Here is a 115,343-nt window from a genome sequence, read left to right as displayed (position 1 = left end):
GAACAGACGGCGCAGCGTCGTGCAGCGCTGACCGGCGGTGCCCATCGCGCCGAAGGCGATTGCGCGCAGCGCCATGTCGAGATCGGCCGAGGGGCAGACGATGCCGGCATTGTTGCCGCCGAGTTCGAGGATGCCGCGGGCGAAGCGCTTGGCGAGCCGCGGACCGACCTCGCGGCCCATGCGGGTGGATCCGGTCGCCGAGACGAGCGGAACCTTCGGATGGTCGACGAGCACCTCGCCGATCGAACGGTCGCCGATCAGCACTTGCGACAGGCCCGCCGGCGCATCGCCGAAGCGGGCGAGCGCACGCTCAAGGATCGCCTGGCAGGCAAGGGCGGTGAGCGGCGTCTTCTCCGACGGCTTCCACACGACGGCGTCGCCGCAGACGAGCGCAAGCGCCGCATTCCACGACCAGACGGCTACGGGGAAGTTGAAGGCCGAAATGATGCCGACGACGCCGAGCGGATGCCAGGTTTCCATCATCCGGTGGCCGGGCCGTTCGGTTGCGATCGTCAGACCGTAGAGCTGGCGCGAAAGGCCGACGGCGAAATCGCAGATGTCGATCATCTCCTGCACTTCGCCAAGGCCCTCGGAAGGGATCTTGCCGGCTTCGATCGAGACCAGGCGGCCGAGATCGGCCTTGAAGGCACGCAATTCCTCGCCGAGCAGGCGGACAAGTTCGCCGCGCTTCGGCGCCGGCACCATCCGCCAGGCACGGAAGGCTTCGTCGGCCTTCTCGATCTTCTTCGCGGCTTCGGCCGCCGTGTCGGTCTTGAGGCTTGCGATCTGTTCGCCGGTGACCGGGCTGAAGGACGGCATGTCGCCGCCGGTGTAGAGTTCCTTGGCGACGCCCAGCTTCTCAAGGAGGGCGGCTACCTCACTGGCGACGTCGACTTTGGTGGCTGCAATATTCATGTGTAATGCTCCCGTTTGATTCTAGGCGACTTAGCCAAACCGCACGCTGCCGAGCCTTCCCGGCGAAGTGATCGTCTTGAGGCCCGCCGCCATTTCCTTCAGTTTTTCCGGCGTGTAGAAATCGTAATAGGCCTGATTGCGGCGGCCGATCGCATGCTCTGCACTGAAGCTGCCGCCATACTGCTCGACCGCGACGGCGAACACCCATTCGCGCAGGCGCTGTTCGAAGGCCGGGTCGGTCAATAGCGGGCTATCCCTCGCAACGACCAGGTTGAAGTGGACCCCGCCATCGCCGATATGGCCGAAATCGCAGATGGTGACGCCCGGAAACTCAGCCGGCATCTCCGCTTTCATATGGTCGCAGAAGACCATGATGTCACCCCGGCGGAAGGAGAGATCGAAAGCGATAAGCTTGCCGAGATGCTTCACTCCTTCCGAAAGCGCATGACGCAGCGCCCAGGTCTCGTGCGGTGGACCGATGAAGGCGTCCGCGAGCGGCGCTTCCTCCGTCTCCCATATTTCCGCAAGCACGCCTTCGAGCACCGAGTCGAGCGATTGCTCGCCGTCGCGCGGCGCCCAGGTTCGGGAAACCTCGGCGAGGATCACGTAGTCCGGTATGTTTCCGGCCTGGAACGGATTCTTCAGCGACGGCACATGGGCGAAGGCTGCTGCAAGCGCATTCTTCGACATGCCTTCAAAGGCCGAAAGATAGGCTCCAAGCCGTTCTTCCATGGCGTTCAGGAGCGGCAGCACCTCTGCTCCGCTCGCAGGCACCAGCAAGGCCGTTGCCGATTGCTTGGGAACGCGCTCGAGATTGAGCACGCATTCGGTGACGATCCCGAAAGCGCCGGAGGTGCCGATGAAGAGCTGTTTCCAGTCGACGCCGGTATTGTTCTTGCGCAATTCACTATCGAGATCGAGCACCGTCCCCGCCTCATCCGCGAGCACCACCTTGAGACCCAGCGTGTTGCGGCGGACGTCGCCATATTTCAGGAAGCGCGAACCGCCCGTGTTGGTCGCGATCATGCCGCCGATGCGTGGATCGGCACCAAGATCGATTGGGAAGAAAAGCTCGTGCTCTTCGAGCCGTCGGTTGAGCTCCGACAGGCGAACCCCCGCATCGACCCGAACCGCGCGGTTATCTAGGTCGAGTTCGAACTGCCGGGACAGCCGGTCGAGGCTGAGCACGACTTCATCACCGGAATTGTCCGGCGTCGAGCCGGATACGAGGCCGGTATTGCCGGACTGCGGAATGACCAGAATGCCGTTGCGCACGCAATAGCCGACCGCGGCGGAAACCTCAGCCGTCGTTGCCGGGCGCAGCACGGCGCCCGCACGACCGCGATCGTAGCGCGCGCCGGTCTCGTAGGCTTCCATGTCTTCCGGACGTGTCACCACGGCCTTTTCCCCAAGGAGCTCCGTGAGCGCGTCGATATGGTCCATTGCGATCATTGTTGGCGTATCATTCCGCTGCGACAGCCGCCGTCAACCCGTTGAGGCACGCTTCGATCGATGCCTTTTCCATACCGGCATAGTGGTCGAATTCGTTGAGCACGGCGACGCCGAGATCGGCCTCAAAGCGTTGCTGGTTCGGGCTCGCGACGAATTCCTGCTGCGCGGCGTCGCCGAGATTCGACTGGAAGATACCGGCGGCGCTGACCGGAAGGAAGTCCTCGTAGACGATCGGATCGAACTCGATGAGGCCGTCGGCGATCAGCGCTCGGAGCTCGCGACGGCCGGGAAGCTTCGTCTGCCTGCCCTTTTCCGTCAGAGAATAGCTGAAATAGCCGAGCCCTGCCTCGCGAATCTCGGCCCAGCTGTCCGGGAAAGCCCTGAAGGCCGTTGCGAGTGCGGCCTCGTACTCGCGGGCGTTGGAGCCGTCGGCGGCGGGGCGGACGATCTTGCGCGACTGGTCGAGCAGCCGATCATAGAGGGCGCGGCCCTTCGGCGTCAGTGCGATGCCGCGCTGTTCGATCTCGCCGAAACGGGCCGTATGGGAGCCGGTTTTCCAGCCGCCGTCGGCGCGGAAGGAGACCGGTTCTTCGAGCGCCTTGAAGGACGTCTGGCGAAGCAGGATCGGGCAATTGCGAGTCGGCGGCCCCTCGACCACCGCTTTGGGCGCAATGCCGTGTTCCGGCATCAGCGCCTGCACCTTGTCGATATCGAGCGTGCGCGGCGTCAGGTGATTGATGTGCGGACCCTTGAAGGAGACGACGTCGGCGATCAGCCGGTGCGCGTCGTGCAGACGCTTGTACATGTCGGCGCTGACATTCGCCTTGTCGTGCCAGCGGAAGGTTTCGAGAACTTCAGCCACGAAACGCTCGGCATCGGCCCTGTCGAGACCGCCCTGGCGTTCGGCCTTCAGGGTGAGCTCGACCGCTCCAGGTGTGAAGATCCGGCGCTCCCCGAGAATCGTTTCGGCTTCGGCCCGCAGGATTTCGTCGGCGATCAGGTCGAGTCTGAGGAGCGAAGTAAACACCCGGAACGGATTGCGCTTCAGCGACGCCTCGCCGACGGGGCGGAAGGCGGTGGAATGCACCGGCACGCCCGCGGTCGAAAGATCGTAGTAACCAACCGGATACATGCCCATCACAGCAAAGACCCGGCGCATCATCGAAAGCTCCGCGGGCGTGCCCAGGCGGATCGCGCCATGCCGTTCCTCGGAGATACGGTCGAGAGAATCGGTCGCTTGCAGGCGCTCCCTTAATCCTGCATTCGCCGCCAGCGTGTCCTCGTTCACCTTCGCGACCAGTTCCATCAGCGTGCCGTAGGCCGGAACCTCCTCGCGGTACATGACGGACATCGCGGCGGAAAAGGCCGAACGAATATCGTCGGTCGAAACGAAACTATTCTCTTTCACTGGGACTCGCCTCGCGCTAAGGGTGAAGGACAAGATCATTCTTATTTCAGATCATATCGGAAGCCCGGAGCGTTGGATCGCGTTGCTTCTGACTATGTTGATGCGAGGCTGGAATGAAGTTGAGCCGCCGACTGGTCCCCGACGTGACGACGCTGCAGGCCTTCGAATGCGCCGCACGCCACGGCAGCTTCACCCAGGCTGCCGCCGAGCTCAATCTGACGCAGAGTGCCGTCAGCCGCCAGATCAAGGACCTCGAAACCCAGCTCGGCGTGCTTCTCTTCGAGCGGGTGCGTCAGCGGGTCATCCTCTCGGATGCGGGGCAGAAATTCCTGCCGGAGGTCCGCCGCCTGCTCAACCAGACCGAGGAGCTGATGGTGCGCGCCATGGCCTCGGCGCGCGCCGAGTCGAGTCTCTCCATCGCCTCGTTGCCGACCTTCGGCAGCCGCTGGCTGGTGACGCGCCTGCCCGATTTCCTGAGCCGGCATCCCGGCACCGTTCTCAACATCGCCTCGCGCTCTGCACCGTTCGATTTCGACGAGCAGAATTTCGATCTGGCGATCCATTATGGCCAACCCGTCTGGGCACGCGCCATCTGCAGCTATCTCTGCAGCGAGATTATCGTTCCAGTCGCAAGCCCGTCACTCCTGGCGGCCAACCCGGTCGAGACGTCAGAGGACCTCGGCGTCGGGCCACTGCTGCACCTTGCGACGAGGCCAAAGCTCTGGGCGCAATGGTTCGAGGCGAGCGGCGTCGACAGCCAGGGCGCCTATCGCGGCAATCGTTTCGACCAGTTTTCGATGGTCATCGAAGCGGCCGCCGCAGGTCTCGGTTTTGCCCTTTTGCCTCGCTATCTGATCGAACAGGAACTCGCCGCAGGCACGCTGCGGATCGTACTCGATCGACCGATGCAGACTGAGAACAGCTATTACCTCGTGGTTCCGGAGGGCAAATTGGAAAATCCGATCAGCCGCGCTTTCCGGGAGTGGATCAGCGACCAGGTCGGCTGATCCGGCGCAAGGGGTTCGGCCGGATTGTTCGCGACTGGCGCCATCCACCCCGGACCGCACCGACCAGGAAAGGGCGCATTTGAGAGAGACGTTCATCGAGCCCAGGGAGAGCCGGAGGAGGTCCGCTCTCCCCGTCCGGCAGGCTTACCGGATCCGTGCACGTCAGTGCACGCCATCCTTGCAAGCCGCTGACACTGCGGCTAAAAAATGCCATCTTCATGCATCACGCGGCCGCGGCAGCCGAAGCGCCGTCGGCTTTGCCATCTCCAGTGCCTCAAATCCCGGCCGACCTCCGTTTGCGGCGGCCTTCGAACCCGGGATGAGAACGGTGGATGGGGGGGTGCATGAACGTGTCTAGAAAAGCACCGGCTGCGCAGAGATCCTCAGCGCCGCAGTCGTGGCGTCAAAACAACGAGAGCCGGGCCGATCAAACCCGGTTGGAACCAGAATCCGTACCCATGCTCCAACAAACGACGTCGTCCAGTTCACCCCGCGAGCCGGAAGCGAGGCAAATCGATTTCAACGATTCGATCCGCTCGAGCTATTTTTCGATAGACGACCTCAGGGCATGCGGCGCCGATCTCGCGTTGAATGGCGTCTCGTCGCTCCCGGGTTTTTTCCCCTTTGATTTCCGCGCCAGACATCGGGAGAACGAGAGGGAGATCTTCCGCGTCTACCGCACGACGGCCGCCGACGTCGAGGCAGGCGCTTCGATCACACCGGCTGCGGAATGGCTGCTCGACAACCACCATGTGGTCGAGGACGCGATCCAGGAGGTCCGTCGCGATTTTCCGCGGAAGTTCTACCGGCAATTGCCGACGCTCTCGATCTCCGGTGCCGCCACCCCGCGCACCATGGCGCTCGCCTGGCTTTACGTCGCCCATACGCACAGCACGGTTTCGCACGAAAGCGTCACCGCGATGGTCGAGGGCTTTCAGGAGCACGAGACGTTCAAGATCGGCGAATTGTGGGCGCTGCCGTCGATCCTGCGCTTCGTGCTCATCGAAAACCTGCGCCGCATCGCCATCCGGGTCGAGCGGTCGCGCGGCATGCGGCAGAAGGCCAACGACGTCGCCGACCAGATTATCCGCCTGAGCGAACCGGAGCGGTGCCGAGCTCTGCTGGCTGAATCGGAGGCGCTGGCCGCGGACAATACCTTCATCGCGCAGCTTCTTTACCGCATGCGCGACGGCTCCCAGACCTCGGGTGTCGTGATCGCCTGGATCGAAGAGCGGCTCGAGCGCAGAGGCACCGATGTCGAGGAGGCGCTGGTCGCCGAGCAGAACCGCCTGTCCTCGGGCAATGCGACGATGAGCAACATCATCCGCAGCCTGCGCGAGATCGACGATACCGACTGGGCCGTCTGGTTCGAAAGCGTCAGCAAGGTCGACGCGACATTGCGCGCCGGTTCCGATTACGCGGCGCTCGATTTCGGCTCGCGCAACGCCTATCGCGACACGATCGAGAAGCTCGCCCGCCGCTCCGGCCACGCCGAGCATGAAATCACCGAAATTGCGATCGACATGGTCGAGGAGGCGAAGGCTGCCGCCGCCATCGAGGCGCCGCTGCAGGAGCCGAATGTCGGCGCCGTACTGGTCGGTGAACGGCGCAAGGAACTGGAGAAAAGGATCGGCTATTCGCCGTCGGTGTTCCAGCGCATTATCCGGCTGGTGCGCAAGCTGGACTGGATGGCGATCGCCGGACCGAACATAATGCTGACCATCCTGGCGATGGTCGCCGTCTATGCCTTCGTCGATCCCATGGACATCCCGGACGGCGCCAAGCTGATCATGCTGCTCCTCTTTGCCCTGCCGGCTTCCGAAGGAGCGATGGGCCTGTTCAATACGCTGGTCACGCTTTTCGTCAGACCTTCGCGCCTTGTCGGCTACGAATTCCTGGATGGCATTCCCGAAGACGCGCGCACGCTCGTCGTCGTGCCCTGCCTGATCTCCAAGCGCGATCATGTCGACGAGCTGGTTCGCAATCTCGAGGTTCATTATCTCGCCAATCCGCGCGGCGAGATCTATTTCGCGCTCCTCAGCGACTGGGCCGACAGCAAGGTCGAGGAAACCCCGGCAGATCATGACGTGCTCGAATACGCAAAGCGCGAGGTCGCATCGCTTTCCGCCCGCTACGCCTACGACGGCAAGAGCCGCTTCTTCCTCTTGCACCGCCGGCGGCTCTTCAACGAGGCAGAGGGCGTTTGGATGGGCTGGGAGCGAAAGCGTGGCAAGCTGCATGAGCTGAACCTGCTCTTGCGCGGCGACCGCGATACCTCGTTCCTGCAAGGCGCCAACATGGTGCCGGACGGCGTGCAATATGTCATGACGCTCGATTCCGACACGCGCCTGATGCGCGATGCGGTGACGAAACTCGTCGGCAAGCTTTACCATCCAATCAACCGGCCGGTTCTGGATCCGGGGACGCAGCAGGTGGTGACAGGCTACAGCCTGTTGCAACCGCGGGTGACGCCTTCGCTCACCACCGGCAGCGAGGCTTCCGCCTTCCAGCGCATCTTCTCGGCCAATCGCGGTATCGACCCCTACGTCTTCACCGTTTCCGACGTCTATCAGGACATCACCGGAGAGGGCAGCTTCACCGGCAAGGGGCTCTATCACGTCGATGCATTCGAAGCGGCGCTGAAGGGCAGGATCGACGAGAACGCCGTGCTCAGCCACGATCTGCTCGAAGGGTCCTATGCGCGTTGCGGGCTCGTCACCGATGTCGAGCTCGTCGAGGATTTCCCGATCCGCTACGAGGTCGAGATGTCGCGCCAGCATCGCTGGGCGCGCGGCGACTGGCAGCTCCTGCCCTACATCTTCAGCTTGTCGAACGGGCTATCGATGCTCGGGCGCTGGAAAATGTACGACAACCTGCGCCGCTCGCTGATCCCCGTCGCCTGGCTCGTTGCCTCGGTCATGGGCTGGTACTACATGGAGCCGATGGAGGCATTGATCTGGCAGCTGGTGCTGATCTTCAGCCTTTTCGTCGCCCCGACGCTGTCGCTGATCTCCAGCTTGATGCCGCGGCGCAGCGACATCGTCGCAAGAGCGCATCTCCATGCGGTGCTGTCCGATGTCCAGGCGGCGAACGCCCAGGTGGCGCTGCGCATCGTCTTCATTGCCCATAATGCGGCGATCATGGCGGACGCGATCGTCCGTTCGCTCTACCGTACCTTCGTCAGCCGCAAGCTGATGCTCGAGTGGCGCACGGCGGCCCAGGTCCAGAGCGCCGGCCACGGGTCTGTCGGCGACTATTTTCGCGCCATGTGGACGGCACCGGCGCTCTCGGTCGTGGCGCTGGCGCTTGCGGCGATCTCCGACACCGGACTGCCGTTCATCGGCATTCCTTTCGCGCTCATCTGGGCGGCGTCGCCCGCCGTCGCGTGGTTCGTCAGTCAATCGGCGGAAACGGAAGACCAGCTCGTCGTTTCCGGGGACGCAATCGCAGAGATGCGCAACATCGCTCGGCGAACGTGGCGCTATTTCGAAACCTTCGTGACAACCGAGGGCAATTTCCTGCCGCCGGACAATTTCCAGGAGACCCCGCAGCCGGTTCTCGCGGAACGCACCTCGCCCACCAATATCGGCGTCTATCTGCTTTCGGTGATGTCGGCGCGCTCCTTCGGCTGGATCGGCTTCGAGGAGACGATCACCAGGCTCGAGCAGACGATCGCGACGATCGACCGGATGCCGAAATATCGCGGCCATCTCTTCAACTGGTACCGTACGCGAACGCTGGATCCGATGGAGCCGCGCTACGTCTCCTCCGTAGACAGCGGCAACCTCGCCGGACATCTGATCGCGGTCTCGTCGATGTGCCGCGAATGGGCGGAGGCGCCCTCCGCGCATGTGCAGGGCAACCTCGACGGCATCGGCGATGTCGCGGCGATTCTCAAGGAGGTGCTGGGCGAGCTGCCCGACGACCGCAAGACCGTGCGGCCGCTCCGGCGCCTCATCAAAGAGCGTATCGCCGGTTTCCACAATGCCTTGGCCGCGGTCAAGCGCGAGCATGAGTTCGCGTCCATCCGGGTGATCAACCTGGCCGTGCTCGCGCGCGACATCCACAAGCTGACGGTCAATCTCGACCATGAAGTGCGTACCGCCCAGACCAGCGAGGTGGAGAAATGGGCGGCTTCGCTGGTCGCGACCTGCGAAGCGCATATCGCCGACGGCGTCTTCGACCTCGGCGCCATCGAGGCGCTGCGCCAACGGCTGCTGGTCCTCAAGGAGCGCGCCCGCGACATCGCCTTCTCGATGGATTTTGGCTTCCTGTTCCGGCCGGAACGGCGGCTGCTCTCGATCGGCTACCGCGTAAGCGCCAATGAACTCGACGAGGCCTGCTACGACCTGCTTGCCTCGGAAGCGAGGCTGACGAGCCTCTTCGCCATCGCCAAGGGAGACCTGCCGACCGAGCACTGGTACAAGCTCGGCCGTTCTGTGGTGCCGGTCGGCGCGCGCGGCGCACTCGTGTCCTGGTCGGGCTCGATGTTCGAATATCTGATGCCGCCGCTCGTCATGCAGGAGCGGCAGGGCGGCATCTTGAACCAGACAAACAATCTGGTGGTACAGGAGCAGATCAATCACGGCCGGCGGCTCGGGACGCCTTGGGGGATATCCGAGGCGGCGTTCAATGCCCGCGACCACGAGCTGACCTACCAGTACACGAATTTCGGCGTGCCGACGCTCGGACTGAAGCGCGGCCTCGGCCAGAACGCTGTGATCGCGCCCTATGCGTCGATCCTTGCCTGCATGTACGACCCGAAATCGGCGCTCGCCAACCTGGCGCGGCTTCGCGAATACGGGGCCCTCGGGGTCTATGGTTACCACGATGCCGTCGATTTCACGCCGACCCGCGTGCCGGAAGGCCAGGTTTGCGCAGTCGTTCGCAACTACTACGCGCACCACCACGGAATGTCGATCGCCGCGATAGCCAATGTCGCATTCAACGGGCAGCTGCGCGAGTGGTTCCATGCCGATCCGGTGATCGAGGCCGCCGAACTCCTCCTGCAGGAGAAGGCCCCGCGCGATATTCCGGTGATGGCCGCCAAGCGCGAACCGGAAGCGCTCGGCAAGGGCCAGGGCGAGCTCCTGCGTCCGCAAGTCCGCGTCATCGAGGACCCGCTGATGCAGGACCGCGAAACGGTGCTGCTGTCGAACGGCCACTACTCGATCATGCTCACGGCGACCGGAGCTGGCTATGCGCGCTGGAACGGCCAATCGGTCACGCGCTGGAAGCCGGATCCGGTGGAAGACAGGAACGGGACATTCATCTTCCTGCGCGACACGGTCAGCGGAGCGTGGTGGTCGGCAACGGCCGAGCCGCGGCGGGCGTCAGGCGAGACGACGGTCACCCGTTTCGGAGACGACAAGGCCGAATTCGTCAAGACGGTCGGCGACCTCACGAGTGAGGTGGAATGCATCGTCGCGACCGAGCACGACGCGGAAGGCCGCCGGCTGATCCTGCTCAACACAGGTACGGAGGACCGCTTCATCGAGGTGACGTCCTATGCCGAGCCGGTGCTTGCCATGGACGAGGCCGACAGCGCTCATCCGGCCTTCTCGAAAATGTTCATCCGCACGGAAATCAGCCGCCAGGGCGACGTGATCCGAATCTCGCGCAACAGGCGCAGCCCCAGCGACCCGGACATCGAGGTCGCGCATCTCATCACGGATAATGCCGGCAGCGACCGCCATACCCAGGCGGAAACCGACCGGCGCCGCTTCCTCGGCCAGGGCCGCACGCTCTCCGAGGCGGCTGCCTTCGATCCGGGCGCGACGCTTTCGGGCACCGACGGCTTCACGCTCGACCCGATCATGGCGCTTCGCCGCGTCGTGCGCGTGCCGGCCGGCAAGAAGGTGAGCGTCGTCTTCTGGACCATCGCCGCCCCGGATCGCGAAGGGATCGATCGGGCGATCGACCGCTATCGCCATCCGGAAACATTCAACCACGAGCTTATCCACGCCTGGACCCGCAGCCAGGTGCAGATGCGCCATGTTGGCATCACGTCGAAGGAGGCGGCAAGCTTCCAGATGCTGGGCCGTTATCTGATCTATCCGGACATGCACCTGCGGGCCGACACGGCAACCGTGAAGGCGGGACTTGCCTCGCAGGCGGCGCTGTGGCCGCTGGCGATCTCGGGCGATTTCCCGATCTTCTGCCTAAGGATCAATGACGAAGGCGATCTCGGCATTGCCCGAGAAGCGCTGCGCGCGCAGGAATATCTAAGGGCGCGGGGCATCACTGCCGATCTCGTGATCATCAACGAGCGCGCCTCCTCCTACGCGCAGGATATGCAGCACACGCTCGACGCGATGTGCGAGAACTTGAGGCTGCGCGGCTTGTCCGACGGTCCGCGCCAGCACATCTTCGCGGTGCGCCGCGACCTGATGGAGCCGGAGACCTGGTCGACGCTGATTTCCGCCTCGCGTGCCGTGTTCCATGCCCGCAACGGCACCATCTCCGACCAGATCGCCCGCGCCAGCGCGCTTTATGCGAAGCCGCTGGAAAGCAGCGAAGAAACGACGCGGATGCTGCTGCCGGTTATGCAGGATGGCGCCGAACGGCAACCCGCTCCGGTCAGCGGCGACGACCTTGAGTTCTGGAATGGTTTCGGCGGTTTTGCCGAGGATGGTCGCGAATATGTGGTGCGGCTGAGCGGCGGCGAGGCGACGCCGCATCCGTGGATCAACGTCATCTCCAACGAACATTTCGGCTTCCACATCTCCGCCGACGGGGCGGCCTTCACCTGGAGCCGCAACTCGCGCGACTATCAGTTGACCCCCTGGAGCAACGACCCTGTGGTCAACCTTCCGGGCGAGGCGATTTTCGTCCGCGACATGGCAAGCGGCGCTGTGTTCACTCCCTATGCGGCGCTGACGCGGCGCAAGTCCGTGCGCTTCGAAGCGCGCCACGGTCTCGGCTATTCGCTCTTCCGGAGCACTCAGGAGGGGCTGGAGATCGAAGCCGCCCACACGGTGCATCGGACACTTCCGGCCAAGCTCGTCCGCGTCCTGATCCGCAACCGCGGTTCGGCCGCCCGCCGGCTTCGCGTCTACGGCTATGCCGAGTGGGTCCTCGGCATCAATCGCAGCCGCACCGCGCCCTTCCTGGTGACGGAGTGGCAGGAGACCGCGAGAGCGCTTCTCGCCACAAATCCGTATAGCGTCGACTATGCCGGGCGGGCCGCGTTCTTCGCTGCCGACGGCGATATCGCCGGCTACACGGCAAGCCGGCGCGAGTTCCTCGGCCGGAGCGGCGGCATACTCGCTCCGCAGGCGGTGCTCTCCGGCGCCGCCCTTACCGGTACGACCGAGGTCGACGGCGACCCCTGCGCGGCGCTTGCGCGCGATCTTGTGATCGAGCCCGGCGCGGAACGGCAGGTCACCTTCTTCCTCGGCGATGCAGACGACGCTGAAAGCGTCGAGGCAATCCTCGCCGAACTGCGCGCCACGCCTTTCGAAGAAAGCTTCGAGGCGGCAAAGACCTTCTGGAGCGAATTCACCGGCGTCGTGAAAGTCAGGACGCCGGACCGCGCTTTCGATCACCTGATCAACCATTGGCTGCCTTACCAGGCGCTCGGGTGCCGCATCATGGCGCGCTCGGCCTTCTATCAGGCGAGCGGCGCCTATGGTTTCCGCGATCAGTTGCAGGATACGCTCGCCTTCCTCATCCATCGGCCGGAGCTGGCGCGGGCGCAGATCCTCAATGCCGCGTCCCGGCAATTCGTGGAAGGTGACGTGCAGCACTGGTGGCTGCCGGGCTCCGGCGCCGGCGTTCGGACGATGATTTCCGACGATGTCGTCTGGCTTGCTTATGCGGTTGCCCATTATTGCGAAGTCACCGGCACCGGCGACATTCTCGACGAGCAGGCTCCGTTCATCACCGGTCCGATGCTCGAAGAGGGGCAGCACGACAGCTTCTACCAGCCCGAGCCGGCCGGCGAGATGGGGGACATCTACGAGCATTGTGCCCGCGCCCTCGATCTCGCGATCAAGCGGACGGGCGCCAACGGTCTGCCGCTGATCCTCGGCGGCGACTGGAACGACGGCATGAATCGCGTCGGCGAAGCGGGTGAAGGAACGAGCGTCTGGCTCGGCTGGTTCCTCGCCGGTGCCCTGCGTGCCTTCCTGCCTTATGCCCGCGAGCGCAAGGACAAGCGTCGCGTGGCGCTCTGGGAGTCGCATCTCGACATCGTCAAGCGGGCGCTCGAGGAGGCGGGCTGGGACGGCGACTATTATCGCCGCGGCTACTATGACGACGGTACGCCGCTCGGCTCTGCGACGGGCGGCGAGTGCCGGATCGATTCGATTGCCCAGTCATGGAGTACGCTTTCGGGCGAAGGCGACGCCGAGCGCTCCCGGCGCGCGATGGACGCCGTCATGGCGGAACTCGTCGATCCGGAAACCCGCATCGTCCGGCTCTTCACCCCGCCGCTCGAGGAGACGAATCAGGATCCCGGCTATATCAAGGCCTATCCGCCGGGCGTGCGCGAGAATGGCGGCCAGTACACCCATGCGGGCACATGGGTGGTACTGGCCTTCGCCGCACAAGGTAGGGCGGCGGAGGCCTGGCGCGCGTTCCAGATGCTCAACCCCATATCGCACGCGCTCGACCGCGAGAATGCCGAGCGCTACCGGGTGGAACCCTATGTGGTTGCCGCCGACATCTACGGCGAAGGCGCGCTTGCCGGCCGCGGTGGTTGGACCTGGTATACGGGCTCGGCCGGCTGGCTTTACCGCGCCGCCGTCGAGGGCATCCTCGGTATCCGCCAGCAGGGCAAACGGCTGGTGATCCGACCGGTGCTGCCGGAGGATTGGGACGGCTATTCCGCCGAGGTCCGTCTGAACGGGGCGACACACCGGATATCGGTGAGCCGCGACAAGAAAACCGGCGAGTTGGTGGTCCGGGTCAATGACAGCGTCACCGGGGAAGCGCATGAGGGCGTGTTGCTGTAATTGCTTCGAGTTGAGCACGAAATGGGCCGGCTTGTCCGAAAGGGCAAGCCGGCCCTTCCTTGCGGGGCTATCTACAGTCTTGCAAACAGTCAGGCTTGCGAGCTTTGCCGAAGGACGGCTCAATAGCCGTTTCTGTTGTGGCTTCTCGGTTGGTGGAGGGGATCTCGTAAGCTGGATCGTCCCGGTCAGGCATCGGTAGCCAGCCGTCCTCGAGCGACTAAGAGCCCTTCCGGGTTTGATAAAGCAATTCTGTTGGCTCAGGCGGAGCAGAATGCTTGCTCGGCTGGCGCGCGGCGTAGCCCAAGCTTACGTCCTACAGCGCCGCGCGTCTTATCAGACGCGCAAAGGTTCCGTTGGCCGAAATCTCGGGCGCGACAGCGGCACGATACGCTCCCCCATCTCCGCGAACCGAGAGGCCGGACGCACCTGGGCTCGGCGCTGATCGAGTCAATCGAGCTAGGCCGATTTGATCGAAACTCCTAGGCCGCCGCGAGCGGCCTCGCCACCGCCACTTCCTTCAGCCAGTCGAGATAATAGGCGTAGACGAAGTGCAGCCCGATGCCGGCGATGACGAAGAGGGTTCCGACGATGGCGTCCTTGTCGGTGACGAAGAGCAGCACCTGTCCCGCCATGGCAAGGATCGTTCCGAAAATGAAGACCGGGAGCGAGTGCCGGCCGATCATCACCAGCGGATGATCGACGCGGAGCCGCGCCAACTGGCTCAAACCGGGAATGACCGCAAGAAGGTAGGCAAGCGCCAGCACGTGCAGGAGCCGCGTCAGCGACAGGAACGTCTTGTCGAAGCCGGTCAGGACCGCCGGCAGGCCGAAGGAGATGTCGATGCTCCACCAGGAGAAAAGGACCCAGCAGGCGGAGATGAGGACATAGATTGCCGAGAGCCCCACGAGCCAGGGACTGCGTGGCAGTCGGCCGCCGGCGCGCAGCTGGTTCATGCAGAGAATGCCGATCACGAAGAGGAACTGCCAGGACCAGGGGTTGAGGAACCAGTAGCCCTCGTCGAGAAAATTGGACGGAACCAGCTTGAAGCAGCCGGCGGCAAGCCACAGCGTTGCCGAAACTGCAAACAGCAAGCGGGGGCTGACGGCGTTCAGCCAGAGCATGGCCGGCAGCATCAGAAGCAACACGGCGTACATCGAAAGGATGTTGTTGTAGCCGAGCTGGTGACCGAGCAGCACCATGGCGACGATGCCCTGCTCCGTCTGCTCGACGATCGGGCGGATGTTGATTTCGCCGATCAGTTCCTGGCGGCCGAAATAGAGGGCGGCGCCGGCGAAGATCGCGAGCGTCACGATGCTCGTCATGATATGCGCGACGTAGAGCGTCATCGCCCGCCGCCAGGCCTTGAGCGTCAGGGCAAGGCGCGCTCCCGCGACGAATTTGCCGCCATAGGCCGCGCCGACCGCAAGACCGGAGATCAGCACGAACGCTTCCGCCGAATCGGAAAAGCCGATGTTCTTGTGGGTCAGGTATTCGAGGTACTGGCCAGGCACATGGTTGATGAAGATGGTCAACAGGCAGAGCGCCCGAAAGACGTCGAGGCGCGTGTCGCGTTCTGTTGAAACGGGCCGGGCGGCGCCCATTCGCTCTCGCTCGCCCCCAACTGTCTTTTGCAGCATGCGTCCTATCCGGGTTTGGCGCCCCGCCCCACCCTCTTGTTGAAACCGGACGGCGCCGCTCTCGGCGCCGTCGGAGGCAAACTCAAGCGGCCGTAAGGCTCTTGCGGACGTCGTCGTCCGTCAGGATGCCGCTTGCACGCAGCAGCGCGGCGAAGCGGCCATTGCTGCGGCTCAGTTCGTTGAAGCCACCCATTTCGACGATCCGGCCATGATCCATGAAGATGACGAGATCGGCCTCGCGCACCGTCGACAGGCGGTGGGCGATAATGAAGGTCGTGCGATCCTTGCGCAGCGCATCGATCGCCTCCTTGACCCGTGCTTCGGTCTCGACGTCGAGCGCGCTGGTCGCCTCGTCAAGCACCAGGATCGGCGCGTTCTTGAGGATGGCGCGGGCGATAGCGACGCGCTGGCGTTCGCCGCCCGAAAGCCGATTGCCACGCTCGCCGACCACCGTGTCGTAGCCATTCAGTCGGTCTTCGATAAAGTCGGTCGCGGCTGCGGCTTGCGCCGCGGCCATGACTTCCTCGAGCGAGGCGTCCTCGCGGCCGAGCCGGATGTTGTCGCCGATCGAACGGTTCATCAGGCCCGCGTCCTGGAAAACGGTGGCGATCGAACGGCGCAGTGATTTGCGCGTGACCGTCGAGATATCGACACCGTCGACGAGGATCTGCCCGTGCTTCGGATCATGGACCCGCTGCAGGAGGTTGACGAGCGTCGTCTTGCCTGCGCCGGTCGGGCCGACGATGGCGACGGTCTGGCCTGCCTTCGCCGTGAAGGAAACGTTGCGCACGCCTTGCGCGGAGTTCGCGAAGTCAAAGGAGACGTCACGGAACTCCACCTCGCCGACCACGCCGGTCAGTTCCTTCATGCCGGCCGGCTCCTCGTGATCGCGCACCGTATCCTCGAGCTGGAAGAAGTCCTCGAGCTTGGCCCGCGCCTCGAAAATCTGCGTGACGAAAGCCTTCATCTGGTCGAGGCGGCCGATCAGGAGGTTGGCGAAACCGATGAATGCAATGACCTCGCCGACGCCGAGCTCGCCGCGCTGCACCAGGATCGTACCGATGACGAGGATAGCCATCATCGAGATGGTCGAGGCGATACGGTTGAGCGCGCTCGCCAGCGCCCACCAGTCGAGTACCGGATATTGTGCGGAGAGCAACTGCGCGGTGAATTTCTTCAGCTCGCGGGTTTCCGCCTCGATGCGGTTGTAGCTGTGAACGACGGAGACATTGCTGATCGAATCGGAGACGTGCGAGAAAACCGTGTGATAGTGCTTCTCAAGCGAGGCCTGGCCTTCCTTGGTGCGATTCATCACCGCCTTGCCGATCAGCACATAGGCGACGCCGAGAACGACGAGCACGATCGACAGGCGCACATCCATTGCGAAGGCGGTCGGAACGAGCAGCGCAAGCGCCACTGCGGTCGCCAGATGCTGGCGCATGAATTCGAGCCAAAGCCCGAAAAGCGTCTCGCAGGCTCGCAACAGCGTGTGAAGCGCGTTCGAAGTGCCGCGCTGGCCATGCCACGAAAGCGGCATCGACACGATCCGGCCGAAGGCCTCGGTCAGGAGCGTCGCCCGCCGGCCGTGGGCCAGGCGGTCGGCCTCGCGCGCGACGAGGACGAAGGCGATCGTGTTGAACACACCGAAGCCCGCCCAAAGGAGGAGCATCGGCGTGACTTCCTTCTGCGATGAGATCGCGTCGATGATTCGGCCGAACAGGACCGGTTCTGCGATGGTGATGATTGCGAGGACGATATTGGCAATGACGATCGCCCCGACGCGGGCTCTGTGAACTGCAAGGTACTGGAGCGCTCTTGCATACACTTGGAATAAGGACACTGTCTCACCCCTTGGGCATCGGATTTTGCGCCGCTCAGAGTAATGCGGCATCTGCGGTGCGTCTTGGCCAGCCCCGGCGACATGGTTTCGCATGCGGGAGCCGGCCGAGCCGCGCGGAATTGGTCTCGTGAAAAAACCTGCTTGAAAGCGGCAGAGGCAAATCAGAGGGCCGACCACCCGGCGCCATGGGAGGATGGCGGGACGGTCCATAGCTCGCTATCTTTTGCCCCGATTCCGATTTTTTGCAGGTTTCGTTCAGGACCGGGCGTGGTAAGAAGGATTATTGCGGTTGCAACATGAACGGCTTCTGAACGACGTTCATGTCGAGAATTTCTGCGGATATTGCTGCCATTCCGACCTGAAGGTGTTCCATGAATATTACCTTGCTCGTTCAGTTTCTGGCGCTCCTGGAGGAGATGAGGACGCGCGAGGAGATCCTGCCCGAGTTTGAGCGGCTGCTCGATCGCTGCGGTTTCGACTTCTATGGCGTGGTTCGCCAGCCAAAGCCTCACGAGAACCCCCTCAGGTTGCTCCTTGCCGGGCGCTGGCCGGAGGCTTGGCCGCAAATCTATATCCGCAAGAAATACGTCGTCATCGATCCGACGATTCGTTATCTCGGGCACGCGCAGCGTGGTTTCCGCTGGCGCGACACGCTCGTAGCCTTCCGCTCGGATCCGCACCGCAAGCGCATGGAAAGCATGATGGTCGAGGCGCGCAACCACGGCCTCTTCGACGGTTATATCTTTCCGGTGCACGGGCGGCGCGGGCTCATGGGAAACCTGACGGTCGGCGGCCGTGTGGTCGACCTGACGCCGGTGGAACTGAGCCTCTTCGACGCCATTGCCAAGCGGCTGTTCTGGAAGCTGCTCGAGCTCACCGATCCGGAAATCATGGCCGAGCTCGCCTCGCGAGTGGAAGTGCAGATGACGCGGCGGGAGATGGAGGCGTTGAATTACCTCGCCGATGGCATGACCTCCAACGATATCGGCAAGGTCCTCGACATTTCCAGCCATACGGTCGACTGGTACATGAATGGTATCCAGGAAAAGCTGAAGGCGAAGAACCGCCATCATGCCGTGGCCATTGCATTTCGACTTGGCCTGATTTCCTGATTCAACGGCTATGGCGGAAGACGGCGCCCAGTCCTCATCGGCGCCACGGGCGAATCTACGTCGCATCTGAAATTGCGCTTCATTCCGGGACTCGCTAATACTCGATTTCGCGGGTGCAGCATTCCCGTGTTTCAAGTCCATTGAGGAGTCCGACTTGTCTATTTCGAAGATCCTTGTCGCCAACCGATCCGAAATCGCCATCCGCGTCTTCCGCGCCGCCAATGAGCTGGGGCTTAAAACGGTCGCGATATGGGCCGAGGAGGACAAACTGGCGCTGCATCGCTTCAAGGCGGACGAGAGCTATCAGATCGGCCGTGGACCCCATCTTCAGCGCGATCTCGGTCCGATCGAGAGCTACCTGTCGATCGACGAGGTGATCCGCGTCGCCAAACTATCGGGCGCCGACGCCATTCATCCGGGCTACGGGCTTCTTTCGGAAAGCCCGGAATTCGCCGAGGCCTGTGCGACTAACGGCATCACCTTCATCGGCCCGAAGCCCGAGACGATGCGCCAGCTCGGCAACAAGGTTGCGGCCCGCAATCTCGCTATCTCCATCGGCGTGCCGGTCGTGCCGGCGACCGATCCGCTGCCGGACGATCCAGCGGAGATCACCCGGCTCGCCGAGGAGATCGGCTATCCGGTGATGCTGAAAGCCTCTTGGGGCGGCGGCGGCCGCGGTATGCGGGCGATCCGCGACCCCAAGGACCTGATCCGCGAGGTAACCGAGGCCAAGCGCGAGGCGAAGGCTGCTTTCGGCAAGGACGAGGTCTATCTCGAAAAGCTTGTCGAGCGTGCCCGTCACGTCGAAAGCCAGATCCTCGGTGACACGCATGGCAATGTCGTTCACCTCTTCGAGCGCGACTGCTCCATCCAGCGGCGCAACCAGAAGGTCGTTGAGCGCGCGCCGGCGCCTTACCTGACGGAGGCGCAGCGCCAGGAGCTCGCCGACTACTCACTGAGGATCGCCCAGGCGACCAACTATATCGGCGCCGGCACGGTCGAGTATCTGATGGATGCGGACACCGGCAAGTTCTACTTCATCGAGGTCAATCCTCGCATTCAGGTCGAGCACACCGTGACGGAGCAGGTCACGGGAATCGACATCGTCAAGGCGCAGATCCACATTCTCGATGGTTACGCGATCGGCACGCCGGAGTCGGGCGTGCCGCGCCAGGAGGAGATCCGCCTCAACGGGCATGCGCTGCAGTGCCGCATCACGACCGAGGATCCGGAGCAGAATTTCATCCCGGACTATGGCCGCATCACCGCCTATCGGGGCGCCACCGGCTTCGGTATCCGCCTTGACGGCGGCACCGCCTATTCCGGCGCCATCATCACCCGCTACTACGACCCGCTCCTGGAAAAGGTCACCGCCTGGGCGCCGACGCCGGAGGAGGCGATCCGCCGCATGGACCGGGCGCTCCGCGAGTTCCGCATCCGTGGCGTCGCCACCAACCTCACCTTCCTCGAAGCGATCATCGGCCATCCGAAGTTCCGCGACAACAGCTATACGACGCGCTTCATCGACACCACGCCGGGGCTGTTCCAGCAGGTGAGGCGCCAGGACCGCGCCACCAAGCTCTTGACCTATCTCGCCGACGTCACCGTCAATGGCCATCCGGAAGTCAAGGGCCGGCCGAAGCCGTCGGACGATATCGCCGCCCCGGTGGTGCCCTTCATCGATGGCGAGCCGAAGCCGGGCACGAAGCAGCTTCTCGATGAGCTCGGGCCGAAGAAATTCGCCGAATGGGTGAAATCACAGAAGCAGGTGCTGCTCACTGATACGACGATGCGCGACGGCCATCAGTCACTGCTTGCGACCCGTATGCGCACCTATGACATCGCCCGGATCGCAGGCACCTATGCGCGGGCGCTGCCGAACCTCTTCTCGCTCGAATGCTGGGGCGGCGCGACCTTCGATGTTTCGATGCGCTTCCTGACCGAGGATCCGTGGGAGCGGCTGGCGATGGTGCGCGAGGGCGCGCCGAACCTCTTGTTGCAGATGCTGCTCCGCGGCGCCAACGGCGTCGGCTACAAGAACTATCCGGACAATGTGGTGAAGTACTTTGTCCGACAGGCGGCGAAGGGCGGCATCGACGTCTTCCGCGTCTTCGACTGCCTGAACTGGGTCGAGAACATGCGGGTCTCGATGGATGCGGTGGTCGAAGAGAACAGGATCTGTGAGGCGGCGATCTGCTATACCGGCGATATCCTCAACTCCGCTCGCCCGAAATATGACCTCAAGTATTACACCGCGCTCGCCGCCGAGCTGGAGAAGGCCGGCGCCCACATCATCGCCGTCAAGGACATGGCGGGGCTCTTGAAGCCGGCCGCCGCCCGCGTGCTGTTCAAGGCACTGAAGGAGGCGACCGACCTGCCGATCCATTTCCACACGCACGACACTTCCGGTATCGCCGCGGCGACGGTTCTGGCAGCGGTCGAATCCGGCGCCGACATCGTCGACGCGGCGATGGACGCGCTCTCCGGCAACACCTCGCAGCCCTGCCTCGGCTCGATCGTCGAGGCGCTGTCCGGCACCGAGCGCGATCCCGGCCTGAACCCGGAATGGATCCGCCGCATCTCCTTCTACTGGGAGGCGGTGCGCCACCAGTACGCGGCCTTCGAAAGCGACCTCAAGGGACCGGCCTCGGAGGTCTACCTGCACGAGATGCCGGGCGGCCAGTTCACCAACCTGAAGGAACAGGCGCGCTCGCTCGGGCTCGAGACGCGATGGCACGAGGTGGCGCAGGCCTATGCCGACGCCAACCAGATGTTCGGCGACATCGTCAAGGTGACGCCGTCCTCCAAGGTCGTCGGCGACATGGCGCTGATGATGGTTTCCCAGGACCTGACGGTCGCCGATGTCGAGAACCCGGCGAAGGACATCGCCTTCCCGGATTCGGTCGTCTCGATGCTGAAGGGCGATCTCGGCCAACCGCCGGGCGGCTGGCCGGAGGCACTGCAGAAGAAGGCGCTGAAGGGCGAAGCACCCTATACGGCGGTGCCCGGCTCGCTGCTGCCGCCGGCCGATCTCGACCAGGAGCGGAAGAGCATCGAGGAGAAGCTCGGCCGCAGCGTCGACGATTTCGAATTCGCCTCGTACCTCATGTATCCGAAGGTCTTCACCGACTATGCGGTCGCCTGCGAGACCTATGGCCCGGTCAGCGTGCTGCCGACGCCCGCCTATTTCTACGGCATGGCGCCGGGCGAGGAACTCTTTGCCGATATCGAGAAGGGCAAGACGCTGGTCATCCTCAACCAGGCCCAAGGCGAGATCGACGAGAAGGGCATGGTGAAGATGTTCTTCGAATTGAACGGACAGCCGCGCTCGATCAAGGTCCCGGACCGCAACCGCGGCGCGTCCGCCGCCATCCGCCGCAAGGCCGAAGCCGGCAACGCCGCCCATCTCGGCGCGCCGATGCCGGGCGTCATCTCCACCGTCGCGGTCGTCACCGGCCAGCCGGTCAAGGCCGGCGACGTGCTCTTGTCGATCGAGGCGATGAAGATGGAGACGGCGCTGCATGCCGAGAAGGACGGCGTCGTCGCCGAGGTGCTGGTCAAAGCCGGCGACCAGATCGATGCCAAGGATCTTTTGGTCGTGTTTGGCTAGCCAACGGCTGGGGTTTCCCCTGTGCGTCTGAATACCGAGAGCGCGCGAGGCATGCTGCGGCCAAATCGGCAGTTGATATGGTTTTGCCGCAATGCTGGTGTTATGAGCGGCGGAAGATGACAGAACAGGATCCGCACATGTCGACACTCGAGGCGACAAAGCCGAAGACTGAGGTAGGCCCGCTCCTGAAACTGGTGCTGGAGCTCGGGCCGCTCGTGGTCTTCTTTTTCGCCAATTCGCGCGGCGAATGGCTGGCTGGTCACTTTCCCATGCTCGGCGAGCTTGGGGGGCCGATCTTCATCGCGACAGGCTTGTTCATGGTCGCGACGGCCGTGGCGCTCGTCGCCTCCTGGGTCATGACCCGCACGCTGCCGATGATGCCGCTCGTCTCCGGTATCGTCGTCTTCGTCTTCGGCGCGCTGACGCTGTGGCTGCAGAACGACACCTTCATCAAGATGAAACCGACCATCGTCAACGCGCTCTTCGGCGCGATCCTGCTCGGCGGGCTCGTCTTCGGCAAGTCGCTGCTCGGCTATGTCTTCCACGCCGCCTTCAAGCTCGATGATGCCGGCTGGCGCAAGCTGACGATCCGCTGGGGCGTGTTTTTTCTGTTCCTCGCGGTCCTGAACGAGATCATCTGGCGCTCCTTCTCGACGGATTTCTGGGTCGCCTTCAAGGTCTGGGGTACGATGCCGATCACCATTGTGTTCACGCTCCTCCAGATGCCGCTGATCATGCGCCACTCGCTGGAACAGGAAGGCGCCGAATGACCATTGCTGGCGGTGCCCGCGACCGGGGCCAACGCGCATGGATTTGGCTTGCCGCCTGCTTAGGCGTTCTCGCCGTGCAGGTGCTGGTACAGCACCTCATGGGGCGGCTCTGGATCTGCGAATGCGGCTACGTGAAGCTATGGGAGGGCGCCGTCAATTCCAGCGGCAATTCCCAGCACATCGCCGACTGGTACACGCCGTCGCATATCATCCATGGCTTTGTCTTCTACGGCCTTGGCCATCTACTGCTGCGCGGCAAGCCCTTGAGCGCTCGCCTGCTCTTGGCAACGCTCATCGAAACGGCCTGGGAGATTGTCGAAAACACGCCGATGGTGATCAACCGCTATCGCTCCGCGACGATCTCCCTCGACTATTTCGGCGACAGCATCCTGAACTCGACCATGGACACGCTCGCCATGGCCGCGGGCTTCCTCATCGCCGCGCGGCTGCCGGTCGCGGTTACGGTCACTCTTGCGATTTTTCTCGAGCTTTTTACCGGCTGGATGATTCGCGACAATCTGGTGCTTAACGTCCTGATGCTCGTTTGGCCGCTCGATGCGGTAAAGGCGTGGCAGGCGGGGGTTTAGGGTTCAATCCCGGTAATGTGCCCCCTCACGAGCCGGCCAAGGCCTTCTCGATCGCCGGCATGAGTCCTTCCTTCAACGTCTTTTCGTCGAAGGGGCCGGCGCGCTTGTAGAGGATCGTGCCGTCGGCGGAGACCAGGAAGGATTCCGGGATGCCGTAGACGCCCCAGTCGATCGCCGCCTTTCCGTTGGGGTCGACGCCGATTGCCGAGAAGGGGTTGCCGAGTTCGCCCAGAAATCTCACCGCATCCTCGTTCCGGTCCTTGTAATTGATGCCGACCACGGTCAATCGCGGATCTTTCGACAATTGGAGAATGACCGGGTGTTCCTGCCGGCAGGGCACGCACCAGGATGCCCAGACATTGACGAGCGTCAACTTGCCCTTGGCCGCCGCATCGGTCAGCGGCGGCAGCGGCTGCCCAGCCGGCGTCATCGCGCCCTCGAGCGGCGGCAGGTCGAGCTTCGGCGCCTTGGTGCCGATGAGCGCAGAAGGGATTTCGCTGATGTCCCGGTCGGAATTCAACTGGCTCCAGAAGACGAGCGCGAGGCTCGCGAAGATCAGAAGCGGCAATGCGGCAAGCAGGTATCGGAAGGCGCCTGGCTTGCGCTCGTCCGGCTGCGGCGCTGGCGGGCTCGTCATTTGCTCTCTCCAGCGGGCGCCTCGGCCGAGCGGCGGCGGATGCCGGCGGCTTCGAGCGCCTTGAGCTCGCGCTGGCGGGAGCGGCCGTCCACGACGACCCAAAGAACGAGCCCGGCGACGGTCGCGACGGCGACCGCGTAGCTCGCGAGGACGTAGGCTGCGTGACTCATCATGGCGCCAAGGTCTCCCGTCCGGCATTGCGCGCCGCTTGACGCCGGAGCGAGGTCACCCGACGGCGCCAGATTTCGTTGCGCATGGCTGCGACATGCAGCGAGAAGAACAAAAGCGTGAAGGCGATCGCCATTGCCATCAGCGGCCAGAGGAATTCCGGATCGATGGTCGGCCCGTCGAGGCGGAAGACGCTTGCGGGCTGGTGCAGCGTGTTCCACCAGTCGACGGAAAATTTTATGATCGGGATATTGACGAAGCCGACGAGCACCAGCACTGCCGAGACGCGCGCCGAGCGGGCAGGGTCTTCCATCGCCCGATTGAGCGCAATCACCCCGAGATACATGAGGAAGAGCACGAAAACCGAGGTCAGGCGCGCATCCCATACCCACCAGGTGCCCCACATCGGCTTACCCCAAAGAGAACCGGTAACGAGTGCCAGGAAGGTGAAGGAGGCGCCGATCGGAGCTGCCGCCTTGGCCGAAACATCGGCGAGCGGATGACGCCAGACGAGTGTGCCGAGGGCAGAGATCGCCATCACCGTATAGCACATCATCGAAAGCCAGGCGGAAGGCACATGCACATACATGATCCGCACCGTCTCGCCCTGCTGATAATCGCCCTCGGTGGTGAAGGAAAGCCACAGGCCGATCGCGAAGCAAACGACCGTCAGCACCGCAAGCCAAGGCAGCACGCGAGCGGCCAGCGCCAGGAACCGGGTCGGGTTGGCGAGATCGCTGAACTTGCGGATGGCCAGGCTGGTCTCATTCATGACGGCTCTTTAACGCGGAAGCCCATCTTCCGCAATTGACCCTGGTCAATCACGTTAATCACGATGATTTTAGCTCTTCGCTTCAAAAAATCATAAGCGTGAGCAATTTTAAAAAGTAGCCCTATTGGACACCGCACTCAATCAGCCGAGTGCCTTAGTGCCGCAGCCGCTGCCACGGGTCCGATTACGGCAAAGAACAGAGTTATCGCCATCAAAATCATGAAGGGCGGCAGGAAGGGGGCGGGATCTTCGATCGCCGCATAAACCGCGCTGATGCCGAAGATCAGCACGGGCACCGCGAGCGGCAGCACGAGAATCGAGACCAGCAAGCCGCCACGGGGCAGCGCCACGGCAACCGCGGCGCCGACGGCGCCGATGAAGGTGATCGCAGGCGTTCCTGCCAGAAGCGTCGCCATGGTGGCGCCGATTGCGAGTTCATTCATGTTCATGAACAGGCCTAGAAAGGGCGAGGCAACGACCAGCGGCAGGCCGGTCGCAGACCAGTGGGCGGTGCATTTGACGAAGACGGTGAGGAGCAATGGCGTCTCCTGCATCAGCAACAAATCGAGCGAGCCGTCCTCGCGCTCCGCCTGGAAAAGCCGGTCGAGGCCGAGGAGAGAGGCGAGCAGCGCGCCGATCCAGAGGATGGCAGGACCGATACGCGCCAGCAGATTGAGGTCCGGTCCAACGCCAAAGGGAATGACGGCAACGACCGTCATGAAGAAAAGCACGCCGAGCATGGCGCCGCCCCCGGCGCGCACGGCGAGCTTCAGGTCGCGAAAGAAGAGGGCGATCAATGGACGAAACCCTTCATCTGCAGGGCCTGCGACTGGCCGATCCCAAGCGGCTGATGGGTGGCGGCAATCACGATTCCGCCGCGCTCGAGATGGGCGGCGACCAGCTCGGAGAACAGCCTGTCCGCCCCCGCGTCGAGCGCCGCTGTCGGCTCGTCGAGAATCCAGATCGGCCGATGGGCGACGAGCAGTTTCGCCATTGCCATGCGCCGCTGCTGCCCGGCCGAGAGATAGCCGAAGGGGAGATGCGTGATGCCTCCCAGACCGACCGCCTCACCGGCGGCGGCAGTACTGATGCCGGCGCCCCCGGGTGAATCGCCGAGGAAGCTTTGCCAAAAGGAAAGATTTTCCTCGACCGTAAGCTCGCGCTTCATTGCGTTGCGATGGCCGAGATAGTGGCTGAGCTCGTGCGGATGCTTGAAGCCGGTTGGGCCGCCATCGATGTACAGCCTGCCGGATTCAGCGGCCAGCAGACCCGCCAGAACACGCAGCAAGGTCGATTTTCCAGAGCCGTTCGGCCCTGTCACGATCAGGGCTTCCCCGGGCGCCAGCGCAAAGGAAATATCGTTGAAAATCAGGTCCTCGCCACGCCTTGCACTCAGACCTTCAACCAGCAGGCGCATGAATATTCAGCTTTCCTCGACGCTCTTGCCGCAGAGCAAAAAAAGTTCCGTTTTGGACCTTGGTTGGTCTGGCACGATTTCGAGAAATTATCTATAAGGCGGCCAACACGCCAGCGGTCGGCGTGAATTTCATCCAAGCGCCGAACATGGAATGACATTCCACGTGCGGACAGCGGAAATGGCCGCACCCGCATCCCATTTCGCGCCTCACAGGCGCTCGGGCGTTCGTACGTCAGCTTTTGGCGATCAGACGGAACGGGGTATTTTCCAGTGTCCAAATCCCTAGACAGTTTCAATTGTCGCTCCACGCTCACGGTCAATGGCGTGGATTATGTCTATTACAGCCTTCCGAAGGCGGAGGCGAACGGTCTTGCCGGCATTTCCAAGCTTCCCTACTCGATGAAGGTGCTTTTGGAAAACCTGTTGCGTAATGAGGATGGTCGCTCCGTCACCAAGCAGGACATTGAAAACGTCGCCGCCTGGCTCAGTGACAAGGGCACGGCCGAGAACGAGATCGCCTACCGTCCGGCGCGCGTGCTGATGCAGGATTTCACCGGCGTTCCGGCCGTCGTCGACCTCGCGGCGATGCGCGACGCCATGGTTTCGCTCGGCGGCGACCCTGAAAAGATCAATCCCCTCGTTCCCGTCGATCTCGTTATCGACCATTCGGTCATTGTCGACGAATTCGGCACGCCGACCGCATTCGCCCGCAACGTCGAACTCGAGTACCAGCGCAATGGCGAGCGCTACCGCTTTCTGAAGTGGGGCCAGCAGGCTTTCAAGAACTTCCGCGTCGTTCCGCCCGGCACCGGCATCTGTCACCAGGTGAACCTCGAATATCTGGGTCAGGCCGTCTGGACCAAGGAAGCGAACGGCGAGATCATCGCCTATCCGGACACCTGCGTTGGCACCGACAGCCACACGACGATGATCAACGGCCTCGGCGTGCTCGGCTGGGGTGTGGGCGGCATCGAAGCGGAAGCGGCAATGCTCGGCCAGCCCGTATCGATGCTCCTGCCGGAGGTCGTCGGCTTCAAGCTCACAGGCAAGCTCAAGGAAGGTGTCACGGCAACCGACCTCGTCCTCACCGTCGTGCAAATGCTGCGCAAGAAGGGTGTCGTTTCGAAGTTCGTGGAATTCTTCGGCCCCGGTCTCGACAACATGACGCTCGCCGACCGGGCAACGATCGGCAACATGGGCCCCGAATACGGCGCCACCTGCGGCTTCTTCCCGATCGACGCCGAGACGGTCAACTATCTCACCATGTCCGGCCGTGAAGAAAGCCGCATCGCCCTGGTCGAGGCCTATTCCAAGGCTCAAGGCATGTGGCGCGAAGGCGACGGCGCCGATCTGGTTTTCACCGACACGCTGGAACTCGACCTCGGCGACGTGGTGCCGTCGATGGCCGGGCCGAAGCGCCCCGAGGGCCGCATCGCGCTCGAAAACATCGCTTCCGGCTTCGCGACCGCACTCGACAACGACTACAAGAAGCCCGGCCAGCTTGCGAACCGCTATGCCGTCGAAGGCACAGATTTCGATCTCGGCCATGGCGACGTCGCGATCGCGGCGATCACCTCCTGCACCAACACCTCCAACCCCTCGGTGCTGATCGCGGCCGGCCTGCTCGCCCGCAACGCCGTCGCCAAGGGCCTTAAGACCAAGCCCTGGGTCAAGACCTCGCTCGCGCCTGGATCGCAGGTCGTCGCCGAATATCTGGCGAAGTCCGGTCTGCAGACGGATCTCGACAAGCTCGGCTTCAACCTGGTCGGTTTCGGCTGCACCACCTGTATCGGCAATTCCGGCCCGCTGCCGACGGAGATCTCCAAGACGATCAACGAGAAGGGGCTGATCGTCGCGGGCGTGCTTTCCGGCAACCGCAACTTCGAGGGCCGCATCTCGCCGGACGTACAGGCGAACTACCTCGCCTCGCCGCCCCTCGTCGTCGCCTATGCGCTTGCTGGTTCGGTGCAGAAGGATCTGACAAAGGAGCCGATCGGCGAGGACAAGGAAGGCAAGCCGGTCTATCTGAAAGACATCTGGCCGACCTCCCAGGAGATCCAGGAGTTCATCTTCAAATACGTCACCCGCGAACTCTATGCGACAAAATATGCGGACGTCTTCAAGGGCGACGCCAACTGGCAGGAGGTCCAGGTTCCCGCTGGTCAGACCTATGCTTGGGACGAGGCCTCCACCTATGTCCAGAACCCGCCCTATTTCGTCGGCATGGGTAAGAAGGGTGCCGGCATTTCCGATATCAGGGGCGCGCGCGTCCTCGGCCTCTTCGGCGACAAGATCACCACCGACCACATCTCTCCCGCCGGTTCGATCAAAGCCGCCTCGCCCGCGGGCGCCTACCTGCTCGAGCACGGCGTCACCGTCGCAGACTTCAACCAGTACGGCACCCGCCGCGGCAACCATGAAGTGATGATGCGCGGTACCTTCGCCAATATCCGCATCCGCAACCACATGCTCGGCCCGAACGGCAAGGAGGGCGGCTATACGATCCACTATCCCTCCAAGGAGGAGATGTCGATCTACGACGCGGCGATGCAGTACAAGGAAGAGGGCGTTCCGCTCGTCATCTTCGCCGGCGTCGAATACGGCAACGGTTCGTCGCGCGACTGGGCGGCCAAGGGTACCAACCTGCTCGGCGTCAAGGCCGTGATTGCGCAGTCCTTCGAGCGCATCCACCGCTCGAACCTCGTCGGCATGGGCGTCATCCCCTTCGTCTTCGAGCAAGGCACGACCTGGGAATCGCTGGGTCTCAAGGGCGATGAACTTGTGACGATCGAGAACCTCACCAATGTCCAGCCGCGCGAGAAGCGGGTGGCGAAGATCACCTGTGGCGACGGCACGGTGAAAGAGGTCCCGCTCATCTGCCGTATCGATACGCTGGACGAGGTCACTTACGTCAACAATGGCGGTATCCTTCAGACGGTTCTGCGCGATCTCGCTGCCTAAAGAGACAATGAATTCTGAAAGCCGGGGCGTCCGCCGATGCCCCGGCTTTCGCTTGTTCGCGGGACAAAGCGCTGGCGGCCTGGCCAGCGCATGTCATCTTAAGACCTCGATTACGGCAAGGACATGCGCGGTTCACAGGACCACAGCAATGCTTGCGCGTGTCCCAAGAGGCGCGGGGCTACATGACTCTTGATGCCTTGGCGTTCCTAATGCCTCCAGCAGTCACTCCAACGTGACTTTTTGTTGAGGTCCGGCCGTCGTATGTAAGGTTACAGCCCCACAGGAACACGAGTGTCGATCGCAAGTCATGACATCAGCCTTTAGACCAATGATCCGGCACCTCGTCCTGACGATAGGACTGTTCGGCGCCGTCAGCGGCGCGGCTGCGGCGGACAATGGCAAGGCGGTCAAGGGCGTCGTCGAGCTTTTTACCAGCCAGGGCTGCTCGTCATGTCCGCCGGCGGACGCGGCGCTGAAGAGGCTGATCGACGAGGGCGAGGTCGTGGCGCTCGCCTATCACGTCGACTACTGGAACTATCTCGGCTGGGCAGACACGCTCGCCTCCAGGGAAAACACGGAGCGCCAATATGCCTATGCCCGGATGCTCGGCCGCAACGGCGTCTATACGCCCCAGGTGATCCTGAACGGGCGAGACCATATGAACGGTTCCGACCTGCTGGCGATCAAGGGCGGACTGGAGACGATGCGTGCCGCAGGGAAGGGGCTTGCCGTTCCGATCGAAGCCGCGATGGCCGGAGACGGGATCACGATCAAGGTCGGTGCCGGCGAAGGCAAGGCGAATGTCGTCGTCGTGTATTTCGACCGGGCGAGGGTCGTCAACGTCGAGCGGGGCGAGAACAAGGGCAAGCGGATCGCCTACTGGCATGCCGTCAAGGACATCCAGACGATCGGTATGTGGAACGGCAAGCCTGCCCAGTTCACCCTGCCGGCCTCGGTGCTGATCGAGGAACGCGGCAATAGCGGTTGCGCCGTCCTGCTGCAATCGATGAAGGACAAGGAGACTCCTGGTGCGATCCTTGGCGCGGCAACCGTGCTCGCGGGGCCGCAGGGCAAGCTCTAGGCCGGAAGCAGGAAAGGACCCGACTCGACAAAGGTGAGGGGGGGCTCGCAGTCGAAAACCGCAAGGGATGGTTCGGCCCGGCAGCATCGAGGGGCTGGGGCTGAGGGTTCGAAGTTACCGGACCGAACCAGCCATGCCTGCGTTCGGGAACCTCCCGCAGCATGGCGACCTGTCCGGACATACGGTGGCAACGACTCTGTCCGGCAGCGCCACGGAGTTTTGCGGCCAATTGGGGCGGCGGTTTGACTGAATTGCGGCAAGGGTAAGAATTGCCGGCAGTAATCAACAGCATCCGTCTTGCTTTTCGGCTCGTGTCAGGCACACTGTCATGGTCCTGTCACATCAGAAGGCCGAAATGCCGATGACCGATCAACCGGATTTTCCGCGAGACGAAGCGCATCACCATGGCCAGACCACCTCCGAGGTGGTCGTCGATTTTCACGAATACAAGCAAGCCAAGAACCCTCCACCGGTCACGTTCCACCGCCGCGAGCTTGATCAGATTCTCAAGGTCTATGGTCGAATGGTCGGCGAGGGAGAGTGGCGCGACTACGCCATCGACCACGCGAGGGACCGCGCCGTCTTCTCCGTGTTCAAACGCGCCGGAGAGGTACCGCTCTACCGGATCGAGAAAAACCCGAAACTGGCAGCCAAACAGGGCGCCTATAGCGTGGTCAATGCCAATGGCATGATATTGAAGCGCGGTCATGAATTGGGTCCGGTGCTCAAGGTTTTCGACAAGGTGCTGAAGCTCGTCGAGACCTGAGACGATTGGGATTGTCCCTCGTCCGCTTGCGGACTCTTCACCGGTATTGGCGGTCTTTCGCGGGAGAGGCTGGGGGCAATCGCGATCGGAGTCAGCTCCGATAGAGGGTGTCCGGATAGTGCCCCTCCGGCGGCGCCGTTTCCATTCCCTCGCCGAGCGGCCGCTGCATGATGGTCGTATCGAGCCAGCGTCCGTGCTTGAACCCGGTTGCCCTCATCAATCCCTGATACTCAAAGCCGATGCCCTTGTGGAGCGCGATCGAGGCGGGGTGCGCGCCGCCGATCACCGCCACCATCTGGCGGAAACCGAGTGCGGTGCATCGTTCGACCAATTCCTCGAGCAGGGCCTTGCCGATCCCTTTTCCTCGCGCTTCCGGTGCGAGATAGATGGAATCCTCCACCAGAAAGCGGTAGGCGGCGCGGGTGCGGAAGGCGGATGCATAGGCATAGCCGAGAACCGCGTTCCGTTCATCCAGGGCGACGATATAGGGGTAGCCGCTGCCGGTAATCGTCGTGAAGCGCATGGCCATTTCGGCCTCGGATGGCGGGGTGATCTCGTAGGTCGCGACTCCGTTCAGGACCGATTCGCGATAGATATGGGTGATTGCCGGAAGGTCGGCGGCGGCAGCCTCGCGGAGGGTGAAGGTCATTGTTTCTTCTATTCGACGCGATGCGCCCGCAGTTTCTCAAGGCGCTGGAAACATCATTGAAGGCTCAATCGCACAAAGTGACCGAGGCGATCAAGGCTCGATCCAAGCGCAACAAAAAAGGCGGCCGAAGCCGCCTTTTCGTGGGTACCGTTCGCACTACTCGTTCTTGTTGCCAAGGAACTGAAGCAGGAACATGAACAGGTTGATGAAGTCGAGATAGAGGGTCAGTGCGCCCATGATCGCCTTGCGACCGGCAACCGCGACATCATCGGCCTCGTAGTACATTTCCTTGATCTTCTGCGTGTCGTAGGCGGTCAGGCCGGCGAAGACCAGCACGCCGATTACCGAGATGGCAAAGCCGAGTGCCGAAGACGCCAGGAAGATGTTGACGATCGACGCGATGATCAGGCCGAAGAGACCCATGATCAGGAACGTGCCGAAGCCCGACAGATCCTTCTTCGTCGTGTAGCCGTAGAGCGAGAGAGCGCCGAAGGCGGCGGCCGTCACGAAGAACGTCTGCACGATGCTCTGACCGGTGAAGACCAGGAAGATCGAGGACAAGGAAAGGCCCATCAGAGCGGCGTAGATCCAGAAGGTCGTTTGGGCGGCGGAGACGCTCATCGTGTGGATGCGGAAGCTCATGAAGAAGACCAGCGCCAGCGGTGCCAGCATGATCACCCACTTCAGCGGCGACACGAAGATGAGCTGCGCGAAGGCCGGATTGGAGACGGCAAGCGCGAAGGTCCCGTAAGCTGCCACGCCGGTGATCGCCAAGCCGAGCGCCATCAGGTTGTAGACCTTCAGCATATACGCGCGAAGGCCTTCGTCGATCACGGCACCCGCCTGAACGCCAGCGGGCGACATTCGGGTTTGATAATTTCTCAGATCAGCCATTGTTTCCTCATTCAAGCCCCGGTTGAAGTGAACGGTGTCGGGCGGCAGACTTCCCTGACGTGCCCAGGCGCCGCTGCGGGGCTCCAGCATGCCTGCAGGAAATATGATGTTGAAACGTGTCATGCACAAGGGCGGAATGACCGGAATCGCACGAAACAGGGCATTCGGAGCATCAAACAAGAGTGATTTACGGTTAAAAAAGCGTAGCGGCTATGCGAGGACGACGTAGAGCGAAACGCGCCGGCTTCGCCGCTCGCGACATCGGCGAGGCGCATCGCAAGGGCGACATGCAACTTCAGAGTTCGCGCAGCACAGGAGCAGCCTTCTGCCCGAGAACGCGCCAGGTTCCGGCAAGCCCCATACCGACGGTCACCAGCAATGCAAAGGCGATCGTCGTCACCGCGACGTCGGGCAGGAAGCTCGACGGCAGCGTCATGATGCGGCTGACGACGAACCAGGCCGAAACGCCACCGGCAAACAGTGCGAAAAGCGCGGTGGCGAGGCCGAGGATCGCATACTCATAGCTGAAGGCGCGGATCAGTGTCCCCCGGGTGGCGCCGAGCGTTTTCAGGACCACCGCATCATGGATGCGCGCCCGGTTGCCGGCGGCGAGCGCACCCGCCAGCACGAGAACCGATGCGATCAGCGCAACGGCGGCGGCCGCGCGGATCGCCGTTGCCAATTGGCCGAGCAGGCTGTTGACGATATCGAGCGCGTCCTTCACGCGGACACTGGTGATCGTCGGATAGGCATTGGTGACGCCCTTCAGCACCGCCGCCTCTTCCGCCGCGGTTGCCTGCGGGTCGATAATGGTCGCAAGCCAGGCATGCGGCGCGCCCGCAAAGGTATTGGGCGAGAAGACCATCACAAAGTTGATCGCCAGCGATTCCCATTGGACTTGACGGAAGTTGGCAATGCGGGCGGTGACATTGCGGCCGAGCACGTTGACCGTGACGGTATCGCCGAGCTTCAGGCCGAGTTCGCCCGCCTCCTCAGCCGAAAAGGAGACGAGCGGCTCGCCATCATAGTCGGCGGGCCACCAGGCGCCCTCCGTCAGGGTCGAATTCTCCGGCCTGTTTCTCGCATAGGTGATGCCGCGATCGCCACGCAGAACCCATTGTCCGCCGGGTGGCACGCTGCGCCGGTTCACGTCCTCGCCATTGAGCTGAACGATGCGCCCGCGCAGCATCGGCACCTCGACGATCTTGCCCTTGGGCATCGCCTGGCGGAGAACCGAGCGGAAGCCGTCGATCTCGCTGCTCTGGATATCGATGAAGAAGAAGTTGGGCGCGCGCTCCGCCATGTTGCCCGTGAGTTCGCGACGGAGATTGCCGTCAATCAGGGCGAGCGTCACCAGGAGCGCCAGCCCGAGGCCGAGCGACAACACGACCGACGGAGTGAGGGCGCCGGGCCGGTGGATGTTGCCGATCGCCAGCCGGAGTGCCGGGGAGTGCACGCGCGGGCTACGCCTTGCCAGCCAAGCGATCAGCAGCGCGACGGCCCTGAGCACGATGAAGGAAAAGGCAACCGCGCCGAGGAAGATCAGGGAGATGTAGCGGTCATAGGCAGTCCAGACGGCAAGTCCGGCCAGTGCCGACAGGCAGACCAGAGCGCCGATGAGATAAGGCCAGGCGGGAAGGCCGCTCGGCTCGAAACCCTGTTGGCGGAAAAGTGCGGTTGCCGGCACCTTTCGAGCCCGCCCGAGCGGCAGAATCGCGAAGGCGATCGCTGTCAGCAACCCAAACAATGCCGCCAAGGCGAGCGCCGAAGGGTAGAGCTCGAAAGAGGTGGAGACCGGCAGGACATCCGCCAGGAACTGGGCGGCAACGAAGGGAATAAGCGCCCCGAGCACCAGACCGACGGCGATGCCGATCGACGCGATCATCAGGATCTGCGTAAGGTAGACAGTCGCCACCAGCGAGGCGGGTGCGCCCAGGCACTTGAAGGTCGCGATGACACTGCGCTTGCCGTCGAGATAGGACCGAACGGCATTGCCGACGCCGACACCGCCGACGATCAGCGCCGTCAACCCGACGAGCGTCAGGAACTGCGAAAAGCGGGTGATGTTGGCAGTCAGCGACGGGGCGGCATTGCCGCTCGTGCGGATCGACCAGCCCGCGGAGGGAAAGCGGCGCTGCGCCTCGTTACGGAATGCGGCGACCTCGGCGGGATCCGCAAGCCTGATCTTATAGATGTGCTCGACAAGGCTGCCGGTCTGGACGAGCCCGGACGCGGCCAGCGCCTCGCTGGAAATCATTAGCCGCGGCGCAAATCCGAAGCCGTCGGAAACAGCATCCGGCTCCCTGGCGATCGTCGCATTGACGCGGACGCGCGCTTTGCCGATCAGCAACTCCGCGCCGGGCGAGACGCCGAGGCGCTCCAAAAGAAGCGGCGCGGCGATAGCGCCATAGACGTCGCCTTTTCTTGCGAGCAATTCGGAGATCGGCCTTTCAGGCTCGCTTTCGAGCTTGCCGTAGAGCGGGTAGGCGCCGTCCACCGCTTTCAGTTCCACCAGTGCCTGGTTCGACCCGTCGGGAAGGCGTGACATCGAACGCAGGCCTGCCGAGACGGATATGTGCCCGAGCCCATCGAGGAAGGCGCGCTCCTCGGGCGTCGCCACGCGGTTGTCGAGCTCGAAGCGGATATCCGCGGCGAGAAGCTTTTGGCCCTCAGCGGCGATTGAACCGCTTATCGATTGCGACAGGGAATTGACGCCGGCAATCGCCGCCGTCCCGAGCGCAATGCAGGCAAGGAAGATGTAAAAGCCCCTGAGCCCGCCTCGCATTTCCCGCAGCGCAAGCCGAAGGGCGAGTAGCGGACGAAAGCCCCGAGGAATGCCAGTTTCGCTCATGCGGACGCTTCCTGCCGGACCGAGGTGGAGAGAAGCTCGGTGTCGGTGCCGGAAACGACTTCGCCGGATCGCACTCGCACCTGCCGTTGACAGCGCTTCGCGAGCGCTGCGTCGTGGGTGACGAGGACCAGAGTCATGCCGCGTTCGCGCTGCTCGGAGAAAATGAGGTCGGCGATTTGACGGCCGGTCTCGGCATCGAGGTTGCCGGTCGGCTCGTCGGCGATCAACAGCTTCGGCGACGGCGCCAGCGCCCGGGCAATTGCCACACGCTGCTGCTCGCCACCCGAAAGCTGGCCCGGATAATGCCCCAACCGTTCACCGAGGCCGACGGCGATGAGCTCCTCGCGGGCGACGTCGAAGGCATTGGGCGTGTTTGCGAGTTCTAACGGCACCGCGACGTTTTCGAGCGCCGTCATGTTGGGAATGAGGTGGAATGACTGGAACACGATGCCGACGTTACGGCCCCGGAATTCGGCAACCTGGTCCTCGCTGAGCCGATGCAACGGCGTGCCGTCGATGTAGATCTCGCCGCCATCGAGCCGCTCCAGACCGGCAAGTACCATCAGCAGAGTCGATTTTCCGGAACCGGAGGGTCCGACGATGCCGACGGATTCGCCAGCATCGACCGTGAGGCTAATACCTTTCAACACATGCACCGAGGCGGCGGCCTCGCCGAGGGTCAGATCCGCATTTTTCAACTCGATGATGGTTTTTGCCATGCGCAATGACCCTATATAAAGGCAGATAGAAGAACGTAATGATTGCCGGCGGATTTAGGAATGAGCGCATGGCTTTAAAAGATTTCTTGGCTTTTTTCTTCGGCCTTGCAATGACAATCGCGTTATCAGGGGCCGTTCGCGCCGAAAGCCTGAGCCTTATCGGCTTTGGCGACAGCCTGATGGCGGGTTATCAGCTCGCGCCGGAAGACGCCTTCCCCGCTCGGCTCGAAAAGGCACTAAAGGACAAGGGCCTTGACGTCACGATCGCCAATGCGGGCGTTTCCGGCGACACGACCTCAGGAGGGCTCGCCCGCGTCGACTGGTCGGTGCCGGATGGAACCAAGGGGGTCATTCTGGAACTCGGCGCCAATGATGCGCTCCGGGGAATTCCGCCCGAGGAGACGGGCAAAAATCTCGAGGCGATGATCATCCGACTGAAGGAACGCCGCATCGCGGTGCTGCTCGTTGGCATGCTGGCGCCGCCGAACCTGGGACCCGACTACGCCGAGCGCTTCAATGCGATTTATTCCGAGCTCGCGCGGGAACACAATCTCCTCTTCTACCCTTTCTTCCTCGACGGCGTCGTAACTCGGGCCAATTTGCAGCTCGAGGATGGCATGCATCCGAACGGCGAAGGTATCGGCGTGATGGTCGAGCGGTTTCTGCCAACGGCCGAGCAATTCGTAAAATCGCTCATGAAAGGAGAGTGACCGACATCCACAATTAAGGTGACGTTAATTTCCAATACTATCAAATATTAGTTGCGTGCAGGTGCGATGCGTGATTCGCTCTTAACATCTGCAAGAGATTCGGGGAGCTCGCCATGCCGAGACTATTCACCGCCCTCGAAATTCCGCGCAATGCAGCATTGAGCCTTTCCCTGCTGCGCGGAGGCCTTCCCGGAGCTCGATGGATCGATGTGGAGAATTACCACATCACACTGCGCTTCATCGGCGACGTCGACTGGCGAACCGCCAACGAAGTCATCGACAGCCTCGATCGGATAGAACGGTCGGAATTCCAGCTGCAGCTGACGGGCACCGGCGCCTTCGGATCGAAGAAACCGCATTCCGTATGGGCGGGTGTCAGCAACAGTCCGGAATTGTTTGCGCTTCAAGCGGAGATCGAACGCATCTGCCAACGCCTCGGCCTCGCCCCGGACCCGCGCAAATTCACGCCGCATGTCACGCTCGCGAGGTTGCGTTCCTCGCGCGTCGAGGACGTTGTCGAATACCTTTCCGGACGCGGCAACTTCATCACTGCGCCCTACACCGTCTCCCGTTTCGTGCTCATGTCCTCGCGCGATTCCGTCGGCGGCGGGCCCTATCTGACGGAAGAGATCTTTCCGCTTCAGGAGGCGCGCCCGAGCTTCGCAAGCAGCGACGAACAGCCGGCCTCCAGCATCTGGTAAAGCCGCTCGAAGGCCTCCTCCGTCTCGTAATAGGGGTCAGGGACATCGTCGTCCCTGTCCATGGCGTATTTCATGAAAAGGTGCACCTTGTGTGCCGCGGCAGGCATGCGTTCACGCAGATCGCATACATTCCGGCCGTCCATGCCAAGGATCATATCGAAGGCGTCAAAATCCGCTGCAGCGACCTGGCGGCCGCGGAAATTCGCGATATCGATGCCATATGCCCTCGCGATCGCAATCGATCGACGGTCAGGTGGATCGCCGACATGCCAGTCTCCGGTGCCGGCGGAGTCGACCAGGATTGCGTTGACGTGGCCGGCCCTTTCGGCAACAGCGCGCATCACGCCTTCCGCCAATGGCGAACGGCAGATGTTGCCGAGGCAAACGAAGAGAATTCTCGTGGGTTTCATGGTATCCAGTAGAGCATGACGCGGGAAATCGTCGACTTTGTGCCTGAATGCAGGAGTGTTGTCGAACCTCTTGCGTGCCCGCATCGTTGTTTAGCTAAAGCGCCGCGCGCTTATAGCACCATGAATAGCTGCATGTCTTTGTCCTTAGATCGAGGTCGGTCAGGAGGCATGCGGAGGGCGGAGCAAGGAGGACAGGATGCGTCCGGAAAAATTGGACACGGCAGTCATCGCCGAACATCTGCACAAAATGGAAGGTTGGGTTCTCGCCGAGGACGGCGCTTCGATCTGGAAGGCCTTCCGTTTCAAGACCTTCGCCGAAGCATTCAGTTTCATGACGCAGTCCGCGCTTGCAGCGGAAAAACTCGACCATCACCCGGAATGGTTCAATGTTTACAACAAGGTCGACGTGACGCTCTCGACACATGACGTGGGAGGGCTGACAGAACTCGATTTCAAGCTGGCGGCCAAAATGGACCAGGCGGCCGCCGGCCGTATGCCCGATCATTTGAAATGACCTGCGCTCATCCCATATGAGATTGCGGTGCCCATCGGGGTTGGAGTCGTGATCCAGGGCCTCTGTTCCGGTCCATGGGATTGGATGGAGGTAAGCGCAAGGCAAGACCCTGAAATCCGCCGCGAATGCGCAAACTCGGAATAGACGTGATGGACGATATCAAGATTGGAGAAATTCTCCTCCCCGGCGAGGAATCGGAGCAGGAGCGCCGCGAACGCCGGGTGCGCCGAGGTTTTTGGCCGACCTTCCGCCGCGCCGTCCGGCAGATTCCCTTCAGCCGCGACCTCGTTGCCGCCTATTTCTGCGCGGTGGATCCTAAAACCTCGAGGCGCACGCGCGGCATATTGCTCGCAGCGCTTGCCTATTTCGTGCTGCCGCTCGATTTCGTGCCCGACATGTTGGCTGCCATCGGCTTTTCGGATGATATCGCCGTGTTGACCGCCGCCTTTGCGGCAATCAGCGGCCAGATCAAGGAAAGGCATTACGAGAGAGCCGACGAGGCCATGCGGGACCAGCCGGGCGAGTGAACAGGGCTGGCGTGGCTGCGATTCTTCCGACCTTGAATCAAGCAAAGAGACATCCCAAGATTCGAAGGGCTACAGCGCCGCGGGTCTGACGGGCCGCGCTGTAAAGAGCCGGGCACCCATGTTTCGCCGTTCGTCATGACACCGTCGCCGCATTTCGGCCGGAAAGACAAACTCTTGCCCGATTCTTTGTGACATAGATTTCGCGGCGCGACCGCGCGGAAGTGGTGGCTATAGGCGGCGCGTATGAGGGATTTGAGGCAGGATATCGACCGGTCAGGGTTTCCCGCAGCGAATTTTCGACGAAGAAGACTTTGCAGGGGCCTGCGAGACGACACGCAGATTGCCGCAGGCCAGCCTTCGGTGGCGTCGGCGTCGGAATGGGCGATCGTTGACGGTTTGGTAACCTGAATTAAGTCAAATTGGATTCAAATCGTGACTATGCGTTGCCCGTGTAAGCCTGTTGCGGGCGAGCGAGACCAGAAAAGCGGCAGGAACTCATGTTTGTAAGAAAGATCGCAACTGCATTCGCATTCGTCATGGCTGCAGCCGGCGTGGCTTCCGCGCAATCGCCGACGCGAATCCAGCAGTTCAATGCCTGGGGCGCTTACTCCTATCAGTCCGGCAACGGCAAGGTGTGCTATGTTCTTTCCGTTCCGAAGGAGAAGAGCCCGGCGAGTGTCGACCATGGCGACATCTTCTTCCTCGTCTCGCAGCGCCCGGGCCAAAACATCAGTTACGAGCCGCAGGTGATGGTGGGCTACCCTCTGCAGGACAACTCCAAGGTCAACGTCGTCATCGACGGGCGGACCTTCGTCATGTTCACCAAGGGCAATTCGGCCTGGGTGGAAAATGCTGCGGAGGAACCGGCGATGGTTGCCGCCATGAAGAACGGCAAGGCGATGTCGGTCAACGCCAAGTCGCGTCGCGGCACTGAAACCTCGTATTCCTATTCGCTTTCCGGCATCTCGGCCGCCTTGAAACAGATCGAGGCGTGCCAGTAGGCTTTGGATGCCTCCTAAGCCGGCCTCGATTTAAGGGCGAAAACAGCAGCAGCACAGCGACTTCGCACGTCTGCAAGGACGCGCGGCTCTGTAATCAACATGCATCAATTTGCGAAGGCACGGTCGATCACCGGGCCTTTTTACGTATGCGGGAGGCTCCTGCAGCGAGAGGGATCTCAATCCTCAATCTTGCGTGCCTCAGAGACCAGCATGATCGGCACGCCGTCGCGGATCGGATAGGCAAGGCGTGCCTTTTCCGAGACCAGCTCGTTGGAGTCGGCGTCGTAGGTCAGCCGGCCCTTGGTCAGCGGGCAGACAAGAAGTTCGAGGAGTTTCGGATCGACCCTGCTGGCGTTTGCGTCCATGGCTCTACTGCAGAATGTTGTCGGGATCGCCGAAGTTGCGGGCGAGCACGATCTCGGTGATGGCGATCAGCGTTTCCGCTCGCGTCTTGAGGTCCGGCGCCTCCAGGAGCGCCTGCTTTTCCGCCGGACCGTAGGGCGACATCATGGCCATCGAGTTCACCAGCGTGCGGTTGCTGGCTCGCTCGACGCTTTCCCAGTCCGCCTCCAGCTTGTTGGCGTCGAGGTAGGCCCGGAAGGCCGCGAGAAGCGCATTGCGGTCGACGAGGCTCTCGTCATCCGGACCTTCGAGATCGGCGCCGAAGGGGCCGATCCGGAACCGGCGGTAGCCACGGACGCTCGCCACTTCCGAAAAGAGGCGAAAGCGGCACACGCCCGTAAGCGAGGTGATATAACGGCCGTCGCCGGTTTCGGCGAAGGACGTGATCCGGCCGATGCAGCCGACCTGACAGAGCGCCGGCACGGGACCGGAGCTAATATCGCTGCGTCCCTCCGCAAAGGAGGGCTGGACGATTCCTATCAGGCGATTGCCGGCAAGAGCGTCGTCGAACATCGCAATGTAGCGCGGCTCGAAGATGTTGAGCGGAAGCTGGGCACCGGGAAGCAGGAGAGCGCCGGTCAGCGGAAATACCGGAAGTATCTCCGGCAAATCCTGAGGACCGAGATAGCGCGCGTTTCCGACATGCATTTCTGGCAGATCCTGCAGATAGCGGCTCCTCCGCGCTGGTCGAGAGCGCGGACCCTCGCCCAAGAGATGGTGCACCTGGCCCGAATCTCAAGAGAGAAGGCTGGAAACCGAGCTTCAAAAGCGGGCGGATCGGCGGCTTTGCTCCAACCCTGTCCATATCATCTTGCGTTCACTTGCCGCCGTGCAAATGCGAAAAACAGCTGGCCGGTGGCGCTACCGCGCGAAGGCCCCATCCTTCAAGAGAAGAGCAGCGCCGAAAGCTTGCGCCGGGCGGCAATCGTTGCCGGGTCCTTCGGCCCCCAAACCTCGAAAAACGACAAGAGTTCGCGCCGGGCGGCGTCGTCGTCGAAGCTGCGGTCGCGCTTCATGATCATCAGCAGGTGCTCGGCGGCGGCAGTTCTGTCGCCCTCGACGTTACGGATCTTGGCAAGGTTCAGCCTCGCCGCGTGGTCGTCGGGATCGAGCGCGAGCCGGTGCTCGAGCGCCAGCGGGTCACCAAGCTTTCGAGCCTCTTCAATCTGGTCGAGCTTCTTTGAAACGGCGCCGATCGCCGCCGCTTTGGCCAGCTCTTCCGGCAATTGCGAAAGCGCCCGGCGCGCCTCAGCCAGCTGCCCAAGCGCAATCATGCATTCGACCATGCCGGCAATCGCGGCTGAGTTCTCCGGTTCCGCCTGCAGCACCGCGCCGTACAGCCCGGCAGCGTTCTGCGCGTCGCCGGAATCAAGTAGCGCCTTTGCGTCGGCGAGAACGGCTTCGACTTCCGCCTTGGCGTCGTCTACCGCCGGCCCAGCCACACGATCGATGAACTGCTTGATCTGGCTCTCCGGCAAGGCGCCCATGAAGCCGTCGACCGGTCGGCCGCCGACAAAAGCGATCACCGCTGGGATCGACTGGATGCCGAGCTGGCCGGCAATCGAAGGATGGTCGTCGATGTTCATCTTGACGAGCCTCACCCGTCCGGCGGCTTCCCTGACCACTTTTTCGATGACGGGGGTCAGCTGTTTGCAAGGCCCGCACCAGGGAGCCCAGAAATCAACCAGAACCGGTTGCTGGCGGGACGCCTCGATAACGTCTCGGGCGAAGGTGGCGGTCGTGGTCTCCTTGATGAGGTCGCCCGGGTCACCCGCGGCGCCTGGCGCCGGCTGTACGCCGAAAGAGGCCGAACCGGTCATCTGGTTGCCGAAGGAACCCGCATAGGGATTGTCATTACCGCCCATTCTTCACTCCTTGCGGGCGTGCCGCCCGACCTCATGCTTTCGCGCCAAACATCGTATGTCAGGCCGTCACTTTCAAGACAAGCGGCTCGTGCCCGGTCGCCTCCATGAAGCGCAACATGTCCTTCGAGGCGATCGAGGTCGTCTGGTCGTTCGAGAGCGGATGGCAGTTGATCGTATCGAATTCCATCAAAGCCTCGTCCAGAATTATCTTTACCTTGCCGTCCCTGTCGTTGATCGCGCCGAAGGCGGTGACCGCGCCGGGGATTACGCCCAGATATTCCATCAGCTTCTCCGGCTTGCCGAAGGAGACCTTGCTCGCTGCGCCGATGGTCTGATGAATGGTCTTCAGGTCCACCGTCGCGTTCTCCTCGACGGTCAGGAGGAAATAATTGTCCTTTTTGTCCTTCAGGAACAGGTTTTTTGTATGGCCCCCTGGGATTTCGTCGCGAAGCGCGACCGACTCTGCAACCGTGAAGACGGGCGCGTGTCGCTTGGTCGCGTGCTTGATCCCAAGCTCGTCGAGAAAGCGGAACAGGTCTTCCGCGGTCTTCGGCTGTGGCTCGCTCATGCTGTGGTCCTTTCAGGCTTTATGTTTCCTTCTCCTTACGGAGAAGGGTCGCGCTTCGCAATCTCGGGCGCGTCGATTCGCCTGTCCTGAAGCGGCATGCGGCATCGTCAAGACGGGATGATGACTCAGCCTACATTCCAACAAATGGAGCCTCTCGACCACACCGCGAAAACCACGGGTTCGAAACAGCGCCGAAAAAATCTTGGCATGTGCGTCATTTCCCTGTTGCATTTGAAAATGGCTTAGGCCATATACCGCCCGTCGCCGCGAGACGGGGCGGCGCCCACGGTCCACCGACTACCCCGGGCCTGGGTCTGATGAGCGGGTGTAGCTCAGGGGTAGAGCACAACCTTGCCAAGGTTGGGGTCGAGGGTTCGAATCCCTTCGCCCGCTCCAGTTTTCCCATGTCCAGCCCGGAGACATAGGTAACAGTTTGTACCTAAGACATGGGTGACAACCTCGTGCCGAACGGGTTGTCGATGGTTTGCAAGGTTCTCTGCTCCAGGTCGACATAGAGGGTAGCGAGATACACGTCCGCCCCTCGCGCTCTTTGCGCCGTAGAACCGAGGGTGGTGGCAAGGAAACAGCTCGCAGCTTTTAACCCACTTGCCTGAGAAGCGCCGCTGAGCGCTCTCGTTTAGCCGTTCGATCAAGGGTGCCGCAACCTTTTGGCAGATCGTTCGCCGAGAGCGCGCTTGGCCAAAACGAGGGCGCTTTCGCTTTGCGGCGACTGCTCCCTCCGAGCGCGGCATCGCGCAAGGGTCACTGCAACTCTTTTGATTCTGCGCATCGAGCTTTCCAAAGATCGGATACGATTTCCGGGCCGATGCGCTAGCGAGACTTAGCCTCCCTCTTGCGTCCGACGAGACGCCTGACGATTCCGCCGAACCTCGAGGCAAATCTGGCCTGTGAAAAAAGCGCATGGTCGTCCAGAGTATTGGCCGACTGCAGCCGGGCGTCCTTCAGCATCTTCTCGGCCTGCTCGATTGTGAGGTCGGTGTTGCAAAAGGTCGCCTGAAACAAATTCATGACCGCAGGCACAACCATGTTCTGCAAGTGCCTGCCGTCCTCGACGAAACGGTTCGGAAAGGCCTCGTTCACGATCTCGTAGGCAGGGAAATAATAAAGGCGGCCCGCCCATTCATCGGCGCGCTCGCGGATCGTCTCGTCGACGGCGGCCCGAATAATCGCCTTGGATGCAGAGTTGGCCGTCAGGCAGGCGATCGGCCGGAATGTGGCAATGAGTGGAATTGGCGATACGGTGACGACGATCTTCGCCTGAGGCACGTGTTTGCCTACTAGGGTGACGATCTCCTGGATGCAGGCCTTCGTCTCGTCAAAAGTGCAAACGCGGAACTTGTGCCGGCTCGGATCGTAATGTTTCATCGGAACGGCCCGCCAGAAAACGCCGCCGGTCAACTCGTCGTACCAGATTTCCGACAGGCCGAACGTCAGAATGAAGACGTCCGTCTTCAGGAACACGTCGCGGGTGCGCGTCCGGATCTCTTCCGTCAGGTCGAATTCTTCGGCCTTATAGCCGTGCCAGAGGTTTGTCGGCGGCGCTATGCCTTCGAGCGCCCAGCGAAACTGTTGAGTGATCGAGTGGACATTGACCAGGCCCTCGCCCATCGACGAAATATAGATATCACGATCGCGGTTCTTGGATACGTCGAATCCCAGCTTCGCAAGGTGCTTGCTGATGTTCTCAGCAAAGCACGACCCGAAAGCGGTAACGTTCGTAGTGGGAGAGATGAATGCCCTGTCCGGCGTCCAGCCCTTCAACAGGAATCGGGACGCGAAGTCCCCCTTCACGTGATCGGAGCCGTACGGATTGAAGTTGCTGGCACTACCCCGGAAAAAGGATGACCCCATCTTTTTGGGAACCTCTCCCGCCGGGACAACGGAAATCGTCTCCTGGATACCGGAATGGTCTATCGCCTTGATTGACATGATTGCCCCTTTGCCTCGTGCCCGCGCGTGCAAGTTATTGGAGTGGACCTTGTGAGGCAACAGCCGTTGCGCAAGAGCGCCAGCGAGCCGAGTTGCATGCTGCCCGATCGCATGAAACGGAAAATTGGCTGGTCTCCGGGGCAGCGACTTTGCGGCGGAATTGTTCCGCGCGGGCCGGCAAACTCAGGGGCAATTCTGGAGCCTTCGCAGCAATCAAAGATTTAGCTGTCCGCGGCACCCACGACGCTTCGAAATATGCTATCGAGCCCTCAAACAAACCTGGCTCGAAACAGCGCCTCGCCGGGAGCGATGTCGTTGGTGATCGCCGAGCGCAGCGCCGTGTCGAGGCGCGGGTCGTCCGGCTCGTAGAGACCGCAGAGCGACAGCGCCTGACGCAGGTCGATAGCGGGGGCCAGATAGTCGTAGACCACCCGGGCGCAGCAGGGCATGCGTTCGCCGCTGCCGGAGACGCCGAGCTTGAGGCCCGTAAGGCGGGTGATGCGGTTCTTGAAGGAGGGGAAGAGGATCGTCTGGCTGATCTCCAGTCCCGTCAGCGTTTCGTAATCGACGAGGAAGATGCGGTCGGTCAGGAAATGCGCAACGCCGCGATAGACGGCGCGATAGGCCATTTCGCCCGCGCGTTCGACAAGCCGCTCGCTGCGCCGGTAACAGACGCCGTCGCCGCGCCGCTCGATGCGGACGAGGTTGCGCAGGATTTTTCCCGGGTAGGCCATGGAGCCGTAAGTCTCGAAATAGTAGCCGAGATATTTTTCCAGACCGGAACTGCCGATCGCCTTCAGGCGGGCGAGGTGGTCGGCCTCAGGGGTCGACGCCGGCGCTTCGATCCGCGGTGCACGCGGGCGCAGCCGCACGAGCTCCGCGAAGCGGGCGGCAGGAAGCAAGATCTCGTGCTCGTCTACACCGAAAAAATCGCAGAGCCGGCGCAGGATATGAGCGGAAGGAAGATGGCGCCCGCCGAGATAGCGGTTGAATTGCGGCCGATTGATCTTCAACTGCCGGCAGACTTCGGCGATCGAACCTCGATAGCTGCATAGAAGCCGTAGATTGGCGGCGAAGTCCGCGTGCATCCGTTTCGATCCAATATTTCAAGCCGCGGTGGAAACCACAGGCAGCAGCGCCTCCGTCCATTGCATGCTTTTCGCTCTAGCGCCAAAAAGCGAAAGCGCTTTTTGGCGCTGAGACTGCACCAATCTGCGCCAATTGGCAACAACCCGGCAAATTGCCTCGCGCGGTGGTAGCAGGCATAGGCCGTTACGGGAGATTTTTAACGCTCCGACGACCGGTCGGGAGCTTTCGCCTGGGCCGTACCGGGCGCCAACGGAGGAGACTTATGCTCGATTTTCTCAACGATCTTTTGTGGAGCAAGGTGCTGATCGTCGTCTTGATCGGCCTTGGCCTGTGGTTCACCCTTGCCTCGCGTTTCGTGCAGTTTCGCTATTTCGGGCGCATGTTCCGCATCCTTGGGTCCGGGCAGGTCTTCGCCGGCGGAAGCGATGGCCATCTTTCGTCCTTTCAGGCGCTGATGCTTTCGGTAGCCGGCCGCGTCGGCGGCGGCAACATCGCCGGCGTTGCCGTGGCCATCACGCTGGGCGGGCCGGGCGCGGTCTTCTGGATGTGGCTCGTCGGCCTCATCGGCATGGCGACGAGCTTCTTCGAATGCACCCTGGCGCAGGCCTACAAGCGGGCCGAGCCGGACGGCACCTACCGCGGCGGCCCGGCCTATTACATTGCTCATGGCCTCGGCGATCGCTGGAAGTGGTTGGCCGGCCTCTATTCGGTACTGCTGCTCGTGACTTTCGGCTTCGGCTTCAATGGCGTGCAGTCCTATTCGGTGGCCACCTCGCTCAATGATGCCTTCGGCGTGCCGGTCGTGGCGATTGCCGCAGGCATTGCCGTCCTGGTCGGCGTCATCATCGCCGGCGGCGTCCGGCGTATCGCCCGCATCGCTGACGTGCTGGTGCCGGTCATGGCGCTCGGTTACATCGCGATGGCGCTTGTCGTGCTCGCGCTCAACCTCGACGCGCTCCCCGCCGCGCTCATGCTGATCGTCAAGAGCGCCTTCGGCCTCGAGCCGGCGATCGGCGGCGGCATCGGCGCGGCAATTGTCATGGGTGTCCGGCGTGGGCTCTTCTCCAACGAAGCCGGCCTCGGCAGCGCGCCGAACGTCGCAGCCGTGGCTGAAGTGCCGCATCCGGCATCGCAAGGCGTCGTGCAGGCCTTCTCCGTCTTCATCGATACGCTGATCGTGTGCTCCTGCACCGCCTTCATCATCCTGCTCGGCGACGTCTATCGCCCGGGCGCGGAGGAAATCGGCGGCGTCGCCCTCGCCCAGGCATCGCTCGCAAGCCACATCGGCGAGGGGGGCCGGATTTTCGTCAGCATCGCGATGATGCTCTTCGGCTTCACCACGATGATCTACAACTACTATCTCGGCGAAAACAGCCTCGTCTGGATCGGCGGGAACAACAAGCCGCTCATCTTCCTCTATCGTGTGGCAGTGATCGCCCTTTGCGGCTGGGGCGCGACCTCCGACCTCGGCACCATCTTCGCCTTTGCCGACGTGACCATGGGCCTGCTTGCGCTCGTCAACCTGTTCGCCCTCGTCATGCTCTTCAAACCCGCCTTGAGGCTGATGCGGGATTACGACAGCCAGATAGAGGCGGGCGCGTCGGAACCGGTCTTCAATCCGGAAAAGTTCGGCTATCATGGCATCGACAGCAAAGCCTGGAAGGGTGACGCCTGGGACTATCGGCCCGATGAAGCTGTCGCATCCAACGCGCGGATCTGAATGTGTCGAACGGCGGCGGAAAACAGCATAGTCTTCCGCCTACCGCTCTACAGCGCCGCGCGCCAGAAGCGCGGCGCTGTAGTAACATCCTCGAGCCGGGCGGACCCGGCGCGCCCCTATTTGCGAGCAAGACATGGACACACGTATCGAACACGACCTGCTCGGCGACCGCGAAGTGCCGGCGGACGCCTGGTTCGGCATCCAGACGCTTAGAGCAGTCGAGAACTTCCCGATTACCGGAGTGCCGATAAGTCACTTCCCGCCCTTCGTCGCAGCGCTCGCCATGGTGAAGGCGGCGGCCGCCCGCGCCAATCGCGATCTCGGCCTCATCGCGCCGCACAAGGCCGAGGCGATTATCGCCGCCTGCGAGGAGATCGCCGCCGGGCGGCTCCACGACCAGTTCGTCGTCGATCTCATCCAGGGCGGCGCCGGCACCTCGACCAACATGAACGCCAACGAGGTGATCGCGAACCTCGCGCTCGAGAAGCTCGGCCATCCGAAGGGGGCCTACGCGCATCTACATCCGAACGACGACGTGAACAGGTCGCAATCGACCAACGATGCCTATCCGACAGCCGTTTGCCTCGGGCTGCAATTTGCCGCCGAGCCGCTTGTCGCCGCGGTCGCCTTGCTTAAGGATACGCTGGCGGAGAAGGGGCGGGAATTCGCCGACGTTCTGAAGATGGGCCGCACCCAGCTGCAGGATGCTGTGCCGATGACGCTCGGTCAGGAATTCGATGCCTTCGCCGTCAATCTCGGCGAGGACATCGATCGTATTGGCGAGATCCTGCGTCTCCTCTGCGAGGTCAATCTTGGCGGAACTGCGATCGGCACCGGCCTCAACACGCATCCGGACTATGCGGCGCTCGCCGTCCGCTACCTTGCCGAGATATCCGGCAAACCGGTGGTGCCGGCCGCCAACCTGATCGAGGCGACTTCCGACATGGGCGCCTTCGTGCTCTTCTCCGGCCTCCTCAAGCGGCTGGCGATCAAGCTGTCGAAGCTCGCCAATGATCTGCGGCTGCTTTCGAGCGGACCGCGCGCGGGTCTAGGCGAGATCGTTCTACCGGCGATGCAGCCCGGCTCCTCGATCATGCCGGGCAAGGTCAATCCGGTCATCCCGGAGGCGGTCAACCAGGTGGCCTACCAGGTCATCGGCAATGACCTTGCCGTGACGCTGGCCGCCGAAGCCGGCCAGCTGCAGCTGAACGCAATGGAGCCGCTGATCGTCTACAATCTCTTCTCGTCCATCAAAATGCTTACGACCGCCTGCAGCATCTTCGAGGAACGGTGCATCCGCGGCATCCGCGCCAATCGTGAGCAGTGCCGGCGCCATGTCGAACAGAGCATCGGCATTGTTACCGCCCTGGTGCCATATATCGGCTACGCCAATGCGACGCGCATCGCTGCCGAGGCGCTCGCAAGCGGGGCGACCGTGCGCGAACTGGTGGCCGCCGAAGGGCTGCTGACGCCGTCGGAACTTGAGCGGCTGCTGAGCCCGCAGGCGATGCTCAAGCCCGGAGCGGGTCTCGCATGAGCCGCCGCGTCCTGATCCTGCATACCGGCGGCACCATAGGCATGGAGTCGAGCCCAAGCGGGCTGAGGCCGATGGCGGGATTCGGCGCGCTGCTCAAGCGCCGGCTTGGCGAAACGGCCTCCGCCACACCGCTCCCCGATTGCGACATCGTCGAACTCGAGAGGCTGATCGACAGCGCCAATCTCCAGCCGGCGCAATGGCCCATCATTGCCGGCGAGCTCGTCCGCCGCTGGGACGCCTATGACGGTTTCGTCGTGCTGCACGGAACCGACACCATGGCGTGGACGGCCTCGGCGCTCTCCTTCATGCTCACCGGCCTCGACAAGCCGGTGATCCTGACCGGGGCGCAGATTCCGCTGACCGCCCCGCGCAGCGATGCGCTGGAAAATCTCGAAATGGCGCTCATCCTCGCCGCGCAGGACGCGATCCGCGAGGTGGGCCTCTGCTTCGGCCGAAAGCTCTTCCGCGGCAACCGCAGCCGCAAGATTGCAACCGACCGCTTCGATGCCTTCGATTCGCCCAACTATCCGCCGATCGCCGAAGCCGGCATCAAGATCGTGCTGCATCGCGAGTTGCTGCTCGCTGCAAGTCCCCGGGCATTCTATCTGCCGGAGCATTTCGATCCGGAAGCGGTCGCGGTGCTTACCATACATCCCGGTCTATCGTCACGAGTCGTCGAAGCGGTGCTCGCCGAGCCGAAACTCCGCGGAGTGGTGCTGCGCAGCTATGGCGTCGGCAATGTGCCGGAGGCGGACGCACGGCTGCTTACCGCCCTTGGCGACGCCGTGGCGCGCGGCGTGACCGTGGTCAATACGACGCAATGCGTGATCGGCGCGGTCGCGCAGGACACCTATGCCACCGGCGCGGCGCTCGCCCGTATAGGCGTCGTCTCAGGCGGCGACACGACCCTGGAAGCCGCCTTCGCCAAACTGCATGTGCTGATCGCCGAGGGGCTGCCCGTTCAGGAGATCCGCAGCCGCATGGCCGAACCGGTCGCAGGTGAAATGGCGGCGTCCAGTTGAGCGGCAAGCCGCTGGAGACCTCGTTGCTCAGCTCCTGCTGAAGACATAATCGGTTTCCTGGCGGAGCGTTTCGCCCGGCCGGAGCACCGCCTTCGGGGAGCCCTGGTGATTGATCGCGTCGGGCCAGATCTGGGTTTCCAGGCAGAAGCCGGCGAAGGGGCCGTAGCGGCGGCCCTCGAGACCGGGAACCGGCACGTCGAGCTTGGAACCGGTATAGAGTTGAACACCCGGCTCGGTGGTCAGCACTTCCAAGGAAAGCCCGGAATTGATGCTGCGCGCGAGCGCCACCGAGCGCTTCCGCGTGCGCTCCGGCGAGAGGCAGAAATTGTGGTCGTAGGCAATTCCATTGCCGTCCATCTGGCGCCGCATCGACGTCATTTCCCTGAGATCGAAGACGGTGCCCGTGACGGGGCGGATTTCGCCGGTCGGGATCAGCCGCTCGTCCACCGGCAGATAGTGGTCGGCGGCAATCATGATGTCATGGCCGAGCGCATCGATGCCGCCGTCGAGATTGAAATAGCTGTGCTGGCAGACATTGGCGAGCGTCGGCGCGTCGGTCACCGTGGTGTAGACGACGTTCAGGACGCCACCCGGCTCGAGCCGGTAGGTGCAGGTGATCGTGCAATTGCCGGGATAACCGGCGCGGCCGTCCGGATCGGTGATCTCAAGCGTCAGGCTGTCCTCCGTTCTTTCGAGGATCGACCAGTTGCGCTTGCCGATATTGTCGCTGCCGCCATGCAGATGGGTGACGCCCTTCTCGTTGAGCTCGAGCTGGTAGGCCACGCCGTCAAGCGTGAAGCGTCCGCTGCCGATGCGGTTGGCGTTGCGGCCGGGCGTGGCGCCGAAATAGGAGGAATGGGCGGGATAGCTGTCGAAGTCTTCAAAGCCGAGCACGAGCGGCGGCGCATGGCCTTCGAGTCTGAGGTCCTGTATGACCGATCCCCAGGTGAGGACCTTCGCGGTCAAGCCACCGCCCTTGAGCGTCACGCGAAGGACCGGTTCGCCCGACGCCGTGTGGCCGAAGATTTCCGTATCGGTGCTCATCTTGTCTCCCCCTCCGGAAGGCGGCAATGCGCACCCCGGCTCAGAACGTCGCGGAACCGGCGACAAACTGCTTCATTTCAATCGGCACGGCAACCGGATTTCCGCGGCGATTTCCCGGTTTAGAACGAAAGCCTAGTGCTCGCCGTGCCGATCTTTTCAAGTTCGTAGGGCGTCGTCTGATAGATCTCGTTGATCCAGTTGCCGAAGAAAAGATGTGCGTGGCTGCGCCAGCGATTCTGCGGCGGCAGCGTCGCGTCGTTGTGCGGGAAATAATCGTGCGGCAGCTTGATCGGCGCGCCGGCATCCACATCGCGGAAATATTCCTCGGACAGCGACGTCGAATCATATTCCACATGGTTGAACATATAGAGCCGGTTGCAACTTTGTTCATGCACCAGGCAGACACCCATCTCCTTCGATTCCATCAATATCTCGAGTTCGGGCACACGCTCGATATCGGTGCGGCGCACCTCGGTCCACCGCGAAACGGGAACGGCGAAATCGTCTGAAAAGCCGTTCAGATAGACCGAGGATGGCTTCAGATTCTGGTGCCGGTAGACACCGAAGGCCTTCTCCTTCAGCGGATATTTCGGAACCCCATGGAAATGGTAGATCGCCGCCATTGCACCCCAGCAGACGTTCAACGTCGAATGCACGTTGGTCGCCGTCCAGTCGAAGATGCGCTTCAGTTCCTGCCAGTAGGTGACTTCTTCATATTCGAGCGTCTCGACCGGCGCGCCGGTGATGATGAAGCCATCGAACTTGCGGCCCTTCACCTCCTCCCAGGTTTCATAGAAGGCGAGCAGGTGGTCCTCGGGCGTGTTCTTCGGCCGATGGCCATTCACCCGGACCAAAGACAGCTCGACCTGCAGCGGCGTGGCACCGATCAGCCGCGCCATCTGGACCTCGGTCTTGATCTTGTTCGGCATGAGATTGAGAAGCCCGATCTGGAGCGGCCGGATATCCTGACGGATCGCCACGGTCTCGGTCATCACCCGCACGCCTTCGTCGACGAGCGTTTCGAAGGCGGGCAGCGTATCGGGAATCTTGATGGGCATGGGTCCACTCGATCAATACAAAAAAACCGGCGGCGAGATCATCGCGACCGGTCCTCGGAAAATCCGTTCTCCTCGGCCCTTTAGCGACTTCTTTAACGTGGCTGCAAGCCGGCCGGCCAAATCACCACGAGTTGACTGATAGCGCGAGGGACGCCGCGCGGTCAATGAAAAAGGAGTCTTCGGCGTGCGGGGGCCTCATCCGCCTGCCGACAGCTCTTCCCCGCAAGCGGGGCGAAGGGCAAGCGCACCAGCCTGTCGTCGTGCAAGGCGACGAGCAGGGGGCGAGCCATTTCCGTCCCGCTCAACCCCGAAACGCCGTGACCTCGATCTCGATCAGCATTTCCGGCCGGATCAGATCGCAAACAACCATTGTCGCGGCCGGACGGATGTCCCCGAAGACTTCGCCGAAGATCGGAAAGACCCGATCGGAGAAGCTCGCGTCGGTGACGTAATAATGATTGCGCACGACGTCCGAAAGCGAGAAGCCTGCTTCCTCGAGCGCGCCCCCGATCGTCTTCAGGCAGTTGCGCGCCTGCTCCTCGACCGTCTCCGGCATAATCATGGTGGCATAGTCGTAGCCGGTCGTGCCGGAGACGAAGCACCAGTCGCCCTTGACGACGGCCCGCGAATAGCCTGCCGCCTTCTCAAAGGGGGAACCCGAGGAAATGCGCCTGGTCGCCATTTTCAGCGCTTATGCCCAGGGTCGGGACGCGGCCGTTGCCTTTTCGAAATTGTCGATGGCGCCCGCCTTTTCCAGCGTCAGGCCGATGTCGTCGAGGCCGTTCAGGAGGCAGTGGCGCTTGAAGGCGTCGATCTCAAACTTGATCGTGCCGCCATCGGGGCCGGTAATCTCCTGCGCCTCGAGATCGACCGTCAGCACGGCGTTAGAGCCGCGGCTGGCGTCGTCCATCAGCTTGTCGAGGTCGGATTGGCTGACGACAATCGGCAGAATGCCGTTCTTGAAACAGTTGTTGTAGAAGATGTCGGCGAACGACGTCGAGATGACGCAGCGGATACCGAAATCAAGAAGTGCCCAGGGCGCATGCTCGCGCGACGAGCCGCAGCCGAAATTGTCGCCGGCAACAAGAATATTGGCGTTCTGGTAGGCTGGCTTGTTGAGTACGAAATCCGGATTCGGCGTGCCGTCCTCGTTGTAGCGAGATTCGGCGAAAAGCCCCTTGCCGAGACCGGTGCGCTTGATCGTCTTCAGGTAATCCTTCGGGATGATCATGTCCGTGTCAATGTTGACGACGGGCAGGGGCGCAGCGACGCCGGTGAGCTTGACGAACTTTTCCATGTCCAGGCCTTCGATTTCAGCGGGAATATTGGCAGAAGCGTTTAGCCCAGTCTTGCGCCGAAATGAAGGGGAATCTGCGCTCGCCGGGGAATCACAGATCGATGATCGTGCCGCGGCCGTCGTTCCAGATCCGCATTTCCCGCGCCTGACGGGACGAAGCCGCTCGGGCTCGCGCCTGCGCCGGCCGGCCGTTGAGCCTTGCGGCAATCGCGCTGCCGATCGCTACCACGGCGGCGATGCCGGCGAGCGCCAGGGCCAGCGAGGCGGTGAAAACGAGAGCCGCCAGCAAGAGGGTGATGGCTGCGGCTGTAAAAAGAACAGAGCGGATGCTTTGCATGTTCGTCACCTTTCTATCGGCCATGTGGGTGCTTGGCAGGCCGCTTGCAAGAGCTTTCGACCACTCCGTCTTGCGCGAAGACGCAGAGGCGGGTTCTTGCGCGAAGGCGCAAAGGCGGGCACAACGAACGCATGATACGACCGGCCGATCATCACCCCGTGCGGCTGCGCCGATCCGTGCTCTCGGTTCCGGCGGACAATCGTCGTGCGCTCGCCAAGATCAAGGACCTGGCGATGGATGCCGTCATCTTCGATCTCGAGGACGCGGTGGCCCCGGAGCGCAAGGCCGAGGCGCGCGATGCCCTTGTCCGCCATCTTTCCGCATGTCGGCCGGATGGCGAAGCGATCATCCGCATCAATGTGGCGGAAAGGGGTTTCGACGAACGGGATCTCGCGGCCGCTCTCGCCGCCAAGCCGGACGCAATTCTCTTGCCCAAGGTGGAGGAGCCCGCCGCCATTCGATCGGCGCTCGATTGGCTGTCCAAGAACGACGCGCCGGAATCATTGCGGCTCTGGGCCATGATCGAGACGCCGCGCGGCGTCATCAATGCGCCGGCCATCGCGGAAATCGGCCGCAGCTCGGCTGCGCGGCTCGATTGCCTGGTTGTGGGTCTCAATGACCTGAGGAAAGAGACGGGCGTTGCCGACCTCCCCGGCCGTCCCTACCTCTCGCACTGGCTGATGCAGGTCCTCCTCGCTGCGCGCGCCAGCGGTCTCGACGCGATCGATGCGGTCTTCAACGATTTCCGCAACGTAGAAGCCCTCGAGGCGGAATGCCGGCAGGGCCGCGACATGGGCTTTGACGGCAAGATGCTGATCCACCCCGCCCAGATCGAGGCGGCCAATCACTCATTCGGCATCGACGAGAGTGCGCTCGAGGAAGCTCGCGCGATCATTCAAGCCTTCGGCCTCCCGGAGAATGCCGACAAGGGCGTGATCAATCTCGGCGGCCGCATGGTCGAGCGGCTCCATCTCCATGAGGCGCAAAGGCTCGCCGCCAAGGCGGACACCATCGAAAAGCGAAAGGCAAAATCTTGAGACTCTATCGATTCCTCACCGGTCCCGACGATGCGTCCTTCTGCCACAAGGTGACGGCCGCCCTGAACCAGGGATGGGAACTTTATGGCGCGCCCACTTATGCGTTCAACGCCGATACCCAGCACATGCAATGCGGGCAGGCGGTCGTCAAAGTCGTGGAAGGTAAGGACTATCATCCGGATATGAAGCTGTCCGAGCAGTAGCGCCGGATCGAAAGTTCACCTCTAGAGCCTTTCCGGGTTAAATGGAAACAATTCTGTTGGCTCAAGCGGAGCGGAATGTTTGCCCGGCTGGCGCGCGGCGTAGCCAAAGCATACGGTCAAGCCAGCCGGGCCAACAGGCCGCCCGCTTCAGCCAACCTCTACAGCGCCGCGCGTCTTATCAGACGCGCAAAGGTCGCTGTAGCACTTTGAATTGCTGCATGTCTTTGTCCTTGAAGCGAGATCGCTTCAAGGAGACGTGCAGTGGCCGGGCATCTTTCCGCCAGGATCAGAGGCGATCGCCTCGGCCGTACCTCCGGGTACGACCTGCGGCGATCGCCTCTGCCCTGACGAAAACCTGCTCCGGCAGAATGTTTTCATTTAACCCGGAAAGGCTCTAGCCCTCGAGTTCCTCGCGCAGCACCTCGAGCTCCAGCCATTCCTCTTCCATGCGTGTGAGGCTCTCCCTCAGCCCCTCGAGCTCGGCAGCGAGCCTGGCGAAGCCGTCGGGATTGCGCGAGAAGAGATCGGGGTCGTGCATCTTCGCCTCGCGCTTGGCGATCTCGGCTTCGGTTTTGGCGATCTCCTTGGGCAGGTTCTCAAGCGCGAATTTCTGCTTGTAGGAAAGCTTGCCCCTGGTCTTCTGCGGTTCCGCGGCTTCGGCGGGCGCATCGCTCTTCTTGGCCTTCTCGGTTTTTTCCGCCTTGCGCTTTTCCTCAATCGCGCCCCGGCGCTGCGCCAGCATGTCGGAATAGCCGCCGGCAAATTCGATCCAGCGGCCGTCCGGCGCTTCCGGATTGGCCGGTGCTATGGTCGAGGTGACGGTGCGGTCGAGAAAGTCGCGGTCGTGGCTGACGAGGATCACCGTGCCGGCGAAACCGGCGACGATCTCCTGCAGGAGGTCAAGCGTCTCGATGTCGAGATCATTGGTCGGCTCGTCGAGGATCAGGAGATTGGTGGCGCGCGCCAGGATGCGGGCGAGCATCAGCCGCGCCCGTTCGCCGCCGGAAAGCTCTCGGATCGGCGTGCGCGCCTGCTCCGGCTGGAACAGGAACTCCTTCATGTAGCCGGTGACGTGCCGCTGTTCGCCATTGACGAGAAGCGTCTCGCCGCGGCCGTCGGTGAGATAATGTGCAAGCGTCTCGTCGAGATCGAGCTCCTCTCGCTTCTGGTCGAGCGTGGCAATCTCGAGATTGGTGCCCAGCCTGACGCTGCCGGAATCCGGCTCCAGCTGACCGGTCAGAAGCTTCAGCAGCGTCGTCTTGCCGGCGCCGTTCGGCCCGACGAGGCCGATCCGGTCGCCGCGGTGGACGCGGATCGAGAAGGGCGTGACGATCGTGCGGTCGCCATAGGACTTGGTGATCTTCTCCGCTTCGATCACCAGCTTTCCTGATTCCTTTGCATCGGCTGCGGTCGCCTGGACGGTGCCCTGCGGCCCCTTGTGGCCGCGATAGCGGGCGCGCATGTCCTGGAGTTCGCCGAGGCGACGCATGTTGCGCTTGCGCCTGGCGGTTACGCCGTAGCGCAGCCAGTGCTCCTCGCGCTCGATCGCCTTGCCGAGCTTGTGCTGCTCCAATTCCTCCGCCTCCAGCACCTCGTCGCGCCAGGATTCGAAGTGGGCAAAGCCGCGGTCGAGCCGGCGCGACCGGCCGCGGTCGAGCCAGACGGTGGCGGTCGAGACCTTTTCGAGAAACCGCCGGTCGTGAGAGATCAGCACCAAAGCCGAACGGCTGCGCGCGAGTTCGTCTTCCAGCCATTCGATCGTCGGCAGGTCGAGATGGTTGGTCGGTTCGTCGAGAAGCAGGATGTCGGGCTCCGGCGCCATGACGCGTGCAAGCGCCGCGCGCCGCGCCTCGCCACCGGAAAGCCGCTTCGGATCCTCTTCTCCGGTCAGCCCCAGATGCTGCAGGATATAGGTGATGCGATAGGGATCATCGCCGGGACCGAGCCCCGCTTCGGCATAGGCCTGGACCGTATCATAGCCGTCGAAATCCGGCGCCTGGTGCAGATAGCGGATGGTTGCCGTGGGATGCCGAAAGACCTCGCCCGATTGGGGTTCTGCGAGCCCGGCCGCGATCTTCATCAGCGTCGACTTGCCGGAGCCGTTGCGGCCGACGAGGCAGATGCGATCTCCGGGCTCGACCTGCAGGCCGGCGCCGGCAAGGAGCGGCGCGCCGCCGAAGGTGAGAAAGATGTCGTCAAGCTTCAGGATAGGGGGCGCCAAGGCGTCAGGCTCCGGAATTATCGTAGGGGCGGGCGAGCACGACGGCCCGGCCGGTTTCGAGCGAAATCCGCACCGGACCTTCCGCGACGTTGGAAATCGTCCGGGAGGACCCGAACGGCAGAGCGAAACCATCGAGCGGATAGCGTGCGTTTTCGATGGTGAGGCCGGAAAGCTCGGTGAAACCGAGGATCGAGAACAGGCTGTCCTTCGGCAGGTCGATTTGCCACGATCCCGGTAGGAGGGGATAAGCTTCCTCCTCGCCGGAGGTCATGAACACCGCATAGCCCTCGTCCGCGAGTGCCGCGAGCCGCAGGAGATGCAGGAAGGCGTGATCGCTGCGGGTGCCGCCGAGGGCGCCCGCGAAGGTAAGCGAAGTCGCACCGCGCGAAAGCGCCGCCTCGAAAGCGATTTCGCCGTCGGTCGCAGCCTTGGCGGCCGGATAGCGCTCCCGCGGCACGCCGGCGAATTTCGCCTCCAGCACTGCGTCGGTCGAATCGAAGTCGCCGACCCATAGTTCGGGCACGACGTCGAGCGTAACCGCATGCCGCATGCCGCCGTCGGCCGCGATGAACCGGCTTCCGGCGAGCTGCGCTGACAACCGTTCCGTAAGCGAGAGCGTGCCACCGAGAAGGATGGTGAAGGGAATCTGCTTCATGGAGAAGCCCATAGCGCAAACCGGCGCCGGAGGAAAAGGGTGGAGGGGGTGCCGCGCCGCATTTCGCAAACGGGTTGCGCCGCTCAGGTTGCTTCCGTTCGGGTGCCGGGCGACAGCATGCCTGCATAGATGCCGGGTGCCGAATCCGGGATTTCCACGGCGCCGACGGTGCGGGCGTAGAATTCGGTCGGGCCAGCACCGCCGATGATCGCATAGGCATAGCCGATCGCGCGCATCGTCAGTAGGGTTTCGACGAGCAATGCCTCTCCGATACCGCGGCCGCGCATGATGCCCTCCACCCCTGTCGGGCCGAAGAAGCCCAGTGCCGTCACGTCATGGCAGGCAAAGCCGACGAGCCGATCCTCATCGAGCGCGATGTGGATCCGCGTCGGCGTCGAGGAAAAGGCGGCTTCCGCCTCACCCGCCCATCCGGCACCGAAGTGCTCCTCCACCCAGGAGAGGACGGGGCGGCGCTCAGGCGCCATGGCGCGGCGGATACTGATGCCGGCAGCGAGCCGGGGGCTGCGCTTCTCGGGCAAGGCATAGAGTCGAACGAGCATGTCCGGCATGAAAATGGCTCCCGCAGGGCGAACAAGATGCCGCCGACGATTGTCTGACGATAGGCGCAGACCGCATGCAGAGCAAATGCTTCCGCCCCGCTTGCCTTGACTGCCCTCGGGCGCTAAATCTCGGGTGCTCTAACGGGGTGCCTGCGATCCACTTTCCGGAACAACGGCTGAGAGGCGACGAGCCAACCCGCGGAACCTGATCCGGCTCGTACCGGCGGAGGGATTAGAAGCGATCGGACCGATACGCGCTTTTCCCCGACAGCATCAACAACAAGGGAGAGGTGCCCGAACATGTCCAATCCACTCCACACGACACCCAAGCGGCTCGCTATCGCCGCCATTGCACTTTTACCCTTTGCCACCAGTGGTTTGGCGGCAGAGAAGACGCTCACTGTCTACACCTATGAGAGCTTTATCAGCGAGTGGGGCCCGGGGGCGAAGGTCGCCGAAGCCTTTGAGCGGACCTGCGAATGCAAGGTTGCCTATGTCGGGGTCGCTGATGGCGTCGAGCTGCTGACGCGGCTGAAGCTCGAAGGCGAGAACGCGAAGGCCGACATCGTCCTCGGCCTCGATACCAACCTCGTCGAGGAAGCCAAGGCCACCGGCTACTTCGCGCCGCATCGGCTAGACACTGCGAACCTCAAGGTTCCCGGCGGTTTTTCCGACGATAGCTTTGTTCCCTATGACTACGGCCACTTCGCCGTGGTCTACGACACCGAAACGCTGAAGGACCCGCCCAAGAGCCTGAAGGAGCTGGTCGAGGGCGATGCCGCCCAGAAGATCGTCGTCCAGGATCCGCGTACCTCGACACCGGGTCTCGGCCTGCTTCTCTGGGTGAAGTCCGTCTATGGCGACAGGGCTGGTGAGGCCTGGGCGAAACTCAAGGATCGCGTGTTGACGGTCACCCCCGGCTGGTCGGAGGCTTACGGCCTTTTTACCAAAGGCGAAGCGCCGATGGTGCTCTCTTACACCACCTCTCCCGCCTATCACATGGTCGCCGAAAACACCGATCGCTACCAGGCTGCCGCCTTCGCCGAGGGCCATTATATCCAGATCGAAGTGGCCGGCATGACGAAGAACGCCAAGGAGCCAGAACTGGCCCGGCAGTTTCTCGCCTTCATGACCGGTCCCGAATTCCAGTCGATCATCCCGACGACCAACTGGATGATGCCTGTCGGCGAAACCAAAGAGCCCTTGCCGGAGGCCTTCGACAAGCTCGTGAAACCGGAAAAGACCTTCCTGATTTCGCCGCAAGATGTCGCCGCCCACCGCAAGGCCTGGATCGATGAGTGGCTGGCGGCCATGAGCACGAACTGAGGCGGGGCAGGAGCTGGATTGGCTGCTCGTGAAAACAGACTGACGATTGCCGCCGGTGGCTTCAGCCTCTGCGGCATTCTGCTTTTTGTCGGTCTTGCCGCCGCGGCACTGCTCGTCCAAGGCGGTGGCGACGGCAATGGCCTGTTCGACGCCTATGTCTGGCGCGTCAGCCGCTTCACGCTGCTGCAGGCAAGCCTGTCGACGGGGCTGTCGATCCTTTTTGCGATTCCCGTCGCCCGTGCGCTTGCCCGTCAGCCAACTTTTCCCGGCCGGGTATGGATGCTGCGCCTGATGGCGTTGCCGCTCGGCCTTCCCGCACTCGTTGCCGCGCTCGGTCTGATCGAGATCTGGGGCAAGCAGGGCGCCCTCAACCGGCTGCTTGCCGCGACCGGACTGGTGGAGGCGATCAGTATCTATGGCCTTTTCGGCATCTTGCTTGCCCACGTCTTCTTCAACATGCCGCTGGCAGCGCGGCTGATGCTTGCCGGGCTGGAGCGCATTCCGGCCGAATATTGGCGTACATCCGCCAATCTCGGCATGGGCTCGCTCGCGGTCTTCCGCTTCATCGAATGGCCGGTACTCCGGGGGCTGTTGCCGGGTGTTGCCGGCCTCGTCTTCATGCTCTGCGCCACCAGCTTCACGCTGGTCCTGACGCTTGGCGGCGGACCCGCCGCAAGCACGATCGAAGTGGCGATCTACCAGGCGCTGCGCTTCGATTTCGACCCGCCGCGGGCGATCGCCCTTGCCGGCCTTCAGATCATGCTCACGGGCACGCTGCTTTTCATCCTTAAATTCGTGGCACCGCCGCCCGAAGAGGCCGAGACGAGCGGCAAGGCGGTGCGACGTTTCGATGGGCGGAGCCGGCTGTCACGCATGTCGGATCGCGCCTGGCTGATCATCGCGCTGTTCTTTGTCGGAACGCCCTTCGTCGCCATCGTCGGGTCCGGCATGCAGGCAGACCTCAGCCGCCTCGTCCGCGAAAGCGCTTTCCATCATGCCCTTGCGACGAGCGTGCTGATCGCGCTGCCCTCCGCAATGATCGCGGTGACGATCGCCGCCCTGATGATCCGCACGCAACGTTTGCTGCTCGCACCAACGACCCCTGCAAGGAGGCGCTCCATGTCGGCGCGGCTCTTCGCCGGCACGATCGGTGCGAGCACATCGTTGGTCCTCCTGGCTCCGCCCATAGTACTTGGCGCCGGATGGTTCCTGCTCTTGCGCCCTCTCGGCGACGTTTCCCTTTTCGCTCCTTTCGTCGTCATCGCCATCAACGCGCTGATGGCGCTGCCCTTTGTCCATCGGGTCCTCGCCCCGGCCATGGCGAGCCATGCGGCGCGCACGGAGCGGCTCGCCGCGAGCCTCGGCATCGGCGGTTTCCATCGCCTGCGATGGATCGACTGGCCGCCGCTGCAAAAGCCGATTTTCATGGCCCTTTCCTTCGCGCTCGCGCTGTCGCTCGGCGATTTGGGCGCGATCGCGCTCTTCGGCTCGCAGGAACTCGCGACCCTGCCCTGGCTGCTCTACAGCCGCATGGGTAGCTATCGAACCGCCGATGCGGCAGGCCTGGCGCTGATGCTCGGGATCATATGTCTTATCCTCACCATAGTCGGCACGGCGGGCGAGCGGAGATCGCCGGAAGGAGCGCGGCCATGAGCTCCGTCGCCGTCAGGCTCGAAGGCGTGAAAGTGCGGTTCGAAACCGTGGTGCTTGCCTTCGACTGCACCGTCCGGGCCGGCGAGATCGTCGGCGTGGCCGGCGCCTCCGGCTCGGGAAAATCGACGCTCTTCAACGTCATCGCCGGCTTTGAAGCGCCGGACCGGGGCGCCGTCCGCATCTTCGGCGAGGAGATGGCTGGGCGCCCGCCGTCCGAACGGCCGGTCTCCGTCGTCTTTCAGGAAAACAACCTTTTCGCCCATCTCGACGTCGCCACCAATGTCGGCCTGGGCATCAGCCCGTCGCTCCGCTTGCGCAGTGCCGATCTGAAGAGAGTCGACGAGGCGCTCGAACGAGTCGGCCTCGTCGGCTTCGGCAGGAGATTGCCGCCGACGCTTTCCGGAGGCGAACGGCAGAGGGTGGCGCTAGCCCGCGCCGTGGTGCGGCACCGGCCGCTGCTCCTGCTTGACGAGCCCTTCGCCGCCCTCGATCCCGGTATGCGAGCGGAAATGCGTGAACTGCTTGCCGACCTCCACCGCGAAGAAGGCAACACCATCCTGATGATCACGCATCATCCGGAAGACTTGAGGCAGCTCTCCGACAGCGTGCTCTTTCTCGACCAGGGGCATATTCTCGTCCATGATCCCCTCGACCGCTTCCTGGAGCGCCGCGATACTGCGGCAATCAACCGCTTTCTCGGCAATGCATAGCGCGATCTTCGCGCTTCGCCACAATTTGACCGTCCCGCTGTGCGACCCGCGGAACATCGGGCGGATGCGCGCGTTACTCGCGCGTCCGTTGCTACGATATCACGGGGCAACTATTTCTATTGGGATCGGCTAGGCAGACGATGCTGAAATCGGTACAGCAGGAATCGTAGCTGAAGGACCTACGCCGGCCACCCTATCCGGCTGAAAAAGTAGGATTTTTCAACGTTGATGATCACCGGCGGGCGAGGCTGGCCGGCATCGGCGGGTGAGAGTGGGCTGAGGTATGACGAGGCGTGCAGTCACAAACGACTGGTTTCCGGCGTGGCGCGGGGGCAGGGCATCACGATCTGTGGTTGTATTGGCCGCCGGAGCGCTTCTCTCTGCCTGCCAGTCACTGATCGAACAAACCTACGAACCGACCGTCTCGCCTTCCTCCAATCCGCAGATCGTCGCGGAGGTGCAGAAGAACGATCCGCGCGCCCAGCTCGGCGCGCGCGAACATCCCCGCATCGTCGCGAGCTATGGCGGCGAATATCGCGATGCAAAAACAGAACGGCTGGTCGCCCGCATCACCGGCGCGTTGACGGCAGTCTCCGAAAATCCGCAGCAGTCCTATCGCATCACCATACTCAATTCCCCGGCAATCAACGCTTTTGCGCTTCCGGGCGGATATCTCTACGTCACGCGTGGCTTGCTTGCGCTGGCCAATGACGCCTCGGAAGTGGCAGCCGTGCTTTCGCACGAGATGGCACATGTCACGGCCAATCACGGCATCCAGCGCCAGCAGCGCGAAGAAGCCGAGGTCATTGCCAGCCGAGTCGTCGCCGAAGTGCTCTCTTCCGATCTCGCCGGCAAGCAGGCGCTCGCCCGGGGCAAGCTTCGGCTCGCCGCCTTCTCGCGCAACCAGGAACTGCAGGCCGACGTCATCGGCGTGCGCATGCTGGGTGAGGCCGGTTACGATCCCTACTCGGCGGCACGCTTCCTCGATTCCATGGCAGCCTACAGCCGGTTTACCTCGGTCGACCCGGAAGCGGACCAGAGCCTCGACTTCCTCTCAAGCCACCCGAATGCGCCGCAGCGCGTCGAACTCGCGCGCCGGCATGCGCGCGCCTTCGGGCCCGAAGGCACGAGCGGTGACCGCGGACGCGACTATTATCTCGCCGGTATCGACGGGCTGCTTTATGGAGACAGCCCGCAGGAGGGCTATGTCCGCGGCCAGACCTTCCTGCACGGGCAGCTCGGCATTCGCTTCGACGTGCCCATGGGCTTTCAGATCGACAACAAGGCCGAGGCGGTGCTCGCCACCGGCCCAGGCGAGATCGCCATCCGCTTCGACGGCATAGGCGACGCCAACCGGCGCAGTCTGACGGATTACATCGCCAGCGGCTGGGTGACCGGTCTGCAGCCGGATACGATAAAGCCGATCACCCTCAACGGCCTCGAAGCGGCGACCGCGCGCGCTTCTGCCGACCGCTGGGACTTCGATGTCACGGTGATCCGGATCGACGACCGCATCTACCGCTTCCTGACGGCCGTGCCGAAAGGATCGACGGCGCTCGAGACGACGGCCAGCCACTTGCGCAACTCGTTCCGCCGGATGACGACGAGCGAGATCCAGGCCTTGAGGCCGCTGCGCATCCGCGTAGTTACCGTGAGACCCGGCGAAACGATCGCCACCCTGGCATCGCGAATGATGGGGACGGACCGGAAGCTCGATCTTTTCCGGCTGATCAATGCGATGCAGGTAAGCTCCACCGTCAGGCCGGGCGACAAGGTGAAGATCATCTCCGAGTGAACTCGGCTGCCCCGCGCCCGCGCCAAGCGATAACGAGAATATGTGTTGGTGGGTCCGCCAAATCAGATTAGGCTCAGGACCTACTGAATTCATCCATTCTGTGCGGCGGATTTCGTGTCTGACAGGAGGAAAGACGCGGGAAATTTTCAGATCTATTCCGACGTCTGAAGAAGCGCGTGGCGCTTTAGGGTCTTTTACCGATTTTCGCGGATGCAGGATGAGACAAGCAAGGGAGGATGCCGATTTGAGCCGGAGCGCACGGGCGCTGCGGGTGGGCCGTGATGCCGCTATCGCAATGCTTCTCCTGTCGTCGATTGGCCCGGCGCTCGCCGAGGATGCGGTCGTTGCCGGTGCTGCTGAGCCCGCAGCAGAGCGGGAGCATGAGGACCCGGCCGCGGCGCTTGCTCTGAGGCGCGAAAGCACGCGAAGCGAACTCGAGGCGCTGTCGACGACGATCACGCTGTCGCGTGAGCGCGCCGAGGCGCTGGAAAAGACCATCGCTGATATCGACAAAAGCAATGCGGCGCTGCGTGCGGCCATCGTCGAATCGGCTCGCAAGCGTCAGGACCTGGAGCGGCAGATCGCGGATGGCGAGAAGAAGCTCGGTGAGTTGCGGGTCAACGAAGACGCGGTCAGGCGGTCGCTGAGGGCACGGCGAGGCGTGCTTGCCGAAGTGCTTGCCGCCCTTCAGCGCATGGGGCGCAATCCGCCGCCTGCCATACTGGTGACGCCCGAGGACGCGCTCGCATCCGTCCGAAGCGCGATCCTGCTAGGCGCCGTTGTTCCGGAAATCCGGCAGCAAACCGACAGTCTGCTTGCCGATCTGAAGGCGCTTGCCGATATCCGCAGCGGCATCGACCGCCAGCGCGAGGAGCTGACGGCGGCGATGACGGCCAATCTCGAGGAAGAGCGGCGCATGACGATGCTTGCCGCCGAAAAGGAGAAGCTGCGCCAACAGAACGCGGCGGAGCTCGCCGCCGAACAACGCAAGGCCGAGGAGCTCGCGCTGCAAGCGACAAACCTCGAGGGCCTGATTTCGTCTCTCGAGAAGGAGATTTCCTCGGTCCGCGAGGCGGCTGCCGCCGCGAAGGCGGAGGAGGAAGAGCGCCGGCGGATGAGCGAGGCCGAGCGCGAGGCGGCGCGGGAGCTTGCCAAGGGCGCCGTGCCCGACAAAAACCGCATTGCGCCCGCATATGTGTTTTCCGAGTTGCGGGAGAAGCTCAGCTATCCGGTTGCAGGTTCGCTCCTGCGGCAATTTGGCGACGCCGACGGCACCGGGCATTCGCTGCAGGGGATCATGCTGGAGACCAATGCGGGCGCGCTGGTGACCACGCCGGCGGATGGATGGATCGTCTATGCCGGCAGTTTCCGCAGCTACGGGCAGATGATCATTCTCAACCCCGGCGACGGCTACCATATCGTGCTCGCCGGAATGGAAAGCGTCAGCGTCCGCCCGGGGCAATTCGTCGTAGCCGGCGAACCGGTCGCGGCAATGGGGGCAAAAAGAGTGGCGAGTGCGGCGGCGTTAACGCTGGAAACGGACCGGCCGACACTTTACATTGAGTTTCGAAAAGACGGGAAACCGGTTGATTCCCGACCATGGTGGACCGCAGCAGAGGTTGGAAGGGCGCAAAATGATACGTAGGGCTTCACTTGTTCTGGTCGGGGCGCTGATGGGGGCGACGGCGATGGGCGTCGTCTATTCAGCCACCATCCCGGCCGTGGCGGCCAATTCGTCGACATACCGGGAGTTGGCGATTTTTGGCGACGTGTTCGAGCGCGTGCGCGCGCAGTACGTGACGCCGCCGCAGGATGACAAGCTGATCGAAAATGCGATCAACGGCATGCTGCAGTCGCTGGATCCGCACTCGAGCTACATGAACTCGACGGACGCCGAGGATATGCGGACGCAGACGCGCGGCGAATTCGGCGGCCTCGGCATCGAGGTGACGATGGAGGAAGATCTCGTCAAGGTGACGAGCCCCATCGACGACACCCCTGCCGCTCGTGCCGGCGTGCTTGCCGGTGACCTGATCTCGAAAATCGACGGGCAGGACGTTCGCGGGCTGAAGCTCGAGGAAGCGGTCGACAAGATGCGCGGCGCCGTCGGCACGCCGATCAAGCTCACCATTCTGCGCAAGGGCGCGGACAAGCCGATCGAGCTGACGATCGTTCGTGACATCATCGCCGTACGTGCGGTGAAATTCCGCGTCGAGGGTGACGTCGGCTATCTGCGGGTGATCTCCTTCACCGAGAAAACGTCCGATGACCTGAAGAAGGGTATCGAGAAGGTCAAGGCGGAAGTTCCGGCGGACAAGCTCAAGGGCTATGTTCTCGATCTGCGCCTCAACCCGGGCGGCCTGCTCGATCAGGCGATCAATGTTTCGGACGCGTTCCTGGAGCGCGGCGAGGTCGTCTCGACCCGCGGCCGCAATCCGAACGAGACCCGCCGCTTCAATGCGACCCCGGGCGACCTGACCGACGGAAAGCCCGTCATCGTGCTCGTCAACGGCGGCTCCGCATCGGCATCGGAGATCGTGGCGGGCGCACTTCAGGATATGAAGCGGGCCACCGTTCTAGGCACGCGCTCCTTCGGCAAGGGGTCGGTGCAGACGATCATTCCGCTGGGAGACGCCGGTGCTCTGCGGCTGACGACGGCGCTTTACTACACGCCTTCAGGCAAGTCGATCCAAGGCACCGGCATCACGCCCGACATCAAGGTCGAGCAGCCGCTGCCACCGGAGCTTCTGGGCAAGATCGAGGCGCAGGGCGAATCCGATCTGCGCGGCCATATCCCGGGGCAGAACGAAACGGAGGAAGGCTCCGGCTCGGTCGCCTATGTGCCGCCGGAGGCCAAGGACGACATCCAGCTCAACCACGCGCTCGACCTGCTTCGCGGCAAGAAGACCGATCCGGCCTTCCCGGCGAACCCCGAGCAGGCCGAGCTGAAGAAGTAAGTCTGCGGCAGAGGCTGCGAGAGAAGTTGGGCGCCGGGCTATTCAACCCGGCGCCTTTATATTATGGATCGACAATGCCGCCTGCGACGCGATGATTCTTCGCGGGCGCACACCTTACCGGCGATTCGAGGCGACCGAGGCTCCGTTTGGGAACTGATCTCAATGCTCCCCTTGGCCGGGGTCGCAAGCAAAGCGTCCCGCGCAAGCGCAATCCACGCCGAATGCTCGCCCGCATGTTCTTCGCCGCTTGCGCCTTTGCCGTCATCGCGCTTTCGGGTTGGAGCGCCTTCGCCCCTGATCCATTGATCCGCACCTTGGACCCGGCTGAAGGCGGGGCGCCGATCGCGACCTCTCAGGAGACGGCTCTTCCAGCGCGGGCCGGCGACGCAAGGGCGGATAGGGCCGGAACGATGCGGCGAGCCGGCGGGCTCTCGGGCGCGCATATCGAGGAAGTGCTGACGAGTGACGGCACGACGGTCACGAAATATTCGCCGCGATCGCGCGACGGTGGCGGTCCGGCGTTGATCAGTGGCGTCCCGACGCGCGGGCAGGACCCCCGCATGGCCGCTATTCCAAATGAAGATCTGCTCGAGGACACGCCGGAGGGCCGGCTGCCGATCGCCGGTCCGGACGGGCTGCGGCCGATGGATCAATATGCACGCGCCTGGTCCGGCGCCCGTGGCACGCGCATAGGCCTCGTCGTCGGAGGCCTCGGACTGAGCCAGACGGGAACGCAGCGCGCGATCCGCGAACTGCCCCCGGAGGTGACCCTCGCTTTTGCCGCCGCCGGTAACAGCCTGCAGCGCTGGATGCAGGAGGCTCGGCGCGACGGCCATGAGATTCTTTTGCAGATCCCGATGGAGCCATTCGACTATCCCGACAGCGATCCGGGCCCACACGCGCTCATCGTATCCCGCGGGGCCGAGAAGAATCTCGCCGAACTGCACCGAAGCATGGGACAGATCACCAACTATACCGGGATCATGAACTATCTCGGCGGACGGTTTCTCTCCGACGCCGATGCGCTCGAGCCGGTCATGCGCGATCTTGGCAGGCGCGGCCTGTTGTTCCTCGACGACGGCACCGCGGCGCAATCCCTCTCCGGCACGCTCGCCGGCGCCTTCGACGTGCCGCACGGATTCGCCGATGCCGTCCTCGACGCCGAGCTCAGGCATGACGCGATCCTGCGCAAGCTCGACCAGCTCGAACGCATCGCGCGGCGCAACGGCGCGGCGATCGGCGTCGCCTCGGCTTTCGACGAAAGCGTGGCGGCGATCGCGAAGTGGATGGAAGAGGCCGGAGGGCGCGGCATCGAATTCGTCGGCGTTTCGGCGCTCGTCAACGACCCGCAACAGAACTGATCCATGATCGCGTCGGCAATCGGTGGAAGTCAAAGGATGGACGATATGGGCAAGCACAAAGGCAAGATAGTGAATGCAGGGGACCTGCCCTATCGCCCCTGTGTCGGCGTCATGGTTCTGAACCAGGCCGGCCTTGTCTGGGCCGGCCATCGGCTTGCCGCCGGCAATTCTGAATATGACGGTTCGCCGCAGCTCTGGCAGATGCCGCAGGGCGGCATCGACGAGGGCGAGGAACCGCTCGAAGCAGCCTATCGCGAGCTTTATGAGGAGACCGGCATGCGCACGGTTTCGCTTCTTGCCGAAGCGCCGCACTGGATCAATTACGACCTGCCGGCGCACCTGGTGGGCATCGGGCTCAAGGGCAAATATCGCGGCCAGACGCAGCGCTGGTATGCCTTCCGTTTCGAAGGCGACGAGAGCGAGATCGCCATCAACCCGCCGCCGGGTGGCCACGATCCCGAATTCGATGCCTGGGAATGGAAGCCGATGCACGAGTTGCCCGGCCTGATCGTGCCGTTCAAGCGCAAGGCCTATGAGGAGGTCGTCGCCGCCTTTCAGCATTTGGCGCGTTGAGGGCCGATATCCGCCTCGCTCAAAGGCTGCGCCGATATGAGCGCTGCGTTATGCTGCTCGATGAGCCTTGCGTCGCCTTTCAACATCCGCCCTTCGATTCTCCTCATGGAATTCCTTGAGGCGGGTCATGAAGTCGAAAACCTCGGCTTCCGTCGAGTCGCGCTGGGCGTGATAGGCTTCGGTGGTGCGGATGATGATATCGACGACGTTCGGGAAGCAGCCGCAGCAACGGCCGCGTTTTTCCATCGCATGATAGACTTTGGCCGGCACGATCAGTTGCCAGCAGTCCTCGTCGAGGAGGCTAACGATCGTGTCTTCAATGTCTTTGTCGGTGATGAAATTGCAACTGCAAACCAGCATTTCGTCTTGCCCGTCGAACGCAACGCCCTGAACAGCTCCATAAAACAAAAGAGGATGTTTTCCGTCAACAAAAAACTGCCAGACAAAAGATAGGTTCTGGCATTAGAGTCGTTCTAAACTTGGCAAAAAGCTACGTGTTTTCAGTTATCGGGTGATTCTAAGGCACACTGCCTAATGGATGGATCGACAGGTCCCGGCGCTCGGCCTGCGACATTTTTACACAGCCGCTTGGCTGTGAAGGGAGCCTGATGTTGTGTGGCCTGATATTGCGGGGGTTCGGATGCGGTTGTCCGTTGCCGGCCAGGGCACGTCAGTGGAAATTGCGCCCCTTCGGCATCACTTCGGCCACGTCGGAGGCGGCATCCGGCTGCCGCTCGGGGGTAGGCTGGGCCGAGCGCAGTTGCTGCAGCTTTCTCTTGTCGCGGGCATCTGCCGTCGGCCTGAGGGTCTCGTCCGCCCGCTCGCTCTTGCCGAACCGCCGCGCCTCGTTGCGCAGCAGGCCGAGCATCGGCGTCATGTCCTCGATATATTCGGCAACGACATGGATGACGCCGCTTTCGCTCTGCAGACGGCCGCGCACCTTCACGAGCCGCGATCCCATGACCTCAGGCCGATATTTCCGGAACGTCCTTTCCCAGACGATGATGTTGGAAACGCCGGTCTCGTCCTCGATGGTCATGAAGATGACGCCATTGGCCGAACCCGGGCGCTGGCGGACGAGCACGACGCCTGCCACCGTCACCCGTCTTCCCGCTGGCGTCCTCGCCAGATCGCGGCTGCAAGTAATGCCCATGCGCGCAAAATCCTGCCGCATGAAGGAGACCGGATGGGCCTTGAGCGAGAGCGTCAGGGTTCGATAGTCATGGATGACATGTTCGCCGGCGGGCATCTCGGGCAGGGCGACCACGGGTTCGACCTGCAGGTCATCGCAGCTTGCCCCATCGAAAAGTGGCAGCCGCTCGACCGCGGAGGCTTCGTTCAGCGCCTTCACCGCCCAGAGAGCCGCCCGTCGGTCGAGCCCGATCGAGCGGAAGGCATCGGCATCCGCCAGGCGCTCCAGGACGGACCGGGTCAAGCCGGAGCGGATCCAGAGATCGTGGACGGAGCGGTATCCTTCGCCGCGGCGGGCAACCAGCGCCTCCATATCCGTTCGGCTCAACCCCTTGACCAGCCGGAAGCCCAGCCGGACGGCTTTCCGGGATTTGATGACGTCCCGCATTTGCGCATGGCGCGGGTCGATCGCATTCCTTTCGAACATGTCCTCGCCCTCGAGGAGGGCGTCCCAATCCGAATGATTGATATCGACCGGCAGAACCTTGACCGCGTGCTCGCGGGCATCGCGCACGAGCTGGGCGGGCGCATAGAAGCCCATTGGCTGCGAATTCAAAAGCGCGGCGCAGAAGATATCCGGATAATAAGCCTTGAACCAGGACGAGGCATAGACGAGGGAGGCGAAGGAGGCGGCATGGCTTTCGGGAAAGCCGTATTCGCCGAAACCCTTGATCTGGTTGAAGCAGCGCTCGGCAAATTCCGGATCGTAGCCGTTCTTGACCATGCCATCGATCATCTTCCGCTCGAAGGTATGGATCGTGCCCGTCCGCTTGAAGGTCGCCATGGCGCGGCGCAGGCGATCGGCTTCGCTCGGTGAGAAACCGGCGGCGGTGATCGCGATCTGCATCGCCTGTTCCTGGAACAAAGGCACGCCCAGCGTCCTCTTCAGAACCGCCTTCAGTTCCGGGCTCGGATATTCGACCGGCTCGCCCCGGCGCTCAGCCTCGCGCCGCTTCAGATAGGGATGCACCATGTCGCCCTGGATCGGTCCGGGGCGGACGATCGCGACTTCGATCACCAGATCGTACATCTCGCGCGGTCTGAGGCGCGGCAGCATGCTCATCTGCGCGCGGCTTTCGATCTGGAAAACCCCGACCGTGTCGGCCCGGCAGATCATGTCGTAAACGGCCGGTTTCTGGTCCTGGTAGAGATCGGCCAAAATTTTCGGCTCGCCGTAATGCGCTTTTAAAAGCTTGAAGGCCTTGGCGAGGCAGGTCAGCATGCCGAGCGCCAGCACGTCGACCTTGAGGATCTTCAACTGATCGAGATCGTCCTTGTCCCACTCGATCATGTAACGGTCGGGCATGGCCGTGTTCATGATCGGCACGACCTCGTCGAGACGGTCGCGGGTGATGACGAAGCCGCCGACATGCTGGGAGAGATGGCGCGGAAAGTTCATGAGCAGGCTTGCATAGGCAAGGACGCGCCGCGTCAGCGGATCGGCCATGTCGAGGCCTGCCCCCTTGGCCTGCTCTTCCGTGAAGGGCGAGGTTCCCCAGCCCCAGATGGAGCTGACGAGTGCCGATTGCACGTCTTCCGAAAGGCCGAAGGCCTTGGCGACCTCGCGGCCCGCCGAGCGCGAGCGGTAGCTGATCACCGCGGCGGTAAGCCCCGCATGCTCCCTGCCATAGGTGCGGTAGATATATTGGATGACCTCTTCGCGCCGCTCATGCTCGAAATCGACATCGATGTCCGGCGGCTCGTCGCGGTCCTTCGACAGGAAGCGGTCGAAGAGCAGCGTGAACTTCTGCGGATCGACATCGGTGATGCCGAGGCAGAAGCAGACGGAGGAATTGGCCGCCGACCCTCGGCCCTGGCAGAGGATGTTCTCGCTGCGGGCAAACCTCACCAGCTTGTGCACGGTCAGGAAATAGGGCTCGTACTTCTTCTCGTGGATGAGCTCGAGCTCGTAATCGATCTGCTGTTTGACTTTTTCCGGCACACCCTCGGGATAGCGTTCCACCGCCCCTTCCGCGACGAGCCTGCGCAGGCTTTCGGCCGGGGTCTCGCCCGTGGCATTCTCATCCGGATATTGGTGACTGAGCTCGTCGAGGCTGAAGGAGAGCCGCTTGAAAAACCGGCTCGTATTGGCGATCGCCTCGGGATGGTCGCTGAAAAGCCGCGCCATTTCGCTTGGGCCCTTCAGATGCCTTTCGGCATTCTTCTGGATGAGGAAGCCGGCGCTCATGATCGTCACATGCTCGCGTATGGCAGTCACGACATCGGCAAGCGGTCGATAATGCGGATCGTGGTAGAGCGCGTCATTGGTGGCGATGAGCCGGACATCGCGCTTGCGGGCGATTGCTGCCAGAACGGCGAAATCATGCCGGTCGAAGCCGTCGTAACGCGGCGTCAGGCCAAGGTGGAGCCGATTGCCCGCGGGCTCCTGCAATTTTTCAAGAAGGGCCTCCAAGGATTGCGGCTTCGGCCGCGCGTTGCCCGGCAGGACGATCAGGAGAAGGTCCTCCTGCCATTCGAGGAGATCGGCAAGATAGAGCGTGCAGTCGCCCTTCTTCGAGCGCAGGTTCCCAGCGCTGAGCAGGCGACAGAGATGTCCCCAGCCCCGCCGGTTCCTGGGATAGGCGAGGATATCCGGCGTGCCGTCGGCAAAAACGAGCCGGGCGCCCGGCTGGAAGGGATAATCTTCCATTTTCGCCTTGGCATGGGCCCGGACGACGCCGGCCACGCTGTTGCGGTCGGCAATGCCGAGGCCCGAAAGCCCGACCTTCTTGGCAAAGACGATCATCTCCTCGGCCGGTGCCGCCCCTTCGAGGAAGGAGAAGTTCGTTCGCGCGCCAAGCTCGTAGAAGATCGGCTCCGCGCTCATGCGAAAACTCCATGCATGTACCAGCGGGCTGAGGTGACTTCCCTTTCATAAAGGCCTTCGCGGAAAAGCCAGAAGCGCCGGCCTTCCTGATCCTCGACCCGGAAATAGTCGCGGGTCGGATGATCTTCCCCGACGACCCACCATTCGGCGGCGATGCGTTCCGGGCCTTCGGCACGGGTAACGCGATAACGGGTCTTGCGCCAGTTGAAGCTGCGCGGAGCACCTTCCGGCACTTCGGCCGTCGCCTCCACCGGTTCGGGATGGGCAAAAATCCGCAAAGGGCGATTTTCCGGAAAAACCCCGCTTTCCGGAAAAACCCCGCTTTCCGGAAAAACCCCGCTTTCCGGAAAAGCCCCGCCTTCGGGAAAAACCTTGCCTTGCGCGGGAGCATCCATGACGGCCGCGATATTCCGCAATGGGACAAACCCGCCCGCCCGCTCCGGAAGATGGCTTTCGGCAAAGGCCGCCTGCATCAGGCAATCCGGCCCGAAGCGGGCGGAAACCTTGTCGACGAAGGCGGCAAGCGGCTGGCTTTCGTCGGGAACGCCGGAAAAATCCTTTTGGGCGGGATCGCGCCTCTCGCTCCTCAGAACGGCAAGCCGGAGGATTTCGAAGCCGTATCCGGCGTCGAGATCGTCATGGATAGCCTGCAGACGCTCGCGAAAGAGCGCCGCGATCCGCTCCGCGTCATTCAAGGCAACGGCCGCATGCGCCTTGACGCGGAACACCCGCCCGTCGACGCGAAACAGGAGAAGCTCGAACAGCCGCCCGCCTTCGCCCTGCCGCTCGAGCGATGAGCGGACGTCCTTGGCGAGATGCCGGGTGAGTTCGAGAACATGCTCCTCGTCGATCAACGGTTCGGCAAGGCGGCGCTCGGCGGAAAAGCTCGGTACCGGCAGGCGGGGCGAGAGCGGCTCGTCCGCCTGGCCTCTCGCCTGGTCGAGCCTGAGGAGAAGAAGGGAACCGAAACGGCGAGCAATGGGCGCGCGCGGCGCTTCGAGAAGGTCGCCGATTTCCTTCAGCCCGACGCGCTCGAGTGCGGCGGCGGTTTCCTCAGGCAGGCGAAGTGCTGCAACCGGCAAGGGCGCCAGCACCCGATCGGCCTCCTCGGGGGCAATGACGTCGACATGGCCATAGCGGACAGCCGCCCAGGAGAGGCCGGCGGAGGAGGAGACGGTCGCGCGTGCCTCGACCCCAAGGGCAAAGAGCCGCGAGAGCATATCGCTGACCAGCCCCTTCTCGCCGCCGTGAAGATGGGCGCAACCGGTGATGTCGAGGAACAGGCCGTCCTTGCCGTCGAGCGCGACGAGCGGCGTATAGCGGTCGCACCAGTCGGCAAGCGCTTCCAGAAAGGCCTGGTCGGCCGGAGGATCGGCGGCGATCACGTCGAGCGACGGACACATGGCGCGGGCTTCCGCCGCCCCCTGGCCGCGCTTCAGGCCGATCCGCTCGGCCAGCGCATCGAGCGCCACGAGGCGCATGGCATTGTCGATCTTCGCGACAAAGACGACCGGCGGATGATCAGGACGCCCGCGCGAAAGCCAGGAGGCGCCCCAGCGGCTGCGCGCCACGCGATCGGCCGGCAGATGCGGAAAGTGGATCGACAGGATTCTCTGGCTGGTCGTTTGTCTGAAGAGCGGCGTTCCGGCGCTCGTCGATGGGATAGAAGCGGCGGTCATGGGCGTTCCATTCGAGAAAAATGTCGTGCGAGGCGTAGGCCCTGCTTTTTTCGACAAGGAGGTGAAAGGCGGGGTGGCCGATGCTGCCGCAAAGCACCGAGCCGTCGGGGAGGGGGCGCTCGCCGGCCGGGGCCGGCCTGATCCTGAAGCGGAAGAAGGCACTGCTCGCCTCCTCCTCGCCGGCCTGGCGGAAGAGGAGAAGCGGCACTTTGCCGGCCCGCGCCTTGACGTGCAGGCGCCGGCTTTCGCTCAAGGCGAGAGAGGCGGGATTGCCGCGGATTTCCAGGACGATTGCGGCAAAGACCGGCACGGAAAGCGCCGTCTCGGTGATCCAAAGCGCATCCTTGACCGTACGCGCGGAGACGAAGAGGAAGCGCTCGGCATCGAGCCCAAAGGATTTGAGCCCTGGCGCATAAGGATGCCCGGCCTCGCGGGCGGCGAGTGCCTGGCTGATCCAAAGGACCGGGCCCAGATGGCCCTTGCTTTTCCGCTCCTGCTGGTAAAGCACCGCAAGCGCTGTGACGAAGCCGGCAGCCGCTCCCGCATCGCGGGTTTCGGCATTGCGGATTTCGGTCAGACCTTCGAGCGGCAGCCCGCCTTTGAGCGCCCCGTCAAGCGGCGGAATGCCAAGCGGCAGGGCCTTGCGATGCGATGCTCCCTCCCGGCGGAAGCCGGCAGGATCGGGCGCAAGGGTTGTCGGCATGGCGGCGGGAGGGCAACCGTTTTCGATCCGTGCTATGGTCTCACGAAGGGAAAGAATGGTTTGCCGTTGCACGGCGTTTTCGGCCATGACGGTCACTCCCATAGTTTTGTTCATGTTATGTTCCTATGGATTCCAGAGCTTGCCGGAAGAGTCAACAGCCATGATATAAGAATTTATTCCTTGGCCAAGGCCGCTGGAATTCAACACTCGAAAAACAAAGGCGAAACGGCTATATGAGGGCAACAAGGAGTGCCCATGGCCCGCATTGACCAGACCGAAGATTGGCGGGAACGCCACGCACCGACGCTTACGACATTCGAACAGCTTGCGTTTGAAGCCTACAGCCACCTGCCGCAGGAATTCCGCAAGCTGACGACGGATCTCATCATCGAAGTCGCCGATTTCCCGAGCGACGATGTCTTCGAAGACATGGCGCTCGAGACGCCTTTCGATCTGCTCGGCCTGTTCGAAGGCCGCGGCATCGGCGAACGCTTCACCATGGAAACCGGCGAATTCCCGAACCGGATCATCCTCTACCGCCGGCCGATCCTCGATTACTGGGCGGAGAACGACGAAACGCTCGGCGATATCATCACCCATGTGCTGATCCATGAGATCGGCCACCATTTCGGCCTCTCCGACGACGACATGGAGCGGATCGAGGCGAGCGTGGAGCATCTGGGCGGTTAGACCACCTGAAGTCGCACGAAACGCGGCAAGACAAAGGGCGGGCCGTTTTCGCCGTATCCACGCCCAATGTCCTCCCGAAAAGGCACAGGAGTTCACGCGTGACCCTCAGGATGAGCGAGCGGCGCACGAGCGTCATCGGTGCCTTCCTCGTGGCGCTCGGTCCCGTTTCGATGGCGCTCTATACCCCGGCGATGCCGGAGCTCGTCCGCGCCTTTTCCTCGACCGAAGCGGCGATCAAGATGACGCTGTCGCTCTATTTCGGCGGCTTCGCCTTTGCCCAGCTCGTTTCCGGCACGCTTTCCGATGTCATCGGCCGGCGCCGCGCGACGTTGATCTTCATGGCGATCTATCTCGCCGGCAGCCTGATGGCGGCTTTTGCCCCCTCGGTTGCGGTGCTGCTTGCCGGACGGCTTGTGCAGGGGATCGGCGCCTCCGTCGGCATGACGGTGGCGCGCGCCATCGTTCGCGACCAGTTCACCGGCACCACGGCCGCGCGCATCATGAACATGATCGGCATGATGCTCGCGCTGGGTCCCGCGGTCTCGCCGACGCTCGGCGGCATCGCGCTCGGGCTCTTCGGCTGGCAGTCGATCTTCTTGCTGATGGTCGGTTTCGCGCTGATGGCCTGTTTCATCGTGCAGTTCTTCATGGCTGAAACGGCGGTGCCAGACCGCGACAAGGGGCGGCTGCGGCCGATCCTCGGCGCCTACCGCGAACTGATGACGGACAGCCGCTTCATTTCTTCGACGCTGGTGATCGGCGGCGCGGTCGGCGCGCTCTATGCCTGGGCGACGATGCTGCCCTTCGTGCTGATCGGCGAGGTCGGCCTGACGCCCACCGAATTCGGCGTCGGCATGCTGATGCAATCGGGGCTCTTCTTTTCCGGCACGGTCACCATGCGGCTCCTGATGCGGCGCTTCACGCCGCAGGCGCTGGTGCCAGTCGGTCTCTTCTTCATCGGTGCGGCGAGCTTCGGCCTGGCTTTCACCATGCACGGGCTCACCCCCAGCTTTCTCTCGGTGATGGTGCCGATCGGCTTCTATGCCTTCGGCATCGCCTATGTCATGCCCTACATGATGACGGCGGCGATGGCGCCTTTTCCGCATATAGCCGGCACTGCATCGGCGGTGATGGGCTTCATCCAGATGGGGGCGGGGCTCGTCGGCGGCGCGCTCGCCGCTCTCGTCGGCGCGCCGGGGCTGGCGCTTGGAACGATCATCCCGGGCTTCGGCCTGATTTCGATAGCCAGCTATCTCTGGTATCGCAGAAACGTTCGAATTAGACCTCTAACGGCGCCGGAGCTTGCCGAAGAGCCTCTGCAGGACGCGGCGGAATAGGCGCCAATCAAAAATGCCGCGGCGGATCGCTCCGCCGCGGCATTCTTGCAAATCTCTACCAAACTCAACGGTTGCGCGCGGCAAGCGTGCGCAGGCGCAGCGCATTGAGCTTGATGAAGCCGGCGGCATCCTTCTGGTCGTAGGCGCCCTGGTCGTCCTCGAAGGTGACGAGCTTGTCGGAATAGAGCGACTTGTCGCTCTCGCGGCCGATCACCATGACGTTGCCCTTGTAGAGCTTCAGCGTCACTTCGCCTTCCACATGCTCCTGGCTCTTATCGATCGCCGCCTGCAGCATCTCGCGCTCCGGCGAGAACCAGAAGCCGTAATAGATGAGCTCGGCATAGCGCGGCATCAGCTCGTCCTTCAGGTGTGCTGCGCCGCGGTCGAGCGTGACGCTCTCGATCGCGCGGTGGGCGGCGAGCAGGATCGTGCCGCCGGGGGTCTCGTAGACGCCGCGCGACTTCATGCCGACGAAGCGGTTCTCGACGAGGTCGATGCGGCCGATGCCGTTGTCGCGGCCATATTCGTTGAGCTTGGCGAGCAGCGTTGCCGGCGACAGGCGCACGCCGTTGATCGAGACCGCGTCGCCGCGCTCGAAGCCGATCTTGATGACGGTCGGCTGATCGGGGGCGGCTTCGGGCGAAATCGTGCGCATATGCACATATTCCGGCGCCTCCTGGGCCGGGTCTTCGAGAACCTTGCCTTCCGAGGAGGAGTGCAAGAGGTTGGCATCGACGGAGAAGGGCGCCTCGCCCTTCTTGTCCTTGGCGACCGGGATCTGGTGCCTCTCGGCGAATTCGAGCAGTTCCGTGCGGCTCTTGAAGGACCAGTCGCGCCACGGAGCGATGATCTTGATGTCCGGGTTCAGCGCATAGGCGGAAAGTTCGAAGCGGACCTGGTCGTTGCCCTTGCCGGTTGCGCCATGGGCGATCGCGTCGGCGCCGGTCTTCCTGGCGATGTCGATCAGGTGCTTGGAGATCAGCGGACGGGCGATCGAGGTGCCGAGCAGGTAGATGCCCTCATAGACCGCATTGGCGCGGAACATCGGGAAGACGAAATCCTTGACGAATTCCTCGCGGACGTCCTCGATATAGATCTCCTTGATGCCGAGCATCTCGGCCTTCTTGCGCGCCGGCTCCAATTCCTCGCCCTGGCCGAGATCGGCAGTGAAGGTCACCACCTCGGCGCCGAGCTCTGTCTGCAGCCATTTGAGGATGATCGAGGTGTCGAGACCGCCGGAATAGGCGAGAACGACCTTTTTCACGTCTTTGTGCGATGTCATGATGTCTGTCCGTCTGCTCTCAAGGGCGGTTCTGCCCGTGCAAAATCTGCGGCACTTTAGCCAGAACTCGAAGCGATACAAGCGGAACCAGCGGCGTTCGGACGAATCTGCTGGCAAAAGCGCCCATCCTGCGGTAGCAGCAAAGATCATCCGCGAGGACTAGCCATGGATTTCGTGCCCAGCCTGCCGACCCTCCTTGCCTTTGCCGCCGCCAGCCTGCTTCTCGCAGCGACGCCGGGGCCCGACATGACGCTCTCGATCAGCCGGGCGCTGGCGCAGGGCAAGAAGGCGGCGCTGTTCGTCGTCGTCGGCACCGGGCTCGGCATCGTCGTGCACACGCTGCTCGTCGCCTTCGGCATCTCGGCGCTGATCACCGCCTCGCCGACAGCCTTCCTGGTCTTGAAGACCGGCGGTGCGGCCTATCTCCTGTGGCTCGCGATCCAGGCGATCCGCTTTGGTTCCAGCCTGTCGGTGACGAAGGTCACGGAAGCGAAGGGCACCGCGCTTTCGAACATCGCGACCGGCTTTTCGGTCAACATCCTGAACCCCAAGGTCGTGATCTTCTTCATGACCTTCCTGCCGCAATTCGTCAGCGCCGACGATCCGGCGGTCACCGGCAAGCTCTTGTTCCTCGGATTCTTCTTCATCGTCATCGGCATGCCGGTCAACGCGCTCGTGGTGTTCGCCGCCGACTGGCTTGCCGCGTGGCTGCAGCGCAACAAGCGGGTGATGCGGGCGATCGACTACAGCTTCGCCGGCGTGTTTTCGATTTTCGCGGTGAAAATCTTCCTGACCCAGGCGCGGTGAGACTGCGACAGTAGCGACTTATCGCCCGAGTCGACTCACCCGATCAGCAGCGCGTCGTCGTCGAGCGTCTGGCCGCGGATGCGGCGGAACATGGCGATCAGGTCTTCGACCTGCAGCGTCTTGCGGCTGTCGCCCGAAACGTCGAGGACGATCTCGCCGGCGTGCAGCATGATGGTGCGATGGCCGAAATCGAGCGCCTGGCGCATCGAATGGGTGACCATCAGCGTCGTCAGCTTGCGCTCCGAGACGAACTTCTGCGTAAGGTTCATGATGAATTCGGCCATGCCCGGATCGAGCGCGGCGGTGTGCTCGTCGAGCAGCAGCACCTTCGAGCCGGCGAGCGTCGCCATCACCAGCGAGACGGCCTGACGCTGGCCGCCGGAAAGCAGGTCCATGCGGTCGCCCATGCGATCCTCGAGCCCGAGGCCGAGCTCGGCGATGCGCTCGCGGAAATGCTCGCGGCGCTTGACCCCGAGCGCCGGCGTAAGCCCGCGACTTTCGCCGCGCCGGGCGGCAAGCGCCAGGTTTTCCTCGATCGACAACGCGCCGCAGCTGCCGGCGAGCGGGTCCTGGAAGACGCGGGCGACGAGGCCGGCGCGCGCCGCGGTTCCCTTGCGGGTCACGTCCGTGTCGCCGATCGTCACCTGTCCGCCGCTCGGTATCACGTCGCCGGCGAGCACGCCGAGCAGGGTCGACTTGCCGGCGCCGTTCGAGCCGATCACCGTGACGAAGGAGCCTTCGTCGATGGTCAGGCTGACGCCGTTCAGCGCCTGCTTCTCAAGCGGCGTGCCCTTGCCGAAGACGACCTGGATGTCCTTGTAGTTGATCATGCGACACCTCGGCGGCGGAGACGGGGCAGGACGAGGGCGACGGTGACGAGAGCGGCGGTGACCAAGTTGAGGTCGGACGCCCTGAGGCCGAGCACATCGCTCGAAAGCGCGAGCTGGATGGCGATGCGATAGAGGATCGAGCCCAAGACGCAGCCGACGAGCGCGATCAGGATGCCGCGGGCGCCGAGCAGGGTCTCGCCGATGATCACCGCCGCCAGGCCGACGACGATGGTGCCGACGCCGGAGGTCACGTCGGCAAAGCCGTTGGTCTGGGCAAAGAGCGCCCCGCCGAGCGCGACGAGCGCGTTGGAAAGCGCCATGCCGAGATAGATCTGACTGCTCGTTTCGACCCCTTGCGCCCGCGCCATGCGGGCATTGGCGCCGGTCGCCCGCATCGCCAGGCCCGCGTCGCTTTCGAGGAAGCGCCAGACGAGGACGACGGCGACGACGACCAGAATGCCGACGAAGAACGGCCGCACGTAAAAGTCCCTGAGGCCAAGGCCATAGAAGGGCGAAAGCATGGTTTCGGCATTGATCAGCGCGACATTGGGCCGGCCCATGATGCGCAGATTGATCGAGAAGAGCCCGATCATCGTCAGGATCGAGGCAAGCAGGTTGAGGATGCGGAAGCGCACGTTGAGGAGCGCGGTGACGAGGCCGGCGGCAGCGCCTGCGGCCATGGCGACGGCCGCGGCGAGCCACGGATTGATGCCGGAGATGATCAGCACCGCCGTCACCGCCGCGCCGAGCGGGAACGAGCCGTCCACCGTCAGGTCCGGAAAGTCGAGCACCCGGAAGGCGAGAAAGACGCCGACGGCGATGAAGGCATAGACGAGCCCGAGCTCGACGGCTCCCCAGAAAGCGATTTGACTCAACGCCGGTAGTCCTCTCTCTCGATTCCGCGTGGCCGCGGAACCTCATTCCTCTTCATGTGAACCCGTCCCGCAGGCGCGGGGCGGCAGACGGAAACCGTTACTCGATCACGCGGGTGGCGCGGGAAAGAACGCTTTCCGGCAGGGTGACGCCCATCTTGCCGGCAGCAGTCTTGTTGACCACCAGGTCGGTGCCGGCCGCGACCTTGACCGGGATATCACCCGGATTTTCGCCCTTGAGGACGCGCACGACGACTTCGCCCGTCTGTTTGCCAACGTCGAAATAGTTGAAGCCGAGCGCGGCGATCGCGCCGCGGGAAACGGAATCCGTATCCGCGGTGAAGAGCGGCAGCTTGCTCTCCTCGGCGACCGCGACGGCGCCTTCGAGCGCCGAGACGATCGTGTTGTCGGTCGGGACGTAGATCACGTCGGCGCGGCCGACGAGGGCGCGCGCGGCACCCTGGACCTCGGCCGACTTGGTCGCCGCGGATTCGACCACGGTAAGGCCGGCCTTTTCGGCCTCCTCCTTCAGCACCGCCAGCAGCGAAACCGAGTTCGCCTCGCCGGAATTGTAAAGATAGCCGATCGACTTCGCCTCGGGCAGGATCTCCTTGATTAGCGCCACATGGTCGGCGATCGGCGACATGTCGGAAAGGCCGGTGACGTTGCCACCGGGCTTTTCCATGTCCTTGACGAGCTGGGCGCCGAGCGGGTCGGTGACGGCGGTGAAGACCACCGGAATGTCGCGGATCGCCGAGACGACGGCCTGGGCGGACGGCGTCGAGATCGGCACGATCACATCCGGCGCATCGCCGGCGAATTGCCGGGCGATCTGCGCGGCGGTCGCGGGATTGCCCTGCGCCGATTCATAGACGAACTTGAGGTTCTCGCCCTCCTTGTAGCCGGCGGCGGCAAGCGCTTCCTTGACGCCGTCGCGGGCGGCATCGAGCGCCGGATGCTCGACGATCGCCGTGACGGCGACCGTCACCTCCTCGGCGCGCACTGGCAGCGCGATGGCGACGGTGGCGGCAAGCGCGATGAGAAGTGAACGCATGGGGGTCCTCCTGTTTTTTCGAGCGGCCTGAAGAATGCGTCCCGCTCAGATGATTTTGGCCGCTTCTTAGGAGAGCGGGAGGGCCGAATCAATCGACGGGGACAGCTTCACCCATCAAACTTCTTGATCCTACACCCATTGATCCGCATTCGCCCCATAGCCCCCTCTGGCCGGTCCACCCTCCGCAGCTGCAGCGCAGCTGCTGCGGAGGAGGGCAGGCCAGAGGGGGGTGTAGTGCCCGCTCAATCCTCGCCGTGGTTGGCGATCATCATCGCCTCGAAGGCAAGGCGGTCGACCTTGCGCATGCGCTCCGATTCCGACTTGAGCTGGCCGCAGGCGGCGAGGATGTCGCGGCCGCGCGGGGTGCGGATCGGCGAGGCGTAGCCGGCCTGGTTGATGAAGTCGGCGAATTTCTCGATCTGCTCCCAGTCCGAGCACTGGTAATTGGTGCCCGGCCACGGGTTGAAGGGAATGAGATTGATCTTCGCCGGAATGCCCTTCAATAGCTTCACCAGTTCCTTGGCGTCTTCCAGGCTGTCGTTGACGTCCTTCAGCATCACGTATTCGAAGGTGATGCGGCGCGCATTGGAAAGCCCCGGATAGGCGCGGCAGGCCTCCATCAGCTCTTTCAGCGGATACTTCTTGTTGATCGGCACCAGCATGTCGCGCAGCTCGTCCTTCACCGCATGCAGGGAGATCGCCAGCATGACGCCGATCTCCTCGCCGGTGCGATAGATCTCGGGCACGATACCGGAGGTCGAGAGCGTGATGCGGCGCTTCGACAGCGACAGGCCGTCGCCGTCGGAGGCGATCAGGAGCGCCGTCTTGACGTTCTCGAAATTATAGAGCGGTTCGCCCATGCCCATCATGACGATGTTGGTGATCTTGCGGCCTTCGGCCGGCACGATCGCGCCCTGTGGCGTGTCGCGTTCGGGGAAGTCGCCGAGACGGTCGCGGGCGAGCAGAAGCTGCGCGAGGATTTCCTCGGCCGTCAGGTTGCGCACCAGCTTCTGCGTGCCGGTGTGACAGAAGGAGCAGGTGAGCGTACAGCCGACCTGGCTCGAAATGCAGAGCGTGCCGCGGCCTTCCTCGGGGATATAGACGGTTTCGATCTCCACCGGCCGGCCGGCGCCGCGCGGCGGAAAGCGCAACAGCCACTTGCGCGTGCCGTCATTGGAAACCTGTTCTTCGACGATCTCCGGCCGGGCGATCGTGAAATGCTCTTTCAGCATTTCGCGCATGTCCTTGGAGACATTGGTCATCTCGTCGAAATCGGAGACGCCGCGCACATAGAGCCAGTGCCAGAGCTGACTGACCCGCATCTTGACCTGCCGCTCCGGCACGCCCTTTTCGACGAGCGCCTTCGCCATCTCCTCGCGCAACAGCCCGATCAGCGAAGGCTTCTCCGTTTGCGGCAGAGCCCGCACCTCCGGCGCCTTGACCATGTCCGCCCTGTTCAAGATCTCCGTCGCCGGCATGCGCGTGATGTCCTGTCGTATAGCGAAGGGCCGTCCGGAAGGCTGTTCCGGCTTCTCTCCCGATGCGCGAATTGAAATCTGGCGAGCCGCGATCGAGCGCTCCCTCGATTAAGCGCTCGAAGGGCGCGCCGGCTTGCGAATTTGCCCGGCGCTTTAGCATTCTTTCGGCCGCGAGTCACGAGGAGCTGGCTTTCGCGGCGGAAAGCCCATCATCCAGCTGCCGCGAGCTCGGCCTTTTGCGGCGGCGCTGTCGGGGGAAGGGGCGGCCTTGCTCGCCCCTTCCCGTGATCGTCCAAGCCTTACGCCGCGCCGGCGGTGCGGGCCTTCTCGAAGCGCTTGCGCTCATGCGGGTCGAGATGCAGCTTCCTGAGCCGGATCGACTTCGGCGTCACTTCCACCAGCTCGTCGTCCTGGATCCAGGAGAGCGCCCGCTCCAGCGTCATCTTGATCGGCGGCGTCAGCCGCACGGCCTCGTCCTTGCCGGCAGCGCGCATGTTGGTGAGCTTCTTGCCCTTGAGCACATTGACCTCTAGGTCGTTGTCGCGGGTGTGGATGCCGATGATCATGCCCTCATAGACCTTCTCGCCCGGCTCGATCACCATCGGCCCGCGGTCTTCGAGGTTGAAGAGCGCATAGGCGACGGCCTCGCCCGGCTCGTTGGCGAGCAGCACGCCATTGATGCGGCCGCCGATCTCGCCCTTATAGGGCTGATAGTCGTGGAACAGGCGGTTCATGATCGCCGTGCCGCGCGTGTCGGTCAAAAGCTCCGACTGGTAGCCGATGAGGCCGCGGGTCGGCGCGAAGAAGACGAGGCGGACGCGGTTGCCGCCGGAGGGGCGCAGTTCGACCATCTCGGCCTTGCGCTCCGACATCTTCTGCACGACGACGCCGGAATATTCCTCGTCGACGTCGATGACGACTTCCTCGACCGGCTCCAGCAATTGGCCGCTCTCGTCCTTGTGCATGACGACACGCGGACGCGAAACGGCAAGCTCGAAACCTTCGCGGCGCATCGTCTCGATCAGCACCGCGAGCTGCAATTCGCCGCGGCCGGAGACGAAGAAGGAGTCCTTCTCGGAGGACTCTTCGATCTTCAGCGCCACATTGCCTTCCGCTTCCTTGAACAGCCGGTCGCGGATGACGCGCGAGGTCACCTTGTCGCCCTCGGTGCCGGCAAGCGGCGAATCGTTGACGATGAAGGACATGGTAACGGTCGGCGGATCGATCGGCTGGGCTTTCAGCGCCTCGGCCACGGAGGGATCACAGAAAGTGTCGGCGACGGTGCCCTTGGTGAGGCCGGCGATTGCGACGATGTCCCCGGCATGGGCCTCCTCGATCGGCTGGCGCTCGATGCCGCGGAAGGCGAGAATCTTGGAAATCCGGCCGGTTTCGAGCAGCTTGCCATCCTGACCGAGAACCTTCACGGCCTGGTTCGGCTTGACGGAACCGGAGTGGACGCGGCCGGTGATGATGCGGCCGAGGAAGGGATTTGCCTCAAGGATCGTGCCGATCATGCGGAACGGTCCTTCCGCCACCGTCGGCTCGGGAACATGGTTCAGAACCAGATCGAGCAGCGGTCCCATTCCCTGGTCCTTCGGACCTTCGGGATTGACGTTCATCCAGCCATCACGACCCGAACCGTAGAGGATCGGGAAGTCGAGTTGCTCGTCGGTCGCATCCAGCGCGGCGAAGAGGTCGAAGACTTCATTGATGACTTCCTCGTGGCGACCGTCCGGCCGATCGATCTTGTTGATCGCAACGATCGGCTTCAGGCCGACCTTCAAGGCCTTGCCGACCACGAACTTCGTCTGCGGCATCGGGCCTTCCGATGCATCGACCAGCACGATCGCGCCGTCCACCATCGACAGAATGCGTTCGACCTCGCCGCCGAAGTCGGCGTGGCCGGGGGTGTCGACAATGTTGATGCGCGTCCCCTTCCACTCGACCGAGGTCGCCTTGGCGAGAATGGTGATGCCGCGTTCCTTTTCGAGATCGTTGGAATCCATCACGCGTTCGGCGACGCGCTGGTTCTCGCGGAACGAACCAGACTGCTTCAGGAGCTCGTCGACGAGCGTCGTCTTGCCATGGTCGACGTGCGCGATGATCGCGATGTTACGAATGCTCATTTTTTCTCTCGGAAAGGTTCAGGCACGCGCGACAGGGCGGGCACCGCTTTTTCAGTTGCCGGGCTCATACAGGTTTTTTCGCAAAAGCGAAAGGGGCCGGCGCGCAGATGAGGGTTGCGCAAACGCGTGGGTCATGCAACGGCCGCCGGCTGGAGCGTCACCCGCCAGAGCTCCTGATCCTGCCGGTCCATGAGCCGGACTGTCATTTCGCCGGTCTGGCCGCTGATGTCGACGAGGCCGAAGAATTGCAGGCCGGCGGACGGCGGCAGGTTGCTGTCGATGCCGCCGCCGGAGGCCTTGATGAAGCGGACTTCCGGACCGAAGGTCCTGTCGAGCTCCTTTGGCCCGTAGGTGCCGGAGTGGAGCGGCCCGGAGACGAACTCCCAGAAGGGGAGGAAATCCTTGAAGGCAGCGCGCGACGGGTCGTAGTGATGCGCCGCCGTATAATGCACGTCGGCCGTCAGCCAGACGATGTTGTCGATCGCCTGGTCGCGGATGAAGCGCAGGAGATCGGCAAACTCCCTCTCACGGCCCTTGGGCAGGCCGTCGTCGCCGTTGGCGATCGCATCCGAGCCGCGCTTTTGCGAATAGTCGTCCCAGACGACGAGGCCGATCGGCATGTCGCAGGCGATCACCTTCCAGGTGGCGCGGGAGGCGGCAAGCTCGCGCTTCAGCCAGTCCGCCTGCCGCCAGCCGAAGAGACCGTTGTCCCCTTCCCCCTGGTTGGGGCCGCGATAGGAGCGCAGGTCGACGAAGAAGACATCGAGCAGCGGCCCGTAGGCGATCTTGCGGAAGATCCGCCCCGGCTCAGAGGGGAAGCTGCGGATCGGTGTCATCTCGTGGAAGGCGCGCGCCGCACGCGATGCGTAGACGGCAACATCCTTCTCCGGATAACGCGGATCGTCGCGAAGGTCCGTCGAGGCCGACCAGTTGTTCAAAACCTCGTGGTCGTCCCACTGATAGAAGGTCGGGCAGACGGCGTTCAGCCCGCGCACATGCTCGTCGAGCAGGTTGTATTTCCACTGGCCGCGATATTCCTCGAGCGTGCGGGCGACGTCGCGCTTCTCCGGCGTCACGATCCGGTTCTTCCAGGTGCCGCCGTCGCGGAGCCTGATCTCGTCCGGCATAGGATTGTCGGCATAGATCGTGTCGCCGGAATGGATGAAGAAATCCGGCTCGTGCAGCGCCATGGTCGAATAGGTCTTCATGCCGATTTCGTCGATGCCCCAGCCCTGGCCGGCCGTGTCGCCGGACCAGGCGAAGCGCACCGAGCGCCGGCGCAAGGGCGCGGTGCGGAAGCGGCCGACGACCGGCTCGGATACGCGGTTGCCGTCATAAAGATCGGTCGCGATGAAGCGGTAGAAGATGTCCTGGTCCGGCAGCAGATTGTCGAGCCGGCACTTGACCGCGCAGTCGCTCCCGGGTGTCGCATCGATGTCGGCGAGCCGGACGGCATCGGCAAAGCTCTCGGTCGTCGAATATTCGACCGAGACACGCGCCGGCCGGTCGACCCGCGTCCAGATCATCCCCGATTGCGTGTCGACATCGCCGGACTGCACCCCATGCAGGAATTCCGGCCGGCCAAAACCGCGGGCGTAGAAGGGAGTGGCAACGCCGGAGGAGGCGGCAAATCCCGCCGCACCGGCGGAAAAGAGGAAGGAACGTCGCGTCAGCCTATGTCGAACAGCCGCCAAATTCTGCCTCCGGTGCCATCTCGCGAATCGTCGGTTCTCGCGAGCGGACCTTTGGCGAGCCGCATGTCAGCGGCTTAACAGCGGCATGAAACTATTCGGACGGTTTGGCGACAGTTCTGTGAAGCTCGTTGCCTGCCACGGTACACGACGGCAGCCTATCGTTGCTGTCGGTTGCGGCACGGCAGGCCTCCTCCGATCCTCATTCCTGTGCTCGTCACAGGAATCCAGCCAAACCAAGTCCTTGGGCTGACAAGACTCTTTCCGCGCCGCAGACGCGGCGCTGCTGGATCCCTGTGACAAGCACAGGGATGAGGGCGAGAGATGCATCCGCCAAACCCAACTACGCTACTGTCGTGTGCGGTGAATGGCGGTCAGCGATCTTCAATGCATGTATTTGTAATGGTGGCGGATGTGCTCGTTGAAATAGTGGCCGGCGGATTCCGCATGCAGCAGTTCCTCGTAAACCTGCAGCGGCACATCGAGGTAGTGGTACGGCCGGCGATTACCGAGGAGCCAGATCGTCAAGGTGCGATGGCGCACGTCATAGGCGACGTCGTGGATGGCGGAAGAGTCAAGGACCGCGGATGATTTGACCATAGACATCGGCGTCTCCCCGATTGGAGTCCAGAAGCCCCTCTTATTCTACAACAATCGCACCGCCTTATACAGATGCGGCCAGCCCTGGCAGAGCCTTGGCGGCCGAGCGTCCCCTCTCGGGCCGCTCAATGAATCGTCTGGAATTCGTCGCCGAGAATGCGGAAGGCGTCTTCGAGAGCGGCAACGAGGATATCCGTCAGTTCGTCGCCGTCATTGTGCATGAGGAACTGGGCGATCATCGCATCCTGCGGGTCGCTATAATGTTCCACGTCGTTGGACATCCATCGTCTCCTTCTTGGCCGCGCCCATTGCGGCTCATCGGCGCGACCTTAGGAAGGCTGACTTGTGCAGAGCTTGAGGGGCAAGGCCTCCCCACATGTCTCCTTATCGATCCCGATGCAAGAACAAAGACATGCGGCCATCCAAAGTGCTACAGCGACTTTCGCGTACCTGATCACAGTACACGACGGCAGCGTCATCAGGTTTGGCGGATGCTTTTCCCGCCCTCATCCCTGTGCTTGTCACAGGGATGAGAGCAGCGCCGCGTCTGCGGCGCGGAAGAGTTTTTCAGCCAAGGACTTGGCTGGCTGGATTCCTGTGACAAGCACAGGAATGAGGATAGGAGGTGATGCCTTGCCGTACCTCAACTGGCGAGCCGCAGAAGGCTGCTGTCGAGTACTGTGGCGTCTGGTAGGGCGCGCGGTGAAAGATCAATCGGAAGACGAGAATGACGAAGAAGCGCGACGATGACGACCTTCGGCGGCTGAAGGCCGAGTTCCCGGACGTCCACGACGCCCTTCTCTCCGGCCGGATTCCGTCGCTCCGCAAGGCCCTCGTCCTTGCCGGGCTGAAGCCGGAGCGAAGCCGGCTCGACAAGCTCAAGAACTCCTGGGCGAAGGCAACCGATTCCGAACGCGACGCCTTCCTCACCTGGCTTGGCGGCCTTCCAGAAAGCAAGATTGCACGCCGATCCCGATCCGCGCGGGCGCGACCCGAGGAGATGCCGATCGCCAGCGGCCGCTACCTGCTTCCGACGGCAATCGCCGAAATCAGGGCGACCATGGCGCGACGGAAGATCACCCCGGCAGACGTGATGCACGAAATAGGCTTTGCCTCCGACGGGCGGGCGCTCGCCCGCGCGCTCAATTGGAATGCAAGCTTGCGGCTGGCGGTGATCGCGGCACTGGAACGCTGGCTGCGGGAGAATGCGGGGGGAATGAAATAAGCGGTAACGGCTGCACCACTCCAAGCGGCCACCGCCGCGGCATGGGCAGGCGAGGGAAAGACATGAGCTTCGACAGACTGCTCGGCATCGACGTCGGCTTTTCGAAATCGCGGCCGACCACCGGCATCGCCTGGAGCGTTGCCGGCGAACTCGGCGCCGCCAAGACCCACACCGATTGGGAGCGCCGACAGCAGAAGATCCCGCCCGCGACCATATTCTCGGTGATCGCCATCGACGGTCCCCTGACGCCGCCGGACGCTCCCGACGACCTCGCCCGCCTCTGCGAGCGCCTCTTCATCCGCGGCGCGTTCCAGACCCGCTGCAAGCCAGTCCTCAGCCATCACGGCTACGGCCGGGCCCTGAGAAAAGCCGCCGCCGAGACGGCGGCGCAGGTCACCCACCTCGCCGCCGCAACGCCGATCGGCCAAGCCGTCATTCCCAGCACGGCGATCATCGAGGCCTTCCCGAATGCCTTCCTCGGCGTCCTGCTTGGGGACGAGCGGTTTGGCACGTCGCAGGCGGCGAAGCGCAAGAAGTTCGACTGGTTGTACGACCATGCGGTCGAGAGCGGTGTTTTTGCGAAGCTGCTGGAGTTCATCGGCTGGAGCGATGACCGCGTGCTTCAGAGGCTGACGGACGAGCGCGACCATGAAAGGCGGGCCGCCTGGATCTGCCTGATGACGGCGGCATGTGCCGCGGTCGGCAAGGCGGAGGCCATAGGCGACGAGGCTGGCGGCTGGATCTGGCTGCCGCCGGCGGAGCTTTGGGCGGATTGGGCGAGGCGGGCGCTGGCGGAGAACAGGGCGGCTCAAATGTGCAGCCGGCCTTTGGCCCGGGCCGCACGGCAGACGCGAGCGCCTCTCATGTCCTAACCACAATACACGACATCAGCCTGCTGCTGCTCGCCGGTTGGCGGTGGCAACTCTCCCCCCGCCCCTCATTCCTGTCCGCCCCTCATTCCTGTGCGCGTCACAGGAATCCAGCCAGCCCAAGTCCTTGGGCTGAAAAACTCTTCCGCGCGCACGCGGTGCTGCTGGATGCCTGTGACAAGCACAGGCATGAGGGCGAAAACAGACGGCGTCACCCGCGCAGGCCCGGCGCCTCCTGACCGGTGCGCTCGACATATTCGGCATAGCCGCCGCCATATTGCTGGATGCCCTCCGGTGTCAGCTCCAGCACCCGATTGGAAAGTGCGGACAGGAACCGGCGATCGTGCGAGACGAACAGCATGGTGCCCTCATAGGCCGAGAGCGCCTTGATCAGCATTTCCTTCGTATCGAGGTCGAGGTGGTTGGTCGGCTCGTCGAGGACGAGGAAGTTCGGCGGGTCGAACAGCATTGCGGCCATCACCAGCCGCGCCTTCTCGCCGCCGGAGAGCACGCGGCACCGCTTCTCGACGTCATCGCCGGAGAAGCCGAAACAGCCGGCCAATGCTCTCAGCGGCGCCTGGCCGGCCTTCGGAAAGCGTTCCTCCAGCCATTGCAATATGGTGCTGTCGCCGTCGAGCAGGTCCATGGAGTGCTGGGCGAAATAGCCGAGCTTGACGCTGGCGCCGAGCGATACGCTGCCCTTGTCCGGCGTCGCGGTGCCGGTGACGAGCTTCAGCAGTGTCGACTTGCCGGCGCCGTTGATGCCCATGATGCACCAGCGTTCGCGCCGGCGCACCATGAAGTCGAACCCGTCATAGATCGTCCGGCTGCCATAGGCCTTGTGGATATTCTTGAGATTGACGACGTCTTCGCCGGAGCGCGGCGCCGGCAGGAAGTCGAAGGCGACCGTCTGGCGCCGACGCGGCGGCTCGACGCGGTCGATCTTTTCGAGCTTCTTCACCCGGCTTTGCACCTGCGCGGCATGCGAGGCGCGGGCCTTGAAGCGTTCGATGAACTTGATCTCCTTGGCGAGCATCGCCTGCTGGCGCTCGAACTGCGCCTGCTGCTGCCTCTCGTTAAGCGCCCGCTGCTCTTCATAGAAGCCGTAATCGCCGGAATAGGTCGTCAGCGTGCCGCCATCGATCTCGATGATCTTGGTGACGATCCGGTTCATGAACTCGCGATCATGCGACGTCATCAGAAGCGCGCCGTCATAGGTTTTCAGGAATTCTTCCAGCCAGATCAGGCTTTCGAGATCGAGATGGTTGCTCGGCTCGTCGAGCAGCATGACGTCGGGGCGCATCAACAGGATGCGGGCGAGCGCCACGCGCATCTTCCAGCCGCCCGAAAGCTTGCCGACATCGCCGTCCATCATCTCCTGGCTGAAGCTTAAGCCCGCCAGAACCTCGCGGGCACGCCCCTCCAGCGCATAGCCATCGAGCTCCTCGTAGCGCGCCTGCACCTCGCCATAGCGTTCGATGATCTGATCCATTTCATCCATCCGGTCCGGATCCGACATCGCCGCCTCGAGCTGACGCAGCTCCGCCGCGACAGCGCTTACCGGTCCCGCCCCTTCCATCACCTCGGCAACGGCCGACCGTCCGGCCATATCGCCGACGTCCTGATCGAAATAGCCGATGGTCATGCCCTTCTCGACCGAGACCTGCCCCTCGTCGGGCAGTTCCTCGCCGGTGATCATCCGAAAGAGCGTCGTCTTTCCAGCCCCGTTGGGGCCGACAAGCCCAATCTTCTCGCCACGGTTCAACGCCGCCGAGGCTTCGATGTAGAGGATGCGGTGGCTGTTGGACTTGCTGATATTATCGATTCGGATCATGGGGAAGTCGGCCTGGTTGATTGCGGGCACCCCTATGGCATGGACGGGGGCGGCTGTCACGCGAACCTGACGCGGCCTCGGGTGTGTCCTGGGCAAACGCCGTGGCGATGAAGGCGGCGACGATACGCCTGCCGCTCTTTCCGGCATGCGCCAGAGCCTTGCGCATGAAGTGCACGCGACCGCGCGGCGAAGAGATATGCCGCAAGCAAGCATGATGGCGCACGCACGGCATCGCATGAAGACATTCCATTTCGACATTCAAGATTGCCCGGCTATCTGTAGGCCGTTTTTGAGGATGGCGGCCCTGAAGTGATTGCGGTGGCTATTGATGATGTGCAATCAGGCGCGAGAACAAGCGAAAAGTTTGTAGCGCCCGGCGCGGGCGCGCAAGCGGTAAGCTTGGTCTCTCCGCTTTAATTGTTTTGAACGCAACTCGCCATTTGCATTGTCAACCAACTTTCAGCGGCTCGACTCGCCTGTCAGTTGCTGGCATAATTAGCTATGAACCAACCTCTGGTGGAGGTCGATAGATAGAATACTCATGCGAGGGCGATGCTTCAGAGTCATGTTGGCCCGCACCGTCGTCGCAGATTGGCCCCCGAAGTTCTCCTGTACCTGATCGCACGCAATATAGCCATGTCCAAGCATCCAACTGTTCCCGGCATAGATCTCAAAGTCATCCGCGATCTCCTCAAGAGTCACCGCAAGACAAATAGCCGCCTACTTCTTGCCACCGCCATCGATCACATGAAGTGCCCCGCCGAAGATGCTGACGCCTTCCTGCGCGAACTGGCGACGGCGGGTTATCTCGACTGGGTTGGCGACCAGCCAAGAGGCAAAGACTGGGACCTCACCGACCACGCGCTGCGGCTCGTCGCTGATGACCTCGGGCCCCGGATAACACGTGACGCGGTAGACTCGATTATCGCTACGGTCATAGATAGAGCTCGGACAATCAACGCCGATGCGACCCGCATTGCACGGGTATCCGAACTTCGACTGTTCGGAAGCGCCCTTGACATCACGCGGGAGAATTACGGCGATGTTGATATCGAGGCAAATATCGTAATCCGAACGTCACCGCGGGACGAGGTCGCCCTGGCCCACGCGAAGATTGCCGCTGAAGTGCCGCGGTCGTGGCGAAATGATTTTTTCCGAAACCTTCGCGCTGAAGAGAACTATGACCGCCGCAACGTGAGAACTGCTCTCTCCCGCGGCATCAAAGGCCTGTCGCTTTCAGAGAACACGACAGAGATGCTTGGATGCGAATATCGCCGCATCTACCGCTTCGATCCGGACAGTTCGGAAGAACTCGTTCCCGATAGCGCGGTCACACCGCGAACTACGCCGACACCCAAGACCGCCGACGAAACCGCTGATGCCAGAATTCCGGCACGCACAATCATCCGACCGCTCGGTCTCGCGACTCCAGACGAAGCATTGCCCTCGGATGACATCCAGCTCTCGATGTCGGACCTCGCCTATGACGAGGCCACAACCTGGCTCGGCCTAACTGGGCGAGATGGAGCTTATGCTCCGCTAGACACCAATCCGGAGCCCTCCCGGCGCTTCGCCGGTGCACGGTATCTCTTCGACGAATGGCGCGATCCCAATCTGACCGGTCTGGAGCTATTCCAACGCACACTCGATTGGGCTTCGCTTTACGACCTGCCTATCTCAAGAGTTGACCGGTACTTCAAGCTCCGCACCTATCGGAGCACCAGGATCGCGAACTTTCATGCTCTCAGGGTGAAGCGAGTCGCTGATCGCATCGAGGCTTACCTCGTGCTGCGCGAACGCGAGGCCCTCTGGGACGAACTGGGCGGCTCGTCACACATCACTCCCCGGATGGTTGCGGCACACCATGCTCTAGCTGTTGCATTTGGAAGGATGCTGGATGAAACGCGGCTATCCGGTCAGGACAACTTCGAGGCTGAGTTCGATCTCACAGCGCAGCGCAGCAACTCCTATCCGGCAATGCCAAATCTCTCCGTCACCTCGCGCAATTTGCTTCGAGCGCTATCGAGGGTGATCCTGCCGGATCAAGTGCTAACGGAGGCCCGTAAACGTAAGCACGAATATGACCCTTATCTGCCCGTCGATCGAGAGGTTGAGATTCAGGCTTATGTCAATGGCGACACCGGAGACCCCATGTCCTCTATTTCGACTACTATCGGTGCAGAGTGGTGGGATCAAAAGCCTGTAGGAGTCGACGAGCATGGCTTCGAAATATACGAACTACTCCCCGGTGAGGAGGATCTCCTAGACGTCTGTGATGTTGGCTCGGAGCGCCTCGAGGAGGCTGTAGCTGCTATTCCCGGGTGCCTTCTGCTTTCAATTCGCCACGCGGCTCCCGTCTCCGAATAGAACGCAACCAGCGGGTGGCCTCTGATGTAGTGTCACCGGATGGCGGCCATCGCCGCACGTGAGCGAGACCGGCGCAGGAGAGAGGCCGAGAAGATGCTTTCCCTGCATGCCAGCAGCCGAAGGCGGACGATATCAGCCCACGCAAGTGAGTGGCACTGGCAGTGTCGGTCAAAACGCGCCTAGCACAAGCTCCGTTTTGCAACCTCAACGAAATCCAAGCTTATCCTCATCACCGGAACTGAGCCGCCGGTCTCCCCTAACTCAATGATATTTGCCTTCCTCAGTCGTCGACGGGACGCTCTTCGTACTCCCCTCGTGTTTGCACGTGCAAGATTACCAGGCCGCCCTCCCTTTCGAACGCTTTTGGCCTTGTAGGCTCTTTCTCTCGGTCACCATCGAATGTGGGAACCGGCTGCTTCTCTCGTTGGGATTGCACTGCTGCGGCGCTTAGAGAATGTGCAGTCAGGATAGTTGCTTGGTGCGCCGGCTTCAGTGTCATTAGCTCGTTGACCACCAACGACCAATGACATGCTGAACTCATCGAGGTAGGCCAAGCGACTTGAGGTGCTGGCCGACCTGCATCACCCCGCACGAGCCGAGTAAGATAAGTACCAAGTCGAAAGCCGTCTAACGTCGTGTAGACGTCCGGGCGAGAATATGCGCTGCACATACGCCAAGGATTTCTGCGGTAATTGGAAGAATAAAACTTCCGTGCATAATCCACTTGAATCATTCCGTACCTGCAGCTGCGGTCAAGCTCCGCATCGGTTGGTGCATGGGCCGTACCCGTCACGCGGAGGTCCCGGCGGTAGGCTGACAAGGCATCAGTGTACAATCCCTTCTTCCGCAACACGCTTTCAAGCGCCGGCATGCCATTTGGCCACGAGGCATAATTGAAGGCCGGCCATCCCTGATAGAGGGCGAGCTGCAGAGCATTGCGGGCTGTAACACCACCGCGATCGTGAAAGATTTTCGCCTGCACTAGCGCTGCTTGCCTCTCTACACCACCGCTTGAACATTCATGGTCATGCACGAGTAAGAAATCACCCAGCTCGCAGGAAGTTGGATTACTTGAGAAGTTCACCCAAGGGTGGCCGTGGCAGACGAAACCAGACAGATGTGCGGTGGCACCTGTTCCTGAGAAGAGGTGCTGCCACTCTGCCTGGATATAGGGAACAGCGTCGTCCACGAAATTTCTGAGCCACGCAACTTCATTTGAGGGCACCTTGCCGTGATGGAATGCGGAATCAAAAATGGCGCGGTTGGCGCTATCACGGAGCTTGACTTGAAGGCGACGAGGTAGTGTCAGGGGCATCAACTTTACCGATAATTTAGGCCGAGTCACATCTAATCGTAAACGGGCAGAGGGCGTGTGAAAACGCAAACCTTTGATGGGCGAATGCCTGCTCAAGTAGATTTTCAGTGACGCAAGCCCCTCCGCTACTGGGTCGAACGCGCAGATGAACCGGGGAGCCCGGCTCCGTGGCAAATGTGCGTATCCGCTCCTCGGCTCCGAGCCCTCGCTTTTCTATCTTGGGTAGTTTAGAAGAATCAGATTCCGTTACACTGATGAAATCGGGGGCACCGTGACTAACTTTCTCGACGGCCGTACTGTGGTGGAAGCCAAAGGGCTCCTTGGCCCGCGGGTCTATTCGACCGATCTTTTTCCCGCTCTTTACCGTTCGGACGACCACAAAGGGAGCGTCGAGATTGCGGGGCGCGCGCTCAAAGTCAAACTCATCACCAAGGGATTGGTTACACTCAACAGTTTGTATCTCGTGTCGCCAGTGGGTATCGCTTTGTTTGAAAATGATACCGGACTGTTTGAAGGAAATGGCATCTTGCCGGCGTTTCGCGAGGATCAAACGGAGTTGGAGTTCTTGGTCGCGCGCAACAAAAAGGATCTCGTTGCAGCGGGAATTGAAAACTCGCGGATTGATGAGCATCTGGCGAAACTGAGAAGTTCGCTGAAGCGTGTTCTTCCGTGGAAACTAGGGGACGTCGGGGAAAACTTGCGCGGCCTACTGATCGCCGGGCTCACGAACGACGCTTCGCGCATATCCATTGAACTCGCCACACAGGGATTTGATGCCAAGGCAAGGCAGCAACTTGTTGGCCGAATCCGGGAAGCGGATATGAGTGCAAGTGCAAACGTCCGCGAGCTGCTGAATGTCGGCTCGCAGTCAGCCGCGCGTGTGCTGAACGCGTTCGTGACAGCAAGCTACCACCAGATCGGAGCAGCTGTCGTCAATTGCGAGATCGGGACGGATTTGCATCCGCTATCCGACTACAAAGCGGCCGATATGATACTGGCGGCTCGATCCGTCGATGGAGGGGCACAGCTGTCCGATGAAGCGATCTTTCTGGACGCATTTGCCGCAACTGCTTTGGCAGCCGTACAGGGATTGATAGCGGGGGACATCATCATCGATACGATAAATTTCAAGACCGCTCACGAGTTGAGCGAAGCACTTCGCGAGCAAGGTTTCCAAGACGAATACGAGAAAACCATCCGTAAGGTCATGTCAGTCGCCCGTTCCAGTGGCAAGCTGGACCTTGAGAGCATCGATATGGATGATATCGCTGAAACGGTCACCAATCTGCACAACCAGTTCACCGACGCCATAGCACATGAACTCCCGAACTACACTACCAAAAGTCAGCGCGAAGCGAAGCAGCGGGTTATACGGGTCGGTGCAGATTTGTCTCGCGATATCGCGGGCCAAGTTCCTGGGCTCAGTAACATAGTCTCAACCTTTGATGCCGTCGAACATCTTAAGGAAGGCGCCGCCGCCAGCTGGGAAATGCTTTCAATCCGGGACACTCAGAAGGCCTTGGCTGAAGGCGCACGGAAACGACAAGAAAAAATGACTGCAGCTATCGAAACCCTTTATGCTGGTCAAAAGAGTAAATCAAAACTGCTGGACGGGGTTGCCGTGATGACTGATCTTTATATAAAGGCAGTCGAACGCACCTAGCTATCTGAGCTGGCCTCTGATTTCTTCAGGGGCCACATCTTCCAGCCCGAGCCGCTTCGTCACCCAAAGCCTAAACTCGTAGTGATACCGCGCCGCAGCGCCCGAAGAAGCTTGTTCTTCTACCGCAAGACTGTTTCCGACCAGCAAGGGCTTCAGGCCTGTTTCTTTCTCGAATTGCTGACGCAAATCTGCTGAGCGCCAAGCTTTGTTGAGCTGCGCAATCCACGCGGAGTATGATTGTAGGGGTGTGACTCGCGGCATGGATCTTTCTCAGAAAAGAGAACGTTTGCCGAACAATGTAACCCACGCAGCTGATTCGTTCAATGTAGGGATCGAAGTTAAACTAAGGTCCCTCCTACCACGAAATGAAAAGTTGGTGTCAAATCGCGGCCGCGCCAAAGAACGCGACTCTCTTATGCGCATTTCGCAAAAGCCGGCACAGCGCTTCCGCTATGTCGCGGAGATCACGACGCCGAGATCGGTAAACGCAAGCGCATCAAACGGTGGTGAAGGGTCCACGACGATCCGGACTCCGGAGCAACTCCTGGACGCCTTGCGGCGCGCAATCGAGCAGGAGCGGATGTGCGAACGGCTCTGGCGCTCGTGCACATTCCTTCAGCCGGATTGATGGGGCAAGTGGATTCTCGGTTGGTTACCCGACGCCTCACGAGCCCGACAGGCGCGCCAACATCTTGTCGACCAGCACTTTCGCTGAGGCCTGGTTCGGCGCGCACTCGTAGAGAAGTTCGCAAAAGCGGCTGAAAGATCGCCGATCCTGCTCGCCGAGCATGGCGAGCGACGAGGGTGTGTCGGCCGCATTGCCGACAAGCTCGAAGCGCGACCGGAGTAGTGCAATCTCCGCCGACATTTCGGCAATCTCCTGATCGCTGACGATCTTTCTCTGAAGGGCTTTCTCGAGACGGCCGAAGCAATCCGCTCCCTTGCTGACGTATTTCGCCTGCTCGTCGGCGCTGATGACGGCTTGTTCCAAGAGATCGATAATCTGGTTGACGGATTGCTTTTGCACCTCAATATCGCGAAGCCAGTTTCGCCGGATTGAGTTGGTCCGGCAAAGACGGGTGATCTCGCGCGCGGCCGGCGTGAGCTGGTTGACGAGATTGTGATAGTGAGCGTTCTGATCAAAATTATCGCGCCGTCCGTTTGGGACAATCTTTCGGTCGATCACATGGATCTCTCCGACTGCCCAGCTATTGAACCGCGGCTCAGGAAAGAGCTCTTCCAGCAGATTATGGTCACCAATCTGGACATTGCCACACCGTAACCGCAGGCCCTTCACACCAGTCGCATTCGGCAAAGCGCCTTCGTAGTCGTGGTGAAGAATCCAGACGATCGCTGCTAGCTCGCCCTCCATGCCGTTGATTTCGCTAATCGACAGGCGGTCGAATTTTACAGTCTTCACTCCATCCGGCATGAAAACGTCCCGGTGGGGACGATAGACTGGCCGTTCATTTCCTTCGATTTGGATGTTCAATTCACCAAGTTCGACGACCGGTGCGAGGACAGAACGGATATCATGACCGAAGCTAAAATCCGGGGCAAAGGGAACGGGTGCCACTTGCCCCAAGTACTCCTCCACCGCGGCCGGGCTCATCAACCGGTCGCTTCTTATTCTTATTACCCCCCGCATCTCGACTTCGAAAAACCGGCTTGGATGATCAGCAGCCTCGCGCTTCCGGAGCGTGGCAACGCTTCTTATCAGGTCACCGATATCACCAGCACCCTGCCGGAGCGCGGTCTTCAGCTTCCGGCAATCCCATGTGAGCTCGTGCACCGATTGGTCGCCCTCGGCGCGGGAGCGAAAAATGACCTCCTGGGCGTAACCAAGACCCGCGAGGCGTCCAACGCCGCGGAACCCACGAGCGTTTGTACCCCTCTTTGCGCTCGCTCCGAGCGTGGTCATCTTACGGGCAAATTCCTCGTTCGAGATCCCGGTCCCGTTGTCACGAATGCGAATGGTTCTGGAGTTCGAGTCAATGGTGATCGAAACGTCGCCCGTCTGCCCGGGCGAAAGAACACCGGTCCGGCGCGCATCATCAATGGCATCCGCGGCGTTCTGCACATACTCGCGGTACACCGTCATTGGATCGATGTACATTGCGCTGGATACAAGCTCGAGCACATCGCGGCCGACGATGATGTCGTCGATAGGTTCGAGCGTGCCTTGTTCCTTGGACGCAATGAAAGCCGCGCGGCTGCTGCGCGACATTGACTCGATTGTCATGCGGTAATCCTCTCCATGCGCCGCTGCGGAATAGGCTGTGCGGGGCTCTCGTCTTCGTAGTCAAGGCCAGCGTCCTCGACGCGCTCATCTTCAGCAAGTCCGAGGTCGGATACCGATTCCAGCCTGACCAGCTCTTTCTGCTTCGTCCAGATTGACGCCAGCTCATCCTTTGAGGCCGGAACATAGAACCGTAATACCCTGCGTACACGCTCGCTTGAGGCGCAATCGCTCAGCAGCACGAATTCGCGCGGATCCCGCGACGACAGAAGCTCCAACAGCTCTGCACGCTCGTCGGCATGTAGCTTTTTGAATTCGGATTGGAATTCGTAAAGTTTCTGGTCAGGATCGTAGCGCTCATACCACGTTCGATTGAAGATGAAGTCGTGTGGCAACAGCAAAATTCGCGCATAATCATCGAATGTGTCGCCGAAGGCGCGCTTGAAGAATTCGGGCGCGCCGCTGACGATGCCATGGGTCGCCTGCAAGATGATTTGCATTGAGCGGAGTTGGTAGCGGGACCATTTTTCACCGATATGACCACGGTCGGGCCGGTTCGTCGGTTGATAGCGCATGGGAAAGGACCAGATCCGTATTCCGAGTTCTTCGTTCAGCGCAACATTGAGACGCATGCGCTCGAACAGATCTTCCGGCCCGTCATGGAAATTGTACAGCATGTAGTTCGACAATTCCGTGAGACCAAAATCGGCACCGTAGCGCACGGCCTGCTCATAAGGCTTTCTGACGCCGAGATGATCAAAGGCAATCCGCAATGGTTTCAGGCAAATAGTCGCCAACTCGCGCAGGTACATCGGGTCTTTGCAAAGGATGCGCGCATCGACACCCTGATTGAAATCGACCCTGCGCTGGACCGCCACTTTGGCGCCTGGTCTGAGAAGCTTCGCGTCAGGCACAAAACCCAGATCGCGGATTTCGGCAATGATCTCCTTGAACCGCGGCGAGGCGACCACATTATTGTCCATAAGGATCAGATCCTTCTTCGGACCATAATGTTCGTCGATTGCACGCACGAGATCGGTGAGTGACTCTGTGTCACGCTGCATCCCCTCGAGCTTGGGCACGCCGCAGAAATGGCACTTCCTGATGCAGCCCCTGGAGGTATAGGCGAAATAGGCGTCACGAACGGGGTATCGATAATCGATCTGCGAAAGGATGTCGTAATCCGGAACAAGGTCTTCAATCGGCCGGCCGCTCGTGTCGCTGGAGTACAGCTCCTCCGCAAAATCATCCAGCTGCAGAGAGACGGCGGGTGCCTCGGACAGCAGTCCCTTGATGAAACGAATTCCATGCCAGCGCCGCTCGTCGAGAAACCGCTCATGCATGAGTGAGGCCGCAATCCCCCCGACGAAAACTTTGTCCGCCTGACCGTTGGCGACCTCCAGTGCAAAGTCGATGGCTTGCGAAATCTTGGGATACTCGAACGAGAAGAGGGTCGTTACATAAATTCGGTCCCACGCCTCGTTCAGGACCGAGCGGTCCTCCCCCTTGATGAATCGCACTCTGTCGCGCTTGCCACGCGGGCCGTGGTATTGCGCGATTTTCATGAGCCCGAGTGGCGGGTACTTGTTTTTATAGCCGGGCTCGATCAGCAAAATGTTCTTGTTAGCCATTGGCAACCTTCAACCGCGCACGACGGCGCGCATCGCGAATAATGCATAAAGCTTCTTTGACCCCCCCTTGACCGCCGAGCCCACGCAAAGGGCCAGCGTTTGTCCAGTCGAATTGGGGGACGAAATCCCCGAGCAGAGAGGCAAAATATGACGGTTGGGGAACTGTCTCCGGATGTTCGCACACCATGTCGGCGGCAATTTCCATAAGGGCGTAGACGCCGATACCCTTGGTGACGAGGAAATTGCGCGGCTTGGTAAACGACAGGGGTAGCAGTTCGACAACCGCAATCCAGAAGTTGCGAGAGGCGAGGGCAGCGTCCTCGGCTGTGATGGGGTGATGTCCGCGAACTCGCTTCACGAACTGCTTTGCCGCCTTTTGCATTGTCCGGAGCGAAGCACGCCGCTCAAGCCCGGAGGTAGCCTCGCCTCCCAGGTCGAGACGTTGATACCAAGGCGAAGTCGCGTCGCTATTCAGGAATAGCGCGATGAAGAGCTCGGGCCGCTCCGCACTCAGATTTTCTGAAAGCTGCGCGTCGTGATAGTCAAGAAGGCTCTTTGAAAGCCCCTTCGCCTTACCATTGATGACGTCAAATATCGCCGTCTCATCGCGCTCGTCGAGGCCGATGAAACACATAAAGGGTAGTTCGATGTCCTGATCCGCGAGATAGCCAAGCCGATGCTGACAATCGACCTGCGACAGGACCCGAGCGCCATTTTGCAGAACCAGCTCGTAGAACCCTTTAGGGCCAGGGCGAACTGACCAAGCACCGTCTCGCCGCGGGCGCAGATTGAATGTCAAAGGGATGGTCGTGCTGCCGGGCTTCTGAATATAGCGGCGGAAATCCAGGCTGTGCTGCGGGCTGAAACGGCGTTGATAGCCCCGACCCGTTACCTGGTCGAGGACGTCAGCGAAGCTAAAGGCGTGCAGGTCTCGCGCCGAAGCGAAACCAAGAAGGACCTCTTGGCCGGCAGACGCGCCTTTGATGCAGGAAAAGATCGTCGGCGAAGTCACTCCCACTCCAATTCTGCAGCGATTGACTGCAAATCTGCTGCGCTTGGAATGCAGATATCAAACTTCGACTGATTCTGCGATCACAAAATGTTACACGACGGAATTTCTGACGTCCGAGAAATTTATATGCCTATCCTCTGGAAGCCAAGCATCTTGCCAGTAAGTCATGCCTGTAACTCAGCATATTAAGTAAGTGGCTGGAGATCGAAACCTGACCTGGACAATTTCCTAGTTGTCGTGCCTATTGAGGATCGATATCGTTCTTACGTGCTTCGATTAGCTCTTTATATTTCCTGGATTTCTTTTCGATCTCCTTTAACTCATACTGTATTCTGTCGCGAATTTGCTTCGGCGCATCGAGGATGTCGTCCTCAGTCGACGCCTCCACAAGCCACTTCTTGAAGCGCATTAGTTTGTTTAGCACGTGGTTTTCGCCGCCGGCGGTAATGGCGGCCTCATGAGCCTCGGCAAAAGCGTACGTCCCGTCCATGTATCGCCTAACGATTTTGGTGTTAGCCGTACAGATGACAGGAAGCTTATCACGCAGCTCCATAGCTTTTCCGAAATGACCCGCTTGGATCTCGCTGACTATGAAGTCATCGAAGCCGGCGACCTCTTGCCGAACTTTCCGGATTTTTCGCGACTTCAGGAACTCGTCGTAATAGCTCCAGCGATCCCGGTCACCGTCGCCATGCTCGATCATGAACTCGTAGACAGCGACGAGATGCTTTGCCTCGTCCTTAGTCAACCCGATTTCGTTGGCGATTGCCGGAATATCGACCTTCTGATTTTTAAATCGTCGGTATATGAAGCCAGCTTTTTCATACGGCGCCCAATCCTTCTTTCCCTTGACGTGGTACTGCGCGAGCAAAGCAAAGACAGATTTCTCGTCGATGTCAGCGGGCAGCAGCGTACATCTGACCTTGCTCCATTGGACGGGGCTCTCTACGAACAGATGGTGGTAAGCGGCGAGCCGACTGTTGCCCTCTAAGACAACGAAGTCGCCATCGCGAACAATCAACGGGTCTATGAGACCACCGTTCACGCGAATATCCTGGACCAGTTCCCTGACGTGCTCGAGCGTTTGCAGCTTCGCCAGAATGTCGCTCTGCGTCGGCTGAACGCCGTCCGCCCGCATGAAGGAATAGATTCTCGGATTATCGACATAAAACTTAAGTTTTCTGACATCTATATCGAGCGTCCGCGTGGCAATCTCCTCGCCGCGCAAAATGACCGAGCCCTGTTCGCTAATCTTGTTCAGCATTCCTTCCTCACCGTACTCCCTGCTAAAGCTCTAGGCCCAGAATTTCCCTGATCATCTTGCCGAAGTCGTAATTTGCAAGTCTACGATACTCTTCTTTGCTGATATCAGCCTGTCCAAGTTGTGCTGACAGTCTTTTGGCGGCAAGCAGCGAGTCGACCCATTCATCGATCGATGCCGAGGAGATCAGGTTCCAGATGAAACACGTGTCCGTCTGCGATATCCGGTGGATCCGGTCTTGTGCCTGAAGGTAATCGTCGAGACTGAAGGAACGGTCATAAAATACGGCATGGTTGGCAACGGTCAGCGTTAGCCCTTCCTTGGCGGCCCCGGGCGTGGCAACAAGGACTTTCACGGACGGGTCGCCCTTGAAGGCGGAAATTGCGTCATTGCGATCTGAAATCTCCACACCACCGTGCACTTTGACAGCGCCAAACTCCGCAAGACGTCCATGAAGCCAATCGGCATTTTTAACGAAACTGGTCCAAACGATGATTTTGGAACGTGCGTCGACCGCCTGCATCACAAGCTCGCGCAGCCTCGCGAATTTCCCCGGAATTTCCGTGTAAGCCTCGTCGACGAGCAGCGGGTTTGATGCCACCTGCACTAATCGCAACAGACGTTTTAGGCTCTCTTCGGCATCGTCGAGCGTCTGTTGGTCGCCAACGACGATGGATGCTCCAAGCTCTGTCCGGTATTCTTCGTAAAGCGCCTGCTGGCGCGGGCTCATTTCGACAGCAACGTTTTCTATCCGCTTATCTGGCAACTGGATCCCTGCCGTCAATTTGGTCTCGCGCACTGCGAATGAGCCTATTCGGTCGAAGAGCTCTCCCAATTCGTCCTCAAATGCATTCCTGCGCTTCTCGTTGGCCCAAAGGTCGTTGGCAAGATCCAGGCCATTCTTAAAAGCTTCGAAATCAGGACCGAGTGATTCCCCCTGATCGAGAAAATAGATCAGCGACCAGATGTCGTAAGGTCTGTTTGCCACCGGGGTGCCGGTCATGATGATACGGCGTTTCATGGCCGGAGCGACAGCGTGGAACGCCCGGGCGAGATCGGAATCAGGGTTCTTGATCTTCTGAGCTTCGTCTAGAATGATCCCGACGCGGCGTGTTTTCGCGAACAGCCGCAGTCGTCGTTGTTCGGTGCGAAATACCTCGTAGTGAACAAGGAACACGGGGCTTGGGGAGTTTAGCGCGAAGAAGTTGCCGGAGTGGTTTTGATCGAGGACAGTCGGGTGCAGATAAGAGTGCGCCTTGATCTCGTCTTGCCAATTTTGAATAAGGCTCCGTTTGGTAACAAATACGACTGTATCAACTGCGTCTGCTTTCAGCCATTCAAGCGCCAGATCAATGGCAATCTTAGTCTTGCCAAGGCCTTGTTCATGGAACAGCGCAGCGTAGGGAAGTTCCTTGACGGCTTCCACAGCCTCCAGCTGATACAAGAAACCCAAGTGGCGTAGACCAAGGTTCAGAGCAGGATTCCGTTTCAGTCGCGTCGATGGTTCAGACTCCATCAATGACCTCCACAAGAACATTACTATGAGCGGGCACGCGCAACATATCGAGAATGGCGGCCGAGCGCTGCCTTTGAAAAGGAGGCACAACGAGGTAAAAACTCGCTTGCGGCCGAAGCGATAGGTAGTCGAGGAAGGTCCGTATCTGACGTTGAGATCGATCGCTTTGTAAATCGGCCATCGTCTTTGCTTCCCCAATGACTTCGAAGGTAGCCGGGAGATCACTGGCAAAAAGGTCCGGAGTGTAACCCGCTATCTGTTGCGGACGATTGGAGCCAAAGGAGTGATGGTCGGCCAACACCAGCAACCCACGCGGCGGACGATGCTTTGCCTGAACATGGGCGATAAGCCGCTCGACGAGAAGCGTATGAGCGCGCGTCTCACCCGACATCATCCCTCCGTTGCTGCAATTCGGTCGCCAAGTTTTGCAGTGCGTCGAGGGCGTCGAGCAGATATCTTATGGCATCGTCATCCGGATTCTGACGGAGACGCAGGATCTCGCTCAACGGGATCTTCTCCGCTTTTTCGGTGATGGCCCGTGCAAGCTGGCTCAAGCTCGCTTCGCGCAGGTCGGCCCCGATATCAGGCCGCTCAATGGCATCGAGCGCTGCCTTGATATCCTTTTTGAGAAAGATTGCCCTGGCGGCCTTGTCCCCGAGGACCAGAGGAAGCTGGCGGATTGCAATCAGCCCCTCAATTTTTTTCTCCTTCAACCAAATAGCGAAATCGTCGAGAGAAAATCCCGCTCTGAAAATTGCCGTTTTGACCTTACTGTTCTGAAGTTCGACAAAACCAGAATATCGTTGCGTGTTGTAATACTCGCCTGGCTGATGCAATTTCCGGAAATGATTTTCCATATCCGCATACGCATTAATCGACTTTTGAACGTCCCGACGGTCCCCCCCGCATAGATCGACAAGCCGATCCAAGGGCATTAAATGCTTGAAGTGGAGCTCCCATTGATATTTGGCTTTGGAATAAGCGTCCCAGGCACGTGGGCCCACTAGATGGGCCTGAAGCCTGATCGCATCAATGCCATCGCCCGGCAACGTTTCATGTACGATTGCCGGAATGGTGGACCAGTGGCCGGCAACACCGTTCTCGTGAAACTGCCGGTAAATGAAGAGACGCGTATTGCCTTCTACACAGAGATATTTTCCGGCATCATTGCGACAGACGATGATGGGTTGCATGATCCCGCCATTTGCTAAGATCGAGTTTCGGAGCTTGTCGGCCGTGGTTACACCTTTACTGCCATCGCCGTCGTCGCCGCCGATATCCAATGCAAGCTGAATGTTAGCGTCAGTAAGTTCACCTTCGAACCCTTCTATGAACCGGCGGATTCGCGGATTGTTACGGTCGAGCTCGACTTCGAAAATTGATAAATGCTGCTGTACACCGAACACGCGTAGCCTCCATCCCCTGCAGTGCCATCAGTAGTAGCACTAGCAACATAAAACTTCCTCAAATTTTTCCGATTTCTGACTGATTCTGACGGGCAACCGACTCCGAACCGAGCCGCGACGTCGTTGGGACAGATGCGTAATTAAGCGAAGCCAAAGCCTCTGCAACTTTCCTGTCGAGAGATCGGTATCTTCCGTGATGGACCCGACGATGGTCAGTGACCGATCAGACGAAGAACCCTACAGGACAGACAGAAGACAACTGGCGGAGAGGGGGGGATTCGAACCCCCGATGGGCTTGCACCCATGCCGCATTTCGAGTGCGGTGCATTCAACCACTCTGCCACCTCTCCGCGGGGCCGGTTGGCGCTCATGAAGCGCGGGCGGTACATAGCGGCAAGTTCGGCGGCTTGCAAGGGGCGACAAGAAGAATATCTGCAGCGTGGCGGCTTTCGCCTTGACAAGGAAGGGCGACTCCCGTAATCCGCGCCATGAGGTGGTGTGGTCTGCCCGCACTGCAGCAAAAACGGGCTTGTGCCCGTTCACTGGCGGAGGCCAGGGTTTCCCGAAAGAGGGGTTCCCGAAGCGCTCCGCTCAACCGAAACGACTGATAAAAAGACGGCCTTGTCTCATCTGGGGCAGAGAGCCGGACCGAACATGAAAGGATAAAAAATGTTCGCAGTCATCAAGACCGGCGGTAAGCAGTACCGCGTGGCGGCCAACGACGTCATCACCATCGAAAAGCTGGAAGGCGTTCAAGGCGACAAGATCGAATTCACCGAGATCCTGATGGTCGGCGCCGGCGCCGATGCCACCATCGGCGCTCCGTTTGTCGAAGGTGCCGTTGTCAGCGCCGAGGTTGTGGATCAGGGCCGCGCCAAGAAGGTCATCGCCTTCAAGAAGCGCCGCCGCCAGAACTCCAAGCGCTCGCGCGGCCATCGCCAGCATCAGACGACCGTCCGCATCCTGGACATCGCTGCGGCCGGCGGCAAGGCGAAGAAGGCTTCGAAGAAGACCGAAGCCGCCGCTGAAGCTGAAGCTGCAAACTGAGTTCGGGATCGAAGGTTTAAAGGAGAACACCAATGGCACACAAGAAAGCTGGCGGTTCGTCGCGCAACGGTCGCGATTCTGAGTCCAAGCGCCTTGGCGTGAAGAAGTTCGGCGGCGAAGCCGTCATCGCAGGCAACATCATCGTGCGCCAGCGCGGCACGAAGTGGCATCCGGGCGCCAATGTCGGCCTCGGCAAGGATCACACGATTTTTGCGCTTACGGCTGGCAACGTGGACTTCCGTACGAAGGCCAATGGCCGAGTCTACGTGTCTGTAATGCCGAAAGCGGAAGCAGCGGAATAAGCCGGTAGCGCTCTAAAACAGCCGGCGTCTCATCGACCCGGCTGAAGCGCCCGAAAGGTTCCGAAGCCAGACTTCAAAGGGGAGATGGGGCAATACCCAACTCCCCTTTTCGCATGTCTGGAGGACGAACCATGCAAACCGAGCTCATGAGGGAAGACCAATCCCGGTCTCCCGAACAAAGGCTGAGGCCGCAAAGGTCAAGGACCGACTGCCCGATATTGTTATCACCCCGGCTCGTTCTGCGCGCCCCGCATGAAGACGATATCGACGCCCTTGCCCATCTTGCCAACAACGCCAACATCGCCACCATGGTCTCGCGCATGCCGCACCCGTACACCACGGTGGACGCGGCCGATTTCGTGCGACGCGCAAAAGCCGCCACGACTGGTCACGGCACGATCGGCAAGTGCGTCTACGCGATCACCAAGGCGGACAATGGCGCCTTCCTCGGCTGCTGCGGGATCGAGCCGCATGAGGACGGCAGGACGGTCGAGCTCGGCTACTGGCTGGGCGAGCCCTACTGGAACCAGGGCTATGCGACGGAGGCGGCGCAGGTCTTGACCGACATGGCCTTCCGCACCCGCGACATCGACCAGATCGATGCGCGCTGCCGGGTCACGAACGTCGCCTCGCGCCGGGTCATCCAGAAGTGCGGCTTCCAGTTCCAGGGCTCCGGCATGGTCGGGAGCCTCGCGCTCGGCGGCATGATGGCCGTCGAATGGTACCGGCTCGACCGCAAGACCTGGGTGTCGCTGAGAAGCTGGGGAGGTGTCCGATGAACGCGCTCGTCCAGGACCACGCGCGCCTCGTCGTGCGCCCCGATCCCGGCCCTTGCCCGGTCATCGAGACGAAGCGGCTGACGCTGCGGCCGCACCGGCTCACCGATGCGCCGGCGATCGCCGAGTCGCTTGCCGATTTCAAGGTCGCGCGCATGCTCATGCGGGTGCCGGCGCCCTATCACCAGCAGGACGCGCTCGACTGGCTGAACCGCCAGGCGGCCCGGCCGGATTGGGCGCTGGCGATCACTTCCGGCGACGACGTCCATATCGGCTGCGTCGGCATCGAGCTTCTTCGCGGCGAATGGCATGTCGGCTATTGGCTCAACCGCTTCTACTGGGGCAGGGGCATCATGTCCGAGGCGGTCTACGCGGCGGTCGAGCGCTTCTTCCGCCGCATGCCGGAGGCGACGCTCCATTCGGGCGTCTTCGCCGACAACCCGGCCTCGCTCAAGGTGCAGGAGAAGCTCGGCTTCAAGATCACCGGCTGCAGTCAGGTGTTCGCACGCGCCCGCAATGCGATGGTCGCGCACATCGAAACCCGGCTGACGGCCGAGGACCTCAAGCGGCCGAACTAAACAGAAGGACCCCGCCACTGCATGTCTCCTTAAATCGATCTCGATTTAAGGTAAAAGACATGCAGCAGTTCAAAGTGTTACAGCGACCTTTGCGCGTCTGATAAGACGCGCGGCGCTGTAGGCCCATTTGGCGGGGTTCTCTTTGCGCGATAATCTTTGACCTTAGCCGGAAGCGCCTATATCGAAGGCGGCGAACGCGACATTTAGAATGGCGAAGCGATGAAATTTCTCGATGAAGCAAAAGTCTATATCCGGTCCGGGGATGGCGGCGCGGGCGCCGTTTCCTTCCGCCGCGAGAAATTCATCGAGTTCGGCGGTCCGGACGGCGGCGACGGCGGCCGCGGCGGCGATGTCTGGGTGGAGGCGGTGAACGGCCTCAACACGCTGATCGACTTCCGCTACCAGCAGCATTTCAAGGCGAAGACCGGCACGCACGGCATGGGCCGCAACCGCACAGGGGCGAAGGGTTCGGACGTGACGCTGAAGGTGCCGGTCGGAACGCAGATCTTCGAAGAGGACAACGAGACGCTGATCGTCGACATGGTCGAGGAGGGCCAGCGCTATCGACTCGCCGCCGGCGGCAATGGCGGCTTCGGCAATGCCCATTTCAGGTCCTCCACCAACCAGGCGCCGAGCTGGGCCAATCCCGGCCTCGAGGGCGAGGAGAAGACGCTCTGGCTGCGGCTGAAGCTGATTGCCGATGCCGGCCTCGTCGGCCTGCCCAATGCCGGCAAATCGACCTTCCTCGCGGCCTGCACCCGCGCCCGGCCGAAGATCGCCAATTATCCCTTCACCACGCTCCACCCCAATCTCGGCGTCGCCACCGTCGACGGGCAGGAATTCATCATTGCCGACATTCCGGGGCTGATCGAAGGCGCGCATGAAGGCGTCGGCATCGGCGACCGCTTCTTGGGCCATGTCGAGCGCACCCGCGTGCTCCTGCATCTCGTCTCCGCGCAGGAAGAGGATGTCGCCAAGGCGTACAAGACGGTGAAGCACGAGCTCGAAGCCTATGGCGGCGGGCTCGAGGAGAAGCCGCAGATCGTCGCGCTGTCGCAGATCGACGTGCTCGACGAGGAGGCGCTGAAGGCGAAGTCGAAGGCGCTGGCGAAGGCCTGCGGCGCGCCGCCGCTGCTGCTTTCGGCCGTCACCAACAAGGGCATGACCGAGGCGCTCCGGGCGCTGCGCGGCGTCATTGCCGCGGCCAAGGCCGGCGAGGAGCAAGCCTGACATGGCCGCCACGCGCAAACCGCTCGAAAAATACCGCCGGATCGTCATCAAGATCGGCTCGGCGCTGCTCGTCGAGCGCAAGAGCGGGCTGAAAAAGACCTGGCTCGACGCCATGTGCGCCGATATCGCGGCGCTCAAGTCGAAGGGCGTCGAGGTGCTGGTCGTCTCGTCGGGCGCGATCGCGCTTGGCCGCACGGTCCTCAACCTGCCGGCTGGCGTCTTGAAGCTCGAGGAAAGCCAGGCGGCCGCCGCCGTCGGCCAGATCGCGCTCGCCCGCGCCTGGTCCGAGAGCCTCTCGAGCGATCAGATCATTGCCGGCCAGATCCTGCTGACGCTCGGCGATACGGAGGAGCGCCGCCGCTATCTCAATGCGCGCGCCACCATCAACCAGCTGCTGAAGCTCGGCTCCGTGCCGATCATCAACGAGAACGACACGGTCGCGACCACCGAGATCCGCTACGGCGACAACGACCGGCTCGCCGCCCGCGTCGCGACCATGGTCGGCGCCGACCTGCTGGTGCTCTTGTCCGACATCGACGGCCTCTATACGGCGCCGCCGCATCTCGATCCGGAGGCCCGCTTCCTGGAGACGATCGCCGAGATCACCCCGGAGATCGAGGCGATGGCGGGCGGTGCGGCGTCGGAGCTTTCGCGCGGCGGCATGCGCACCAAGATCGATGCCGGCAAGATCGCCACGACTTCCGGCTGCGCGATGATCATCGCCTCCGGCAAGCCGGAGCATCCGCTTAAGGCGATCGAGGCGGGCGCACGCTCCTCCTGGTTCGCGCCGTCCGGCTCGCCGGTCACGGCGCGCAAGACCTGGATCGCCGGGCAATTGCTGCCGGCCGGTTCGGTGACGATCGACGCGGGGGCGGAGGCGGCGCTCCGCTCGGGCAAGAGCCTGCTGCCGGCCGGCGTCCGCCAGGTGACGGGCAGTTTCAGCCGCGGCGACACGATCGCGATCGTCGGAGCAACCGGCCGCGAGATCGCCCGCGGGCTCGCCGGCTACGACGCGGACGAGGCGCGGCAGATCGCCGGCAAGAAATCGGCGGAGATCGGCGTCATCCTCGGCTATGCCGGCCGCGCCGCCATGGTGCACCGCGACGACATGGTGATGACGGCCCCGGCCGGCAAGCGGACCGAAGATGCAAGAGCCGGGGAAGATGAGGGAAAGGGCAAGCTCCATGCTTGAGACGGCGAAGAACGGCGACAACGTCGCCGCGATCATGCTGGAGATCGGTCGGCGTGCGAAGGCTGCCGCCCGCCCGCTCGCGGTCGTGAGCGCCGAGCGCAAGCATGCGGCGCTGATCGCCATGGCGGAGCGGATCCTTGCGAAGAGCGGCGAAATCCTTGCCGCCAATGCGATCGACCTCGAAAACGCCGAAAAGACCGGCGTCGCCAAATCCTTCATCGACCGGCTGACGCTGACCGAAGCACGGATTCGCGACATGGCGGACGGCATCCGCGCGATCGCCGAATTCAAGGATCCGGTCGGCGCGGTGATCGCCGAATGGGACCGTCCGAACGGGCTGCATATCGAGCGCGTGCGCACGCCGCTCGGCGTCATCGGCGTCATCTATGAGAGCCGCCCGAATGTGACGGCGGATGCCGGCGCGCTCTGCCTGAAGGCCGGCAATGCGGTGATCCTCCGCGGCGGCTCGGACAGCTTCCATTCCTCGCGGGCGATCCATGGCTGCCTCGTCGAGGGCCTGAAGGCCGCGGGCCTGCCGGAAGACGCGATCCAGATGGTGCCGGTTGCCGACCGTGCCGCCGTCGGCGCCATGCTCACCGGCCTTAGCGGCGCGATCGACGTCATCGTGCCGCGCGGCGGAAAAAGCCTCGTCGCCCGGGTGCAGAGCGAGGCGCGGGTGCCGGTCTTCGCCCATCTCGAAGGCCTCTGCCATATCTATGTCGATGCCTCCGCCGATCTCGACATGGCGAAAAAGATCGTCGTCAACGCCAAGATGCGCCGCACCGGCATTTGCGGCGCCGCCGAGACGCTGCTGATCGACAAGAATGCCGCCGATAGCTTGTCAAGGCCGCTCATCGAGGCGCTGCTCGAGGCCGGCTGCGAGGTGCGCGTGTCGGAGGAGCTTCGCGATCTCCGGCCCGGGCTGAAAGCCGCGAGCGACGAGGACTGGGCGACTGAATATCTCGACGCGATCATCTCGGCGAAACTGGTCGACGGCATTTCCGGCGCCATCGCGCACATCAACCAATGGTCTTCGGCCCACACGGAGGCGGTGATCGCCGAGGATCCGGCGGTCGTCGAGCGCTTCTTCTCGGAGATCGATTCGGCGATCCTCCTGCACAATGCCTCGACGCAATTTGCCGACGGCGGCGAGTTCGGCATGGGCGGCGAGATCGGCATTGCCACCGGCAAGATGCATGCGCGCGGTCCCGTCGGCGTCGAGCAGCTGACCTCGTTCAAATACCGCGTCCGCGGCACGGGACAGGTGCGGCCCTGACGACGGCTGCCGAAGTGAGGCCGGACTATCTGCGCATGCCGCATGTCGAGCGCGGCATGGCCGTCGGCCTGTTCGGCGGCTCGTTCAATCCGCCGCATGAGGGCCACGCGCTGGTTGCCGAGACGGCGCTCAGAAGGCTCGGGCTCGACCAGCTCTGGTGGATGGTGACGCCCGGCAATCCGCTGAAGGACAGGAACCACCTGGCGCCGCTTGCCGAGCGCATTGCCGAGAGCGAGAAGATCGCCGAGAACCCGCGCATCAAGGTGACCGCCTTCGAGCAGGCGCTCGGCCAGAGCTATACGGCCCGCACGCTGGAATTCGTCCGTGCCCGCAATCGCGGCGTCTGTTTCGTCTGGGTGATGGGGGCCGACAATCTGAAAAGCTTCCACCGCTGGCAGGACTGGCGGCTGATCGTCCGCACCTTTCCGATCGCCGTTGTCGACCGGCCGGGCTCGACTCTTGCCTATCTCTCGTCGCCGATGGCGCGGGCTTTCAGCCATGCGCGCATCGACGAGGACGACGCCTTGACGCTCGCCCGCCGCCGGGCGCCGGCCTGGACCTTCATCCACGGGCCGCGCTCGCCCTTGAGCTCGACGGCGCTGCGCTCGGCCAAATCGGATTGAATCCTTCCGACCGTCTTGAAACTGTACGGGTTTGATGCCTACATTCACTTACGGTTCGAAGAGAATCACGAACCGATAAGTGCTTGTTCTGTTCATTTGGAAAGGAAAGACCCTGACAACAGCACACGCCAAGGGATATGCGATCTCCGCATTCCCGCGCAGCACGGAATCGAGCGACGAAGCCGCTGTCCGTGCGCTCACGCTGGTCCTCGAAAGCCTAGAGGACTCGAAGGCAGAAGACATAGTTACCATCAACATTGCCGGAAAGTCGGCGCTGGGAGACTTCATGGTCGTCGTCTCCGGGCGATCGAACAGGCATGTGATGGCGATTGCCGACCACCTGACGACGGACCTGAAGGACGAGGGATTTGGCAACCCCCGTGTCGAAGGCCTCGAGGGTGGTGACTGGGTGCTGATCGACACCGGCGATGTGATCATTCACATTTTCCGGCCCGAGATCCGGGAGTTCTACAACATCGAGAAGATGTGGGCCGCCCCGGAGATCGAGGAGAGCACCCTGCACTGAGACACGCCGCCCGTACCTGACCCGTTAGCCTCAGGGCGGAGCGACGACCGGTGCCGATTTGAAATGCCGCTGCCATTGCCCGAGGGCCGATGGCAGCAGAGTGGTTATTTGCCGGTCGAAATACGGTTTCGATCGGGCGCCGGTGGGGACAAAGCGGGTCATGCGTATCGGACTTTTCGCAGTCGGCCGCCTGAAGGCGGGGCCGGAAAAGGATCTCGCGGGCCGCTATCTCGACCGTTTCGCCAAGGCCGGACCGGCCGTTGGCCTCGAGCTGGCGCGCGTCGTCGAAATCAACGAGAGCCGGGCGGCGAATGCCGAAACGCGCAAGCGCGAGGAAGCGGCCCAGCTCGACAAGGCGCTTGCCGACGGCAGCCTGCTCGTGCTCTTGGACGAGCGCGGCAAGGCGATCGATTCGGAGGCGTTTGCGACCCTGCTCGGCACCTTCCGCGATGGCGGAAAACGCGATCTGATGATTGCGATCGGCGGGGCGGACGGTCTCGACCCCGACCTGCATGCCCGTGCCGATGCCGTGCTCAACCTCGGCAAGATGACCTGGCCGCACCAGCTGGTGCGCATCCTGATCGCCGAGCAGCTCTATCGGGCGGTGACCATTCTATCCGGCCACCCCTATCACCGCGCCTAGCCCGAAAAACGGAACCGATTTTCGGAAAGCACGTGCGTAGATTCATAGACTTACTGCGTCCTTTGTGCGTTCCTAAGGCCGGCGGATGCTCTCTTCACCGTCATCCCTGTGCTTGTCACAGGGATCCAGCAGCGCCGCGTCTGCGGCGCGGAAGAGCGTTTTTCAGCCCAAGGACTTGGGCTGGCTGGATTCCTGTGACGAGCACAGGAATGAGGCGGAGGAGGGCCTTACCGGGCACAACCGACCGCAAGTGCGCTCATCAACTTAGATCGGCTCGCCCGCCAGCAGGCGCGGATCCCCGCGGGAGGCAACGCCGGCTGCCTGGCGGATGAAGAAGTTCTTGAGCGGCGGCAGGCGATCGACGAGGCCGAGGCCAATGTCGCGGGCGATCCGGACCGGCGTGATGTCGTTGGAGAACAGCCGGTTGAGCAAGTCCGTCGTCACGCCCATGCGGAACGTGTCGAAACGGCGCCAGGTCTGGTAGCGCTCCAAGACCGCGAGCGAGCCGATGTCGAGCCCGAGGCGGTCGGCCTCGACGATCGTTTCGGCGAGTGCCGCCACGTCCTTGAAACCGAGATTGAGCCCCTGGCCGGAGATCGGGTGGATGCCGTGGGCGGCGTCGCCGGCAAGCG

96 protein-coding genes, 2 tRNA genes and 2 riboswitches (2 of these 100 running past the window's edge) are annotated in these 115,343 nt (G+C 62.2%); of the genes, 45 read left to right on the top strand and 53 right to left on the bottom strand.

What is annotated here, in order from left to right:
- The 3 genes in view from amaB to hglS are tightly spaced (at most 30 nt apart) and all read right to left on the bottom strand, a layout consistent with a single transcriptional unit that may run on beyond the window.
- On the bottom strand, positions 1–915 hold the 5' portion of the coding sequence (amaB, locus tag J2Z31_RS20815) for an L-piperidine-6-carboxylate dehydrogenase (protein WP_209604161.1). Its footprint begins 618 nt before the window's first position; only the first 915 of its 1,533 coding nucleotides appear in the window; it begins with the start codon at positions 913–915; its stop codon lies beyond the left edge, outside the window.
- Between the two features lie 30 nt (positions 916–945).
- A complete protein-coding gene (locus tag J2Z31_RS20810) occupies positions 946–2,367 on the bottom strand; it encodes an FAD-binding oxidoreductase (RefSeq protein WP_209604159.1) in 1,422 nt (473 codons plus the stop codon).
- 10 nt (positions 2,368–2,377) lie between these two features.
- The gene (hglS, locus tag J2Z31_RS20805) at positions 2,378–3,775 is read right to left on the bottom strand and encodes a 2-oxoadipate dioxygenase/decarboxylase HglS (RefSeq protein WP_209604157.1); all 1,398 of its coding nucleotides are present in this window, start codon (positions 3,773–3,775) and stop codon (positions 2,378–2,380) included.
- 113 nt (positions 3,776–3,888) lie between these two features.
- Here hglS and J2Z31_RS20800 point away from each other — a divergent pair, with 113 nt between their 5' ends.
- Positions 3,889–4,782, top strand: a complete 894-nt coding sequence (locus J2Z31_RS20800) for a LysR family transcriptional regulator (protein ID WP_209604155.1) — start codon at positions 3,889–3,891, stop codon at positions 4,780–4,782.
- Between the two features lie 344 nt (positions 4,783–5,126).
- Positions 5,127–13,739 carry a cyclic beta-(1,2)-glucan synthase gene (gene ndvB / locus J2Z31_RS20795; RefSeq protein WP_209604153.1) on the top strand — a complete coding sequence of 2,871 codons (8,613 nt, stop codon included), beginning with the start codon at positions 5,127–5,129 and terminating at the stop codon, positions 13,737–13,739.
- A 479-nt stretch (positions 13,740–14,218) separates the two neighbouring features.
- Here ndvB and J2Z31_RS20790 read toward each other — a convergent pair whose 3' ends face one another.
- Together J2Z31_RS20790 and J2Z31_RS20785 are read right to left on the bottom strand one after the other, a co-directional pair.
- On the bottom strand, positions 14,219–15,376 hold the full coding sequence (locus tag J2Z31_RS20790) for an OpgC family protein (protein ID WP_209604152.1): 1,158 nt from the start codon (positions 15,374–15,376) through the stop codon (positions 14,219–14,221).
- 82 nt (positions 15,377–15,458) lie between these two features.
- On the bottom strand, positions 15,459–17,216 hold the full coding sequence (locus J2Z31_RS20785; RefSeq protein ID WP_209604150.1) for a glucan ABC transporter ATP-binding protein/ permease: 1,758 nt from the start codon (positions 17,214–17,216) through the stop codon (positions 15,459–15,461).
- 371 nt (positions 17,217–17,587) lie between these two features.
- Here J2Z31_RS20785 and J2Z31_RS20780 point away from each other — a divergent pair, with 371 nt between their 5' ends.
- The 4 genes from J2Z31_RS20780 to J2Z31_RS20765 all read left to right on the top strand — a co-directional run bounded on the left by J2Z31_RS20780 (position 17,588) and on the right by J2Z31_RS20765 (position 23,295).
- A complete protein-coding gene (locus J2Z31_RS20780) occupies positions 17,588–18,328 on the top strand; it encodes a helix-turn-helix transcriptional regulator (protein WP_209604147.1) in 741 nt (246 codons plus the stop codon).
- A 154-nt stretch (positions 18,329–18,482) separates the two neighbouring features.
- Positions 18,483–21,938 carry a pyruvate carboxylase gene (gene pyc, locus J2Z31_RS20775; protein ID WP_209604145.1) on the top strand — a complete coding sequence of 1,152 codons (3,456 nt, stop codon included), beginning with the start codon at positions 18,483–18,485 and terminating at the stop codon, positions 21,936–21,938.
- Positions 21,939–22,075: 137 nt separating this feature from the next.
- Complete coding sequence (locus J2Z31_RS20770) at positions 22,076–22,708, top strand: septation protein A (protein WP_209604478.1); 633 nt, start codon at positions 22,076–22,078, stop codon at positions 22,706–22,708.
- Complete coding sequence (locus tag J2Z31_RS20765) at positions 22,705–23,295, top strand: DUF2585 domain-containing protein (protein ID WP_209604144.1); 591 nt, start codon at positions 22,705–22,707, stop codon at positions 23,293–23,295. Before J2Z31_RS20770 ends, J2Z31_RS20765 begins: the two co-directional genes overlap by 4 nt.
- Positions 23,296–23,320: 25 nt before the next feature.
- On the opposite strand, the gene J2Z31_RS20760 is transcribed toward J2Z31_RS20765, so the two are convergent.
- The 5 genes from J2Z31_RS20760 to ccmA form a co-directional block, all read right to left on the bottom strand.
- Positions 23,321–23,932, bottom strand: coding sequence for a DsbE family thiol:disulfide interchange protein (locus J2Z31_RS20760; protein WP_209604142.1), 612 nt, complete (start codon positions 23,930–23,932; stop codon positions 23,321–23,323).
- Positions 23,929–24,105, bottom strand: a complete 177-nt coding sequence (ccmD, locus tag J2Z31_RS20755; RefSeq protein ID WP_209604140.1) for a heme exporter protein CcmD — start codon at positions 24,103–24,105, stop codon at positions 23,929–23,931. Before ccmD ends, J2Z31_RS20760 begins: the two co-directional genes overlap by 4 nt.
- Complete coding sequence (locus J2Z31_RS20750) at positions 24,102–24,872, bottom strand: heme ABC transporter permease (RefSeq protein WP_209604139.1); 771 nt, start codon at positions 24,870–24,872, stop codon at positions 24,102–24,104. Before J2Z31_RS20750 ends, ccmD begins: the two co-directional genes overlap by 4 nt.
- 137 nt (positions 24,873–25,009) lie before the next feature.
- Positions 25,010–25,669: a heme exporter protein CcmB gene (gene ccmB, locus J2Z31_RS20745; protein ID WP_209604137.1), complete on the bottom strand. Its 660-nt coding sequence runs from the start codon at positions 25,667–25,669 to the stop codon at positions 25,010–25,012.
- Positions 25,666–26,289: a heme ABC exporter ATP-binding protein CcmA gene (gene ccmA / locus J2Z31_RS20740; RefSeq protein WP_209604136.1), complete on the bottom strand. Its 624-nt coding sequence runs from the start codon at positions 26,287–26,289 to the stop codon at positions 25,666–25,668. Before ccmA ends, ccmB begins: the two co-directional genes overlap by 4 nt.
- A 270-nt stretch (positions 26,290–26,559) precedes the next feature.
- On the opposite strand from ccmA, the gene acnA reads away from it, so the two are divergent.
- The 3 genes from acnA (at position 26,560) to J2Z31_RS20725 (ending at position 31,097) form a co-directional block, all read left to right on the top strand.
- On the top strand, positions 26,560–29,250 hold the full coding sequence (acnA, locus tag J2Z31_RS20735) for an aconitate hydratase AcnA (protein ID WP_209604134.1): 2,691 nt from the start codon (positions 26,560–26,562) through the stop codon (positions 29,248–29,250).
- 307 nt (positions 29,251–29,557) lie between these two features.
- Positions 29,558–30,331: a DUF1223 domain-containing protein gene (locus J2Z31_RS20730; protein WP_209604132.1), complete on the top strand. Its 774-nt coding sequence runs from the start codon at positions 29,558–29,560 to the stop codon at positions 30,329–30,331.
- A gap of 355 nt (positions 30,332–30,686) precedes the next feature.
- Positions 30,687–31,097 carry a DUF2794 domain-containing protein gene (locus J2Z31_RS20725; RefSeq protein WP_209604130.1) on the top strand — a complete coding sequence of 137 codons (411 nt, stop codon included), beginning with the start codon at positions 30,687–30,689 and terminating at the stop codon, positions 31,095–31,097.
- A 91-nt stretch (positions 31,098–31,188) separates the two neighbouring features.
- Here J2Z31_RS20725 and J2Z31_RS20720 read toward each other — a convergent pair whose 3' ends face one another.
- From J2Z31_RS20720 to J2Z31_RS20705, 4 genes are all read right to left on the bottom strand, one after another.
- Positions 31,189–31,746, bottom strand: a complete 558-nt coding sequence (locus J2Z31_RS20720) for a GNAT family N-acetyltransferase (RefSeq protein WP_209604128.1) — start codon at positions 31,744–31,746, stop codon at positions 31,189–31,191.
- Positions 31,747–31,902: 156 nt separating this feature from the next.
- On the bottom strand, positions 31,903–32,640 hold the full coding sequence (locus J2Z31_RS20715) for a Bax inhibitor-1/YccA family protein (RefSeq protein ID WP_209604126.1): 738 nt from the start codon (positions 32,638–32,640) through the stop codon (positions 31,903–31,905).
- Between the two features lie 295 nt (positions 32,641–32,935).
- Positions 32,936–35,491, bottom strand: coding sequence for an ABC transporter permease (locus J2Z31_RS20710; RefSeq protein ID WP_209604124.1), 2,556 nt, complete (start codon positions 35,489–35,491; stop codon positions 32,936–32,938).
- Positions 35,488–36,210, bottom strand: a complete 723-nt coding sequence (locus tag J2Z31_RS20705) for an ABC transporter ATP-binding protein (protein WP_209604122.1) — start codon at positions 36,208–36,210, stop codon at positions 35,488–35,490. Before J2Z31_RS20705 ends, J2Z31_RS20710 begins: the two co-directional genes overlap by 4 nt.
- A gap of 68 nt (positions 36,211–36,278) precedes the next feature.
- Here J2Z31_RS20705 and J2Z31_RS20700 point away from each other — a divergent pair, with 68 nt between their 5' ends.
- Positions 36,279–36,920 carry an arylesterase gene (locus J2Z31_RS20700; RefSeq protein WP_209604120.1) on the top strand — a complete coding sequence of 214 codons (642 nt, stop codon included), beginning with the start codon at positions 36,279–36,281 and terminating at the stop codon, positions 36,918–36,920.
- A gap of 113 nt (positions 36,921–37,033) precedes the next feature.
- Positions 37,034–37,621, top strand: coding sequence for an RNA 2',3'-cyclic phosphodiesterase (gene thpR, locus J2Z31_RS20695; protein WP_209604118.1), 588 nt, complete (start codon positions 37,034–37,036; stop codon positions 37,619–37,621).
- Here the strand turns inward: thpR and J2Z31_RS20690 are convergent.
- Complete coding sequence (locus J2Z31_RS20690) at positions 37,561–38,031, bottom strand: low molecular weight protein-tyrosine-phosphatase (protein ID WP_209604116.1); 471 nt, start codon at positions 38,029–38,031, stop codon at positions 37,561–37,563. The genes thpR and J2Z31_RS20690 overlap by 61 nt on opposite strands.
- A gap of 196 nt (positions 38,032–38,227) precedes the next feature.
- Between J2Z31_RS20690 and J2Z31_RS20685 the strand changes: the two genes are divergently transcribed.
- The 3 genes from J2Z31_RS20685 to J2Z31_RS20675 all read left to right on the top strand — a co-directional run bounded on the left by J2Z31_RS20685 (position 38,228) and on the right by J2Z31_RS20675 (position 40,073).
- Complete coding sequence (locus tag J2Z31_RS20685) at positions 38,228–38,545, top strand: 4a-hydroxytetrahydrobiopterin dehydratase (protein ID WP_209604114.1); 318 nt, start codon at positions 38,228–38,230, stop codon at positions 38,543–38,545.
- Positions 38,546–38,694: 149 nt separating this feature from the next.
- Positions 38,695–39,072, top strand: coding sequence for a YkvA family protein (locus J2Z31_RS20680; RefSeq protein ID WP_209604112.1), 378 nt, complete (start codon positions 38,695–38,697; stop codon positions 39,070–39,072).
- Positions 39,073–39,569: 497 nt separating this feature from the next.
- Complete coding sequence (locus J2Z31_RS20675; protein WP_209604110.1) at positions 39,570–40,073, top strand: invasion associated locus B family protein; 504 nt, start codon at positions 39,570–39,572, stop codon at positions 40,071–40,073.
- A 176-nt stretch (positions 40,074–40,249) separates the two neighbouring features.
- Here the strand turns inward: J2Z31_RS20675 and J2Z31_RS20670 are convergent, their stop codons facing one another.
- The 4 genes from J2Z31_RS20670 to J2Z31_RS20655 all read right to left on the bottom strand — a co-directional run bounded on the left by J2Z31_RS20670 (position 40,250) and on the right by J2Z31_RS20655 (position 42,908).
- Positions 40,250–40,438 (bottom strand): Trm112 family protein, encoded by a 189-nt coding sequence (locus J2Z31_RS20670; RefSeq protein ID WP_209604108.1) that lies wholly within the window; start codon positions 40,436–40,438, stop codon positions 40,250–40,252.
- 4 nt (positions 40,439–40,442) lie between these two features.
- Positions 40,443–41,123, bottom strand: a complete 681-nt coding sequence (locus tag J2Z31_RS20665) for an LON peptidase substrate-binding domain-containing protein (RefSeq protein WP_209604106.1) — start codon at positions 41,121–41,123, stop codon at positions 40,443–40,445.
- A gap of 236 nt (positions 41,124–41,359) precedes the next feature.
- Entirely contained in the window at positions 41,360–42,340 is a 981-nt protein-coding gene (trxA, locus tag J2Z31_RS20660) for a thioredoxin (protein WP_209604104.1), read from the bottom strand.
- Between the two features lie 58 nt (positions 42,341–42,398).
- Entirely contained in the window at positions 42,399–42,908 is a 510-nt protein-coding gene (locus J2Z31_RS20655) for a prolyl-tRNA synthetase associated domain-containing protein (protein WP_209604102.1), read from the bottom strand.
- 321 nt (positions 42,909–43,229) lie between these two features.
- On the opposite strand from J2Z31_RS20655, the gene J2Z31_RS20650 reads away from it, so the two are divergent.
- Positions 43,230–43,304, top strand: a tRNA-Gly gene (locus J2Z31_RS20650).
- Positions 43,305–43,739: 435 nt separating this feature from the next.
- On the opposite strand, the gene J2Z31_RS20645 is transcribed toward J2Z31_RS20650, so the two are convergent.
- Entirely contained in the window at positions 43,740–44,858 is a 1,119-nt protein-coding gene (locus J2Z31_RS20645) for a GSCFA domain-containing protein (protein WP_209604100.1), read from the bottom strand.
- Positions 44,859–45,127: 269 nt separating this feature from the next.
- Positions 45,128–45,946 (bottom strand): helix-turn-helix domain-containing protein, encoded by an 819-nt coding sequence (locus J2Z31_RS20640; RefSeq protein ID WP_209604098.1) that lies wholly within the window; start codon positions 45,944–45,946, stop codon positions 45,128–45,130.
- Between the two features lie 263 nt (positions 45,947–46,209).
- Here J2Z31_RS20640 and J2Z31_RS20635 point away from each other — a divergent pair, with 263 nt between their 5' ends.
- The 3 genes from J2Z31_RS20635 (at position 46,210) to J2Z31_RS20625 (ending at position 50,226) form a co-directional block, all read left to right on the top strand.
- Positions 46,210–47,667: an alanine/glycine:cation symporter family protein gene (locus tag J2Z31_RS20635; protein ID WP_209604096.1), complete on the top strand. Its 1,458-nt coding sequence runs from the start codon at positions 46,210–46,212 to the stop codon at positions 47,665–47,667.
- Positions 47,668–47,800: 133 nt separating this feature from the next.
- The gene (locus tag J2Z31_RS20630; RefSeq protein WP_209604094.1) at positions 47,801–49,204 is read left to right on the top strand and encodes an aspartate ammonia-lyase; all 1,404 of its coding nucleotides are present in this window, start codon (positions 47,801–47,803) and stop codon (positions 49,202–49,204) included.
- Positions 49,201–50,226, top strand: a complete 1,026-nt coding sequence (locus J2Z31_RS20625) for a type I asparaginase (protein WP_209604092.1) — start codon at positions 49,201–49,203, stop codon at positions 50,224–50,226. Before J2Z31_RS20630 ends, J2Z31_RS20625 begins: the two co-directional genes overlap by 4 nt.
- A gap of 27 nt (positions 50,227–50,253) precedes the next feature.
- Here the strand turns inward: J2Z31_RS20625 and J2Z31_RS20620 are convergent, their stop codons facing one another.
- From J2Z31_RS20620 to J2Z31_RS20600, 5 genes are all read right to left on the bottom strand, one after another.
- Positions 50,254–51,270 carry an aldose epimerase family protein gene (locus tag J2Z31_RS20620; RefSeq protein ID WP_209604090.1) on the bottom strand — a complete coding sequence of 339 codons (1,017 nt, stop codon included), beginning with the start codon at positions 51,268–51,270 and terminating at the stop codon, positions 50,254–50,256.
- Positions 51,271–51,389: 119 nt separating this feature from the next.
- Positions 51,390–52,328, bottom strand: coding sequence for a homoserine O-acetyltransferase MetA (gene metA, locus J2Z31_RS20615; RefSeq protein WP_209604088.1), 939 nt, complete (start codon positions 52,326–52,328; stop codon positions 51,390–51,392).
- Between the two features lie 60 nt (positions 52,329–52,388).
- Positions 52,389–52,466, bottom strand: a riboswitch (SAM riboswitch).
- A gap of 163 nt (positions 52,467–52,629) precedes the next feature.
- Complete coding sequence (locus J2Z31_RS20610; protein ID WP_209604086.1) at positions 52,630–53,010, bottom strand: RidA family protein; 381 nt, start codon at positions 53,008–53,010, stop codon at positions 52,630–52,632.
- Between the two features lie 9 nt (positions 53,011–53,019).
- Positions 53,020–53,625: a 3-isopropylmalate dehydratase small subunit gene (gene leuD / locus J2Z31_RS20605; RefSeq protein ID WP_209604084.1), complete on the bottom strand. Its 606-nt coding sequence runs from the start codon at positions 53,623–53,625 to the stop codon at positions 53,020–53,022.
- A 91-nt stretch (positions 53,626–53,716) separates the two neighbouring features.
- Positions 53,717–53,962 carry a hypothetical protein gene (locus J2Z31_RS20600; protein WP_209604082.1) on the bottom strand — a complete coding sequence of 82 codons (246 nt, stop codon included), beginning with the start codon at positions 53,960–53,962 and terminating at the stop codon, positions 53,717–53,719.
- A gap of 134 nt (positions 53,963–54,096) precedes the next feature.
- Between J2Z31_RS20600 and J2Z31_RS20595 the strand changes: the two genes are divergently transcribed.
- The gene (locus J2Z31_RS20595; protein ID WP_209604476.1) at positions 54,097–54,999 is read left to right on the top strand and encodes an HpcH/HpaI aldolase/citrate lyase family protein; all 903 of its coding nucleotides are present in this window, start codon (positions 54,097–54,099) and stop codon (positions 54,997–54,999) included.
- Positions 54,996–55,202 carry a DUF1737 domain-containing protein gene (locus J2Z31_RS20590; protein WP_209604080.1) on the top strand — a complete coding sequence of 69 codons (207 nt, stop codon included), beginning with the start codon at positions 54,996–54,998 and terminating at the stop codon, positions 55,200–55,202. Before J2Z31_RS20595 ends, J2Z31_RS20590 begins: the two co-directional genes overlap by 4 nt.
- A gap of 394 nt (positions 55,203–55,596) precedes the next feature.
- Here the strand turns inward: J2Z31_RS20590 and J2Z31_RS20585 are convergent, their stop codons facing one another.
- From J2Z31_RS20585 to J2Z31_RS20575, 3 genes are all read right to left on the bottom strand, one after another.
- Entirely contained in the window at positions 55,597–57,423 is a 1,827-nt protein-coding gene (locus tag J2Z31_RS20585) for an ABC-F family ATP-binding cassette domain-containing protein (protein ID WP_209604078.1), read from the bottom strand.
- Between the two features lie 4 nt (positions 57,424–57,427).
- Positions 57,428–58,078 carry a thiamine diphosphokinase gene (locus J2Z31_RS20580; RefSeq protein ID WP_209604076.1) on the bottom strand — a complete coding sequence of 217 codons (651 nt, stop codon included), beginning with the start codon at positions 58,076–58,078 and terminating at the stop codon, positions 57,428–57,430.
- An 83-nt stretch (positions 58,079–58,161) separates the two neighbouring features.
- Positions 58,162–58,647 carry a GNAT family N-acetyltransferase gene (locus J2Z31_RS20575; protein WP_209604074.1) on the bottom strand — a complete coding sequence of 162 codons (486 nt, stop codon included), beginning with the start codon at positions 58,645–58,647 and terminating at the stop codon, positions 58,162–58,164.
- A gap of 123 nt (positions 58,648–58,770) precedes the next feature.
- Positions 58,771–58,887: riboswitch (TPP riboswitch) on the top strand.
- Positions 58,888–58,938: 51 nt separating this feature from the next.
- Here J2Z31_RS20575 and thiB point away from each other — a divergent pair.
- From thiB to J2Z31_RS20535, 8 genes are all read left to right on the top strand, one after another.
- Complete coding sequence (gene thiB, locus J2Z31_RS20570; protein ID WP_209604072.1) at positions 58,939–59,964, top strand: thiamine ABC transporter substrate binding subunit; 1,026 nt, start codon at positions 58,939–58,941, stop codon at positions 59,962–59,964.
- An 18-nt stretch (positions 59,965–59,982) separates the two neighbouring features.
- Positions 59,983–61,617, top strand: a complete 1,635-nt coding sequence (thiP, locus tag J2Z31_RS20565; protein ID WP_209604071.1) for a thiamine/thiamine pyrophosphate ABC transporter permease ThiP — start codon at positions 59,983–59,985, stop codon at positions 61,615–61,617.
- On the top strand, positions 61,614–62,327 hold the full coding sequence (locus tag J2Z31_RS20560) for a thiamine ABC transporter ATP-binding protein (protein ID WP_209604069.1): 714 nt from the start codon (positions 61,614–61,616) through the stop codon (positions 62,325–62,327). Before thiP ends, J2Z31_RS20560 begins: the two co-directional genes overlap by 4 nt.
- A gap of 283 nt (positions 62,328–62,610) precedes the next feature.
- The gene (locus J2Z31_RS20555; RefSeq protein WP_209604067.1) at positions 62,611–64,122 is read left to right on the top strand and encodes a M48 family metalloprotease; all 1,512 of its coding nucleotides are present in this window, start codon (positions 62,611–62,613) and stop codon (positions 64,120–64,122) included.
- A 217-nt stretch (positions 64,123–64,339) separates the two neighbouring features.
- The gene (locus tag J2Z31_RS20550; RefSeq protein WP_209604065.1) at positions 64,340–65,767 is read left to right on the top strand and encodes a murein hydrolase activator EnvC family protein; all 1,428 of its coding nucleotides are present in this window, start codon (positions 64,340–64,342) and stop codon (positions 65,765–65,767) included.
- Entirely contained in the window at positions 65,757–67,079 is a 1,323-nt protein-coding gene (locus J2Z31_RS20545; protein WP_209604063.1) for a S41 family peptidase, read from the top strand. The genes J2Z31_RS20550 and J2Z31_RS20545 overlap by 11 nt, the downstream gene beginning before the upstream one ends.
- 146 nt (positions 67,080–67,225) lie before the next feature.
- Entirely contained in the window at positions 67,226–68,440 is a 1,215-nt protein-coding gene (locus J2Z31_RS20540) for a divergent polysaccharide deacetylase family protein (RefSeq protein ID WP_209604061.1), read from the top strand.
- A 45-nt stretch (positions 68,441–68,485) separates the two neighbouring features.
- Positions 68,486–69,013: an RNA pyrophosphohydrolase gene (locus J2Z31_RS20535; RefSeq protein ID WP_209604059.1), complete on the top strand. Its 528-nt coding sequence runs from the start codon at positions 68,486–68,488 to the stop codon at positions 69,011–69,013.
- Positions 69,014–69,061: 48 nt separating this feature from the next.
- Here J2Z31_RS20535 and J2Z31_RS20530 read toward each other — a convergent pair whose 3' ends face one another.
- From J2Z31_RS20530 to J2Z31_RS29390, 4 genes are all read right to left on the bottom strand, one after another.
- Entirely contained in the window at positions 69,062–69,373 is a 312-nt protein-coding gene (locus J2Z31_RS20530; RefSeq protein WP_209604057.1) for a (2Fe-2S)-binding protein, read from the bottom strand.
- Positions 69,374–69,683: 310 nt separating this feature from the next.
- Positions 69,684–73,031 (bottom strand): error-prone DNA polymerase, encoded by a 3,348-nt coding sequence (locus J2Z31_RS20525; protein WP_209604055.1) that lies wholly within the window; start codon positions 73,029–73,031, stop codon positions 69,684–69,686.
- Positions 73,028–74,512 carry a Y-family DNA polymerase gene (locus J2Z31_RS20520; RefSeq protein WP_234939565.1) on the bottom strand — a complete coding sequence of 495 codons (1,485 nt, stop codon included), beginning with the start codon at positions 74,510–74,512 and terminating at the stop codon, positions 73,028–73,030. Before J2Z31_RS20520 ends, J2Z31_RS20525 begins: the two co-directional genes overlap by 4 nt.
- 40 nt (positions 74,513–74,552) lie before the next feature.
- A complete protein-coding gene (locus J2Z31_RS29390) occupies positions 74,553–75,527 on the bottom strand; it encodes an ImuA family protein (protein WP_234939550.1) in 975 nt (324 codons plus the stop codon).
- A 141-nt stretch (positions 75,528–75,668) separates the two neighbouring features.
- Here J2Z31_RS29390 and J2Z31_RS20515 point away from each other — a divergent pair, with 141 nt between their 5' ends.
- Together J2Z31_RS20515 and J2Z31_RS20510 are read left to right on the top strand one after the other, a co-directional pair.
- On the top strand, positions 75,669–76,103 hold the full coding sequence (locus J2Z31_RS20515) for a metallopeptidase family protein (RefSeq protein WP_209604051.1): 435 nt from the start codon (positions 75,669–75,671) through the stop codon (positions 76,101–76,103).
- Positions 76,104–76,201: 98 nt separating this feature from the next.
- A complete protein-coding gene (locus tag J2Z31_RS20510) occupies positions 76,202–77,440 on the top strand; it encodes a multidrug effflux MFS transporter (RefSeq protein ID WP_209604049.1) in 1,239 nt (412 codons plus the stop codon).
- Positions 77,441–77,504: 64 nt separating this feature from the next.
- Here J2Z31_RS20510 and J2Z31_RS20505 read toward each other — a convergent pair whose 3' ends face one another.
- The gene (locus tag J2Z31_RS20505; protein ID WP_209604047.1) at positions 77,505–78,722 is read right to left on the bottom strand and encodes an argininosuccinate synthase; all 1,218 of its coding nucleotides are present in this window, start codon (positions 78,720–78,722) and stop codon (positions 77,505–77,507) included.
- Positions 78,723–78,887: 165 nt separating this feature from the next.
- Between J2Z31_RS20505 and J2Z31_RS20500 the strand changes: the two genes are divergently transcribed.
- Positions 78,888–79,529 carry a LysE family translocator gene (locus J2Z31_RS20500; RefSeq protein ID WP_209604045.1) on the top strand — a complete coding sequence of 214 codons (642 nt, stop codon included), beginning with the start codon at positions 78,888–78,890 and terminating at the stop codon, positions 79,527–79,529.
- Positions 79,530–79,564: 35 nt separating this feature from the next.
- Here the strand turns inward: J2Z31_RS20500 and J2Z31_RS20495 are convergent, their stop codons facing one another.
- From J2Z31_RS20495 to J2Z31_RS20460, 8 genes are all read right to left on the bottom strand, one after another.
- Complete coding sequence (locus J2Z31_RS20495; protein WP_209604043.1) at positions 79,565–80,359, bottom strand: ABC transporter ATP-binding protein; 795 nt, start codon at positions 80,357–80,359, stop codon at positions 79,565–79,567.
- Complete coding sequence (locus J2Z31_RS20490) at positions 80,356–81,234, bottom strand: ABC transporter permease (protein WP_209604041.1); 879 nt, start codon at positions 81,232–81,234, stop codon at positions 80,356–80,358. Before J2Z31_RS20490 ends, J2Z31_RS20495 begins: the two co-directional genes overlap by 4 nt.
- A 97-nt stretch (positions 81,235–81,331) precedes the next feature.
- Entirely contained in the window at positions 81,332–82,285 is a 954-nt protein-coding gene (locus tag J2Z31_RS20485; RefSeq protein WP_209604039.1) for an ABC transporter substrate-binding protein, read from the bottom strand.
- Positions 82,286–82,527: 242 nt separating this feature from the next.
- On the bottom strand, positions 82,528–83,730 hold the full coding sequence (gene rlmN, locus J2Z31_RS20480; RefSeq protein ID WP_408022050.1) for a 23S rRNA (adenine(2503)-C(2))-methyltransferase RlmN: 1,203 nt from the start codon (positions 83,728–83,730) through the stop codon (positions 82,528–82,530).
- Between the two features lie 332 nt (positions 83,731–84,062).
- Positions 84,063–85,889, bottom strand: a complete 1,827-nt coding sequence (gene typA / locus J2Z31_RS20475; RefSeq protein WP_209604035.1) for a translational GTPase TypA — start codon at positions 85,887–85,889, stop codon at positions 84,063–84,065.
- Between the two features lie 131 nt (positions 85,890–86,020).
- Positions 86,021–87,583: an alkaline phosphatase D family protein gene (locus tag J2Z31_RS20470; protein ID WP_209604033.1), complete on the bottom strand. Its 1,563-nt coding sequence runs from the start codon at positions 87,581–87,583 to the stop codon at positions 86,021–86,023.
- 381 nt (positions 87,584–87,964) lie between these two features.
- Positions 87,965–88,186 carry a KTSC domain-containing protein gene (locus tag J2Z31_RS20465; RefSeq protein WP_209604031.1) on the bottom strand — a complete coding sequence of 74 codons (222 nt, stop codon included), beginning with the start codon at positions 88,184–88,186 and terminating at the stop codon, positions 87,965–87,967.
- A 119-nt stretch (positions 88,187–88,305) separates the two neighbouring features.
- A complete protein-coding gene (locus tag J2Z31_RS20460; RefSeq protein ID WP_209604029.1) occupies positions 88,306–88,461 on the bottom strand; it encodes a hypothetical protein in 156 nt (51 codons plus the stop codon).
- A 446-nt stretch (positions 88,462–88,907) separates the two neighbouring features.
- Between J2Z31_RS20460 and J2Z31_RS20455 the strand changes: the two genes are divergently transcribed.
- Both J2Z31_RS20455 and J2Z31_RS20450 read left to right on the top strand, forming a co-directional pair.
- Positions 88,908–89,405 (top strand): hypothetical protein, encoded by a 498-nt coding sequence (locus tag J2Z31_RS20455; RefSeq protein ID WP_209604028.1) that lies wholly within the window; start codon positions 88,908–88,910, stop codon positions 89,403–89,405.
- A gap of 62 nt (positions 89,406–89,467) precedes the next feature.
- Complete coding sequence (locus tag J2Z31_RS20450) at positions 89,468–90,277, top strand: DUF429 domain-containing protein (protein WP_234939549.1); 810 nt, start codon at positions 89,468–89,470, stop codon at positions 90,275–90,277.
- Positions 90,278–90,485: 208 nt separating this feature from the next.
- Here the strand turns inward: J2Z31_RS20450 and J2Z31_RS20445 are convergent, their stop codons facing one another.
- Positions 90,486–92,108 (bottom strand): ABC-F family ATP-binding cassette domain-containing protein, encoded by a 1,623-nt coding sequence (locus J2Z31_RS20445; RefSeq protein ID WP_209604026.1) that lies wholly within the window; start codon positions 92,106–92,108, stop codon positions 90,486–90,488.
- A 636-nt stretch (positions 92,109–92,744) separates the two neighbouring features.
- Between J2Z31_RS20445 and J2Z31_RS20440 the strand changes: the two genes are divergently transcribed.
- Entirely contained in the window at positions 92,745–94,475 is a 1,731-nt protein-coding gene (locus tag J2Z31_RS20440; protein ID WP_209604024.1) for a hypothetical protein, read from the top strand.
- Positions 94,476–94,755: 280 nt separating this feature from the next.
- On the opposite strand, the gene J2Z31_RS20435 is transcribed toward J2Z31_RS20440, so the two are convergent.
- A complete protein-coding gene (locus tag J2Z31_RS20435; protein WP_209604022.1) occupies positions 94,756–95,790 on the bottom strand; it encodes a hypothetical protein in 1,035 nt (344 codons plus the stop codon).
- 271 nt (positions 95,791–96,061) lie between these two features.
- Between J2Z31_RS20435 and J2Z31_RS20430 the strand changes: the two genes are divergently transcribed.
- Positions 96,062–97,453 (top strand): hypothetical protein, encoded by a 1,392-nt coding sequence (locus tag J2Z31_RS20430; RefSeq protein WP_209604021.1) that lies wholly within the window; start codon positions 96,062–96,064, stop codon positions 97,451–97,453.
- 664 nt (positions 97,454–98,117) lie between these two features.
- On the opposite strand, the gene J2Z31_RS20425 is transcribed toward J2Z31_RS20430, so the two are convergent.
- From J2Z31_RS20425 to J2Z31_RS20390, 8 genes are all read right to left on the bottom strand, one after another.
- Positions 98,118–99,695, bottom strand: a complete 1,578-nt coding sequence (locus J2Z31_RS20425; RefSeq protein ID WP_209604019.1) for an ATP-binding protein — start codon at positions 99,693–99,695, stop codon at positions 98,118–98,120.
- Positions 99,692–101,323: a radical SAM protein gene (locus J2Z31_RS20420; protein ID WP_209604017.1), complete on the bottom strand. Its 1,632-nt coding sequence runs from the start codon at positions 101,321–101,323 to the stop codon at positions 99,692–99,694. The genes J2Z31_RS20425 and J2Z31_RS20420 overlap by 4 nt, the downstream gene beginning before the upstream one ends.
- A complete protein-coding gene (locus J2Z31_RS20415) occupies positions 101,316–102,335 on the bottom strand; it encodes a DGQHR domain-containing protein (RefSeq protein ID WP_209604015.1) in 1,020 nt (339 codons plus the stop codon). The genes J2Z31_RS20420 and J2Z31_RS20415 overlap by 8 nt, the downstream gene beginning before the upstream one ends.
- 241 nt (positions 102,336–102,576) lie before the next feature.
- A complete protein-coding gene (locus tag J2Z31_RS20410; RefSeq protein WP_209604013.1) occupies positions 102,577–103,599 on the bottom strand; it encodes a ParB N-terminal domain-containing protein in 1,023 nt (340 codons plus the stop codon).
- Positions 103,600–103,621: 22 nt separating this feature from the next.
- Positions 103,622–105,112, bottom strand: a complete 1,491-nt coding sequence (locus tag J2Z31_RS20405) for a DEAD/DEAH box helicase (protein ID WP_209604011.1) — start codon at positions 105,110–105,112, stop codon at positions 103,622–103,624.
- Positions 105,102–105,503, bottom strand: coding sequence for a hypothetical protein (locus J2Z31_RS20400; RefSeq protein WP_209604009.1), 402 nt, complete (start codon positions 105,501–105,503; stop codon positions 105,102–105,104). The genes J2Z31_RS20405 and J2Z31_RS20400 overlap by 11 nt, the downstream gene beginning before the upstream one ends.
- Positions 105,493–106,518 (bottom strand): ParB N-terminal domain-containing protein, encoded by a 1,026-nt coding sequence (locus J2Z31_RS20395; protein ID WP_209604007.1) that lies wholly within the window; start codon positions 106,516–106,518, stop codon positions 105,493–105,495. Before J2Z31_RS20395 ends, J2Z31_RS20400 begins: the two co-directional genes overlap by 11 nt.
- Before the next feature lie 260 nt (positions 106,519–106,778).
- Positions 106,779–106,868: transfer RNA gene (locus tag J2Z31_RS20390), tRNA-Ser, on the bottom strand.
- A gap of 319 nt (positions 106,869–107,187) precedes the next feature.
- Between J2Z31_RS20390 and rplU the strand changes: the two genes are divergently transcribed.
- The 10 genes from rplU (at position 107,188) to rlmH (ending at position 114,711) form a co-directional block, all read left to right on the top strand.
- On the top strand, positions 107,188–107,565 hold the full coding sequence (gene rplU, locus J2Z31_RS20385; RefSeq protein ID WP_034852898.1) for a 50S ribosomal protein L21: 378 nt from the start codon (positions 107,188–107,190) through the stop codon (positions 107,563–107,565).
- 32 nt (positions 107,566–107,597) lie between these two features.
- Complete coding sequence (gene rpmA, locus J2Z31_RS20380; RefSeq protein WP_034852900.1) at positions 107,598–107,867, top strand: 50S ribosomal protein L27; 270 nt, start codon at positions 107,598–107,600, stop codon at positions 107,865–107,867.
- 131 nt (positions 107,868–107,998) lie between these two features.
- Entirely contained in the window at positions 107,999–108,646 is a 648-nt protein-coding gene (locus tag J2Z31_RS20375) for a GNAT family N-acetyltransferase (RefSeq protein WP_209604006.1), read from the top strand.
- Positions 108,643–109,221 (top strand): GNAT family N-acetyltransferase, encoded by a 579-nt coding sequence (locus J2Z31_RS20370; RefSeq protein WP_209604004.1) that lies wholly within the window; start codon positions 108,643–108,645, stop codon positions 109,219–109,221. The genes J2Z31_RS20375 and J2Z31_RS20370 overlap by 4 nt, the downstream gene beginning before the upstream one ends.
- Positions 109,222–109,440: 219 nt before the next feature.
- Entirely contained in the window at positions 109,441–110,451 is a 1,011-nt protein-coding gene (obgE, locus tag J2Z31_RS20365) for a GTPase ObgE (RefSeq protein WP_209604002.1), read from the top strand.
- A gap of 1 nt (position 110,452) precedes the next feature.
- On the top strand, positions 110,453–111,643 hold the full coding sequence (gene proB, locus J2Z31_RS20360; RefSeq protein ID WP_209604000.1) for a glutamate 5-kinase: 1,191 nt from the start codon (positions 110,453–110,455) through the stop codon (positions 111,641–111,643).
- Positions 111,636–112,919 carry a glutamate-5-semialdehyde dehydrogenase gene (locus J2Z31_RS20355; protein WP_209603998.1) on the top strand — a complete coding sequence of 428 codons (1,284 nt, stop codon included), beginning with the start codon at positions 111,636–111,638 and terminating at the stop codon, positions 112,917–112,919. The genes proB and J2Z31_RS20355 overlap by 8 nt, the downstream gene beginning before the upstream one ends.
- Before the next feature lie 56 nt (positions 112,920–112,975).
- On the top strand, positions 112,976–113,542 hold the full coding sequence (locus J2Z31_RS20350; RefSeq protein ID WP_234939561.1) for a nicotinate-nucleotide adenylyltransferase: 567 nt from the start codon (positions 112,976–112,978) through the stop codon (positions 113,540–113,542).
- A 79-nt stretch (positions 113,543–113,621) separates the two neighbouring features.
- Complete coding sequence (gene rsfS, locus J2Z31_RS20345) at positions 113,622–114,068, top strand: ribosome silencing factor (RefSeq protein WP_209603994.1); 447 nt, start codon at positions 113,622–113,624, stop codon at positions 114,066–114,068.
- Between the two features lie 160 nt (positions 114,069–114,228).
- Positions 114,229–114,711 carry a 23S rRNA (pseudouridine(1915)-N(3))-methyltransferase RlmH gene (gene rlmH / locus J2Z31_RS20340; protein WP_209603992.1) on the top strand — a complete coding sequence of 161 codons (483 nt, stop codon included), beginning with the start codon at positions 114,229–114,231 and terminating at the stop codon, positions 114,709–114,711.
- Positions 114,712–114,975: 264 nt separating this feature from the next.
- Here the strand turns inward: rlmH and J2Z31_RS20335 are convergent, their stop codons facing one another.
- Positions 114,976–115,343, bottom strand: the 3' portion of a protein-coding gene (locus J2Z31_RS20335) for a ubiquinone biosynthesis hydroxylase (RefSeq protein WP_209603990.1). 847 nt of this gene lie beyond the right edge of the window; the window shows 368 of its 1,215 coding nt (coding positions 848–1,215); its start codon lies beyond the right edge, outside the window; it ends in the stop codon at positions 114,976–114,978.

Origin of the sequence: Sinorhizobium kostiense, assembly GCF_017874595.1 — a bacterium.
Taxonomy (GTDB): domain Bacteria; phylum Pseudomonadota; class Alphaproteobacteria; order Rhizobiales; family Rhizobiaceae; genus Sinorhizobium; species Sinorhizobium kostiense.
The sequence above is the reverse complement of the archived record's forward strand: the minus strand, read 5'-3'. Positions and strand labels throughout refer to the sequence as shown.

Excerpts from the sequence above, each read along its gene's own strand:
- J2Z31_RS20560 (WP_209604069.1), top strand. The coding sequence starts at position 61,614 with ATGAGCTCCGTCGCCGTCAGGCTCGAAGGCGTGAAAGTGCGGTTCGAA.
- J2Z31_RS20655 (WP_209604102.1), bottom strand. The coding sequence starts at position 42,908 with ATGAGCGAGCCACAGCCGAAGACCGCGGAAGACCTGTTCCGCTTTCTC.
- J2Z31_RS20610 (WP_209604086.1), bottom strand. The coding sequence starts at position 53,010 with ATGGCGACCAGGCGCATTTCCTCGGGTTCCCCCTTTGAGAAGGCGGCA.
- J2Z31_RS20530 (WP_209604057.1), bottom strand. The coding sequence starts at position 69,373 with ATGCTGGTTTGCAGTTGCAATTTCATCACCGACAAAGACATTGAAGAC.
- J2Z31_RS20420 (WP_209604017.1), bottom strand. The coding sequence starts at position 101,323 with ATGGCTAACAAGAACATTTTGCTGATCGAGCCCGGCTATAAAAACAAG.
- J2Z31_RS20505 (WP_209604047.1), bottom strand. The coding sequence starts at position 78,722 with ATGACATCGCACAAAGACGTGAAAAAGGTCGTTCTCGCCTATTCCGGC.
- J2Z31_RS20580 (WP_209604076.1), bottom strand. The coding sequence starts at position 58,078 with ATGAAGCAGATTCCCTTCACCATCCTTCTCGGTGGCACGCTCTCGCTT.
- J2Z31_RS20350 (WP_234939561.1), top strand. The coding sequence starts at position 112,976 with ATGGCCGTCGGCCTGTTCGGCGGCTCGTTCAATCCGCCGCATGAGGGC.
- thiB (WP_209604072.1), top strand. The coding sequence starts at position 58,939 with ATGTCCAATCCACTCCACACGACACCCAAGCGGCTCGCTATCGCCGCC.
- J2Z31_RS20700 (WP_209604120.1), top strand. The coding sequence starts at position 36,279 with ATGGCTTTAAAAGATTTCTTGGCTTTTTTCTTCGGCCTTGCAATGACA.
- J2Z31_RS20800 (WP_209604155.1), top strand. The coding sequence starts at position 3,889 with ATGAAGTTGAGCCGCCGACTGGTCCCCGACGTGACGACGCTGCAGGCC.
- J2Z31_RS20810 (WP_209604159.1), bottom strand. The coding sequence starts at position 2,367 with ATGATCGCAATGGACCATATCGACGCGCTCACGGAGCTCCTTGGGGAA.
- J2Z31_RS20515 (WP_209604051.1), top strand. The coding sequence starts at position 75,669 with ATGGCCCGCATTGACCAGACCGAAGATTGGCGGGAACGCCACGCACCG.
- J2Z31_RS20635 (WP_209604096.1), top strand. The coding sequence starts at position 46,210 with ATGCTCGATTTTCTCAACGATCTTTTGTGGAGCAAGGTGCTGATCGTC.
- J2Z31_RS20425 (WP_209604019.1), bottom strand. The coding sequence starts at position 99,695 with ATGACAATCGAGTCAATGTCGCGCAGCAGCCGCGCGGCTTTCATTGCG.
- J2Z31_RS20455 (WP_209604028.1), top strand. The coding sequence starts at position 88,908 with ATGACGAAGAAGCGCGACGATGACGACCTTCGGCGGCTGAAGGCCGAG.
- rlmH (WP_209603992.1), top strand. The coding sequence starts at position 114,229 with ATGCGTATCGGACTTTTCGCAGTCGGCCGCCTGAAGGCGGGGCCGGAA.
- J2Z31_RS20710 (WP_209604124.1), bottom strand. The coding sequence starts at position 35,491 with ATGAGCGAAACTGGCATTCCTCGGGGCTTTCGTCCGCTACTCGCCCTT.
- J2Z31_RS20645 (WP_209604100.1), bottom strand. The coding sequence starts at position 44,858 with ATGTCAATCAAGGCGATAGACCATTCCGGTATCCAGGAGACGATTTCC.
- J2Z31_RS20435 (WP_209604022.1), bottom strand. The coding sequence starts at position 95,790 with ATGCCCCTGACACTACCTCGTCGCCTTCAAGTCAAGCTCCGTGATAGC.
- J2Z31_RS20545 (WP_209604063.1), top strand. The coding sequence starts at position 65,757 with ATGATACGTAGGGCTTCACTTGTTCTGGTCGGGGCGCTGATGGGGGCG.
- proB (WP_209604000.1), top strand. The coding sequence starts at position 110,453 with ATGGCCGCCACGCGCAAACCGCTCGAAAAATACCGCCGGATCGTCATC.
- rlmN (WP_408022050.1), bottom strand. The coding sequence starts at position 83,730 with ATGGTCAAGGCGCCGGAGGTGCGGGCTCTGCCGCAAACGGAGAAGCCT.
- J2Z31_RS20495 (WP_209604043.1), bottom strand. The coding sequence starts at position 80,359 with ATGATCAACTACAAGGACATCCAGGTCGTCTTCGGCAAGGGCACGCCG.
- J2Z31_RS20535 (WP_209604059.1), top strand. The coding sequence starts at position 68,486 with ATGGGCAAGCACAAAGGCAAGATAGTGAATGCAGGGGACCTGCCCTAT.
- metA (WP_209604088.1), bottom strand. The coding sequence starts at position 52,328 with ATGCCCATCAAGATTCCCGATACGCTGCCCGCCTTCGAAACGCTCGTC.
- obgE (WP_209604002.1), top strand. The coding sequence starts at position 109,441 with ATGAAATTTCTCGATGAAGCAAAAGTCTATATCCGGTCCGGGGATGGC.
- J2Z31_RS20705 (WP_209604122.1), bottom strand. The coding sequence starts at position 36,210 with ATGGCAAAAACCATCATCGAGTTGAAAAATGCGGATCTGACCCTCGGC.
- J2Z31_RS20355 (WP_209603998.1), top strand. The coding sequence starts at position 111,636 with ATGCTTGAGACGGCGAAGAACGGCGACAACGTCGCCGCGATCATGCTG.
- ccmA (WP_209604136.1), bottom strand. The coding sequence starts at position 26,289 with ATGCGCCTGCTGGTTGAAGGTCTGAGTGCAAGGCGTGGCGAGGACCTG.
- J2Z31_RS20500 (WP_209604045.1), top strand. The coding sequence starts at position 78,888 with ATGGATTTCGTGCCCAGCCTGCCGACCCTCCTTGCCTTTGCCGCCGCC.
- J2Z31_RS20600 (WP_209604082.1), bottom strand. The coding sequence starts at position 53,962 with ATGCAAAGCATCCGCTCTGTTCTTTTTACAGCCGCAGCCATCACCCTC.
- J2Z31_RS20445 (WP_209604026.1), bottom strand. The coding sequence starts at position 92,108 with ATGATCCGAATCGATAATATCAGCAAGTCCAACAGCCACCGCATCCTC.
- J2Z31_RS20370 (WP_209604004.1), top strand. The coding sequence starts at position 108,643 with ATGAACGCGCTCGTCCAGGACCACGCGCGCCTCGTCGTGCGCCCCGAT.
- typA (WP_209604035.1), bottom strand. The coding sequence starts at position 85,889 with ATGAGCATTCGTAACATCGCGATCATCGCGCACGTCGACCATGGCAAG.
- thpR (WP_209604118.1), top strand. The coding sequence starts at position 37,034 with ATGCCGAGACTATTCACCGCCCTCGAAATTCCGCGCAATGCAGCATTG.
- J2Z31_RS20770 (WP_209604478.1), top strand. The coding sequence starts at position 22,076 with ATGTCGACACTCGAGGCGACAAAGCCGAAGACTGAGGTAGGCCCGCTC.
- J2Z31_RS20460 (WP_209604029.1), bottom strand. The coding sequence starts at position 88,461 with ATGTCCAACGACGTGGAACATTATAGCGACCCGCAGGATGCGATGATC.
- J2Z31_RS20400 (WP_209604009.1), bottom strand. The coding sequence starts at position 105,503 with ATGTCGGGTGAGACGCGCGCTCATACGCTTCTCGTCGAGCGGCTTATC.
- trxA (WP_209604104.1), bottom strand. The coding sequence starts at position 42,340 with ATGGGCGGTAATGACAATCCCTATGCGGGTTCCTTCGGCAACCAGATG.
- J2Z31_RS20550 (WP_209604065.1), top strand. The coding sequence starts at position 64,340 with ATGAGACAAGCAAGGGAGGATGCCGATTTGAGCCGGAGCGCACGGGCG.
- J2Z31_RS20690 (WP_209604116.1), bottom strand. The coding sequence starts at position 38,031 with ATGAAACCCACGAGAATTCTCTTCGTTTGCCTCGGCAACATCTGCCGT.
- J2Z31_RS20450 (WP_234939549.1), top strand. The coding sequence starts at position 89,468 with ATGAGCTTCGACAGACTGCTCGGCATCGACGTCGGCTTTTCGAAATCG.
- leuD (WP_209604084.1), bottom strand. The coding sequence starts at position 53,625 with ATGGAAAAGTTCGTCAAGCTCACCGGCGTCGCTGCGCCCCTGCCCGTC.
- J2Z31_RS20575 (WP_209604074.1), bottom strand. The coding sequence starts at position 58,647 with ATGCCGGACATGCTCGTTCGACTCTATGCCTTGCCCGAGAAGCGCAGC.
- J2Z31_RS20465 (WP_209604031.1), bottom strand. The coding sequence starts at position 88,186 with ATGTCTATGGTCAAATCATCCGCGGTCCTTGACTCTTCCGCCATCCAC.
- J2Z31_RS20715 (WP_209604126.1), bottom strand. The coding sequence starts at position 32,640 with ATGGCTGATCTGAGAAATTATCAAACCCGAATGTCGCCCGCTGGCGTT.
- J2Z31_RS20680 (WP_209604112.1), top strand. The coding sequence starts at position 38,695 with ATGGACGATATCAAGATTGGAGAAATTCTCCTCCCCGGCGAGGAATCG.
- ndvB (WP_209604153.1), top strand. The coding sequence starts at position 5,127 with ATGAACGTGTCTAGAAAAGCACCGGCTGCGCAGAGATCCTCAGCGCCG.
- rplU (WP_034852898.1), top strand. The coding sequence starts at position 107,188 with ATGTTCGCAGTCATCAAGACCGGCGGTAAGCAGTACCGCGTGGCGGCC.
- J2Z31_RS20780 (WP_209604147.1), top strand. The coding sequence starts at position 17,588 with ATGAATATTACCTTGCTCGTTCAGTTTCTGGCGCTCCTGGAGGAGATG.
- J2Z31_RS20790 (WP_209604152.1), bottom strand. The coding sequence starts at position 15,376 with ATGCTGCAAAAGACAGTTGGGGGCGAGCGAGAGCGAATGGGCGCCGCC.
- J2Z31_RS20440 (WP_209604024.1), top strand. The coding sequence starts at position 92,745 with ATGTCCAAGCATCCAACTGTTCCCGGCATAGATCTCAAAGTCATCCGC.
- J2Z31_RS29390 (WP_234939550.1), bottom strand. The coding sequence starts at position 75,527 with ATGAACAAAACTATGGGAGTGACCGTCATGGCCGAAAACGCCGTGCAA.
- J2Z31_RS20665 (WP_209604106.1), bottom strand. The coding sequence starts at position 41,123 with ATGCATGTCGGAAACGCGCGCTATCTCGGTCCTCAGGATTTGCCGGAG.
- J2Z31_RS20485 (WP_209604039.1), bottom strand. The coding sequence starts at position 82,285 with ATGCGTTCACTTCTCATCGCGCTTGCCGCCACCGTCGCCATCGCGCTG.
- J2Z31_RS20670 (WP_209604108.1), bottom strand. The coding sequence starts at position 40,438 with ATGGACGCAAACGCCAGCAGGGTCGATCCGAAACTCCTCGAACTTCTT.
- J2Z31_RS20765 (WP_209604144.1), top strand. The coding sequence starts at position 22,705 with ATGACCATTGCTGGCGGTGCCCGCGACCGGGGCCAACGCGCATGGATT.
- J2Z31_RS20405 (WP_209604011.1), bottom strand. The coding sequence starts at position 105,112 with ATGGAGTCTGAACCATCGACGCGACTGAAACGGAATCCTGCTCTGAAC.
- J2Z31_RS20730 (WP_209604132.1), top strand. The coding sequence starts at position 29,558 with ATGACATCAGCCTTTAGACCAATGATCCGGCACCTCGTCCTGACGATA.
- rpmA (WP_034852900.1), top strand. The coding sequence starts at position 107,598 with ATGGCACACAAGAAAGCTGGCGGTTCGTCGCGCAACGGTCGCGATTCT.
- ccmD (WP_209604140.1), bottom strand. The coding sequence starts at position 24,105 with ATGATGAGTCACGCAGCCTACGTCCTCGCGAGCTACGCGGTCGCCGTC.
- J2Z31_RS20375 (WP_209604006.1), top strand. The coding sequence starts at position 107,999 with ATGCAAACCGAGCTCATGAGGGAAGACCAATCCCGGTCTCCCGAACAA.
- J2Z31_RS20620 (WP_209604090.1), bottom strand. The coding sequence starts at position 51,270 with ATGAGCACCGATACGGAAATCTTCGGCCACACGGCGTCGGGCGAACCG.
- J2Z31_RS20685 (WP_209604114.1), top strand. The coding sequence starts at position 38,228 with ATGCGTCCGGAAAAATTGGACACGGCAGTCATCGCCGAACATCTGCAC.
- J2Z31_RS20750 (WP_209604139.1), bottom strand. The coding sequence starts at position 24,872 with ATGAATGAGACCAGCCTGGCCATCCGCAAGTTCAGCGATCTCGCCAAC.
- J2Z31_RS20520 (WP_234939565.1), bottom strand. The coding sequence starts at position 74,512 with ATGCGCCTCGTGGCGCTCGATGCGCTGGCCGAGCGGATCGGCCTGAAG.
- J2Z31_RS20760 (WP_209604142.1), bottom strand. The coding sequence starts at position 23,932 with ATGACGAGCCCGCCAGCGCCGCAGCCGGACGAGCGCAAGCCAGGCGCC.
- J2Z31_RS20720 (WP_209604128.1), bottom strand. The coding sequence starts at position 31,746 with ATGACCTTCACCCTCCGCGAGGCTGCCGCCGCCGACCTTCCGGCAATC.
- J2Z31_RS20640 (WP_209604098.1), bottom strand. The coding sequence starts at position 45,946 with ATGCACGCGGACTTCGCCGCCAATCTACGGCTTCTATGCAGCTATCGA.
- J2Z31_RS20625 (WP_209604092.1), top strand. The coding sequence starts at position 49,201 with ATGAGCCGCCGCGTCCTGATCCTGCATACCGGCGGCACCATAGGCATG.
- J2Z31_RS20410 (WP_209604013.1), bottom strand. The coding sequence starts at position 103,599 with ATGCTGAACAAGATTAGCGAACAGGGCTCGGTCATTTTGCGCGGCGAG.
- J2Z31_RS20525 (WP_209604055.1), bottom strand. The coding sequence starts at position 73,031 with ATGAGCGCGGAGCCGATCTTCTACGAGCTTGGCGCGCGAACGAACTTC.
- J2Z31_RS20630 (WP_209604094.1), top strand. The coding sequence starts at position 47,801 with ATGGACACACGTATCGAACACGACCTGCTCGGCGACCGCGAAGTGCCG.
- J2Z31_RS20675 (WP_209604110.1), top strand. The coding sequence starts at position 39,570 with ATGTTTGTAAGAAAGATCGCAACTGCATTCGCATTCGTCATGGCTGCA.
- J2Z31_RS20555 (WP_209604067.1), top strand. The coding sequence starts at position 62,611 with ATGACGAGGCGTGCAGTCACAAACGACTGGTTTCCGGCGTGGCGCGGG.
- J2Z31_RS20725 (WP_209604130.1), top strand. The coding sequence starts at position 30,687 with ATGCCGATGACCGATCAACCGGATTTTCCGCGAGACGAAGCGCATCAC.